The sequence below is a fragment of the Acidobacteriota bacterium genome (genome assembly GCA_028875575.1).
Lineage (GTDB): Bacteria > Acidobacteriota > Terriglobia > Versatilivoradales > Versatilivoraceae > Versatilivorator.
The window spans coordinates 1-101,141 of the sequence record JAPPDF010000001.1 but is presented as its reverse complement, the minus strand read 5'-3'; the positions used below and the strand labels follow the sequence as shown (position 1 = coordinate 101,141).

The window sequence follows — 101,141 nt, the reverse complement described above, 5'->3', positions numbered from 1 at the left end:
CCACGCAGGGCTACGTCCGCATCCGCAAGGTCTCGGGGGCCAATCCCTTCCTGGCCTACGGGGTGGTCAACGACGGCGGGGCCCCGGGTCAGAGAACCGGTGACGGTGCCTATATCCCGGCTCGGGAGTAGACACTCAAAGGAATCAACCACTGGGACGGCCGGCACCGAAGCTCCCGATTCGGATCGACCGAGGTCCTTCCGTGTTGGGCCACCACTTCCGAGAAAGCCTCTATATGTCAACTTTTGAGCGTGACGTATAGGGATGTCTGGTGGGAATCATGACCAACCGCAAATTCCGCCGCAGGAAGCTGGTCCCTATTCAGCGATTCGGAATACCGGTCACGGTCCCGTACCCGCAGACGCGGAGATGAATCGGAGCAGGAAAACCCGGCCTCGAACGGCCGTGGGATGATCGACGATTTCCGCCTCCGGGGGACAAGGCGGTATAGACCGACCAACGCGCCACCCGAAACCTCACAACAGCCCCGTCGGTGTCGCTTCTTGCGTCATCGAAGCCTCCGTCATGGGAGTGGGAGAAGGGAGCGGTGGGAGTGATGGGGGGCCAGGGGAGAACTCTCCCCCACCTCCCGGGGATGGTCGGTCTCTTCGGCCGCCCAGTCCCGGAAGCTGGAGCGGAACCCGTGCGGCACGGCCGCAATCCCCCGCTCGCGGGCCAGCCACCGCAGCTCCTTGTCATTGAGCGGCTTCCCCTGCCCACGGGTGAACACCAGAGGACCGGCTCCCCGGCCTAAGGTCCGTGCCGCCTCGAGAATCTCCAAGGCGCGGCCACACAGCGGCACCCGGTGCCGGCGGCTGGCCTTCATCCGCCTGGCCGGGGCGGCCCATACACCAGCGTCCCGATCGATCTCCTCCCACTCGGCCCAGCGCACCTCACTCCACCTGGCCGCGGCCAGTGGAACCAGGGCGTGGCTGCCGAGACCGAGCTCCCGGCGGCGGCCACGGACGACGAGGCGCTGAATCCAGCTGCGGGTACGGCTGGGCTGGAGGAAGAGGCACAATCCGTTTCCATCGGGGTGTCTTCCGGGGGAAGCGGAGCGGAGGAAGATGGCCGAGAGGGCGTTGCCCGGATGGCGGCCGGTGGGCTTGGTTTCGGGTCGGACCGGTGCGAGGTTGCTTACAGTATCCATCCCTTTGTTAAATGGGGGATGGCAGTGGATTGCACGGGATGTTGGTGGCAATTCCGGCCACAGCAGATCTTGGATAAGACACTCATAAATAACACAGTTATAGACTGTACTGGACGAAGACCAACCTCACCGGACTTTTTATGACCGTTGCTGCGGCGGCAGCAGGTGACCCGGTGAGAAATGAGGGCTTGGGTAGGTTCAGGTCAGCAGATATTTGATGACGGCGCCTCCAATCGATAGACCGATAGCGCCCAGAAAGACATTCACATACTTCAACCCGCCCTGCAGCCTGGAAACATCTGCCCTCGTGTCACCAACTTCCCTGGACAGATCGGTCCGGACCTGATGGATGGCATTGGTTAGTCGGACTTCCATCTCACCCATGGCCTTGGTCAGGCGCAACTCCAATTGGGCGATTTCTTCGTTGCTCATTGTTCCTTGTCCCTTCGCCTGTTGACCATCCGGCTTGTCGATCAAACTTGTGGACCCACGCCGGATATCATTGATTCTTTTTGCGCTGCATGTAACTGGCTGAGGGAGTGCCTTGATGATATCACGGCATCGTCAGAACACAGCACCAATGCCGCTGCGCAATCTGGGAGGTCATTTGGCGGGACCCTTGCCCCCGGGCACACTCCCTTCCTCAGGAGGCCGCGCTGCTCGCCAGCCGGCCTTCATCTGGCGGGCGAGCTGTTGCACGGTGCGGGCGCTGGTTGGGGAAGCGGCCAGGTTGACCAGTTCCAGGGGGTCGGCGGTGTGGTCGTAGAGTTCGGTGCCCTTGATGCTGCCGTCCAGCCCCACCCATTCGGTGTATCGGTAGCGGTCGGTCCGCATGGATTGCCCCAGGCTGTGGTCGTGCCGGGGGAAGTGGCTGAAGGCGGCCTGCTTCCAGGACCGTTCGGGATCGTTCAGCAAGGGAACCAGGTCGCTTCCCTCCACGTGCTTGGGAACGGGCAGGCCGGCCAGCCGGCAGAGGGTCGGATAGAGGTCCACCAGCTCCACCAGCGACTCGACCCCCGAAGGTTGGGAGCGCCCGGGCGCAGCAATCAGCAGCGGCACTCGAGTGGCCCACTCGAACAGGGTCATCTTGGCCCAGGTGCCGTGCTCGCCCAGGTGCCAGCCGTGGTCTCCCCAGAACACCACGATAGTCTTTTCTGACAGCCCGTAGGTTTCCAGTGCCTGCAGCATCCGTCCCACCTGGGCATCGATGTAGCTGACACAAGCCAGGTAGGCTTGCCAGACCCTGGCCTGAAGGAAGTCGGAAATTGGTCCGCCGGCAGGAATTCCGCGGTAGCTGCGCAACTCCCATCCGGCAAAGCGCAGCGCCTCTTCCCGGGTAGAGGGATACTTGGGGAAATCCAGGTCGATGCGCCAGACTTCCCGGGCCCGGGGATGCCAGTAGGTCACCGAGTTGTAGATCGACCAGAGAGGCGCGCCGGCCGGCGGCTGGCGGTGCTGTGGCAGCCGGATGCGGTCCAGCGGATACTTGTCGAAGTATTTCTTGGGGGCGACCAGGGGCAGGTGGGGGCGGTAGTAGCCCACCGCCAGGAAGAAGGGTCGGTCCTTCAGGGCTGCCATGGCCGCGATGGCCTGTCCGGTCATGCGTCCGCCGTAGAGGGTCTCGTCGGGCACGTCGGGAGCCTGAATGGGGGGACAATCGTTTCTGGGCGCGATGACGGTGGGCACCTGCGCCCGCTTGGAGAACTCCACCCCGGCGATGGCCGCTTCGTCCACCGTCTCCCACATCTCCCGCTTGCGCCCCGGCGAGCTGGGCACCGACCAGCCCTCGGGATGGTCGGTTTCGTTGTGGTAGATCTTGCCGAAGGACTGGGTGTGATAGCCGTGATTCTTGAAGTGCTCGGGGAGGCTGGGGCTTGCCCGGAACCGCTGGCGATCGAAGGGGTGGCGATTGGAATAGTGGCCGGTGGTGTCGGGACGCAGTCCGAACATCAGGGACACGCGCGAGGGACTGCATTGGGGGGCCTGGCAGTAGGCCCGGCGGAAGGTGGTCCCGCGGGCGGCCAGCCGGTCGATGCTGGGAGTCTCGACGGCCTGCTCGCCGTAGCAACCCAGCAGGGGCCGCAGATCGTCGGCGGCGATGAACAGGACGTTGGGGCGGTCGCCGGCCGTAGCGGCCGGAGGAGACGCCGCCAGCAGCGGTAGCGCGGCCGCCAGCAGGATGCGGACGATCGGTCGGGAGAAACCTCCGCTCTCGAGTATCATGGTGTCAGCCTCGCCCTTCTCCAGGTCCCCGCCTGAATGGTCCAGGTCACCGGTTCGCATCGCCGCCGGCACTATTCCTTTCGCGGGTTCCACCAGCCGTCCAGCAGCCGTTTCATCTCCTGCCGGCGGTTCCTCAGTTGGGGACTCCCGGCCAGATTGTTCAACTCGTTGGGGTCGGCAGTCAAATCGAACAGCATTTCCCCCTCATCCGAACCCTCGGGGAGAATCAGCTTGTGATTCCCCCAGCGCACCCAGCGGAAGAGGACCTCGGCTTCTGGCTGTTCCAGTTCCATGGCATAGCCGCGATAGATCTCGCCGAAGACCGGCCGCGCAGGAAGGGTGGACCGGCCCCGGATCACCGGCATCAGGTCCATCCCCGGAAGCTCCGCCCCCGTCTCCGCGATGCCGGCCGCGGCCAGCAGCGTCGGCACCAGGTCGATGGTGCTCACCAGGCCGGCATGGGTGCCGGGTCTGGCCTGGTCCTCCCAACCGATCAGGATGGGAGTCCTGATGCCCTGCTCGAAGGGGGTGTTCTTGCTGCGCAGCGACAGGTTGGGATTCTCCGGATCCACCATGTAGCCGTTGTCGACCACGAAGACCACCAGGGTCTGGCGCAGCAGATCCCTTTGTCGCAAGGCGCCCAGCAGTTCTCCCACGGTTTCGTCCAGCCAGGTGATGCAGGCGTAGTAGGGAGCCAGGTGGTCGGGTACCCGGGAATCCTCCACGTAGGGCTCGAGGTGCCGGCGGGGCGGGTTGTGGGGCAGATGGGGCAGGAAAGGCGCATACCAGACGAAGAAGGGCATTCCGTCCGCGGCCGCCCGGTCGACGAAGTCATGGATGGGCTGCAGGGTCTGCCGTCCGATGGTCAGTCCGGCGTCGCCGTTGCCGTGCCCCGATTTCATGCCCAGTCGCGCAAAGGCCGGGTCCTTCTCGATCGGATGAGGCCGGGCCAGGGTCATGCCCTCGTCGAACCCCGCGTTGGCGAAATCGCCTTCCCAGTGCTTGCCGGTCTGCAGCGTCCGGTATCCGGCCCGGGAGAGCAGGCGGGGAAGGGTGTCCACCCGGCGCACGAGGTAGCTGGCTCGATGCCGGTTCTCCAGGGAATGGGGCAGATCGAAATAGGGGCGGTTGAAGGTGACGCCGCTCTGATGGGGGTAGAGCCCCGTCAGCAGGGTGGCCAGCGAGGGGCGGCAGAGGCTGTTGGGGACGTAGCCGTTGACGAATCGGGCCGAGCGTCTGGCCAGGTCGTCGATGTGCGGGGTCCGCACCAGCGGGTTGCCCATGAAGCCGAAGTCGCCATAGCCCTGATCGTCGGCGATGATGAGCAGGATGTTGGGAGGAGCGGCCCAAAGATGGCCGGCCATTCCCAGGAAAAACACCGCCAGGACAAGAACTGGGAGCCCCCTCCCGCGTTGCAGGCTGGGCGGGCGCATGCCGGTTGAAGACACCTCGTTTTTCAGCATCTCTCAGCCTGGATTTCCGGCCGTCGGTCGGGATTCTGCCGGCTGATTGGTCAGGAGCAGCGGATCGGGTTCCGACTCCGCCAAAACCGCCTGGAGCCCGTGAAACCGAACATCCGAGGTCCCGCCGTTCCCTGATGGATCCGCCGGAAAACACCGATTGTGCAGCCTGGGGAATGGTCTGTCAATCGGTCCGGCAACTGCGATAGAATGCCGCGCGAAACGGAAATTACCGCGCCATTGGATATGGCCCCGGGGCCCCCACGGGGACGGCCCGGGGTCGAGACGCCCAACAGCCTCTATCCGGACGGGCGATCGCGACCGGCGGCCGCCCGGAATAATCTGCCATGCTCAGACCATCAATCGAGCCCCGGACCCGCCAGGGCAGAGAATATATCGCGGGGGAATGGAAAGCCCACCGGGAGGAACTGGAGGTGCTCAACCCCTCCGACCACTCCGTCATCGGATCGGTTCCCGTCTCTCAAGTCGAAAGCCTGGATCGGGCCGTGGCCGCGGCCAACGATGCCCTGGGCACCTGGGGGAACCACTTGAAGTGGTCCTGGGTCCGGCGGGCCGAAGTGGTGGATACCTGGGTCCAGCAGGTTCGCAAGCACCAGTCCGAGCTGGCACTCCTGATGGCGATCGAGAGCGGAAAGCACCTGGACGAGTCCAGTGCCGACGTGGTGGAGGCCATCCACATGCTGCAGTATTGCGCGGGCCGGGGCCGCCAGCCCATCGGCGAACGGGTAGCCTCGGAAATCCCCGACAAGGAAGCCGAGATCTACCTGGCCCCGCGCGGCGTCTGCACCGTCATCACCCCCTGGAACTTTCCGGCGGCCATTCCCACCTGGCTGATCGGGCCCGCCCTGGTCTGTGGCAATCCGGTGGTCTTCAAGCCCTCCGAGGAGACTCCCTTGACGGCCCAATACGTGGTGCGGCTGTTCGACCTGGCGGCCCGGGAGCACGAGGCGCCTCCGGGCGTGCTCAACCTGGTCTACGGCTCGGGAGAGGTGGGGGAGCACCTGGTCCGGCACCCGGACACGGTGGGACAGCTCTTCACCGGCTCTCATGGGGTGGGGTCCAGGGTCAAGCAGATTGCCGCTTCCCACTACGACAAGTTCGCGGTGTGCGAGATGGGGGGCAAGAATTCGCTGATCGTGCTGGAGGACGCCAACCTGGAGCTGGCCGTCAACTCGGCCATCCTGTCGGCCTACAAGACCACCCACCAGCGATGCGTGTCGGCGGACCTGTTGATTGTCCAGAAGTCGATCGAACCCGAGTTCACCCGGCGCTTCCTGGAAGTCACCGACCGGGTCCGCTTCGGAGATCCGCTGGACGCTGCCTTCCTGGCCGGACCCCTGATCAATGAGAAGGCGGTGGACAAGTTCGAGGCCTGCGCTTCCCGGATCGAGGAGGAGTGTGAGGACCGCCTGCGCCAGGGGAGTCGGGAAGGCCCGGGCAACTTCGTCCGTCCCAACGTCTTCCGGATGTCCCATCGCCCCGGGACCTTTGCCCTGACCCAGGAGTTTTTCACCCCCAACGTGGTGATCGTGCCGGTGGAGGATTTCGAGGAAGCCATGCAGGTGGCCAACGCCAGCGAATTTGGGCTTTCCATGTCGCTGATGACGGATGACTTCCGCAAGATGAGGGAGTTCAAGGTGCTGGGCAGATGCGGTCTGAAATATGTCAATCTGCCCACCATCGGCGCCGAGGTGCACCTGCCCTTCGGGGGCATGAAGCGCTCCGGCACGGGCATGCCGTCGGCGGCCTGGCTTTTCAACTACATGTGCCACGCCACCGCTTTTACCGTCAACTACGCTGAAGAGATCAAGATGGCCCAGGGCCTCTCCGCCAAGGTGTGATCGGGGGCATTGAACTGCACCGCATCGGAGAGTGGTCCCCCATTGGCGGGTGCCAACGGACGCCCACCCACAGTCCCAAGGAGAATGAATCATGCGGTCAGCCAGAGTTTCCATGAATGCCGTTTCCCTGAAGGATCGAATCCGGCTGCTGCCGGCCGTCTGCCTGCTCCTGCTGCTGGCAGGGTCCGGCTGCACCCTCCCCGGCCCGTCCCCGACGGAGTTCGAGTCAGTGAGCCTCGGCAAGGACCAGTGGCAGTTCATCGGAGGGGAGTGGGAGGAGAGCGCGGAGGGGGTGATGACTCCGCCCAGGAAGGTGGCCGACGAGCACCTGGCCTTCAACACCAGCCGGGCCTATACCGACTTCGAGGCCGAGTTCGACTTCCGCTGGAACATCCAGAACTGCGGCGCCGGGCTGATCTTTCGCGCCCGAGATGCCCGGCATTACTACATGGCCCACTTCCCCTGCACCGGCCAACAGTACCGCGCGGAACACTTCTGGGCGGCCATCTCCAAGGTGGACGAATCGGGGTGGGTGCACTTTCTGCAGAAGGAGCTGGTCAGCGGCGCGCCCAGCGAGATCGGGATCTGGCACAAGGTCAGACTGGTGGTCGAGGGGCCGGAATTTCGTCTCTGGGTGAATGGCCGCCCGCAACCGGTGGTCAGGGACGACACCTACGCCGGACCGGGCTTCGTGGGCTTGGAGAGCTTTAACGCCCGGGATCCCGACACCATCGGCCCTTACGGGGATCCCATCGTCAATATCGGGGCCGGCAGCAGTTTCCGAAACGTGAGGATTCGGGGGCGGAAAGACGCCTCGGTGGCCTGGGACCCGGGTCCCAAGCCGGTCCGGAACTATATCTACCCCCTGGGCGACACCCCTCTGGGCAAGTGGCAGTACGCCTCCAGTCTGGGGCGGGCTCCCAACGGCGACCTGATCATGAAGCTGGCGGTGGCCAAGGAGCACCTGGTCCCCGGAGCCGTGCAGGTGCTGCTCCGCTCCACCGACAACGCCAGAAGCTGGTCCGAGCCTTGGAAGCTTCCGGAGGCCCTCAAGAGCGGATCCTTCCACACCGGTCCCGACGGCCTGCTGCGGCTGCACTGGGTCCAGAACGAGCCTCCCTTCCGGATTCTCACCGCCGCCTCCAGCGACAACGGCAAGACCTGGGGGGACATCGAGGAGCGGGGCCGCATGAAGTTCGCCAAGGGCCTGGAGGTGGGAAACGCCTACGTGGGAAAGATAGTGGAACTGAAGAACGGGACTCTGCTGCGCTTCGGCTACGCGGTGGGACCCAACGAGAGCGTGCACGGCGCCATCAAGGAGAAAGGCGGGGTTCGTTACTGGGGACCCATCACCGAGGCCGATTTCGGCTTCTCCATCCGCTCGACCGACGGGGGGAAGACCTGGTCGGATCCGGTTGACGTCAACGGCCCCAACCCCAGTCCCCACTACTTCATGGTGGCCAAGGAGACGGGTTCGGAGGTCTCGGCGGCGGAGACCCGCCAGGGACATGTCGTAGCCCTGATTCGGGCCTACACCTCGCCCTGGATGTGGGAGAGCTGGTCCACCGACGGGGGCAAGAGCTGGAGTCCGGCCGCCCGGGGACCCTTCCCCATGTACGCGGCCACCAACTCCATGACCTCCACCGCTTCCGGTTACCTGGTGATCGCCGGGCGCCATCCCGGAGTGGGCCTGCAGGTGAGCCGGGACGACGGCATGACCTGGCGGACGACACGGATCGACACGCCCTTCTACGCCAACGGATTCTCACTGGAGGTGGAGCCCGACGTGGTGCTCTACATCTACGACGGGAAGTATTCGGATCCCCAAGTGCGGGCCCAGCTCATCCGGGTCACTCCGGAGAAGGCCGAGCCGGTTCGAGTCAGCGGGGGATGATGGGGATCCAGCCGCAGCGTCCCTACCACCCCTTCCAGCTCCCGTCCTCGTGGCGGTATTGCCGGAAGGGCAGCGGCTGGTAGTCCATCTTGGCGATGTCCTGCTCCTTGACCTCGACTCCCAGCCCCGGCAGGTCGGTCACGTTGACGTACCCGTCCTTGATCCGCCATTCGTGCTCCACGAAGCGGTCGAACAGATCCCAATAGCCGGTCTCCTGGATCAGGAAGTTGTTCATCACCGAATCGGCGGCCAGGCTGGCGCCGTAGTAGAGCGGCCCGCCTCCGATATGGGGGGCCATCAGCATCTGGTTCTGCTCGGCGGCCTTGGCGATCTCCAGCAGCGAAGTGATCCCGAAAGCGTGCAGCGTGTCCGGCTGCAGCACGGCGCAGGCCCGCTGGTCGATAATGGGTTTGAAGTCGTTCAGGGTAAAGAGCTTCTCTCCGGTGGCAATGGGCACGGGACTGTTCCTGGAGACCGCCAGCAAGGCATCGATGGAGCCCACCTTGACGGGTTCTTCCAGAAAGAGCGGCTTGTAGGGCGCCACCCGGCGGGCGTAGTCGATGCTGAGCTCCGGGGTGGGGCTTCCGTGGGTGTCCAGAAGGATGTCGAAGCCAGGGCCCATGGCGCTGCGCATGGCCTCCACGCAGGCCACGCTGTGGGCCACGGCGGCCTCGTCCATGGGCCAGGTGCGGGTCTCCAGGGGATTTCCCTTGACCCCGGCAAAGCCGGCCTCGGCCACGCTTCTGGCTTTCTCCACGGCCGCCTCGGGGCTGTCGAACAGGGCGCCTCCGGTATAGACCCTGACCTTGTGGCGTTTGCGGCCTCCCAGGATGGTGTGGATGGGCACCCCCCAGGCCTTGCCGGCGATATCGTAGAGCGCGATGTTGATGGCCGCGATGGCCGTGCCGAAGGTGGCTCCGCCCTTCCAGGGAAGCCGGTTCTGGATGTCCTCCGTCAACCGGACCACGCCCAGCGGATCCTGTCCGATCAGCAGCGGCTTCCACTCGTGCAGGGTGGCCTCTACCGAAGGCACCAGCCACTCGCCGCTGCCCTCGCCCCAGCCCACGATTCCGGAATTGGTGGTGATCTTCAGGAAGAGCCAGGGCTTGGCCGTGCTTGAAATGAGTTCTCCGGTGCCGGGATCGCGAATTTCCTGACCGGTCGGGACCGAAAATTTGTAGGTCTGGATCCCGGTAATCTTCATGGCGCCTTTACCTCCTGATTGTGCGTAGCTGCTCTCCGGGGCCACTCCCAGGGCCAGGCCTGCCGACCCGGCCTGGACCATGAAACCGCGGCGAGACACCCGCTGACCCTCGCTTGCCGGCTGCTTCATAGCACACCCTCTCGATTCAACGATGGTATTTGCCTGATGGATCCAGGCTTGGAAGCCGCTTCCCCCTCGTACGGGATTCCGGGGCACCCGTGCTATGGAGTTGACTGGGGGTTGGAATGACTGAGCGACGCCCAAAACTTAGTCCTTTCCGGACCGATTGTAAAGCGTCGGGGTGGGGGTGGGTGCAGTACAATGGTTCCGGAGGTGAGGGGCCGTGGGTCGAAAGGGTGTCATCAGGATGGTCGTGGTTGCGTGTCTGCTGGGCCTGTGCCTGCCGGCCGCGGCTGAAGGCCTCCTCGAGAAAAACCCCGAACTGGGGCGGCAGCTCAGGGAGGGCTTGCAACTTCTCTACCGATACGACCTGGACCAGGCCGAACGAGTCTTCACCCAGATGGTGGAAGACTATCCGGATCGACCCATTGGCTACGCTCACCTGGGGGGAATCTTCTGGTGGAAGGCCCTGTTGGACAAGCGCAACAAGCAGCTTGCCCGTTCTTTCGAGAAGTACACTACTCAAGCCATTGACAAGGGTCAGGCCCTGGTGGAAAAGGATGCCGGGGACTTCTATGCCTGGCTTTACGTGGCGGCCGCTTACGCCAATCGCAGCCGGTTCAAGGTCACCATCACTCGCAGCTACCTGGGCGCCATGCTGGCCGGCTTGAAGGGCAGATCCTACAACGCCAGGGCCGCCGCGCTGCGGCCGGACCACGTCGACTGCCTGATGGGCATTGGCGGTTTCAACTACTTCAGCGGCGCCCTGCCGGCCGTCATCAAGCCCTTTGCCTTTCTGATCGGCGCCCGCGGCGATCGGGAGTTGGGGCTCAGTCAGTTGGAGACGGTCGCCCAAAAGGGAGAATACGGCCAGACGGCTGCCAAGCTCATCCTCTTGGGGGTGTACTACAACGAACGCCGCTACGACGACTACAGCGACCTCCTGTTCCGCATGATCGAGCAGTTCCCCCCCAACCCCGTCTTCTACATGTGGTTGAGCAATGCCTTCGTCCAACGGAAGCGAGTCGACGAGGGGGTCCACGTGTTCAACCGGTGGATCGAAGAGGCCGGTCGGGACGGCGCCCCCAGGCGTCCGCTGGAGTTCCTGGAGAAAGAGAAGGACAAGCTGGAGTCTCGCAAGGGTGGGCCGTAGATCAGGCGCGCACTCAAAGAAGGAACGACATGCCGACGGACGATCCTCTGAGTGGCCGGATACGTCGGATCCTGTCAGAGCGGGGGAGTGTCTCCGAGCGGAAGATGTTCGGCGGCGTCTGCTTCACCATCAACGGAAACATGTGCGTCGGAACGTGGAAGGGATCGCTCATGGTGCGGCTTGACAGGAAGAACCACCATGAGACGCTTGCGGAACCGCACACCAAGCCGGCCGACATGAATGGTCGGGTCATGAAGGGATGGGCGCTGGTGGAGCCGGCGGGCATCGAATCCGAGAATGATCTAACCGGCTGGCTGGACAGAGCCGCCAGCTTTGCCGAATCCCTCCCGCCCAAGTGAAAGCGAGTGGCTCCTGGTGTGCTCACTATTCACTTGTCGCCTGGCTGCGCCGACGCCACATACGACTGGGCGGCTGATACAGGGTGAAACCGGGTGTTGCAGCAATAAAGGGGGGTGGGGTGGTGATGGACGAGCGCCGTCTCCAACCTGGATGCCGAGAACAAGCGTCTCCTCCGGAAGGCGATGGCCCACGCCATCGCTGGCCGTACCTCCCTGGTCATCGCGCACCGGCTGTCCACCATCCGCAGCGCCGACCGCATCATTGTCCTGGAGAAGGGGCGCACAGTGGAGGGCGGCCCCCATGACTCCCTGCTCGCCGCCGGGGGTGTTTACGCGGACCTGGTCGCCTTCCAACAGCGGGCCGTTCCCTTGTGACCAAGAGCGACCGAACCGTGACCACGCTGCGGGCCCGGAACCGAAGAAGGCGAGCCTGCAGCCGACCGATCAAGCAAGCACGTAGGAGTGAGGTGTTATGAAGTACGGAATCCTGGGCTTGGTTCTGCTGCTGGCGGGGTGCACCACGGCAACCGAGACCTCGCAGCCGGGGAGCATCCAGACTCCTGCCGCCGCGTCGGTGTCCCCCACCGTCTCGCTGACGGACAGTACCGGGGAGCTCATGACCTTTAGGACGCGGCCTGTCCGCGTGGCGTGTCTCACGGAGATTTGCCCGGACATCATGGCCGAGCTGGGACTGGAGCCCGTGGCGGTCAATGACCCGCTCTCCTCGGACCCACGGTTCTTCGGCATCAGGGCGGACGGGTTCCGAGTGATCGGCGGGTCGTTCTTCGAGCCCGGCCTGGAGGACATTGCTGCCGCCGAGCCGGACCTCGTGATCGGGCTGGGGGGCGTGCATAACGGCCTGCGGGATGCGCTACGCCCCATTGCTCCGCTATACATTGTGAACCCCCTGACCTATGAGGACTCCATCCACTACCTGAGAGAGGTCGGGGCGGCGATGGGACGCTCGGCGGAGGCTGAGGAGGGGGCGCAACGGTTCCTGAGCAAGCTGGAAGATTACAGGGCGCGCTCGCCAAAGGACCGCACCGCCTTGGTGATGTATGGTTCCGATGTCAATTTCGGTATCAACACCGAGAGCTCATTGACCGGCGGGCTCCTGGCGGAAGTGACCGGCTACCCTTGGCCGAACCCGTCCCTGGAACAGGGCGGGCACTCGTCGGGCGGCATGCAGTTCTCGCTGGAGGGGGTCCTCAGTGTTGACCCTGACGTAATCTTCGTCCAGACTATCGCTTTCCCCGGGTTCCAGCCACCGCCTCTGGCGGAACAGCTCGCCGCGAACCCTCTATGGAGCGAGCTTCGAGCGGTTCAGAACGGTGAGGTCCACGAGGTCAGCTTCGGTCTCTGGAGCACCGGGCGTGGGACCCGGTCCCTGGGGCTGGTGCTGGATGAGGCGATGCCCTTGCTCTACCCAAACGTGTTCGGCAACTAGGGCACCATGTCCAGGAGCAGCCAAGCAGCGAAAGCCAGGCCCGTGAGCACGCGGTGGGAGCTCATCAAGCTTCTTCTGATTGCCACGGGCCTGCTCCTGTGCATCGTCGTGGCGGCCTCGCTCTCCCTTGCCAACGGCATACCCAAGCTCTCGATGGCGGAAGCATGGGGCATCCTCTGGGGAGAGGAGGCGGAGCGCCTGGCACAACTGTCCGTCCGCGAGTTGCGCGCTCCCAGGGTGGCGCTCGGCATCCTTGGCGGTGCGGCGCTGGGCTTGGCGGGGGCGATGATGCAGGACGGCCTGAGAAATCCGCTGGCGGGCCCGGAGCTGCTGGGCGTGGCCTCGGGGGCCTCCCTTGCCGTGGCGGTCGTCACACTCTTCCAGGTCCCGCTGCTCCTGGTGTTCCATCCCTGGGTGGCGCTCGCGGGCGGCCTGCTCGCGGGGGCCGTGGTGATCATCGCGGCGAAGGGAGCACGGAACACTCTGCAGATCGTGCTCATCGGCGTCGCGGTGGCGGCCTTCATCAACGCGTGCATCATCGCCCTCATCAGCCTGGCGGGGACCAGCGGGTCGACCCTCGTCCTGTTCTACTTCCTGCTGGGCAGTCTAGCGAACAGAACGTGGGAGCATGTCTGGATCGTCGCGCCCTGGGTGGCGATCTGCCTCCCTCTGGGCCTGCTGCTGGCGCGACCGCTGAACACGCTCCGTCTAGGCGACCATGCAGCACAGTCGTTGGGGATGAGCGTCGGGCGCATTCGGACGCTGGTACTCCTGCTCGGCGCCGGGCTTGTAGCCGCGGTGGTGGCTGTCGCCGGCCCTATCGGGTGGATCGGACTCCTTGCCCCGCATCTAACCCGTCGAGCCCTACGCAGCGAGGACCCGCGCAAGGTGCTTGCCTTCTCCGCGCTAATGGGCACTGCGCTCCTCACCATGGCGGATGTTGGAGCCAAGCTCGCCATCGCCCCCGCGGAGACGCCCGTGGGGCTATGGACGGTGGTGCTGGGCGGGCCGGTCCTGCTTCTGCTGCTCAGGGACAGGATTCTTAGAAGTGACCATCGAGACTGACGGGAGGGCGGGCGTAACGGACGGGCGCGCTTGGGGGGCCAGGCGATTCTCCGTGCTGCTGGCCGGGGGGCTGGCGCTCATCGGCGTGCTGTTCGTCGTGCATCTGTGCACGGGCACGGTGCGCCTGGGACCGGACGAGGTGCTGGCGTCGCTCCTGGGACGGCAGGCCGAGGACCTGCATCGGACCGTGGTCTGGGACCTGCGACTTCCCAGGTCGCTCATCGCCATCGTCGCCGGAGCGCTGCTGGGGACGGCTGGGGCGGTTCTCCAGGTCGTCATGCGGAACAACCTGGCGGAGCCGGGCATCACCGGCGTAACGGCGGGGGGAATCCTCGTCGCCGTTCTGTGGACCGTGGGTATCGGAGGGCTTCCGCACCCCGGGCGTTTCATGCCCCTCGTCGCGTTGCTTGGGTGCCTGGGCGCGGGCGCGTTGGTCTTCGCCCTGAGCTGGCGCGGCGGAGTCCATCCGCTGCGGTTGGTGCTCAGCGGGGTGTTGGTCAGCGCCATCTTTTCGTCCGTGACCGCGTTCATCATGCTGCGGGCCCAGGCCGGCATGGGAGGCATCCTCCCCTGGATCATCGGATCGTTGAATGGCCGCATCTGGGTCCACTGGGACCAGCTGTGGCCGTGGGCGGTGGCGGCGCTGCCGTTGGTGCTGCTGGCCGCCCGGCCTCTGAACGTTCTCCAGCTCGGGGACATCGTGGCCGCCGCCAGGGGGATGCGGGTCAACGTTGCGCGCGCGGCGCTCTTCTGCCTCGCCGCCCTGCTCACCGCGGCGGCGGTCTCGGTGGTGGGAGCTGTCGCGTTCCTCGGCCTCGTGGCCCCGCATATCGCGCGCTGGCTGACCGAGGAGGATGCCCGCCGCCTGCTGCCGGTGGCCGCTGTGGCTGGTGCGGCGCTGCTCATCGGAGCGGACATCATTTCCCAGGGTATCACCATACGCCCACCCTTCCCGGCGCCGACTCACCGGCCGGGGCTGCCTGTGGGAGCGGTCATGGCGTTCATCGGGGCGCCGTTCTTTCTCTATATCCTTCGCCGGGGGGCGGCGCGATGATGCGAGACACGGTCGTATTGGACGCCAAGGCCATCTCCGTGCGTCTGGGCAAGAGCCGGGTGCTGAACGAGGTGACGCTCTCCATTCTACGGGGGACCGTGACTGCCATCATCGGCCCCAACGGTTCCGGGAAGTCCACCCTGCTTCGCACGCTGGCCCGCCTCCTACGCCCCGAGACGGGCTCGGTGCTGCTGGATGGAGTAGCCATCGCCAAGATGTCACCCGGCCATGTGGCACGGCAGATCGCAACGCTGCCGCAGTCGCCGGGCGCCGTTCCGGGGATGACTGTGCAGGAGCTGGTCGAACAGGGCCGCTATCCCCACACGGGCCCGCTCCGGATGCGTTCGGACAGGGACCGCGCGGCGGTTGAGCGGGCGCTGGAGCTCACCTCCTCCAGCCGTTTCCGTCACCGCCTCCTGGACAGCCTCTCCGGGGGTGAGCGCCAGCGGGCCTGGATAGCGCTTGCCCTGGCGCAGGAGCCGCGCATCCTCCTCTTGGACGAGCCCACCACCTTCCTGGACGTCAATCATCAGATCCAGGCGCTCAACCTCATCCAGGCGTTGAATCGTGAGCATGGCCTTACCGTGGTCATGGCGCTCCATGACCTGAACCAGGCGTCCCAGTACGCGGAGCGCCTGGTGGTTCTGGACGGTGGCCGCATTGTTGAGGAAGGCCTGCCCGCGGAGGTCATTCGGGAGGACGTGCTCGCTTCGGTCTTCAACGTCCAGGCGCACATCAGCGTCTCTCCTATCGACGGCGCCCTTCTCTGCCATCCCTACGCGGCCCTCCCAGGAGAGGGTGACGGCGCGGACGCGGGGATCAAGGGTCCCGTGTCCTAAGCATCCCGCTCCTCACCTTCCACCGTTCCAAGCCCTCCCGTAGGCTCCAGCGCCTCCGTTGCACGCGCCGCGCCTGCGCGTCTGGGACATGACTCGCAAGTAGAGTTCCTGCTCGACGGCTGGCACCGACCCGAACGCACCGGACAAGGACGACTGGCCCCCCTGCATTGGGCGGCTCAACACACCAAGAGCCCCGCCGACCTTGGTAAGCTTTTGGATTTGGGCGCCGACCCCAAAGCCCGGGACAAGAACGGGAAGACTCCCTGGGACTCTGCGTAAAAACATGGCGCTCAAGGGCACCGACGCCCTTCGGCGGCTGAAGGAGGCGCGGGATTGATGGAAAGGCGCTCACGAAGCGCCGCCGCACCACAGCTTAGCGGCCGGTCTCCCCCACCGCATCAGTGATCGCCCGTGAACTTGGCGTGTCGATCAAATAATTATTCACTGACCACTGCCCACTATTCACTGGTCGCGTGGCTGCGCCGACGCTTCATACGACTGGGCGGCTGATACAGGGTGAAACCGGGTGTTGCAGCAAGAAAAGGGGGGTGGGGTGAGTGATGGGGATCGAACCCACGACCTCTGGAGCCACAATCCAGTGCTCTACCGACTGAGCTACACTCACCGTCGAAGGAAGCGGCCGACACATCCTTGACCGGCCGGCCACCCAGTCTAGTACAAGCCTGCGGGTCCTGCAAGAGCCAGGAGGTCCAAGCGGATTCTCCGGCCCAACCCGGACGGTTCTTCTGCCGCTTGGTCTGGTCGGACAGCGCATGGCATAAAGATCCGGTTGCAGGATTGAATCAGGACCCGGGCCAGCAGGGAAGGAGGTCTCCCGGTTCCGGCGTGGCATGGCGAATCCCCCGGGCGACCGCCCTGGCAAGGCACAGCGAGGCGGCATGGCAAATGGCAGCCATGTCAGTGTCCTCTATGGCAGGCTCTGCGGTTCCGCTGGCAGCGGTGAATACCAGGTCGCCGTCGAAGGGGGTGTGCGACGGAACGATGGCCCTGGCCAACCCGTCGTGGGCCGCGATGGCCACGCGCTGAGCCTGGCTCCGGGTGAGGGCTGCGTCGGTTGCCACTATAGCGATGGTGGTGTTTGCGCCCGGGGCCAGGGGCGTGTGTTTTCCGAGGAAGGTTGACTTGAGATCGGGCGCCTTCTCGATGAGGCCCGCCTGCCCGAACTCATCGCCGATCTCAAAGGGTGCTGCCCAGAACTTGCAGCTTTCCGGAATCGTGACCGAGCCGATCGGGTTTGCCGCGACCAGCGCTCCGACCGTGATTCCGTTCCCGAGCACCAGGGAAGCCGAACCCAGGCCTCCCTTGAGATTGGCGGTGGTTGCCCCGGCCCCCGCCCCGGCTGTCCCGAGTTCGAATTCCGTCCCGGCGTTTTTAAGCGCCCGCCGTCCGAGGGCTCGGTAGGGGTTTCCCTTCCAGCTCTTGTCCCCGCCGTTGAGCAGGTCGAACAGGATGGCGGCCGGGACAATCGGAACCCGGACGGCGCCCACGGGGAATCCACGTCCGGATTCCGCCATGGCGTCCGCCACGCCGGATGCCGCATCCAGCCCGAAAGCCGACCCCCCGGATAGAACCAGGGCATCCACTTTCTGCACCAGGCGGTCCGGAGCCAGCAGATCGGTCTCCCTGGTTCCCGGAGCTCCGCCCATGACGTGCACGGCCGCCATGAAGGGTTGCTCCGCCGTCAGTACGGTCGTCCCCGACTTGAGGGTGGCGTCGGAGGCGTTACCGACCTGAAACCCTTCGACGTCGGTCACCAGGTTGCGCGGGCCGGGTTGCAGGCGGTTGGAATTAGGATGTGGCGGATTCATACGTCGGGGCCTCCAAGACGTTCGGCTGGCGGCGATTGCGATCGTCGGTCCTGTCGAGTAACAGATGTTTCAGGAAAGCGGCGCCCCTGTTCTGCCGGGCAGATCATTGGAGGAAGAAACTGTCGATTTTTTTTGAAGACGAACCACGAACAAACACAAAGACCGATGGACATTCTTTCCTACGACGACGTCAGGGGATGAAGCCACCCGGGAGCGCGGGCGTCCCGCCCGCACACGTCCTGGCACAGCCTCGGCCAACTTCTCCACCCGGGTCGACCGGCAACGGCGCCAGGACTCTGCTTCGGCTGAGCAGATGATGTTCCCGCCGGCAGGGCGGCCGGGTGCCGCATCGCAGGGAAACTAAGCGGAACGCAACGGGGTAGCATGCGGGCGGGACGCCCGCGCTCCCGGGGCCTCCTCCCATTACTCTTGCTCCTCGAGGGGGGCGCGCGCCGGCTTGTCGGGACGCAACCCTGCCGATGCGGCAGAGCCGTCAGGCTTGGTGGTCCTTCGTGGTCCTCCGTGTCACTTCGTGGATCACTCTTTTTCATTGGTTGTAAACAAGGCCGATTATACATCCATTAGGTAGTCGCGCTTTGCGTCCTGCATGGCGTCGCCACAACACGGTAGGCATACGATATTGTCGTACACCCCCACTATCTCCATTTGTAGCTATAGAGCGATCAAATGCGATAGGGTTTAGCTACTTCTATGGAGAAGCCATGCAGGTGTCGGTTCGAGAACTCAAGAACAACCTTTCCAAGTACCTGAAGTTGGTGCGTCAAGGCGAACCTGTCGTGGTGACTTCTCACAAGAAGCCATTTGCGAGGCTGCTACCCATCCCTGACACTGAGAATGCGGGCCTTGGACGCCTGGCGCAGATTGACAGGATCCACTGGAACGGCAAGAAGCCTCGGGGCGGCACCGTGTGCCCGGAAATCCGCGGGAAGACCCTGGCGGAGAGTGTGCTGGAAGAGCGGGGATGATCCTCTCCCTCTCCCTGTTTTGACCGCAAGCTCAACCGTGCCGCGGCTGTGCTCGGGTTGTCCTCATTGAAGCTTGGATAGGGAACGGATGCGGGCGGGACGCCCGCGCTCCCGGGTGGGTCCGGATCCCTCTCAAGCTTTCTCCAACCCCTTGGTGGCCCTTCGTCGTCCTTCGTGTCCCTTCGTGGTTATCTTCTTTCCTTTGTACTCTTCGTAGGAAGCTCTTCCAATGGCTTCAGCTCCACTGCGGATGCAGGTGGGCGCGGAGGGCCTCCATGTCGAAATCCACGCCCAGGCCGGGTTTCCCGCTCAGGCTGAACTCACCTCCGTGGAAGTTCATGGGCTCGGTGGTCAGCCGGTTGTAGGCTTCGATGAAGGAGGTGCTATGCTCCAGCCGGTAGAAGTTGGGCGTGTTCATCATCACGTGGGAGCCGGCCACGATCTGCAGGGGCCCCATGGCGTTGTGGGGGCTCATGGGGACGTAATAGGCCTCGGCCATGCTGGCGATCTTGCGCAGCTCGGTGATGCCCCCCGTCCAGAGCACGTCCGGCATCAGGTAGTCGGCCAGGCCCTGCTGCAGGATGGGCAGGACATCGAAGCGGGTGAAGAGTCGTTCCCCCACGCAGATGGATGGCGTCACGTGCTCCCGGACCTGCCGCAGGGCGTCGATGCTCTCGGGGGGCACGGGCTCCTCGAACCAGGCGATCTGCGACTCCTCGTAGAGGCGGTTGGCCAGTCGGATGGCCGTGGGCACGTTGTAGTGGCCGTGAGCGTCAATCAGTATTTCCACCTTCTCTCCCACGGCTTCCCGAACCGCCTGCACGATGGCGCAGCCCAGTTCCTCTCCCTCGGCTGAGATCTGGCCGGAGAGATAGCCGGTGTGGAAGGGCTGCATCTCCAGGAAGGGATCCAGCTTGAGGGCTTCGTGGCCGGCCTCCACCGTGGCCTTGGCGGCCGCACCGTATTGGTCGGGGGTGTTGCAGCCGAAGAACCAGCCGTTGGCGTAGAGCCGGATGCTGTCCCGCAGCTTGCCGCCCAGCAGGTCGTAGACCGGGAGACCCAGGGCCTTCCCCTTGATATCCCACAGGGCCATGTCCACGCCGCTCAGGGCCACCGTCGGCAGGCCCCGCGCCCCCAGGTAGGTGAAGCGCCGGTAGTTCTGCTGCCACAACTTCTCGCTCTGAAAAGGGTCCTGGCCCACCAGGCCCTGGCGCAGCAGCTCGATGGTCCGGGCGCTCAGGAAGCAGCCGCCCCCGGGAGAGTTGCTGGCTTCGCCCCAACCGTGGATGCCTTCATCGGTGTCGATGCGCACGAAGGTCCAGTCCCCCTCGAAGGCGCCGGCGTTGTCCGGATAGCGGGGCTTGATCACGTAAGCCTTGACGTCGGTGATTTTCATGGTCTCTGTCCTCCTGAATGGGTAACCAAGCGCGGCTGCGGGTTGAGGGCGGGCCGCGCCTCAGGACTTGGAAGGCCCGGGCAGTTCTCCCGACACCCGGCGCAGGTGGTCCATGCGCTTGCCCCTGGCCTTCTGCAGGGCTCGGTCCGGAACCGGAAGCTGGTCGAACAGGTCGGGATAGCTGCGGACAAATCCCTCGGCAAACTGGGTCCCACAGTTCCAACCGGCCCGGCCTGCACTGATCTCGATGCGCTTGCGGGCAAAGGCCTCGGTGTGGCCCTGTGTGGCGAACAGGACTTCGGCCTCGACCCGCTTTTCGGCCCAGTCGCTGATATCCACGTAGAAGTCGATCTCGTCGTTTTCGAAGAAGACCCCCAGGTAGTAGGTCAGGGCCACCGTGTGGGGAGGGACCGGGTTGGAGGGGTCGGGCAGGGAGGCCAGGTGCATGGCTTCGTGGGTGGCGAAGCCGGCTTCGTCGTGCTCGTTGCGCGAGGCCGACACCATGCCGCTGCGCCCCCGCAGGTAGCGCCGGTGGGAAATCATGATGTCGGGCCGCACCTCCAGGATGATCTGCTTTAGGGCCTCCACCGATTCGAGTGTCCGCTCCATGCGATAGGGTTCCGGAAACCCGTGCACCCGCACGTCGCTGACGCCGAAAAGAGCGCAGACGGCGCGGAACTCCCGCAGTTTCTCCCCGGCGTATTCATCCCGGGTCTGGTTGACGATCCGCGGATCGCGCTCGGCGGCGGGTTTGATCAGTTCGTCGTAGAGGCGCTCGTTGTGCTTGGTGGCTCCGTTGGTGAGGGTCACCACGGTCACGGCATCGCCCTGGGAGCGGTGAATGCCGCAGGTGCCGGCGCAGTGGGTGAAATCGTGGGGATGGGCCACCACTACCATCAGGCGCAAGGGTTCCCGGGCAGGGGTGGCTGCCTGCGGTTGTGGCGTCATGGCTGCTCCCTGGGCAGGTAGCGCAGAGGAGGTCGTCGGCTGAAATGGTCCCGCGAGATGGGAATCCGCAATCTCATCAGGGCCCCCAACGGCTCGGGTCGGGGGGAGTGCCGAACCTCATGTAGCGCATCCCCTCCTTGGCGGACAGCATTTGGAAGTCCCCGCTGACAGCATAGAGCCGCCCGCCGTTGAGTTCCAGTTCCAACTGTACGGCCCGGCCCTTAAGACTACCGAAGCGGGCGTCGTCTTTCCATCGGGGAACCCAGCCAGTGCTGTCGGCGCTGCAGGGGCTGCAATCCTCCAGGCCGTAGCCCGGGATGGGATTGCCGTCGGCGTCGGTGATTCCCACCAGGAACTGACCGTCGGGCGCCTGCACGTTGAAGCTCAGTCGTTCCCCCTGAACCAGCAGGGCTCGTGTCTTCAGCCGGCCCTGCCCTGAAGCGGCTTCCAGAAAGATGAATCCATCCAACCTCAGCCGGTGCATCAGGATGGCCGACCGTTGGGGGGAGTGTTTGTCAAAGACGGCATGCTCGTGGGCGCTGGCGCAGGAATAGAGGCGGATCTCGCTCTCGGTCGCAATCAGGCTGCAGGGCAGGATGCAGCCCGCCCCGATCCAGCCCGGGTCGGCATTGGCCACCAGGGGATCCCTCGGCCCCCGCTGGAAGTGCCAGCCGTCGTAGCTGTAGGCCAACTGGCAATCGATCCGACCCCCCTGGAACTTGCCGTGCTGGGCGGTCCTCATCTGGGTCCGGTAGATCCAGAGCAACCCGATGAACAGGTTGGCGTAGGGGAAGGTGGGCATGCCGTAGAGCTCGGCCAGGTCGGGGTCCAGTCCGTCGGGGGAGAGGGCCAGCTCGACCCGGGAGAACTCCTTCCAGTCCGGGGTTTCCATGAGGGCGATGCGCCGGTCGCCGTTCTTGGGACGGATGGCCAGCACGTAGCTGTCGCGGTAGCGGTTCCAGAAGGCGCAGACGGCGGGGTCGCTGCCGTAGGGATGCCAGAGGGGCCCCTTCGGATCGTTCCAGGTCAACCCGTCGGGGGAGGTCACGATCCAGGAGTCCTTCTTGCCGGTGCCGGGTCCGTGGCCCTTGCAGACGAACCCCTTGATCCGCTGCCGGGGATCCTGGGCCCGTTCGTCGTAATAACAGGGGCCCCACTCTCCGAAGCGGTTCAGAGGCGCCGCTCCCACCTGGTTGGGCAGCAACCGGTCCGGAAGCGGCACCGAGGCTGCCAAGTCGGGGACCCTCCAGTGGACGCCGTCACTCGAATCCGCCGCCGAAGGCACGAAGTGGGCCGGATCCTTGTTGCTCTGCAGACCGCTCAGGGACTGATAGAGCATGCGCCATCCCCCGGCTTCGCGGCAGGGAAAGACGGTGGGATAGGCAAACCCGAGGTCGATCCCCGGAACCTGGAAGGTGGCTTCGGGAACCGGGTCGGGCCGGCCCATGCGGCGCTCCAGGCCCTGCTTCTCCAGAAGCTGGGTGTCGTCGAAGAAGAGAAGCCGTGTCATGGCACCTTGGCACCTCGACTCAAGTGGCGCGCGAACCAGCCGCCGATCTCCTCCAGGGTGGCCGGGTCCCGCAGGTAGGCTCCATGGCCCCCAGAGTACCACACGCAGCGGAAGCGATCGCCGGCGTCCAGCAGCGCGTACTTTTCCCTGGCCTCATCCAGCATGGGCTGGACGCCTTCCCGCGGAAAGTCGCTGTCCCCTTCAAAGGCCAGCAGGGGTCGGGGAGCCATCAGGCTGAACAACTCCTGCCGCGACGTCCAGCGGCGAACGCCCGGGATCCAGGCATACCAGCCCGCGTCCCGCTCATGCTCCAGGGCCGCCTCGAAGGTGATCAGGCAGCTGCCGGTACAGACGGCCTTGATCCGGGGTTCCGCGATGGCGGTCTGCCAGGCCAGGTTGCCGCCCATCGACCAGCCCATGACACCCAGCCGCCGGGGGTCGATGTCATCGCGGGTCTCCAGGTAGTCCAGGGTTCGGATCGCGTCCCACACCTCCATGGCGGCTACGCTGCGGCCGTCGATGAGGGCCCTGCGCATCAGCCAGTGGTACTGGGCGTGGGAAGCCGCGGTGAAGGCGGCCCGGTCGGCGGCGCTGTCCGGGCGCGGACCGGCCCTGGCCCCAAACACGCGGCAGTCGATGCTCATGAGGGCGAACCCGTGAGCCAGGAGCCTTGTGAGGGGCAGGGGCTCGTGGTTCCCCAGATTCTCGACCGGAAACCGATGGTGGGGAGACTCGACGGCAAAGGGCAGAGGCCACTGCTCGTGGCCGAAGATCGCCAGGTCCTTGGTCCGATGTCCCCCCGGAAGCACCAGGATCAACGGCAGGGGCTTGCGGGCGCCCGCCGGCCGGACCAGCAGTCCGGGAACCCGCTCGCCGGGCTCGCTGGTGAACCGAATCCATTGGGCCACCCAATCCTCCCCGGCCTCCTCGCGGACGATCTCGGCTTGCAGCTCGCACCGCTCCGGGCCGATGCCCAGGCACCGGCGGTAGCGGCGGGTCAACTGACGGCGGCGCCTCAACCAGCGGTTCTTGTCCTGTCGGCTGTCTGGCATGGTCTCCCGGAGGGAATTGCGGTCAGCCCTTCACGGCGCCCAGGCGGATGCCCTCCACAAAGTAGCGCTGGCCCACGATGAAGACCAGGATCATGGGGAGGGTCATGACCATGGACCCGGCCATCAGCAGGGGCCAGTCGGGATCGGTGTACATCCCCCGGAACAGGGTCAGTCCCAGCGGCAGATTGAAGAGATCCTCGGTGCTGCTGACGATCAGCGGCCACATGAAGGTTCTCCAGGAGCCCACGAAAGCCACGATGGACAGGGCGGCCAGGGCTGGGGTGGAGAGCGGCAGGACGATACGCCAGTAGAGGCCCAGCGGGCTGCAACCGTCGATGCGGGCGGCATCCTCGATCTCCCTGGGAATGGTCAGGAAGAACTGCCTCAGCATGAAGGTGCCGTAGGCGGTGAAGACCGAGGGCAGGATGACCGCCTGGTAGGTATTCACCCATCCCAGCTCCCGCAGCAGGATGTAGGACGGAATCATGGTGACCGTGGCGGGAATCATCAGGGTGGCCAGATAGGCGAAGAAGACCTGTTTGCGGCCGGGGAAACGGAGCCGGGCGAAGGCGAAGGCGGCCAGGCTGCTGGTGATCACCTGTCCCAGGGTGATGGCCAGGGCGAAGAAGACCGTGTTGAGGACGAAGCGGCTGAAGCCCCGCGGACCGCTCCCGGATTCCACCAGGCGCTGCCAGGCCAGCAACTGGCTGTAGTTGTCGGTTCCGGAATGGAAGAACCAGCGGCGATTGTCCACCACCCGTTCGGCCAGTTGCCTTCCGGGAAGCAGCTTGGGCTCGGTGGAGAAAACGTCGGCCTTCCCCTTGAGCGAGGTGATCGCCATCCAGTAGAAGGGAAACAGCATGGAGGCGGCCAGCAGCACAAGCAGGCCGTAGACCACCAGGGGGCCACTTCTAGTCCGGCTAAGCATCAGTATTGCACCCGTTTCTCGGCCAGGCGCCAGTTGATCATGGTCAACAGGAAGACGATCAGAAAGAGGACCCAGGCCACCGCCGAAGCGTAGCCCATGCGGAAGAACTCGAACCCCTGCCGATAGAGGTAGAGGCTGACGGTGGTGGTCCCGAAGCTGCCGCCGGTCATGACGTAAGGGGCGTCGAACCCCCCTTCCAGGCCGGAGATGATGGAGATGATGAAGATGAAGAAGGTCACCGGCAGGAGCATGGGCACGGTCACGTGGCGCAGCTGCTGCCAGCGGCCAGCCCCGTCCAGGGCCGCCGCCTCGTGCAGTTCCCGGGGGATCTGCTGCAGCCCGGCCAGGTAGAGGATCATGTTGACGCCGCCGATGCTGGCCCAGCTTGCCATCAGCATCAGGGCCGGCTTGGCCCAGAAGTAGCTCTGCAGCCAGTCGGGCCCCTGGATGCCCACCCAGGCCAGCACCTGGTTGATGCTGCCCATGTCCTTGTTGAACATCCACATCCAGAGGAGCATGGTGCCCACTCCGGCGGTGATGGAGGGCAGGAAGAAGGCGCTGCGAAAGATCGCCATGCCCCGCATCTTGCGGTTCAGCAGGACCGCCAGCAGCAGGGAGGCCGCCATGTTGAAGGGGATGGCCAGCATCATGAAGACGGTGTTGTAGAGCGATGCCCAGAAGCGGGGGGTGTTGGCGACCCAGGAGGTCTGCCCTTCGGAGTCGGTCTGGCTGTGGAAGCCGACCAAATCGACATAGTTGCGGAGTCCGACCGGTTCTATGGCGCTGACCGGCTCGGCCACCGGGTCCCAGCGGCAGAAGCTCAAGGCGAAGGAAGCCACCACCGGAAAGAGGGTGAAGGCCAGAAATCCCAGCAGGTTGGGCATCAGGAAGAGGGCGGCGATGCCGAGGGCCCGCGATCTCATGGATGGGTCCTCCCCAGGATCTCCCGGAACTGGCGGGCGCACTCCCGCAGCCCGGCCTCGGGGCTCTGCTGACGGGTCAGGACCAGCCGCGTGGTTTCTGCCAGAGCCTGCTGCAGCTCGTTGATCTTGGGATGTCGGGGAAAAGGGTTGAGCGTCTCCATGCTGTCCAGGATGACCTGTCGGTTGTGGGGAGGGGCGGGCATGTCTTCGATCGCCCGGCGGGCGCTTTCCCGATGGGAGGGAACCAGAACGCCCCCCATGCGCCGCTGGCTCTCGGGAGCCACCAGGTACTTGAGCAGGCGCACCGCCTCGGCCGGGTGGGGGGTGTGGCGGGAGACGGCAAAGCCCTGGGTGCTGGAAGCGCAGGCCCGCCGGGCCCCCAACGGCACCGGCGCGATATCCCAGCGGAAGTCCGAGATCTCTTCCCGCATGGTCTGGAAGTGGAATCCGTCTGAGATCATGGCCGCCTGCCCCCGGTAGAAGGCCTGGCGCCGGGTCAGGATTCCGGCTCCCGGGATCTCCAGTCGGGAGGGCATGGAACCGTCCTCGAAGATCAGCTTCAGGTGAAAGTCCAGGTAGCTTCTCCACTCCGGCCGGTCGATGCGTTCCTCCGACATGTCGGGACTGAGGACCTCGGCCCCGAAGACCCCCGGATCGATCTCACCGTAAAAGCCCCACTGGCGGACCTGGCCTCCCTCGCGAACCGTCAGCCGTTTGGCCGCCTGCCGGAAATCCTCCAGGGTCCAATCCGGAGCGGGAGGCGGCAGGCCGGCCTGCTCGAACAGGTCCAGGTTGTAGACAATGACGGCAAAATCGGCCCCCAGGGGAAACCCCATCAGGCGCCCGTTGAAACGGTAACAGTCCAGCACGGATTCGTAGTAGTCGCCCGGGGGGATCCGGAACTCGTCCTCCACGTCCAGAAAGGCGTCCCGGGAGGCGAACTGGGCCATTCCTTTGCCCATCCACATCACGTCGGGTGCGGTGCGCCCTGCAAACATCACCAGCAACTTGTCGTAGTAGCTTCCGGGAATGCCCTGCAACTCCACCAGCACGTCGGGATTCCGCCGGTTGAAGTCGTCAACCAGGTCCTGGTAGTTCTCCATCGCCTGATTGGTGTAGAGCGCAGCCAAGCGCAAGTGGACCCGGTGGTCCGCGGGAGCCTGCAGGGTTCGGGTGGAGTGCAGCCACGCCCCCAACAGCAGGGTTGCAGCCAGGACCCCGGCAGTGAAGAAGAAGCTCTTTCCTCGCAAGGGCACCCCATCGGCGAAGAGGTCAGGTGGATGTCAGTGGCCTGTCACTCTAACCCAGGCGAGGGGGCCTGTCCAGAAGGCGGGCAAGTCGTTTACAATCGCTTGCCGTCGTGCTAATTTGAGCAGCGGTAGACACGGCATTCTGAAGCATCGGTCAGTCTGGGGTACTGGCTGGGCTGCTACGAATGAGGCTGCCCTGTCAGAAGTTGATCGGGTGGAAGGATTCGAAATTGGTCCGGGATGACGCTCTTGGCTACCGGGAACAACCACTCGAAGCTGTAACGCGAACCGAAACGCATGACACGCCCCTCAGATCGCCCTCCATGCCCGATCCCTCCCGGGTAACTCGTGGGCCGCTAGCTCAATTGGCAGAGCAACTGACTCTTAATCAGTAGGTTCGGGGTTCGATTCCCTGGCGGCTCACCATAATTATCAATAGTTTGAATAAGATTCTTTCTGCTGCGATCCAATCTTTTTGCAAAAAAGGTTCCTTATAGGTTCCAGAACTTACAATAGGTAGGGGTCGTGACAGCTCCCAGTGGGTTTTCGCCGGCGCCGCCTTGATGGACGACTGGGTGGCCTATCTGGCCCAAGGGGCATCGTTGGATGGGGAAAGCTCCCGGAGAAGCTAGCGGCCGAGGTCGAAGCCCCGACCTCGCTCCCTTCCCCGCTCCGCCCCCGCCCGGCGCATCACCTCCAGTGAGTGCGCAAGGTCACGGCGAGCTGCTTGTAGTCCCGGGCCAACAGCCGCACCTGCCTCGCGAGCTGCTCGACCTGCAGCCGCAAGTCCTCGACCCGCTCGGCCTGCTGCTTCTGTTCCCGCTCGTACTGCCCCGACAACTCTCGCAAGGCCTTCGTCAACTGCCGTTCCAACTCGGTCATAGAGCTCCCTCACTTTTTCGAGAGCCTCACGGCAGGCCTCCCGCCCACTCTCCAGGGCGGACGGTCCAGCGTCCCCGGCGGCAGCACCACGAACCGCCCCTTGGGAGTCTCCTGCAGCCGGATTCCCCACGTGCTCTGCTGCAACCGCTCCACGGTCTCCCGCTGCCGCTCGATCTCCAGCTCCAGGGAGGCCCTGGTCTCGATCCGGCTCCGGATCTGCCACCCCAACCACTTCATCGCTCCCCAACTCCCCACGCAGATGCCGATCGAGAGCACTACCCCGATCGCCAGCGGCCTCAGCCAACCCCACAGCAGCATCCCGCGCAGCCGCCCGATCGCTTCCTCCGTAGCGGCTTCTGTGATACGCCGCTCTTCGCTCGCGATGCGCCTCAAGTTCTCTCCGAGCCTGCGCAGCTCGCTGCCGGTCACGCTCTCGATCTCCTGCCGCTCCCGCTCCAGTTTCTCCCGCAGCCGGGTCGACAAACCGGCTGCGCTGGAAGTCCGCTTCATAGATCGCCCCCTTCAAGCGCCACCGGGACCCGCTCTCCGGGTCCCGCGCGGTAACGTAATGCTTCCCCTGGCGGGGCACCTCCAGGCCCGCCTCCCGCAAGGCCCCGACGACACCGTCCCGATCCTGGATGGCCCCGCTCTCGATCCTCTCGACCAGGTAGTCCCGGATCAGCTCCCTCGGCTCGGGCTCGACTGCCAGGCCGGCCCGCAGCCGGGTCGCCTCCACCCCCGCCCGGTGCCCCGGCTGGACCACCCGCGCCCGCTGCGGATCGTCCGGCCGGCTCCACCCATGCTCGTAGTTGAGCGAATCCCGCAAGGCGTCGAAGGCCTTCTGCCATCCCGGCGGCGCGATGTTCAGGCTCTTGCCGGTCTCCAGATCACACCGCGCAGCCAGCACGTGCACATGCACGCCTCCATCCGTCTCCCGATGCAGCACCGCCGACCAGGCGTAGCGTTCCTCGTCGAGCCCTGCCCAGGCCGTGCTCTCGAACTCATCTAGCGTCTTCTCGATCTCGTCCTCGCTGGGCTCGTCCTCCGGCGCCCAGGCGATCACCCCCGAGGTGTAGCGGTGCTCGAACTCCAGGCTGTCGGCCACCTCCGCCACCTGCCACGGGTCCCCCCGCAGCACCTCGACTTCTTCCCGCTCCTCCCCGGCCGCGTTCTCCTCCTCCAGCAGGTACTCGGCCGCCGCCCCTGCCGATCCCGATCCCCGGGCGAGGAACTTAACGTGCATCTCTCTCTCGCTTCCTGTGGACCCCGGACAGCGCATCCAGTGCCCGCTCGATGGCCGACAGTTGCGCCACCACCGCCACCGCGTCGGCTCCCTGCTTGTAGGTGTTGGCCCAGCGCGCAAGCTGGTTCAGGTTGTTTCCGATCCGGGCCAGCTCCCGGGTCCGCTCCCGCTCGACGGCGGCAGCAGCCGCCGTCCAGGTCCGGGTCCGCGCCATGGCCCGGCGCAGCAGCTCGGACAGCGACACGCCGGCCGCCCGCGCCTTGCCGCGCCACTCGGCCAGCTCGGCGGCCGACACCCGCACCGTGGCTCTCTCATCTCGCGCCATCGAGGTATCCGTCACTGGAGAGGGGGAAGAGGGCGGGGTGATTGGGGGGTCAGGGGGGAACTCCCCCCGAGTCGGGGGTTCGAAGGGGCCGGAGCCCCTCGCCAGCCCCAATGTCTGACATTGGGTAGGCTGGCTCCCCTTTACTACGCGTTGCGGACCGGCCCCGCTGTCCCCGCCTCGCAATCGGAAGCGCGCCGGGATCCGCTCCCTTCTCCTCCGGGGAACGCGACCGCATGGCGGGTCCCGATCCCGGACGGCGAGGTTCCCTCACAACATCCTCCTCCACCTCTCCAACGTTGTGGAAACAACAGCAATGGTATGAGTCGGGGTCGGACGAGTCAAGGCCCTGTTTCGGTACAAGTTATTGAATATTAATATACTTGTGGACGATATCGAATGTCGGTGGACCCTATGGGCCGGCCATGGAAACACGTGCGGCCTTGCCGGAAGAGTCATCGCCCGGACTAAAGAGGGACCATCCCCGGGAGGTGATCGAGGCAGCCTTCCGTATATGGTCGTGAACCGGGTCGAGGCGGCCCATGCCCGCTCGGACCAGTTCAAGAGCAGGCGTGTCCTGACGGACGACCGGGCGCGTTATCTGCACTTGTTGTCTGGGGAGGAGCCGGAACCCTTGGAGTAAGAAGGCCTAGGGGATCGAAGCAAGGCGGAGTCGTGCTGCGGACGGTTACGGAGCACCTCAAGCCGCCGACGCACCGGCTATCGTAACTCCAGGGGATTCGAACCGACGTGGGACTTGGCCGTCTTGGCTTCGGCCTCTATTTTCATCGGGAACTACCTCGAATCGTAACCACGAGATCTGAAGGAGAGCACTGATGTAGACACCCCCGGCTAGCCACTTAGCCGGGCGGGGAGCTACGTGGGTACTCTCGGGTGTTTACAAATGGCCTTACCCTTTCGGGGTAGCCAGCGTCCTGGAGATCTGTGCGAGCAAGTCAGCTATCTGACCCAAAGTTCCGGCGATGGTTCTGAGGGTTTCGAGAATTTGTTTCTCTGTAGTGGTGTCCATGGAGCGCCTTTCATTGGGTAGATTTTGGAAGTAGTTTTACGCTATATACGATTCCACTCGGCATGGCTTTGACTCGTTTGTCGATCGCCTCCGCTACCATCTCGATCCCGCTTCGGAAAGCAGAAGAGCGCCTCTCATACTCGCTGGTGGTAAGATCGAGATTCACTACTCTGATCCCCCTAAGCGGGTCTAGTGGCGAAAACGTCGGAAGTAGATACAGAATCCCGCACAACAGTTCTTCGTAGGCGCAGAGAACCCCTTCAAGTTCGTCAGAGATGTTTTCTGGCATGTGTTCAGTCGCTCGAAGTTTCTTCACGTTCTCTCCTGTCCTTCTTCTTGGCCACTTCCTCGTGTCCCGTTGCAGTGAGGCGAAACCTGTTTTTTTTTGAACCCCTCGCCAAGTAATTGCTCTCGACGAGATACCTCAAAACATTCCCTAACTGCTCATCAGAGATGGATTCAGACCATGCCAGCATTTCGTTCCTCTGACCGCGGTTTGCTTTCACGACAAAGAAGTCTGCCGCGTCAGCTAGCGATAGACTGATATAAGTCAGTAGTTTCTGTGCCCGTTGCTTCATCAACAAGGCGCCTCTGGTTTTGAATTTGTTGATGTCTCTACCGTAGATCTTCGGGCACTCGACTCCTGCTTCTCTCTGCTCAATCAACCAGGTCGTCAATCGGGCCTTGAGGGCATCGTCAATCCAGTCGAATTGGTCGGGGTTTTCAAAAAAATGCTGAGCCTGGAGGCTGATCCAATATTTGCCACCAGCGCGCGGGGAGTCACAAATTGCGGCAGCCAGAAGCCCGCCACTCTCTGCCCGGGCAGCGTAAATCTCTATGGCGGCAGTTCCCCAAATGAAGCATCTGGGTGTGTTGCTCATCGGCTTCTCCTCTCCTCGTATTGTTCTCAACCAACATCCACTATCGGAGGTTAGGTGGCACCCCCAATGTTTGATGGGAATGACAGTCACGGAAGTCTACGAGAAAGCCACCGCTGTTGTCAGAAAATGGACCCGGGGTCAGCAAATTGACACAGAGAAATATAGGGAGTACTGCGTCACGCATTGACCAACAGAGACTTGGCACACATCGAAATGCAAACCCTCGATTTCGAAGCGCAGCTATTAGCAATCAAGAGCCTGATTCGCCGCAACCAGCAAGGAGATGAAGATTTGGCCCGGAAAATCGAGGCTCTTTATGAACAAGCACGACGGACAACGCAGGTGAGGAACAGTCCCCATCAAGACGATCTGCGGGTCGACGAAACGTATCAATCATTTTTTTAGGATGCTACTCACAGCATGGCGGCTGTCGGAATGTTGGTCCCATTCATAGAATCTCTTTTTGCGGCCATGTTTCCGCGTTTCCCGAAAGAGAGAAAGAAAAATAAGCATGAGGGTATCGCCAAAGTTATCCCTCGACTTGGTATAAATTTCCGCTTAGCCATCGAGTGTCATCGTTCTCCAATTTGTTGCGTAAGCGCAACGTCCAACTCAGACCGGAACCCTTCCGCCGCACCCTCACGCAACGACTGAAAGAACCGGTTGTACGACTTTGGCGATAGCCAGTTGTGTTGATAGCGAGTAGAAACACCCGTGTCCGCAAGCCAACGGTTGAGTCGGTCATAGTGGGCTTGTGCGTACTCGAACTTTTTCTGATTCTCCAAGGATGGGTCAGCAATCTCTGAATCGTCCTTGATTTCCACAACATAAATCATGTGGGAATTATATACGGTTCTACCCTATGTGACTTAGCTACACTGACGAAATTGCTTGACAACTAGGAGAGGGGATTTGTACAAAGAAAAGGAGGAGGAAAGAAATGGGATATAGCTTTACCAGATCCACTATTAATGAGAATGCCTCTACGAGTCCGGGGGTGTATCTAATCTACAAAGAGTCCCGGAATATCTACGCAGGCCAATCCCAAAATATCCGTGGAAGGCTTTTGGAGCATTACGATAAGGAGTCCGACCAATCCGATTGCATATGGAGCTATAGCCCAACTGCTTTTATTTTCGAAGTGGTTTGGGATTCTGATGCGAGGAATCGAACCGAGCAAGAATGGATTAGGAAATATCGCCCCGCTTGCAATCAGTAAAAATTCCTTGCCTCGGGGGAAGGGAGCCCGAGCCCACTCCATCGATCTTTCCGGAGCACCGATTGAAATAAAGGTCTAGGCCGTTTATCTTTATAACGGTGTACCGGCCTGACTTGGAGTTGTTGACTTTGATGAACAAATCTTCCTCGAATAAACTTGACCTATAGGTACAAGGACGAACGAATCCGGGAAGTTTAAGGAGATTGAAAAGGCGCCCTACCAATCTCCAAGGTTCAGCAAATCCCCACTTTAACCGCTGCCAAAGGGAAACTCTTTCCTCAGGAACGTAAGAAGGGAAAGGGACTACGTTTTGTTTTTTCAAGGGAACCTCCTCCCCCTTAACCTCCCCCCTCCCCTCCCTCGAAGTAAAGCGAAAACCTCCATCCCGGAAATAACCCTGGAATAGCTTGAATTTTTTTCGCAACTTCTCTTTACTTTTGCGTCATTCTAGGGTAAAATTCTTCCGTAATGTTTAGGAGGGATTGACCGATGGCTAAAAAGAAGAAAGCTCCTGGAAGGTCTAACCGAAAGGGCTTAACACTTCTTCAGATCTTCCGGATGTTCCCGGACGATAAGACGGCAGAAGGTTGGTTCATTACGCAGCGCTGGCCCCAAGGAGTCGCTTGCCTGGATTGCGGCTCGATGAACGTTCAGGCCCGTCCGACCCGGAAGCCGCAGCCGTTTCGCTGTCGCGATTGCCGGGTGGACTTCAGCGTTAAGACGGGGACCCTGATGCAGGGCTCTAACCTCGGGCTCCGGGTATGGGCCATCGCCATCTACCTTCACGCTACTGGGATTAAGGGGACCAGCTCGATGAAGTTGCACCGGGATCTCGGCATTACGCAGAAGACGGCTTGGCACCTAATGCATCGAATTCGAGGAGCCTGGGAGGAAGAGAATCCTTGCCCTTTTCGAGGCCCGGTGGAGGTGGATGAAACCTATCTCGGAGGGAAGGAGAGCAATCGTCATTACAAGGACAAGTTAGACATCCGAGGTGGGACCCGGGGGAAGACTGCCGTTATTGGAATCAAGGATCGGGATTCCAACCAAGTTAGCGCCAAGGTTATCCCCGATGCAACTAAGAGGGAGCTTCGAGGAGCCATCGAAGAAAGGACGGAGGAAGGCGTCAAGATTTTCACTGATCAATTCCCGGCCTACAAGGGACTCCCGAATCGGGAAGCGGTAGCCCACAATGTCGGGGAATACGTCCGGGGCCAAGCTCATACGAATGGAATCGAATCCTTCTGGGCCTTGCTGAAGCGGGGGTACTACGGGACCTATCATAAGATGAGCCCGAGGCACGTTGGTCGTTACATCCGGGAATTCGAGGGACGGCATAACGTCCGGGGTCTTGATACGATTGAGCAGATGCGTATTGTGGCTCGAAGGCTGGAGGGGAGGAGGCTGCGGTATCGGGACTTGACACGATAAACCAAGATTGATAACGTCTTGAGTGCGGGGGTCCGAGATCGGTCCCCCTTTTTCATTTAGACCAGAATGGAGAGATGGCGATGCCAAGAGACACCTTCAAATATCACTTCAAAAAGGGGAATAAAATCGTTCACCGGGGAATAACGAACGATTTGGAAAGGAGGGAGCAAGAACACAAGCAGACCTATGGAGACGATGGCCACATTAAACAGGTAGGTCACAGGGTTAGTCGGGACTCTGCCTTGGATTGGGAAAGGGATCAGCCTAAGAAATAGGCAATTGGGAAGTTGACTACAAGATGTTCGATTAGACTTATTGACACACCGCAGGATCTTGCGTAGTATCCTTTTGGGCGAGTGGCCCTAACTAACCCTTTTTGCCGAGTTCGGTGATACCGCCCGCCGACACTTCGGCGGAAAGGAGGTTGTGGCCATATGGGAAACAAACCCATCGTTCCTCCAGGTTACGTTCTGATATTCAGAACGTATTACCTGGACAAGAACGGCAATCGAGTCTATGCGAAAAGCTATGGATACAAGGCTTGGCCAATCTTGATACCAGTTAGCAAGTAGCATAGACAAGGTTAGGGCCACTCACCCAAAAGGATAATCCTCATTTGCCGATAGCAGTTTTTACTTGACTTTTATTAAATTTTGTGGTATGGTGTTGGAAGAAATTAAGCAGTAGAGTTCGGATGAATGGCCCCTTGTCACCTTTTCCCTCGAATCACGGGAGACGCTGTCGCTGCAACGACAGCAGAAAGGAGGCAAGCCTATGGACAAATCGTCAGGAGAATGGGTAAAGATTTTCAGAAGATTTGTTACCCGAAACGGCATCACCTACGATGCTCATGATTACGGCCTAAAAGCTTGGTGTTTTTGGGTCCGCAAGCATAAGTTGTAGTAAACAAGGGGCCATTCGTTCGTCAGGCAACTTTAGTCTAGCCTAACTTTTCCGCCTGACAAATGAAAATTTTCATTTTTTGAAAAAACTCTTGACAAATGTCTATGTAACATTTGTAGGCAAAGCAGATAATCTTCCCTTGTCAAGCTCGACTAACGGTTACTCTCCCTCCAGAACGACATCCGTTTTTCCAAAGCCTCTAGAGCCTTTTCAATCCAGCCTAAAACTTAATCCTCCTCGGGAATGACCTCCCCTTGAAGCTGTCGGCAGAGAAGGTCCAACTTTTCGGTAGCCTCGATTAATTGCCTCTCGCAGTCTAGCTGCTCCGCCGCTAGAGCCCAATTTTCAGGGTTAGATCCTTTATCACCAAGAAGGAGTGAAACTGCTTTAACGCTTTTCTGCGGGAGATTGCCCGTATAACGATTGGCTCTTACTATCCCGACTAGCGAGCGAAGGCTCTCGGTATATTCATCGAATGCCCTTGAGAAGAGTCCCCCGGGCTTTGTCGGATTGTAATAGAGGGACTGTAGAACGGACGTTACCATCACAATCCCATCCCTCGAAGCCAGCATGCTTCTTAATCTTGTTTCTGTCATTGACTTTCCTTTCACAGTTGAGGTGGGTGTCGGGTCCCTGTGATGTCGAAGCGAAGGACACCCCGCTTATTTCCCTCAGCCTGGGAGCGACCCAGGCTTGAAATAAGGGTGTTGTATTTAGCGGGAGACCCGGCCTAGAAGGTCGGAAGCTCCGACATCACAGTTGGTTAAATTATACGAGACCCGGGACAGCAGGAAAACCAGGACGGGAAACTTTCGGAAAAAGTCTTTACTTTTAGGTTTGAAAGCAGGTTATTCTAAACAAAGCGGAGAGGGTGGGACTCGAACCCACAACCCCTTCCAGGGCAGCCGATTTTGAGTTGGCTTGCTTTCCAATTCGCGTCCTCTCCTCTTCGCAATCAAAGCTAAGCCGTTCCAGTTTGTCGTGTCAAGATCAAACTCCAGCAATGCCCCGAAGTCTCCTCCCCGTCCCCGGGGACGGCCTGTCAAGAATCACTTTCCCCCTCCAATTCTCGATACTCCAGAGAACATCGCCCAGGCTATCTTCCGCACCCCTCCGAGTAAAATTCAAAAGTACATGGAAAAGGTCAAGAAAGCCCAATCCTCCTAAGTCTTTTACCATGAAGGGCTCCCGGTCAATTGGGACGACTCAGGGACGCACCTTCTTTTTTTGGCGAAATTCCTACCAAAAGTAAAGATTGGTCCGTTTTTCTAAGCCGTTTATTATCAATCGTTATGGGGGTACTCGGGACAGCTCTCGGGTAGGACCGTATATAATTCCCAATCATGTTATTCACCTTAATGAAAAAGTCCGGACTAAACTCGCCACGTTTGGGGTGCTCGCCCTTCTTCCATGCGTACTCGATGGCATTGTATCGTTGAGGCGCGTTTTTGAGCCATGCATCCAGCGCGACGGCATTTTGCCTTTCACACAACTGGCGAATAACTCTCCGCTCGGGCGTGGAGTCGGCTATGACCATGTTGCACGGAGTTTTGAAGTCGTGTGAGTTGCTCAGAATTTCGCGTCCAGCACGGAAATCACCATCCGGATCCTCAACCTCACGAAAAAAATCGACTTGCTCATCGGGGATCGTTTTGTCGCAACCCGGTGGAATGAAAGCTGTTTTATCTCCCCGGCGGAGCTCGGCGGCGCTGCAGCTGATAGCCGGGCGGTCGCGCGTAGTAAAGGTTGTTAACGCCCTCGGCGTCAACGTGTAGACAACGCGCTTTGCCGTCTTGCGCCTAAGCGGACCTAAGGCCTGCAAGACCCGTTGCCGGTTTTCCTCGGTTATTCGCCCGCTCTTGATTCTCGCCTGAGTTGCCGATGCCTTGACGATTTCCAAACAGCGGTCCCTCGTGAACCGTCGAGTGTAGCTTGTGCGGTCCTTCGGATCTTCCGCCTGTTGCGACTCATCGTCTATGGACTGAAGGCGACGATACATCTCTTCGCCAACTTCGGCGAGTGAATATGTCTTGTGTGCAATCCGCGTCTCAAATTTCGTATGCTCTCCCGTAACGGCAGACTCATAGCCAATCGTCACATCCTCAATTTCTACCTGTGACGGCAACTCGACATAGCCCTGCTTCAGCAAACGATACTCGCCCGTTTTGGGAAAGTGAGTGGTGTCAGTCTCCCGCGTGTAGTTCAGATTGTGCAATTCGAAGTGATAGGGCGAATCGTTAAGCACACGTGATCCAAGCCGCCGCTCCAATTCAAGGATCTCGTTCACTAAGTGCTTGATCCGACCAGCCCAGGCGTCGTGATTAAAAATGGTGACCACCGGATCCGCACCCTGCCATCGGTCTGGGCGGCGGAGCCCACGACCGAGAACCTGGGCGATAAGCAGTTTGCTGTTGAACGCACGTTCTTCGTGTGGCACGATCTGGAACACGTTCTTCACATCCCACCCCTCGCTCAACATAGACACCGACACGATCCACTCGACTTTGCTCTCAGGATTGTCCACTTCTTTGAGTCTTGAGATGTTGGGCTGGTGTTCTTTTGCCGATGTGACCGGCAACACTTTCGCCCCTGCTTCTTCGCTCTCAAGCAACTCCCGTTCCTCAAGGAAACGCTGGAGTTCTTCAGCAACTCGTTTGCACGTCTTGATGTCCCTTGTAACAATAATCGTCAGCGGGCGGATTTGACGCCGTTTCAACTCTTTTTTCCATGCTTGGTGACGGTTATAGATGAGCTGCCACTTCTCGTCTGGATTGTCCGTCTGCGGCATTTCAGCCACGTACTTCACCGTTTTGACGAAACGCTGCTCGATCGCTTGGCGCAGGGAGTAACGGTTTACAACATCTGCGAAATACTGGTCACCGATATAGCAGGTTCCCGAAACACCCAAGATATAGCGAAAGCCATAGTCGGGATTTAGCAAAAACTCCTTCCATCGTTTCACGTTCGTGCCCGTCTCGTTAGCCACGTGATGAGCTTCGTCATTTAGGACGGCCACCCGATCACCCTTGCCGCTTAGGCTATCGCGAATCGACGACTTCACATGCTTTAGAATCGCATGGTAATTTTCCACACAGATAGAGCAATCCACGATCGTCTCTGAGGCGTTGATGATTTTAGGTGCGCGCACCTTCACGTTAGACGGGAGTAGGTCCCGAAGGTCAGCATTGCTGGCCAGATCTCGAAATTTCGCCAGCAGTCCGGCCTCGATCGTATTGGATGGGCACAGGACGAGTACGCGGTCCACCAGCCGCTCGGCGAGCAAGATGACGGCCACACCGTAGAGCACATAGCTCTTACCGGTCCCCGTCGCCATGTCGAGAGAACACGCAAGATGGTCGGGCATCTGCAGATGAGCCTCCATTCCCTTCCACGATCCATATCTTGATCCCAGTTCGTCATTGGCCTCGAAATTAGCCTTTGCCAATTCCCTTAGGTTGGCATACCGTCCGCCTGCCATGTAGCGCATGACGGTCCAGATGGCGTCCACCTGATACTCTCTGGAGCCGCAGAGTTCGTTTATGAAAGGCTCGTATCTGGCCTCATTCCAAACCGTTGGGTCAATGTCTGTCGTGACCCGAAGGACAAGATCCTCATTCCTAAAAGTCTGGCGGTCACCGTGTGTGCGGCTCATTTTCCTTCCACCTTTTTTGCCGCGTCTTTCTCGGAACGCGCATTCCGGCTCCCCGCTGGTGCTTTCCTCCCGATCTTCTCAAAATCCCGTGAATCGATCAGAATCCGGGCTTCGTTGCCATATATGTCAACGAACACCACCATTACTTTCCTGCCAATCAAGTCGTGGCAGAACGTTACCTTCCATCCCGCCTGTTTGATCTCATCCGCGTATTGGACCGCATCTAGATCAAACACCTGGCTTTTCTCGTCATAGTTGAAGTCAATCATGACCATGGAAAGCGTTTCCCGATTGGCCCTCTTTCGAAATGGCTCGCTCACCACAAAGTCGCTTTGGAACGACTTGATTTCAATGAAAACTTGCTCGAACGATTCACCCGTCTGTCTTGTCCGCCCGAGTTCGTATTCCAGTTCTGGCGTTCGGATGAAATCAAACCCAACCGCTTCAACTGTGTCGTTCACCGCCATTTCATCCGCGGGTTGCTTTAGTGCAGTAAACTCCCTACGGTGTAACTCATGGATGATGGAATAAGGAATACGCAGCGCGTAGTAGCGCACGCCTCCGAGTGTGATGTAGTCCTGCTGGAAATCAAACGCCAACGCTGGAGCTATAACGAACACCTTGCTTCCGATGCGGGTTCCAACCGCCTCGTGAATCTCTCGGATTGTTTCCTCACTAATCACAGCGTTCTTGTGCATAAAATGGTTAAACACCATCACGTCTGCACCTTGGCGAAACCCATCGAACGCCACGCCGCCTACATCGTGAGGCTGGTCGCGACACTGGAACAACTGCAGCGCAAAGAATCGCCAGTCCTTCCACGAGAGGTTTCGGAGCTTCGAGAAGTCGTATAATCCGGCATTGAAGAGGGTGAACGGCTTGGGTTGGAGCTTTGGTCCCTTATTGCCAATCTTCTTGCAGAGGTTCAGCATACGTTTCTGGATCGTGTAGACGGCAAGCTTACCGCAGTCTATTCCAATCCAGCGCCGCCCAAGCTTCTCGGCCACGGCGCATGTCGTGCCCGAGCCAGCAAATGCATCCAGGACGATGTCCCCTTGGCCTGAAGCCATCTGTATCACGCGATCTAGTAGGACCTCAGGCTTCTGAGTCGGGTAACCGAGCCGCTCACTAGCAACGGGATTGATGATCGGCAACGTCCATATATCACCGACCGGTCGTGTACTGCGGCTGGGTCGGTAAAGCCGCTTCTCATTTTCGTCGCGGAGCCAGATCCTTTTGCCACCGATCTTCTGAGTAACGGGCTGGAGCTTGCGTTCTTTTACCGGCTCATGTAGGACATTGAACCTATGTTTCTTACCGACTCCATACCAAAGAAGCGTGTCATGTCGACGGTCTAGAACGTCTCCGCCTGTTCCAAGCTTGTTCTCGTAATACCAGACAATCTCGTTAAGTATTCTGCTTTCACCAAATATCTCGTCAAGAAGGAGCTTTACATGGTGGATCTTCTTCAAGTCGAGATGAACAAAAAATGTGCCGTCATCGCTAAGTAGTTCCCTGATGAGGACCAGTCGCCTTCTGAGGAATTCAAGAAATCTGGAGCCCGCGATTTTGTCCTGATAGGCCCTCTGGTCTTCTGTACCGAGATAGTCCCTTCGCGTAGAGAATGGTGGATCAATATAGACAAGTCGCACACCGTCTGTTCCATCAGCGTTTCGCAGTTTGCCGGCCTTTTTCATCTCCAGCAACGTTTTCATAACCTGAAGGTTGTCGCCAAAGATAAGCATGTTGTGCCAGTCAACACCGATATTGCCGAAAGTGCGAACGGGCTGCAGCGGGACGGCAAGCGCGTCGGCTAGGATGTCTTCCGCCCGTTCCTTGCCGTGATAGATAAGCTCATACTCCCGTTTTTCTGGAGGGAACAGAATCCGGGACCATGCAGGAGAAATTTCCTCCCCCAGATTCAGCAGGCGGACAAGTTCTTCACGTTGTTCGGGGGTCATTTCGATTTCAGTGCTACCGAAAACGTTCCAGAAAGGTGCTTCTGCGTATACATCTTCCAATCCAAACTATTTGTTCTGGACCTACACTCGGGTTGGCACGAATAAAAAATCTTCATCTTCATCGCGTAGAAGTCCCCTGGCGAATTGTCTTTCTTTCTGCATTGCTGTGGATATGAGTCTGTCGGTGCTCTCCACGGCCTTGCCCCCCGGAAGCGGAAGTGATGGGATCGCCGTCGCACGTCTTGGCAGCCTCGGCGCCGTCGAGGATAAGATCGACCAAGTGGCCGAGGAAACGGCGGCTTTGGCCGGAGCCTGTCCGCTTCTGTCTTGGCCGCTCCCGCGTCTCAGTTTGTCTAGATCTAGAGAACACGCTGGGTGCGGTCGAGATGGTATTGGTCCCAAGCGAATTTAGCCACTTCCACTGTCCCGCCGGCCCGCCGGAGTTTGGCCCAAAGCTCGCGGTGACTCTTCCCCAGGATGCAGCTTCTTGGAGGTGGCCATACCAGGATCAATGTAGGCGAAGATAGCCGGTCAACCTCGGCGGCGCCTGCAGTCGATCGATTGTAAACTACCAAATTAGATGGAACCTATATAGGAGAGTAACCAGCCCCCTTTGTTGTCATGGATTTAGGAGGGGAAAAGCATGCGCCTAAACACTCAGGGGCGGTTCTTCATCAAAACAAGAGGTTGGGGTTGGGGCCCTGGAAATTCGTGTGCACTGGTGAGCAAGCAAGGACTCTGCCGGAAATATTTGATTAGGAGTAGAAGTTTTCTTCGTGAAGGACGAGCCGAGCGACTTGACTAAGTTTGCGGGCAAGATACCTTCGTGCCATTCTCTCACTTACTGGAGGCCATCCGACGATCCGGACGTGCCGAGCTGGTGGAGATGGCTCAGCCCGTAGCTGCCAGTCGTTGTCCTTACTCCTTGCTACATCTCGAGCTGTAAAGTCTCCACGAGCGACGACTGGACTATGAGAACGTGGTGGAGCAAATCCCCACACCCTCTCCTCAGTGAGATTTTCTGTTCTCCAAACAGAAATCTCCTCTGTGTTATTTCCCTCTTTTGGAGGCAAAAACCGACTTACGTCGACACGCTCTTTTTGAAGCTTGCATTTGTTCCTGTCGTAGACGAATCGAGACAGGCGTTCAGTGGGGCTAATCGGACCATCATCGTAAGGATCAGTCACGGGCCTACGGGTACACATGCTCCAGAAGAAATTGAACAATGCCAGGAGGCGTGCTAGACGCTTCACGGTACTCAACTGTCCCATACGCGGGCATCGCTTTGAGCAGTGTAACAAACCCGATCTCGGGGGAAGTGTCAATCACGAGGTTGACGACTTTTTCTCCTCCTTCATCCCAATCTAATCCGATCTCGTCCTTTGACTCCACACACACAAAAGGTAGGGGAATGTCGCTGGGCAGGGACTTGAGTAAGCTCAGGGCCCTGTGGAAGGAGATCGCCGACACTCCAGGAGACTGCCGGACAACCTCCAAGAGGTGAAAGAAGATCCTGACCTCCCTGTGCTCAACCCTGGGATCGAAGGCCCTGCTTACCGAATCTTGTAGTTCTATTGCCTCTGTTCCCAAGGGGCGAAATCCCCAATGGACCAGTGGAGGGGGCCCGAAAGATGGCTGTGCGTCATCAAGAATCATTGGTAGTGCCTCACTGCTCTATCTGTGAGAAGCGAGAAGAAGATCTCGTTCTTTAGCTCTCGGAGAGAACCAAGGATGCCCCCCAATGTAGCCGTATCCACGGGGAAAGCTCCTATCTGAAACACGTCTACGGCAATTCTGACCGGAGGGATTTCGCCTTTTTTGGGGGGTGGCTTAACCTGTTGAATCACGATCACATTGGCTTTTCGATCTTGATCATAGGCCGTGATCTGTGAAAGGAACCCCTTGATTGTTTGGGGTGAGCCTGGGGGAAGCGTGGGAGGATTGCGGAAATACAGATTAGTTCTCTCACCTGGCTTTAGCGGCAATCCATCCAGTTGATTGAGGTAGTAAAGACCTACGCGCGATACACCCGTAATCTCCGTCCGTTCAACCAACCACCTCCAGAGATCAAGTGCTTCGCCAATAAGCTGATCGCCGCCGATGTAGCTTCCTGCGGTTTTCACTACATTGTTCAGAGTAAATCCGTCGGGACGAAACTGCACATAGATCGTTTTCTCCTCGTTCGCCGCAAAAATGCCCGCAAACGCTGGAGGGCTAACGTGGGATCGCACGTCACCACCTTCAAATTCCAGCTTACCCTCGAATTGACGATTCTCCTGTAGGTGAGGGAATCTGTTATGCAACTGCCGGGCGAGAGCGCTAAACGACTCAAGATCTCCAGGAATGGTCGCCCGAAGATCCACAAGCGCTTCGGTGATGGGAGGACGTTTGAGGGTAGTTGGCTGCGCCACGCTACTCCAAGCCAGCGATGCTGGTTCCATCAACGCCTTGAGTAAATAGTATAGTCGATACTCCCGGCAGAAGATTCATAAATTATTTGGATCGAAAAACTAAGTGACGATTTTGTGTAGTTTCAATTCCCCTGCCTCGGTTTCTTGACCAATGGGCAATAGTCATCTCCAGGACACTCCTCGGTCACATTCTTGAGCGGGCTACGAGCGGGCTGTGCCATTCCGACTGTCATATTCTCAACACATTGGGACAACACATTGGTACTCTGTTTGCCGTGACTAACTGCTCAAGATGTTCTCCCCATATCTGTAATGCGCGGCCCATCTCTGGTAGCTTATCCCACCGGTTGTACACGGCCGTCATTTGCCGCAATGGCCACGAGTGATTCAGGATCCTGGCAATGGTGACATCACCAATTCCGAGCTTGCTCAAGTTGGTTGCACAGGTTCTGCGCAAATCGTGGGGTCGAAAATGGGAACCCGTGTTCTTTTGGATCTGTTGACTCATTTTTTGAAGCCAACGTATGTGTCCACCCTTGGGAGACGCAAAGACAAATTCCGAGTCCCCGCTGAAGGGGCGTAGTTCCTCGATGACAGCGACCGCTTGCGTTGACAGGGGAACCCTATGTTCCCTCGTGGTTTTGGTCACGGTTGCTGGAATGGTCCAAATGTGATTGTCGTCTAAGTCACGCCACCGCATGACCTTCGTTTCACCCGGTCGCTGGCCGATCAACAATAATAGCCGAAAGATTGAAGCGGTGGGTTCTGCGTGGTTTTCTAAATCTTTCCACAGCGCTTGGATTTCATCGTCGCTAAGCACGCGGTCACGACTCGTTTCCTTGTAAGGCAACGCTATGTGAGTACAGGGATTGGCAAATGTCACCGGCACCAAGGCCTTTCTTAACGCAAAATTGAATATCGTGGAAGTCAGCGCTTTGACTCGGTTGGCCATGACCGGAGCCTGACGATTGAATTGGATGTTGTCTAGAAGAAAAATGACGTCAGAGCGTGTGATCGACCGAAACCTTCTCCGGGCCCAGACCGGCAGTAAGTAGGTGTTTAAGATGCGGGTATCTTCCTTAATGCTAGCCGGCTTCTTTAGTGGTCTAGCGTGCCTCTCCAGATACAACTCGGCCAGCTCCTCAAATGTTCCGGCCCCGCGTTCTTGTGTACGTTTCTCCGCCGGGTCTTCTCCCCGCTGGACTGCGCCCAGAAATTTGAACGCCTGATCCCTGGCTCCAGCAAGAGAAAGTGCGGGGTATACACCTAACTTCATCCGTCGTCGACGACCCTCAGTTCGGTAAAGAAATACAAAGGTCTTGCGACCGCTCTTTCTTACCCGCACTCCGAACGATCCGGGGAATGATTGATCCCAGAATTCCTCTACAGATTGTTCTGTTTTCAGGTTCTTCAGTAGCCGGTCTGTCAGTCTTGCAGTGGGCATCTTTGCTCCATATTCTTGATTCTCGACTCGTTTTAGGTTCCATATAGGTTCCACTATGAACGAGATTTACTTGAACTTTCTGAGACGTGATAATACGACAATAAATGTGTAAATGAAACTATATAAGTAGATTAATGAACTGTCTAGGATAGAATGAGATGTAGTGAAACAAATAGATTAACTGACTCTTAATCAGTAGGTTCGGGGTTCGATTCCCTGGCGGCTCACCAGTATTTTCAATAACTTACAGGGATTTTGGGAATTGAGAGAAACTAGCGTGTCACCATCGGAACGGCAAACAAAACGACTCTAATCCTTCCGATTCAGGCTCAAGCGTTCCCCTTAGGTATTGTGGTTATACGATTGGCGCAGGCCTTAGCCTAAGTGTTCAGGAATGCCTCATGTATTCTGAGGGGGCTGCATGGGGGGGAGGAGAGGAGTCTCGTTCTCGATAATGACATCGCCGCTTCGACCGTCATAGGTCATTCGAAAGTGTGACAGGAAACTTCTGCCCAGGAGTACCGCATGAGGTTGACCACCTGCCAAAAGGTCGACTGCTGCAAAATCACCGTAGATATTGGCATTGAGGGTAGGAACTCTAATTTGGGCTAGATGCATAGTGCGATCACTGGATCCGGCCATTCCGCTAAATTTCTGAGTTCCAACCAACGGAAGATTAAGAGATTTAACTAGGTTAGTGTCGATACAACTAATTGCTGCTCCCGTGTCAACGAGTGCCGGAATTAGGGTGCTTGGCAATTTCGGTGGAAAGTCGCTGCCGGCTCTGAACTGAGGATCAAAGCCAACTAATACTGATAGTGTCGGACCCCATTGTTCAAGCTGTTGAGAGCTAGAATGACCAGGGGCCGGTGGGAATCCACAACTAGTTGTCGGCATAGAGAGGTCGGTAGAGTACGGATGCGGGCAATGGTTGCCTGGAGATTCCAATCTGGCGAATGAGATAGGGTCCACGTCCGAAGCGCTCGACAGCAACTCTAGCTGCCTTTTGAAAATCGTCATAGAAACCGACGACCTCATCTTCGTGAATCACAACCCACTCCAATTTGTGCTCTTTCTCAAACTCGGCCTTACGTTGCTCATAGAGCGCAGTTTCCCGCGCAAGATCATTGGTGACCATGGACCTCCCCTATTACGTCATGCTGGTGTGTTGGCCGCGATAGGATCATTGTACCACGTTACGAAGTCGGTCTCATTCGTTCCTCGTGCCCCCCAATTGTTGGCTACGGTCATGCATTGCGAGGTGCTCGTGTGACGCCCGGAAAGTTGTTACCAGGGCATCTCCGCCTTCCGTCCGGTCGCTTTCCGTCCCTTCATAGGGGTTCCAACCCCTGCTAGACTTTTCGGGGTGCAGTGCTGGGGACGTTGTTGAATGACTGGAATAACTTATAGAGAGCACGTAGAAGACGTGATTGCAGCAAAGCAATTCAGGAGCGGCCGATCGAAGTTATTCCAGTCATTCAACAACGTCCCCTATTCGCTACAATTGTCAATAAGTTGCATTGATTGAGGGATCGAAGAAAAAGCGCCAATTCACCTCAGATGCCGCCTTTGCTCCTGAAACCGAAGAGGGGGTCGTGATGTTGACGATAACGCAGGTGGACGCCTTCACCAGCGAACCATTCGGCGGCAACCCGGCCGCCGTCTGCTTGCTGCCCGTTCCCGCCGACGAGGGATGGATGCAACGGGTCGCGCGCGAGATGAACCTGCCGGAAACCGCCTTCCTGGTGGAGCGCAACGACGGTTCGTTCGACTTGCGCTGGTTTACGCCGGCCGTCGAGGTGGACCTGTGCGGCCACGCGACGCTGGCGAGCGCTCACGTGCTGTGGGAGGAGGAACACCTGGCCCCGGACACGCCGGCTGTCTTCCACACCCGGTCCGGCCGATTGTCGGCGATCCTGCGCGATGGATGGATCGAGATGGACTTCCCCGCGGAGCCGGACCGGCCGGCATCCGTTCCCGACGGCCTGGTCGACGCCCTCGGGGCCGATCCGATCTATGTTGGGCGAAACCGCTTCGACTACCTCGTGGAGGTCGACTCGGAGGCGACAGTGCGGCGGCTCGCGCCTGACATCAGGCGGCTCGGAAACGTTGCTACCTGCCGAGGCATCATCGTCACCGCGTGGGCCGAAACCGACGGCATCGACTTCGTGTCGCGCTACTTCGCCCCGAGTGCCGGCATCGACGAGGATCCGGTGACCGGATCGACCCACTGCTGCCTGGCACCCTACTGGCGACGCCGCCTCGGCAGGACCACGTTTACAGCGTGGCAAGCCTCCGCTCGTGGCGGCCTCGTCAAGGTGGAAGTTCGCGGGGACCGTGTAGCCCTCTCCGGCCAAGCCGTCACGATCATGCGTTGCGAGCTGCTGGTGTGACTCGCGTGGAGCTACCGCCACCGCATCTCGACCTTCCGTCGGGCGGCTTCCCCCTTCGCCGGGGTCCCAACGGCTGCTAGACTCTTCCCTGACCGATGACTCTCACAGGCAGGGATCCACCGCGCCTTCGATGTTCAGTTGTCTGCTCAAGGGGATTGCCTCCGGTCGCGCTGATCGAAAGATCCCGAACGGCGATCGACGAGGTGACTGACGTCCTGGACCTGTCGGCAACGAATCCGCGTACGTAAACCGCATGAGACCGGAAACGCATACTCGCCTCAAGTCGGAAGAACCCTATCTGCTCGGCACCGATCCGGAGGAGGGCAGACGCCTCCAGACGCAGCACCGCTTGTGGGCGGAGGCAGCGCGTGACCTCTGGGACCGCGCCGGGTTCGGGACGGGTGCGCATCTGCTGGATCTTGGCTGCGGACCGGGATTCGCTGCTCTTGAACTGGCGGCCCGGGTTGGTCCCGAAGGCGGGGTTCTCGCCGTAGACGAGTCGCCGCGCTTCATCGACGCTCTGGTCCGAGAAGCGGGCCGTCGCGGGATCGACCAGCTCACGGCACGGGTGGAGAGGGCCCAGGGTCTGCAACTGGAGACCGGCTCGCTGGACGGTGCCTTTGCGCGCTGGATCTTCTGCTTTCTGCGGGACCCCGCCCCGGTCATCGAACGGGTTGTGTCGGGACTGCGTCCGGGCGGCCGCCTGGTGATCTGGGACTACCTGAACTACCGCGCCACCACCCTGCAGCCGCGGAGCGCGGTGTTCGATCGCGTGCTGGCGGCGGTCAAGGAAAGCTGGAAACCCACCGGCGGCGATCTGGACGTGGGCGCTCGTTTGCCGGGGTTGGTTGTGAAGTCAGGGTGCCGCCTGCTCGACCTGGTTCCCCTCGTAAAGTTCATCAGACCCGGCACCAGGTTCTGGGACTGGCCGACGCAGTTCTTTTTCGGCTACGTGCCGCGCCTGGTCGAAGCCGGCTTGTTGACGGAGGCGGATCGATGCGCCTTCGAAGCCGAGTGGCGCGCTCGCGAACAGGATCCGGGCACGTTCCTGTCGTCGCCGCCCATGATCGGGATCGTCGCCGAGAAGACGTGAAACAGCCCAGGGTTGCACCCTCGCCCGGCTATTTCCAGGTCACTTCCATCGCGAAGAAGTGGTCGAACACCTCGCGGTTGGGAATATTGGCGTCGTTGGTTTCGGGACTGCGGATGTAGAAATCCAACTGCTGGAGGGCCGGATTGACGGCGCCGGCCTGGGACTTCTTCCCCTGCAGCGGATAGTGAGCCACCAGGTTCCGATCCCGCATGCCCTGGGTGACCATGAAGTGAATCTGGTAGTCCCGGTAGAGCGGCTTTCCGTTCAAGGTGGCGGAGCCGATCCCCCACCCGGCCACGTAGAGAACGCTCTTGGGCCAATAGGCATCCCCGCAGCCGGAATCTCCGTGCTCGAACAGCCAGGCCGCGATGCCGCCGTCCTGGCAGGGTGAGAATTCCTTGAATTCTTCGAGTTCGATCACGTAGCTGCCTTCGGGAAGTTCAAGCTCGGCGCGGAACGTTCCCGTATTGTTGATCTCGTCGACGTCGAGCTTGGCCGTGCCCTCGACCGGTCGCAGATTCGATCCGTCATTGCCCATATGGTCCCAGGGGCTCTCGTCGTTCAGCGTGCCCACCTGGTAGATGCGAGCTCCCGAGATGATGAAGCGCCCGTCATAGAGTTCGTGCTGTTCGGGCGCATAGATCTCCATGGTGGTGCCCGGCTGGGTGCGTGGCCCCCGTTCGGGAGGATCGGTCGGCGAAGTGCCGTCGGTGACCGTGATGTTGCAAGCCGGCAGCCACAGCAAACACATGGGAAGAAGGGTTTTCAGGTGTCGTTTCATGGTGTGTTAACTCGGGGACGGTTGGTTGCCCGGTAGTGTAGCAGCAGCCAACTTTGGAATGAAGCCGGTTTCGCGCTGGTTCACGCTGCCGGGGTAGGCGCTTCCTGGCCCTTGCCCCATCATCTATACTGCCCTTGTAATTCTTGCCCATATCCCACGACTCAAGGAGGACAGGATCATGCATGATGTCAATTTACTGGCGGTGCTGGTGGCCGCAATCGTTCCCATGATTGTCGGCTTCCTTTGGTACGGCCCGCTGTTCAGCAAGCGGTGGCTGGCACTCATGGAGACCACCGAAGAGGAGATCCGGAAGAATTTCAATCCGTGGAAGACCCACGGAGCCAGCTTCGTTCTGGCGCTGGTCACGGCCTTCATCCTTGCGCAGCTCTTCGCGCAGATGGGTGGACCCGAGAGCGTCTCCTCGATGGCCGGCAGCGCCGGCAACGCCATGGTGGGCGTCCACCTGGCGCTGATGGCCCTCATCGCGTTCGTTCTGCCGGTCTCCTACCAGTCCTGGGCCTACGAGGGCCGCAAGGCGGGACTCTTCTGGCTCAACCTGGGCTACAACGGGGTGTCCCTGATGGGGCAGGCCGTGGTCATCGCCGTCTGGAGTTGAAGGCGAGGAACGTCATCCATGAACTCTGCTGCAAAGCCGCTGGTGCTTTTTGTCTGCTTTCTGCTCTTCGCTCTGGACGGATCCCTTCATGCCCAGCAATCGACACCTGCGGGACAGGGCCGTTGGGAGGGGGCGATCGAGACGCCCGGTCAGGCCTTGGGAGTCATCGTTGATCATGCCCCTACTCCAGAGGGAGTCTGGGCCGGCAAGATCAGCATTCCGGTGCAGGGGCTGTCGGAATTCCTTCTCTCGAACGTGAGAGTGAGAGGGGACCGGGCGTCGTTCTCAATGGAGGGTGTGCCGGGGGCTCCTCAATTCAACGGAAAACTCTCCGAAGACGGCCGGCAACTCTACGGCACCTTCAGCCAGGGGGCCGCCCGCCTTCCTTTCAAGCTCGAACGAACCGGTGACGTCGACCCGGCGAAGGTCGCGGCCCGGAAGCCTCCTCCGCCACCCATCCAAGGGGTGCCGGGCGAGGGCCTGGCCGGGATCTGGTTCGGTCGCCTGGAGATCGCGCAGATCAGTTTGCGGTTGCTCTTCAGGATCGATCAGGACCAGGAAGGAGACTTCACCGGGACGCTCGATAGCCTGGATCAAGGGGCGATGGGATTGAGACTTTCGCGGATACGGTTCAAGGACAACTCCGTTCGGCTCAGGTTCGACCGACCGCGCGCATCCTTCAAAGGAACGCTCAGTCCGGACGGGTCCGAAATCGTCGGCCACTGGAAGCAGTCGGGGCAGTCCACTCCTCTGACCATCAAACGTCAGGAAAAAGCTCCCGAATAAGATCGCCCGCAGGTCAAAGCCCTAACAAGTGGGGCACCCCCTTCGCAACCCACAGGCAGCCGTGAAACCTCTGGGAACCCTGACATTTCCGCTCAGGGCCATGCCCGCCACCTAATTCCGCTGCCTCCAATCAGCTATCCACTGACCGAAAGCTGAACCCTTCGAGCCTGATCGCGCTCAGCAGCCGGGCATAGCCCCAGGTTCCGACGGCGATCAGCAGGAAGGCGACCGCGATGTCGTAGGTGCTTCCCTCCAGGGAGAAGGCAGGAACGTAGCCGAACAGAAACGGCGCCAGGTAGAGAAACTTGGCGAACTTGAAGGCGGAAAAGGCGGTCTTCCACATGTTGGCCTTGGCGATGGCGGCTCCGGTGAAGGCCGCAATGCATACCGGCGGGGTGATGTTGGAATCCTGGGACAGCCAGTAGACGATCATGTGGGCCGCGATCGGGCTGACGCCCAGTTCGGTCAGGGGAGGCACGGCCACCACCGCGGTGATCAGGTAGGCGGCGGTGACCGGCACTCCCATGCCCAGGATCAGCGAGGCCAGTGCGATGAGCAGAATGGTCAGCCAGAGCTTGCCGTCCGCCAGCGCGATCACGATATCGGCGAAGGTGAGCACCAGCCCGCTGTAGGTCAGCACGCCAATGATGATGCCGATGACGCCCACGGTGGCGCCGATCTTGAGACTGTTTTGGGCTCCCGTGCGCGCAGCCTCCAGGAAGCGTTTGGGACCGATCCTGGTGTCTCTGCGCAGCCAACTCACCCCGATACAGGCGACCAGCCCCAGGATGGCTGCATAACCCGGGGAATAGCCCGCCAGCATCAGCACCGTGATGACTCCCAGAGGCAGGCTGTAGAACCAGCCCTGCCTGAAGATCTGCCCGGCGCCAACCGGCGACTTATCGCCCCGGATACCATGGCGCCTGGCCTCGTAGTGCGCCATCACGAAGACGCTGAAGAAGTACATCAGGGCCGGAAAGACGGCCACCAGCATGATGGTGGAGTAGGGCTCGCCGGTGAGCTCGGCCATGATGAAGCCGCCCGCGCCCATGATGGGGGGCATGAACATGCCGCCGATGGAAGCCGCCGACTCGATGCCGCCAGCCACATGCGGCTTGAAGCCGGCTTTCTTCATCATGGGGATGGTGAAGCTGCCGGTGGAAACCGTGTTGGCGATGGCGCTGCCGGAAATGGACCCGAACAGGCCGCTTGCGATCACCGACACCTTGGCCGGTCCGCCGATTCTGTGCCCCACCGCCGCCAGCGGAAAGTCGACGAAAAAGCGCTGGGCTCCGCTGGCTTCCAGAAAGGCTCCGAAAATGACGAACAGGATCACGTAGGTGGCCAGGACGTTGGCCATGATGCCGAATACGCCGTCGCTCTTGTAGAAGATGCTGGTGCAGAGTTCGGGGAAGGTGTCGCCGGCATGAGAGATGATCTCGGGTGCGTAGTCCCCGTAAACACCGTAGATCAGCATGACGGCGGCTAGGATGACGAAGGCGTTCCCCACCACCCGCCGCGCCAGTTCGATTCCCAGCAGAACCCCCGCCATGGCGATCCACTGATCCAGGTCGGTTTCGGCGCCGACCCGGTAGTTGATGGCCTCGAAGTTCCACATCCAGTAGCCGATGCAGACGACGGACCCGGCGATCAGCAGATAGTCGACTGATCTTCCCAGGCCGGATTTCGACCGGTAGAGGAGGAACACCAGGACGTAGGTGATGACGATGTAGATTCCGCGGTGAAACTGGGTTGCGGCAGGATCAAGGACGGCGGAGTAGGAGTAGAAGACCACCAGGGCCAGCGAGAGGATATCGAAGATCCATCGCTCGACCCGGTTCAGCTTCTCGAACATCCCGATATTTTAGCGAGGACGGAGGGGGGAGGCGAGCCCGGCGCACTGCCGGCATTCACGGAACGCACCCTACGGCAAGGGTGGAATTTCTCCCCGCGGGCCGGATTCAGAAAAGGCCCTGCCCCTCCCAGAACCTTTCCGCACCGGGGTGGAGAGGAGTCACCACACCCTTGATCCCGTTCCGGACGCTCATGTGCTTGAAGGTCTCTTTCTGGCTTCGCAGGTAAGCGAGCCCCGCTTCGGTGTAAACCTTGGAGAGCAGGTCGTAGACCACGTCGGCCGGGACCCTGGCGTTGGCTACCCAGAGCGCGGAGTCCTGAAACGATGAAACCGCTCGATCGACGCCCCGATAGGTGCCGGCGGGAATGGCACCCGTTGAGAAGTAGGGATACTTGTCGAAGAAGCCACTCTTCTTGGCCTCCGCTGCCAGATCGACCAGGGCAATATCGTTCGTCTGGGCCGCCAGCATCACGGCGCCGCTGGGGAGGGCGGTGAACAGCCAAAAGGCGTCCAGTTGGCGGTTGCCGAAAGCGGCGGCCGCATCGTTGTAGCCCATGGCGTTGCGCTCGATCCCGTGCCAAATCCCCATGTGGCTAAAGAACAGCTCGCAGTTGGCGAAGGCGCCGGAGCCCGCGTTCCCCACGCCGACCTTCCTGCCGGCCAGATCCCTGACACCCCGGATTCCCGATCCCTTGCGCACCACCAGTTGCGCCGGCGCTCCGTACAGGGAAGCGACCGCGAGCACGTCCTGGTAGGTGCGACCGTCATTTTTCAGTTGGCCATGGCGCCCCAGGTAGACATGCCCGGAGTAGACCACCCCGAACTGCATCCTGCCCCGATCGATCTTGCGCAGGTTCTCCAGCGACCCGGCAGAGGATTGGGCCTTGATGGTGTAGTCCGGCGACTCCTTGATCGGGCCGAAGGTCTGAATGGCATTGGCCACGATCTGGAATGTGCCTCCCGCCGGACCGCCCCCAAACACCATGCGCTTGCCGGCCGGGGCGGTGGCGGGCAGGGAGACGGCGAACGCCAGCAGTGCCGTGCTGACGATCAGAAGGATTCGGCGAATGGTTTTCATGGTGCTTCCCAAGGTCGAGGGCGGCCCTCCGTTTCCAGGCACAGAGAACCAGCGCCCGGTACACTATAATTGAAACTCCGTCCCTTTGTGACCGGAGGCATCCCGATGCGGCGGACACCTCTAAGCCTTGCGCACTGCAGAACGAAATTGTGCACCATGATGGAGTCGTGGGGACGAAAATACGGACTCGCAATTTTGCGCACATATCATTGTGTTTATAGCAAATATGCTATAAGTTGAACGTCCAATGGAGTGGAATGTCTAGACTCTGAACGCAATCGTGGACAAGGAACTTCATTCGTTGCCGGTCGTTTTGCGGGTGAGATTTTTACGAATCTACGAATTGACAGAGTCAACCGCCCTCGAAAGGATGAGTGGTCCGCATTTCAAGCATTTAACTGGCCTTCTATGGGAAATAGGAGTGAACGGCCGGAGTGGAATAGCGCGAGCCGTGTATGTTTCCTCCAAGGGAATACGTGGCGTGGCGGTGAGTGTTATCGTGAAGAAGACCGTAAGTACACCCTGACGAGGGATCGAATTGGCGCTGAGGCGCCGGAGAGGTCACGAAATGAGCAAGGTGGTCGATCTACATAAGAAGTGGAGCGAGGATACGGAATACCGTAAAGCCTACGACCGACTTGGCCCGGAACTTGAGATCTCCCGCTCCCTCATTGAGGCCCGTACACGCGCAAAGCTCACTCAAGCAGAACTTGCCCAACGAATGAATACAACGCAATCCGTCGTGGCTCGCCTAGAGAGTGGCCGCACCCGACCATCAACAAGAACCTTGGACAAAATCGCGCAGGCAACCAAGACTCGCCTGCGGATCAGCTTCGATCCCGCGTGAGGGTGCACATGGAAGGCCAATAATCCCGGCCAACCGTTCGCGAGTCCTGGTGACCCCAATTGGTTTTCCCATCTCTATTGTCCCTAGGCCAAGATTTATGTTCTTGGCGGAGGCTAGTTTCAGGATCTAGCCAAAGACCATCTTGGCACACGAGTGGGTTAACTCCATGCCGAGGGAGTTTCACTCAGCGTTTGAGGCAAGCTTTTTGGGATTCCTTCAGAAGCAGAGCGCAAGAGATGGCTCTGAAGTCCCCGAAGACTCCAATGTATAAACGCGGAAGGCAGCGTAATTAACCCTCTCTACCAGGGAAACCGTCAGTTAAATACTGTTGCTGTGTAGTTCAGTAAGTTTTCTGTGGTTAGGATTCATGCGATCGCTTTCTGATCATTCCTAACTCTAGCCTGAGTCCTTTATGTCAAAGGACTGCTGAACTGAACAAGAAAGTAAATGGCAAGAATCTACGAAAATGAAATGGCGAAGTTCCCGGAGACGTTCGCTTGGGCGACTCAAACTGACATTCGTCCGATTCGAACGGTTATCCAGAGTGCGAGCCAATTGCCATTACGGGCGATCGGTTCCGGTGGATCGCTTACAACAGCTCATGCTCTTTGCTATTTCCATCAACTCTATACCCGACAAATTGCAGCGGTTGCTACTCCGATAGAGGCCATCTGTGACCCACTAAATTCTGGAGTCTCACACTGGCTTTTGTCCGCTGGCGGGAACAACGTTGACGTTCTCGCTGCGGCGCGAATACTGATCCGGCGCGAACCGTGTCAGATTGCTGTGCTGTGTGGACGTGTTGAAAGTCGTCTGGAGATGCTTTGCCGAGCTCACCCATTCGCGGATTTCTTGCTCTTTCCGACACCAACAGGCAAAGATGGCTTTCTTGCTACGAATTCATTGCTCGGGTTCACGGCACTGATCGCACGTGCTTACATGGAGGAGTTCGATTCCAAGGAACAATGGAAGGTAACGGCAGGTCTTGTTCGAACAACCGTCTCACCGTTATCGAGAATTTCCGAAGAATGGCAAAGGCAAACGATACCGCTTTGGAAGCGGCCCACGACTCTAGTTCTTTACGGGCCTTCAACACGGATCGGAGCTATCGATCTCGAATCCAAGTTTACGGAGGCTGCGATCGGAAATATTCAAATTGCAGACTACCGAAATTTTGCGCATGGACGGCATCACTGGCTTGCGAAGTGCGGACAGTTTAGCGCCGTAATGGCCTTCGTAACGGATGCGGATCGTCCACTCGCAGAACGGACGCTTGACTTGATCCCGGCTGAGATTCCGCAGGCTCGACTGACATTACCAGGCAATTCAAGTGCATCGGCACTGCTCTCGCTTGTTGCCGCACTAAAAATCTGTGGTTGGGCGGGAAAATCACGGGGGATTGATCCTGGGCGTCCAGGTGTGCCGGAATTCGGGCGGAAACTCTACAGGTTGGCACTGCCGAGCGCACAAGAATCCTTGGAAAAACGTTTACCTGCGCGCGACCTCGCCGCCATTTCGCGAAAGAGCGGTATGCCACTGGACCGTCTCAGGGACACAGGCGAACTGGTACATTGGAAAACTTGTCTTGACACGTTCCGTACTCGCCTTCTCAATAGGCGTTTCGCTGGTGTCGTGTTGGACTATGATGGCACGCTCATAGAGGCTCGTGATCGCTTGCGGCCACCAAAATATGAAGTAGGTAAGGAACTCGTTCGACTTCTAGAGGAGGGAGCTTGGATTGGCATAGCAACGGGTCGTGGTGCATCCGTGAGACGTGACCTCCAAACGTGCCTCCCTTGCTCGCTCTGGAAACGGGTCATTGTGGGTTATTACAATGGAGCTGAGATTGCGGAATTGTGCGACGACGATGTTCCAGATAGCGGCGAAACACCTTGTGACAGCCTGACCAGCATTGCGGCGGCCTTCCGGTCAACACCCGAGCTGAGCCGATGGGTGAAACAGACTGATCGCCGTTTCCAGATCACGCTGGAACCAACGCACACTAGATCATTGAACCGTTTTTGGGAAATTGTTCTGCAAATTTTTATGGCTATTGAAGCGTCGGATTTGCGCGTGTTCCGTTCAAGCCACTCAATCGACGTAGTCGCTGGTGGCGTTTCTAAAACTAATGTCTTGAATAAACTTCGGGGCAAAGTCGGTAGTACACCTTTACTTGCTATAGGAGATCAGGGCCGCTGGCCAGGTAACGATTTTGAATTGTTGCGCGGGCCTTATTCACTAAGTGTGAACGAATGCAGTACTGACCCCGAAACTTGCTGGAATCTCGCACAACCTGGACAGCGTGGCCCCATTGTTGCCGTCGACTACATTAGCAGATTGAAGAGTGCAAATGGTGACTTCTGTTTTGAGGCTAGGGCCCTCCAATGAATCAAGAACTTGCCCTAAGAGTCCTGGGCAAAATAATGGACTGGTCGGATGAACAGGCACGAGAAGAATTTCGATGGTTAAGGCTTATGGCAAGGCTAAAGTATGATAGCTATCGTGATTTCCAAGCGGGAATGCGCTTTATAGAAAGTTTAGTAATGTGGCTTCAACAATTTACACCGGATGAACGGAACACAGCTTACGACTTTGTGCGTACAGCGTTGGTCTATTTTGGTCAAGGTGAAGTGCAGCGCTTAGTAGAGCAATTCTATCCACATTTTGTGCACGATCGACTGGTTCGATCAGTCGCCGCCAAACTATCAATTCCAACCTATCGTGTGCTCGCTGATAGTGATGCTCGTGCAGAAATTGGGCGTCTTCGACGGCAGACGCTTTTTTTGGGACTGAGCGATGGTGCCCGCATGGACACTATTCGTCATGCCAATACAGGACGGCTAAGTAATGAACAGTTGGTCGGTGGAATCCAGCTGGACACTGAAAAATGGAAGGACCTCCTTAATCACTTGAGGTCCGACCTCGCTGATGAAGCAGCCAAGTTTCGTATCATTTATTTGATTGATGACTTCACCGCATCCGGCTCAACGTTCTTGCGGGCTGACCAAGAAACGGGCTGGAAAGGGAAGCTTGTACGCTTTAAACACTCGATCAATGATGTTGCTAGGGAAGGCTCTTTTCTCTCTCCAGACTGGGAGCTGTGCATTCATCACTACATGGCGTCTGCAAATGCCGCAATTTCTATTGAGAGCAAGTTATCTGCGGCAAGCGATTTCCTAAACGATAGGGGATGGGCGCACGCGATACATGCTTCCTTTGGCACTATTCTACCGGATGATTTGCCTGTAGATTCTCAAGCAGGCCGTTACAAAGATTTTGTCGCGTTAGCACGCAAGTACTACGATCCAGAGATAGAAACGAAGCACACAAAGGTGGGTACAGTCTCCAACATGGCACTCGGCTATGCTGGTGGCGCATTGCCTGTCGTGCTTGAACACAACACGCCGAATAACTCAGTTGCCCTTCTTTGGGCAGAGACGGGTGGTGGTGAACGCGGCGGCGTCGCTGTACCGGCGATGCGGCCGCTTTTTCGACGCCGCCAACGTCACTTGTGAAGGACGGGAGATGGCCAACCCTTTCGAGAAGCGAGCAACGGAGTACCTTCGGGACGACGAGGCATTCCTCGCCGTTGTGACATCAGAACCCCTTAGAACTTTCTTTGAGAAGCCTGCGAAGGACGGAAGACTTTATGATCGGTTAGTGATGGTCATTGGCACACCGGGAAGCGGAAAAACAACACTGGCCCGGTTGTTTCAATACTCGACAATTCGGACGTTGCTCCGCAATTCAGGACTAAACACATACAAACCGCTTATTGATACTTTGTCGACGTGCGATGCTATCGTGGACGGTAGAGCAACAATTTCGGCAGCGAGGCTTCCCTTGGAGGCGGAATATCGAGATTTTTGGGAGTTGCCGTATCCTGAATCCCTCAGGACTGGGCTAATGATTGCACTATTGCAGGCCCGATCGATCATTGCGTGGCTTCGAAACTTCGAGCGGGCCGGCGTGTCTCTTCACGATGTAGAGGTTATCCCGAGAGGCGACGCATTGGCGGCACTCAGGGCGATTGGCGGAACCAGCGGACCGGCTCTTCTTGAACGTGCCCGCGAGGTGGAGGAGGCGATCTATCGAGTGTCGGCGGCACTAATACCACCGGAGGTAGACGATATTGATGCCAAGGGGAGTACGGTTTATCGACCCTTCGACGTTATCGAGTCCATGAGAATCAAGGACGGCGAGAACAAGTTGATCCTTCGACCGCTAATAATTTTTGATGATGCACATTCCCTACACTCGTCTCAATTTGTCGCTCTGCGTCAATGGTTGGTTCGGCGCGAACTCAAGGTGGCGCGATGGATCCTGACTCGTTTGGACGGATTGACTCCTGAGGATGTGCTATTGGACAAGTCACCAAAAAGCGCGAAAGCGGGCGTTAAACTAAACCGCGAGATAACAGACATCTGGATGCAAGGAACCCAGAATCGTCGCGGTCATAGAATCGCTTTTCGGAAAATGGCGAAGGATATGGCAAGTCGGTATATTCGTCAAATGGAGTTATTTAATAGGCGTGGATTGCAGAATCTCGGTGATTTTCTGTCAAACAATTTCGTGAGAATTACATCGGGTAAGCGAGCCAGGCTTGAAAAGCAGGTAAATAGTCTGCAGCGAAGGCTAGGGATTTCTTTGGAGCGACGCCAAAAATTCGAGCATGACGTTGATGCATATCTCGAACATAAGAGAGACGATGGGGATGATCTGAGGCTCGCGATGCTAGCCGTGCTTATGAAGCGGTATGCAAAGCGGATAGGCGAGGGAGGACTCTTCGCAGAACTCTATTCCAAGGCAGAGCCAAAACGGCCATTGTCCGTCGATTCTAGTGTCGCGGAAGGCGCTAGGATACACTTGCTTCACCGATATAATCGACCATTTTTCTTTGGTATCGATACGGTCTGCGATGCTAGCTCAGAGAATGCCGAGCAGTTCCTTCATCTTACGGCACGCTTGATTTCACAGGCGGAAACACAACTCATTCGTGGGAAACCACCGACGCTAAGCAGTGATTCTCAACACAAGCTACTGCGTGAACGAGCCGACGAAATCGTAAGTGCGTGGAGTTTCCCGCAGCATCAGATGGTACGTCGACTAGCTAAAGGCATTGCATCAGAATGCGTTACGAAGAGCTTGGAAGGAAACGCTTCGCTTGGGGGGGGCGCTAATGCGGTCGGCATTCCACAGGAAGAGTTCAACGCGATTCCCAACACCCATCCGCGACTGGCGAATGTGCTCAAATACGGTGTCGCCTATAACGCTTTTGTTTTGGTGCCTAATCACGGTACCAAACGTCGATTGTGGTGCTTGATCGAATTGAGTGGTGTGTTGTTGCTACAGCATGGCTTGACGTTGAGTCGTGGAGGATTTCTAGAACGGCGCGTTGAGAATTTGGACCGATTTCTCGATGATAACCGTATTTGATAGTGAACTCCGCTGGGATCCATGCGTTTCGCATCGAGGTAGCGAGGCAGTTGATTTTATATCTGAATACTTTGCACTGCCCGACCGGCGAGTACTGTTGCTCGCGGGGGCGGGTTTCGATCCGCGTTCGACTGTTGTACCGGTAAAGCTGTCCGCAGTTGCTAAGAGCTTACGTGCCCTGTACATCCAAGAGAATCGACCAAACCCGACTCAGGAACTACTCGCCCGGGCAAAGCAAAATCGTTGCACTTTAGAAAGAGCGGTTAGGGAGCACTTAGTCCTACCAGTTGACATTTTCGGGGCCGGATCAATAGCCGTAACAGGTGGACGTAATGTTGTTCGAAAGCTAAGTCAGCATGCTCTGGACGGCACTACTGACGTAGTGATCGATACTAGTGCGCTATCGGTTGGTACGAGCTTTCCGATTATTAGGTACTTCGCGGAGCTCATCAGAGGAGGGAGAGGCCCTGCAAACCTTCACGTATTCGTTGCGCATGATCCTAAGCTCGATGCGGGTATTCGCTCGATACCAAGCGATGCTCCTGGGTACGTTCACGGTTATAGAGGTCGCTCGACTCTCGACGGTGCTGCTTCAGCTGCCAAACTATGGTTGCCACAACTGGCAGCTGGACGCAGCAACGCACTAAGACAATTGTTTGACTTTGTTGTCCCCCATGATACCTGTCCAATTCTGCCGTTTCCGGCAACGGATCCTCAATTGGTGGATACGTTGGCTGCGGAATACTTGGTGGAATTGGAGAACACATGGGCGGTCGATACGCGTAACATTGTCTACGCCGATGAGGGAGACCCATTGGACCTCTATCGCACGATTCTTAAACTTGATGACTTGCGCAGACCAGTGTTTGCCGAGACCGGCGGATCTCTTCTTGTCCTGTCTCCGCTTGGCAGCAAGGTGATGGCATTAGGCGCACTGATGGCAGCACTCGAACGAGATCTCCCAGTCGCACACCTCGAGTCTATGGGGTACGATTTATGCGCGTCGGTTCCTAACACTATGCCTGAACCGAATCTAATTCATGTTTGGTTGGAGGGTGAGGTGTATCCGGCAGGACAGTCTACGTTGGAAGCAAGTGGAGCGTAGAAAAATGACCTCTAGTGATCGACCAAGAATTTTCGGTACCGGTCTCGTTGCCCTTGATCTTGTTCTTGGCCCAGATCCTCAATCGTCGGTGCGGTCTTGGGCAGGGGGTACGTGTGGAAATGTGTTGGCTATTCTGGCATTTCTAGGTTGGGAGGCTTTTCCGGTCGCACGAATGAATGGTGATCAGGCGTCTCAGCGTGTACGAGCTGATTTCGGGCATTGGGGGATGTTTCTCGACTTCGCTAGTTGTGAGCCAACTGCAAATACTCCAATCGTCATACAGGAAATAGGACGTGGTCGAAACGGAAAGCCGAGACATAGATTTTCGTGGTCCTGTCCCAAGTGTGGAAAATGGCTTCCTACCTACAAGCCTGTGTGGAAAACAGCAACTGAAACGGTCGCCCATTCTATGATGAATGTATCAGTTTTCTTCTTTGACAGACTGTCTCATGCTGCGCTGTCTCTTGCCAAAATAGCAGCCGAAAGGGGTGCAGTTGTAGTCTTTGAGCCATCGGGTAGGGGAACAAAGAATCTGATGGCAGAAGCAATACGCCTGGCACACATCGTCAAGTATTCTGATCAACGAATGGCGGGAGTGAATGGAGTGATGGGTAATGATTCATCGACGCTTCTCGAGGTTCAAACGCTCGGTGAGAACGGTCTTAGGTATCGTCATCGCTTTGGTCGGCTACCGTCGAAATGGTTATACCTTAATGCTATTCCTGTGCCTCGGCTTGCCGATAGTTGTGGTGCGGGCGATTGGGTAACTGCAGGGTTTCTGGCAAAGTCCACTGCTAGGGGAATGGTTCAGCTAAGGAGAGGTGGCGCTAAGAGGATAAGAGAGGCACTTCGCTATGGACAGGCACTTGCGTCGTGGAACTGTGGGTTTGAAGGTGCACGCGGAGGCATGTATGCCGTGAATAGAGATGCTTTTGATTCACAAGTGGCAGCATTGATTGCCGGTCAACTCGACACAGACAGCAACCCTGACAAGGAGCTACAACCCAACAGCATCGTTAGTTGCCCAGCATGCCCAACGACGGGAGCCAAATTAGGTCACATATAAGTTCCTCCCGGTTAACAGTTACAGCACTTACCAAACAATAATCTTTTTGCTGGGGATGGTAGGTTACGCGACATTCTTGGACCGTTCCATGGAGTCTCAGCCCAGTCCACCATAAGAGATTCGGGAGGGCGTCCTGCCCTTTCAAGGAATAGGGGAAGAAATGTCACTGCCAAAGGTCGACGGGTAGGTTCGCACATCAATCCCAAAAATCTAGCATTGCATGTTCCTTCCTATAGGGAAGCCAGCCCGGTCTTCCTCGTCAGGCAGCCTCTTCGCCCGCAGCAGGCCGCTTGCCCAAACCCGCCAGGAAGGCGACCAACCCGAAGAGGATGAAGCCGCAGGCGGCTACGCTCAGGGCTACCCGGAAGTCGCCGGTGGTGTCCACCAGGCGGCCGGTTCCCTTCATCAGCAGGAAGGAGGTGAGGTTGCCGAGGAGGTAGCCCCCGGACATGACCGCGGCGAAGTGGGCCATGGAGCGGGAGGAGATCTCGCTGAGGAGCACCGGGAATTCGGCAGCGTAGAAGAGGCTGGCCAGGAAGTAGATCAGGGGGACGGTGACGGCATTGCCCTGCCACAGCATCACCAGCAGGAGGCACCCTCCGATGGGGCCGGCCAGGGTCAGAATGGCCCGCTGGCCCAATCCTTCCGGAAGGACTGAAAGCAGGGAGCGGGTGATGAGGTAGGCCACGTTATGGCCCGCCAGGGTCATGCCCGCAGGTATGACAAGCTCCTCGAATTGGTGGTCCATGAACATGGGAAGGAACTCGTAGGTGGCTCCGTCGGCAGAGGCATGCAGGGTGATCAGCAGCACGATGGCCAAGGGGCGGATGCCCAGCAGCGGGCGAAGGCGGAGGCTTTGGCCGGGAGTTTGAACGCTTTGGAAGTCGGGCTGCCTGCTGAAGCTCAGCAGGGCCCAGCCGCAGAGGACCACGAACCCGGCGACCAGAAAGGGCGAGAAGAACAGCCTGGCCATTTCCTGGTGCCCCCCCTCCCGGGACCACCTCAGAAGCTGGTCGGCCCACAGCGGAATCACGATGCCCATGACGGAACCGCAGGTCAACTGGAGCGAAATCATCCGCCGTTTGTGTGACGGATAGAGAGCCACCAGGTAGGCGGGGAGGGATGACCTGGAAAAACCTCCAAACAGTCCCTGAAAGAACAGGCTGACTTTCAGGGCGAGCAGATTGGCGCCTTGTCCGATCAACACAAAGCAGGCGCCGACGCCGCCCAGGGACAGTTCGGTGATCCGCCGCACCCCGAATCGGGCAATCACCAGCCCCACCAGCAACAGGGACACTGTTTGACCCAGACTGCCCAGGCCAGACATGGTTCCCCACTGCTCATAGGTCAGGGAGAAATATTCGCGGAGCCGGGGACTGAAAACGCCCATGACCCCGTTATAGGAAGTGAGGTTGAAGATGATCAGGACGGCGATGGCCAACCGCCGCCGCCGGCGCGAGACTTCGTCTTCGGAATGGTGGTCAGCCGATGGCATGGTACGGGCAGTGGCCCGGGAGGCACCGCAGGGCCGGTTCTCGTTGGTGGCCTGCCGGAGCGGAGTGCTCTTCCGGGAGTGCTCCGACAGGTTGCAGTGGAGAGGTCTCGCCGAACCGGAGCAGAACGACGAAGGCGCTCCTGACTATCCCTCCCGATTACGTCGCAGGCCCTTGGGCAGGCCGATCTGGTCGAAGTCGTAGACACCCGCCATGAAGCAGGGCCAGGCCTGGCCGCCGATGTGCTCCCAGTCCTCCCCGCAGAGCCACGCGAACATGCGGGCGGCGGAAACGCTGAAGGGAGGCAGCACGTTCTTGTGCCAAGAGAAGTTAAAGTCGGGATCCACCGCCCAGTCGCGTTGGGGCGGAGTGGTGCGCCAGTAATTGTACTTCAGGTTGTCGCGTACGCCTGTGGCGGTGCTCGGGCTGCGGCGGTGAATGATCGAATAGGCGGTGACGATGATGGAACCCGGGGGTGAAGCGGTAGAGACCGCCGGCTTCAGGCTGCGCAGGCGTCCCAGGAAGGCGTTGCGGGCCTGGCTGAGATGGCTCCCGGGAATCAGTTCGGTGGGGCCCATCGCGCGGGTGGCGCCGCTGGGGTAGTAGAACACCTGCAGGTAGTCCAGCCGCGGAGCCGAGATGGACCCGGCGTCCGGATGCCAGGGCTGGGCCGGGCCGGGGCATTGAATCCGATGGCTGCTCATGACCAGCGGCAGGCGGAAATCCCTCCCCAGCAGAGACCGGACGGCGCCGGCCCCCTGCGGGTTCTTGATGACCGCATCCACGAACCACTCTTCCTCCAGGATCTCGACCGGCTCCTCCACATCGTGGTCCTTCATGAACTCGACGGTCCGGCGGTTGACCTCGTCCGAGACCACCTCCTCCAGCATCAGGTATCCGTTGCGGCAGAAATCCATCATCTGCTGGTCGGTAAGCGTCGGCTTGCAGTCGTAGGTTCCCAGCGCCACGGCCGGCCTCCTTATTTCTCCAGGATGAACTCGCACCCCATCCAGCGGTCGACTTCGTCGGGATGGTCGAACAGCAGGGACAGTTCCGGAAACTTGACCACCCGCCACCCGTCCTGGAGGGCGTCCAGCACCGTGTGATAGGGCCAGTCCTCGTAGTCTTCGGGCGGCAGCCGCACTTCTCCTCCCTCCACGATGGACATGCCGTTGACCGGCGAGTCCACGGCGGTGCTGTGGGTCTGAAGGTAGAGCAGCTTCTGAGGCGGTGGGGCGCCGTCCTCCCCTTGCTTCAACTCGTCCAGAGCCTCCCGCAGATCCTGTTCGGTGAGCGTGCCCTTCCTGAGCTTGTCCAGCCAGCGGGTCAACCGTGCGGCATCGACCATTGAGTTCTTCCCTATACTGAATTCGAGATCGGGATTCTACTTCAAGAGTCTCGCCCCGACAAGGCGTCGAGGTCGGCCGTATTTGGTTCCCGCCCGAAGGCAATGGCGATCGGGGGCGGCGGCGCTCCACGGCTTGCAAAGCGGTCCGGGGATTGCCGTCCCGGAGTATAGGAGTATAATGGAGCGCACCCTCCGGCGGACCGGTAGGTTCCCGGTCGCAACAGGCCGTCGACAACCGGAACTGGCGCCACCTATCCCTTGGGCGAATTTGCCCCGGCGTTGCCGGCAGGGTCGAGCAGATCACCGGTCTCATCCCGGGTTCAGGAAAGGGAGGATTCCATGCGGAGCATCACCCTGGCGGTTTTGTTTTCCTTCGTGTTGATGGGGTCGGTTGCGGCCCAAGCGGAGGATGGAGCTGATTCGGCGATTGTCCAGAAAGTCGAGCAACTCGGCGGCAAGGTCATGAAGATCGCCCAGAACGACGATGGCCTCGAGGTTTATTTTCACCTGGGCCGCAACCATGACGGCCTGCGGCAGTTCGAAACTCCCAAGCCGGGAGATCCCGAGCCTGCTGCCCTCGACGGGGAGTTGGGGATCCTGAAGGAGGTAGAGAACCTGGTCTGGCTCCATCTCGGCGGGACCGACGTGACCGACGAAGGATTGCCCCACCTGGCGGGACTGAGCTCGCTGACGCGCCTCCACCTGGAAAGGACCAAGGTGTCGGACGCCGGCCTGGCTAGTCTGAAGGATCTGCAGAACCTGAACTACCTCAACCTCTATCAAACCGGCATCACCGACGCCGGACTCGCCCACCTGGAAGGCTTGACGGGCCTCAAGAATCTCTACTTGTGGCAGACCAAGGTGACCGAGGCGGGAGTCGAAAAGCTGCAGAAGGCGCTTCCCGACTGCAAGATCGACGTCGGCTGGAAGGAATCGGAAGAGCCGGCAGAAGAGGAAACGGAAGAGAAGAAGGAAGAGAAGTCGTAGTTCGGCTGCTGAAGGTTGTTAAAATATTCGTGGTTTAACGCGAACCCCCGTGCTCAGGCCGGGGGTTTTGTTTTTTTGGGCGGTGTTTTGGAGAGGTCGTGCGTTCTGGAAGGATGCTACTGATCTGCCACTTTGCGGCTGCGGGCGGTGCGAGATACCACGACCTTGGCTGACGCTTGGGCGTGTTTGTGCAGTCGGGGACGGGTGGGATTAACGATTCTTGGGGAAGCAATGCGTTCCCGAACGGGTGCTTCCTATTCGCCGCATACGCGGCTGGGTTGGCGCGGAACCCATACGACCCCGCGCTGCCGCCTCCGCCGCCCAGAGGACTCCGCCTTCGCTGCCAAACGCGACTCCTCCAGGGCTCCTCCTGGCTCACCCCGCAGGCGACACGAGGGCGCTGCTTTGCAGCTTTGTATGGATGGCCTGTAGGTGGCTTCTCGCCGGGTAACCCACGTCAACCGCAGCTTCGCAGCTCCCCCATAACCCACCACATTGCGGAAGGATAGGATTTTTCTTTGTTTTCGGGCGCTGGCCTGGGACGCGCAGCTATCCGGCCCCGGTGACGATTTCCTTGATCACCTTGCCGCCGACGTCGGTGAGGCGGAAGTCGCGGCCGCTGTGGCGGAAGGTGAGCTTGGTGTGGTCCAGGCCGAGCTGGTGCAGCAGGGTGGCGTGGAGATCGTGCATGTGGACCGGCTTCTCGGCAGCGGCGAAACCGAAGTCGTCGGTGGCGCCGTAAGCCATGCCTCCGCGGAAACCTCCACCGGCCAGCAGGACCGTAAAGCCGCGGTTGTTGTGCCCCCGGCCGTAGTAGACCCCGTCACGGGTCGGCAGTCTGCCGAACTCTCCGCCCACCATGACGATGGTGTCCTCCAGCAGTCCCAGCGTCTTGAGGTCGCCGATCAGCGAGGCGATGGGCCCGTCGGAAAGAGCCGCCAGGTCGCGTTGGTCGAAGATGTTGGCGTGGCTGTCCCATGGGTTGCGGTTTCCGAAGAACACCTGGACCACCCGCACTCCCCGTTCCAGAAGCCGCCTGGCCATCAGGCAGCCGCGGGCGAAGTAGCCGTCGCCGTACCGTTCCCGTGTGGCCTGGCTCTCCTTGCGCACGTCGAAGGCGTCCAGGGCCTCGGTCTGCATGCGGAAGGCCAGCTCCATGGACTGGATGCTGGCCTCCAGTTCGGGGCTCTCTCCTTCCCGGGGCATGTCCAGCCGGTTGAGCCGGGACAACAGGTCGAGCTGTCGGCGCTGCTCCGGGTGGCCGGGCCCGGCTCCCTGGATGTAGTGAATGAGCTTGGCCGGGTCCAGTTCGTCCCGATTGCGCAGGTGAGCGCCCTGGTGGATGGCCGGAAGGAAGCCCGAGGTCCACAACTGGGCTCCCATGACGGGCAGGCCGGGACAGAGCACGATAAATCCGGGCAGGTTGTGGTTGTCGCTGCCCAAACCGTAGGTGATCCAGGATCCCATGGAGGGATGGCCTGCGGAGAGGTGACCGCTGTTCATCTGCAGCAAGCTGATGCCGTGCCCCGAGCTGTCGCCGTGCATGGAACGAATGACGCAGCAGTCGTCGATCAAGCCGGCCAGCTTGGGAAAGATCTCGCTGACTTCCAGTCCGCTCTGTCCCTGCGGCTGGAATCGAAAGGGCGATTTCATCAGGATGCCCTTGGCGTTTTCCAACTTCATGCTTTCGGGAACGGTCTGCCCGTCGTACTTGGCAAGCATGGGTTTGGGGTCGAAGGTGTCCACGTGGGAGGGCCCGCCGTTGAGACACAGGTAGACCATCCGCTTGGCCTTGGCGGGAAAGTGGAGTCCCGGAGCGCCAGCAGCCTCCCGGACAAGGCCTGTCCGGGCCAGCAGATGGGCCAGCGAAAGCAGGCCGAATCCGCTTCCCAGATTCTTCAGTGCCTGGCGACGATTCATGGCAAACTCTCCTGCCGGCAAACGCCGGCGTCCCTATTTCACGTAAAGAAACTCGTTGGAGCTCAGCAGCACCTGAGCGTATTGGGGCCAACTCTTCTCGTTGTCCCGAAGAAACTCACCGCCGAGCCGCAACTCCTCGGCAGTAGGATTGCGGCCGAAGAGGATACGATAAATCTGGCGAATCCTGGCCGGATCCCCGGTCCCACTGTCCAGACGGGCAACCAGCGCCTCCGACAGTCGGGTGAGAAAGGCGCTGTTCAGGAAGAACAACCGCTGCAGTGGCGTGGAGGTCTCGAAGCGGGTTTCGCTGATGGCGGTCGGATTGGGAAAGTCGAACAGGGTCATGGTCTTGTCCGGACGCCGCCGGCTGACGAAGCCGTAGAGGGTGCGCCGATTGGAATCGGCCAGGATCCACTCGGCCGGCTGGCTGTACTTGTCGGGCTCCCCGTCGGGGCCCTTGCGCCAGGCCAGGTTCTCCGTCAACCACAGCGGGGCCCCTCCCAGGGCCGCATCCAGTTTCCCGGAGACGAACAGAAGGGTGTCTCGCAGCGCCTCGGCATCCAGCCGCCTCCTATGGGCACGCCAGTAGAGGCGGTTGTCGGGGTCCAGGTCGGCATTGCGGTCGGACTGGACGCTGGAGAGGGCGTAGGTGGCCGAAAGCATGATCTCGCGATGGAGCGACTTCAGCGACCAGCCGCTGGAGATGAACCGGGAAGCCAGGTAGTCCAGCAGTAGAGGATGGGTGGGACGGTCCCCCAGTTGGCCGAAGTTGCTGGCGGTGCTCACGATGCCCCGTCCGAAGTGGTACATCCAGATGCGATTGACCATCACCCGGGCCGTCAGGGGATTGCCGGGATCGGCGATGGCCTCGGCCAGTTCCAGCCGGCCGCTTCCCTTTTGGAAGGGCGGGGGTTCTCCCTCCGACAGGATCTGCAGGAAACGCCTCGGGGCCGTTTCTCCCAGGTTGTCCTTGCTGCCGCCGATGTGGACTTTCAGGTCAGCCGGCTTTTCCGAGTCCCGGATGGCGTGAAGGAAGGCGTACTTGGCCGGCAGGCTCTCCTTCAGCACCCGGATCTCTTCCAGCAACCCGTCCACATGTTCCCGCCGCCCGCCCTTCAGGAAGGGAACCACCTTCATTTCCATCCCGGGATACTGGTTCACTTCGCCGTAGTAGTAGATTCCCAGCGGTGGGCGATAGGGCAGGTCGGGTCTGGGGGTGGCGAAGTAGAAGGCGTTCCAGAAGCCCGCCTTGTCGGCTTCCATCACCTCGCGCGGCTTCCCCTTGGGAGCGCTCCGGTTCCTGCGGTCCAGCACCCTTTGTTCCCGGGACACCGAGATCACCCGGGACTGAAACTCCTCCGCCCATTTCCGGAAGTCCTCCTCGGGAGCCTGGAGCCGTTGGGGCCAGTCATTCAGATAGGGATGTTCCTTGGGCCAGGTGTTCAGGTGGTTGATCCAGCGTTGCAGGGTTTCGGCATCGAGCCCGGCCTGACGGGCGGCCTCGGCCACCGGCAACCCGGATTCCCCCAACACCTGACGGGCGGCTCTCAGGAACCTCGAGGTCTGGTTGGCCAGGATGTCGCCCAGTTGCAGGGTCTCCCGATTCAGGAACTCCTTGAGGTCGGTTTCCAGGTCTGCGATGCGCTTGGCCCGCTTCTGGTACTCGGATACCACCGCTTCGGGAGCCAGGGGGAACTCGTGGGATTCGGTGCTCTGAAAGACGCCCTGCAGCGAATAGAAATCTCGTGTGGGAATGGGATCGTACTTGTGGTCGTGGCATTTGGCGCAGGCCACCGTCAGTCCCAGAAAGGTCCGGGTGGTGACGTCCACCCGATCGTCCGGTAGCCGGGGGCTCAGGCCATAAAGGCCGAGACCGCCCGCGAATTGCCCCGGCTCCTCCGCATGAAGCAGGTCCCCGGCGATCTGGGCCTTGGCGAAGAGGTCGTAGGGAAGATCCCGATTGAGTGCCTGCACCACCCAGTCCCGGTAGCGATAGGCGTTGGGGTAGGGATCGTCCCGGGTGTCGTTGAGCCGGTCGTCGGCGTAGCGGGCCAGATCCAGCCAGTAGCGGCCCCAGCGCTCCCCGTAGTGGGGCGAGGCCAGCAGGCGGTCAACCACCTTGGCGAAAGCCAGCGGCGAGCGGTCCCGGACAAAGGCCTCCACCTCCTCGGGAGTAGGAGGCAGGCCGATCAGATCCAGGCTGGCTCGCCGGATGAGCACCCGGCGCCCGGCCGGTTTCACCGGTTGCAATCCCTCCGACTCCAGCCTGGCCAGGATGAACCGATCGATGGCCGACCGGGGCCATTGACTGTTTGCGGTTTCGGGCGTCGCCGGCTTGCGGATGGGCTGGAAGCTCCAGAAGGACCGCTGCTCGGGGGTGATGCGATAGGGGTGCCCGTTTTCAGTCTTCGCCTTCGCCGCCTGGTCCCGGGCTTCCGGCCAGAAGGCGCCCGTCCGAACCCAGGTCTCCAGGGCGCGAACCTGGTCGGGAGTCAGAGGATTCCCGGGCGGCATCTTGAGACTCGGGTGGGTGCGCCGAACCGCCTGGATCAGCAAGCTGGCCTCCGGGTCGCCCGGAAGGATGGAGGGACCCGATTGGCCCCCCTTCAGTATCGATTCACGAGAGTCCAGCCGGAGCCCGTTTTGAGGAGAATCGGTGTGGCAGGTGAAGCAGTTTTGGGCCAGCAGCGGACGGACGTGTTCCTCGAAGAAATCGGAGGGGTTTTCCGATGCAGACAGACCCTGCGCCCAAAGCAACAGGATCGCCGCCGCTGCTGCTGCCCGTAGAGTTTTCACGATGCCTGAAGTGTCTCACCAGTTCCCGATCAGGTCAAGGGGGGAGGGGCAAAGGGTGGAGAGGTACCAGCGGGGCGTCAGTCTTTGGGGTTCCGCTCCTGGGCGGAGGCGATCACGTCGAACAGGCCGTCCTTGGCGGCCTCCCTGCGTACTTCGCGAGTGTCGATGTAGAAGCGGAGCGCCTCCCGGAAGAGCTCGGACATGTTGCGGTACTCTTCCTTGGCGACCTTCTCCGCCTCCTTCAACAGGGGCGGAGGCAGTGAAATGGTGACCAGCTTTCTCGAACGCATAGGCGCCTCCTTGGTGTCATACATTGTAGCACCACTTCCGGAGGCATGGGACCGGTAGCCAACCTCGGGGCTCTGGGTTGACCCCCACCGGCTCGCCTGCGGGCAGAATCTCCGATGTGGCAATCTCGCCGATTCCGCCCCCCCTCGACTGGAATCTCCGAACTGCCATCGGGGGAATGATTCCAATAGACAAACACGTTCCCCCTTGCAGCATTGCGAGTTCGGTGAGAGCTGCGAAGCTGCGGCCTCGTGTAGCCCCGGGCGGCAGCCCGGGGTCGTATGGGTTCCGCGCCAACCCAGCCGCGAATGCGGCGCATAGAAAGCACCCGTCCCGGAAAGCAATGCCTCCACAAAACAGCAGGAGACGCCGGGTCGGCAAGCTGCGCCGGGCTGCCTGTTCTCACGAGTGGACGCTCCAGCGAGCAGGGTGATCGCCTATGCCGGCTTGGCGCTCCCGCGCCGCCTCAGCCATTCCACTACCAGCATCAAGAGCAGGGCGAAGGCGATGAGCAGGGTGGCCACGGCCAGGATGGCCGGGCTGATCTGCTCGCGGATGCCCGCCCACATCTGGCGCGGAATGGTGCGCTGATCCAGGCCGCCGATGAAGAGCACGGTGACCACTTCGTCGAAGGAGGTGGCGAAGGCAAACAGGGCCCCGGAAATCACCCCGGGCGCGATCAGCGGGAGTTGCACCCGCCGGAAGGTCCGAACCGGCCCTGCTCCCAGGCTGGCGGCGGCTCGGGTCAGGTTGGGGTCGAAGCCGCTGAGGGTGGCCGTGACCGTGATCACCACGAAGGGAGTGCCCAGCGCCGTGTGGGCCAGGATCAGCCCCGGGTAGGTCTGGGCCAGACCCAGGTCGGAATAGAAGAAGAACATGCCGGCCGCCGAGATGATGACTGGCGTGACCATGGGCGAGATCAACAGGCTCATGGCCAGGGAGCGCCCGGGCATGGCCGGATTGGACAGCCCCAGGGCCGCCAGCGTGCCCAGGGCCGTGGCCAGGGCCGTGGCCGCGAAGCCGATGACCAGGCTGTTGGCCAGCGCCCGCAGCCACTCCGGGTCTTCGGCCACGGTGCGGTACCAACGCAGCGAATAGGCCTCGGGATCCAGGCTCAGCATTCCCTCGGTGAAGGTGAAGTAGGGCTCGACGTTGAAGCTGAGCGGCACGATCACCAGGATGGGCGCTATCAGAAAAAGGAACACCGCCGAGCAGAAGGCCAGGTAGCATCGCCGGCCCACTTTTCCCCAAGAATTTCCGGGCATCTTCACCTCACCCCAATCGCATGCGGTCGACCCCGACCAGGCGGTCGAAAAGAAGATACAGAAGGAACACACCACCCAGCAGAAGTCCACCCAACGCGGCAGCCAGCCCCCAGTTGAGAGACTGCTGCATGTGGTAGGCAACCATGTTGGAAATGAGTTGGCCGCTCTGGCCGCCGACCAGCGCGGGAGTGATGTAGTACCCGATGGCCAGAATGAAAACCAGCAGCGAGCCGGCCGCCACTCCGGGCAGTGTCTGCGGCCAGTAGACGCGCCGGAAGGCCTGCAGGAAGCTGGCTCCCAGCGAGGCGGCCGCGCTCATGTAGAGCGGCGGAATGGTGCGCATGACCGAGTAGAGGGGCAGCACCATGAAGGGCAGCAGCACGTGGGTCATGGCTACCACGGTGCCGGTCATGTTGTAGATCATGGAGATCCTCTGATCGTCGGCAATCAGCCCCATGGCCACCAGCAGGTCGTTGATCACGCCCTGGGTCTGGAGCAGCACGATCCAGGAGGTCGTCCGCACCAGCAGCGAGGTCCAGAAGGGAACCAGCACCAGCAACAGCAGCAGGTGGGCCCGCCCGGGCGGTGCGTTGGCGATGAGATAGGCGATGGGATAGCCCAGCAGCAGGCACAGCAGGGTGATGCCCAGACTCACCGCCAGCGTGCGTCTCAGCAGCGGCAGGTAGATGCGGAGGTCGGGCGGTTGCCGGATGATGCCTCCGCCGGGCGCCTGATCCAGATCCAGGGCGTGGAGGTAGTGCCGCAGGGTAAAGCGTTCTCCGGCGCGGCGGATGGCATGCCAGGTTGGTGCCTGGCCCCACTTGGGATCGATGGCGATCATGGACTCGCGCCAGGAGTCGGGGCGGGCAGCCCCGCGCAGCGTGCGCGCACTCTTCAGAAGGACGCTGCGCAGACCGGCCTGCACCCGGTTGACGCGAGTGGCAATCCGGCCCAGGCTCTTCTCCTGGCGCGCCTTCAGCAGCTCGCGGGCCATGCTCTCGAAAACCGCCTCGGGCGGGATGCGCTCGCCGTCCCAGCTGCGCAGCAGGCGAAGGGTCTCGGGGAGAGCGTCGGCCACCATGGGGTCGTAGACGCTGCGCCCCAACATGACCACAAGGGGGGCCACGAAGGTCACCAGGATGAAGGCCGCCAGGGGCAACACCAACGCTGCCGGACGCAGGCGTGGACTCCTCAGCGCAGCAGCCAGGCGATGAATCGCAGGTTCATCTCGTCGATGTGGTCGCTCCACCATTCCCAATCGTATTGAATGCCGCGGGCTGCGTTTTCGGGTGACGTGGGCATGTGCGGCTTCATGTCCACCCCCGTCTCCAGGTGGGTTGAAATCAGCGCCGTTCCCGACTGGCGGGCGGGGCTGTAGGAGATATAGCGGCCGACCGCCACCAGGGACCGGACCGTGGTGGCGAAGGAAAAGAACTTCCGCGCCGCTTCCAGGTTCCGGCTTCCGGCCACGATCACCAGTTGACCCGTGTCCAGCAACTGGCCGTCCCAGACGATGACGAAGGGCTGGTTTTCCAGCACCTGGGCGTTGAAGATGCGTCCGTTGTAGGCCGTGCTCATGGTCACTTCGCCGTCTGCCAGCATCTGCGGCGGCTGGGCGCCGGCCTCCCACCAGACGATGTGGTCCTTGATGCTGTCGAGCCTGCGGAACGCCCGGTCCAGCCCCTCCTGGGTTCTGAGTGTGGCGTACACCTGGTCCATCGGCACCCCGTCGGCCATCAGGGCGAACTCGAGATTGACCTGCGGGGTCCGCCGCATGCCGCGGCGCCCCGGGAATTTCTCCAGGTCGAAGAAGTCGGCGATGGTGGACGGCCTGGCTCCGGGAAACTGCTCCAGGTTGTAGGCGTAGATGGTGGAGTAGAAGAGCGTGCCCACCCCGCACTCGGTGACGGTGCCGGGATAAAAATCCTGGGCGGCCGGAGTGCCGTCCGCACCCGGCGGCAGGTCGCTGACCTCGATGGGTTCCAGCAGTCCTTCATCACAAGCCCGCACCGCATCCGCCATGTCCATATCGACCACATCCCAGTGAACGTTGCCGGTTTCGACCTGGGCCCGAATCTGGGCCAGCCCGCCGTTGTAGTCCTCCATCCGTATCTCGATGCCGGTTTCGGCAGTGAAGGGTTGGTGATAAGCCTTATCGCAGGCCCTTTCGTAGGAACCGCCCCAGGAGACCACGGTCAAGGACTCGGCGAGCGCGAAAGGGGAGAGCCCGGTCAGGGCGATCAGCAGTGGGAGCACTGTGGCGAGGCACCGCCGGCCTCGGCCGCTCACGGAAGCTAAAGCTTGTCGGCCGCTCCGTCTGTCCGCGCCCGGTGCTCGGGCAAACAAATTGAGCCCATGGAGCTGCGACCGGAAGGGAATCATGGGGAGCCTGCCTCGGGATCGTCGGGCTCCAGCGCCCGGCCGTCGGTCAGCGTCCAGCCGACGCGGACCCGATCACCCTCCAGCACTGCTCCGTGCCCCACGATGTTGGGTATCTTGGCGATGAAGTCCGAACTGTCGCAAACCGTCATGCGGATCCTGAGGTGATCCCCCAGGAATACGATGTCCTCGATCCTGGCGTCGAACTCGTTGCCGTAGAGGCCCGGCTCGGGAGCCACGGCGACCCGTTCCGGGCGGATGGCGACCGAAACGGAGTCGCCGACCGCGCAGGGCGCCACACGGAAGGCCTTGACAATCTGTCCGCCGACCTCCACCCGGCAGAAATCGCCCTCGACCGCGACGACCTTTCCACGCAGCAGGTTGTTCTCTCCGATAAACCGGGCCACGAACTCCCGTTCCGGCTCCTCGTAAAGGGCTTCAGGCGCCGCTACTTGCTCGATGCGCCCCCGCTGAAAGACAGCCACCCGATCCGACATGGCCATGGCCTCCTGCTGGTCGTGGGTGACATAGACGACCGTCACTCCCAGCCTGCGCTGGATGCGCCGCACCTCGTATTGCATCTCCTCGCGCAGGCGGCGGTCCAGAGCTCCCAGGGGTTCGTCCATCAGCACCAGGGCCGGCTCGAACACCAGCGCCCGGGCGATGGCCACCCGCTGCTGCTGGCCGCCGGAAAGCTCGCCGGGGCGCCGGCCTTCCAGTCCATCCAGGCGGACCAGTTCCAGCGCGCCGAGGACCCGTTCCCGGATTTGTCGCGGTTCCATTCCGCGCACTTCCAGGGGAAAGGAAAGGTTTTCCCCGACGGTCATGTGGGGAAACAAGGCATAGTTCTGGAAGACGACGCCGATGTCGCGTTTACGCGGGGGGAGATCGTCTACAGCGCGCCCGCCGATGCGGATGGTGCCCGAGGTGGGAGTCTGAAAGCCCGCCAGCATCATCAGGCAGGTGGTCTTGCCGGAGCCGGAGGGACCCAGCAACGTCAGGAACTCGCCCTCGTAAACCACCAGGTCCAGGTCCCGAACCACGACAGTGCGACCGTCGTAGCTCTTGCTGACACCCTCGAACTCGACGTGGGCCTTCTGGGGTGAGTCCATCGGGGGGCTAGTATTGTTTTCTGCCATTCGACTTGCCTGCCTTCGGCAGATGCTCTGATAGACATCTGGCCCCTGCCAACAGGGGCGAGTATAACAGCCACGTCAATTGAGGACGGGCGCCCCGTAGGGCAATTTCTCCGGGGATTACCGCCTGCGTGAGCGTGCCGCCGCGTTCGCGGCTCTACTCCCGTAGGGGACGCCCGCGTCTCCCCTATGTGACGTTTTCCAATGGCTCCCCCCGGGCTTTTGCCCTGGGCATATTCTAAATAGAAAAGCACGTTTCCTCTTGCAGCGTTGTGGGTTCGGGGAGAGCTGCGAATGCTGCGGTTGACGGGGTTACCCGGCGAGACGCCACCTACGGGCTATCCTTATAGAGCTGCGAAGCTGCGGCTCAGGGTAGCCCCGGGTGTCAACCCGGGGTCGTATGGGTCAGCCCCAACCCAGCCGCGAATGCGGCGAATAGGAAGCACCCGTTCGGGAACGCACCGCTTCTCCAAAAAGACGCCACCCAATAACCCTAAGTCGTATGAACCCCACGCCGCCCCTAGCCGCGTAGGCGGCGAATTAAAAGCCTCATACCTCAACGCACCGCTGCCCCACAACCACCCCCACCCGGCATCTACATACCACCCCCTCCCCAAAAACCCTAAACACCCACACCCCCCGGCGATTATCCTTATTCGCAAGCGCTGCCCTTTGGTGCGTCGCTAATTTCGAGACGATGGCGGTTACGGGGGATCAACTCCGTCGCCTCATCTACCTCATCTCCAACCGACACCAATTCCCATGTTCGACAGCAGCCGCATGGTTGAGCTGACCGCCCTGATCGCCTACCTGGCGGTTCTGCTCTGGATCGGGGTGGGCAGCGCCCGCCGCATCCGCACCTCGACCGACTACACCCTGGCGGGAAGAAACGTCCCCTGGGTGGTGCTGCTGGCCACCACCGCGGCCACGCTGATCGGGGGCGGGGCTTCGGTGGGTAGCGTCTCCCGCGTCTATGAAATCGGCGTGGCCGCGGCGCTGGTCACCTGCGCCTGGCACCTGCAACTGATCTTTACCGGCCTGTGGGCGGCCCCCCGGCTCCGGGCGCTCGACCTGGTCACGGTAGCGGACTTTTTCGAGCTGAAATTCGGCCGGGTGGCCCGGGCCATGGCGACGGCCCACTGCCTGCTCTTCCTGGTGGGGGCCCTGGTAGCCCAGATGGCGGCCATGGCCACCATCACCGCCTCCATCGCCGGCATTCCCTATGGCACCGCCCTGCTGATCGGGGCCGCGGTGACTATTTTCTATTCCACGGTGGGCGGAATGCGGGCGGTGGTGGCCACCGATGTCCTGCAGTTCGTGGTCCTGGTGGGCGGAATAGCCGCTGCCTCGGGCATGCTGATCTTCCAGCAGGGAGGCTTTCTTCCGCTGGCTGAGCAGCTCGGTCAGGCCCACTTCCAGATCACGGGCCACTGGTCGATGACGGGGGCCGTCAGCCTGTTTGTGGCCTTTCTGCTGGGCGAGATGTTCATCCCCACCTACACGGTCCGCTGCTTCATTGCCCGCGATGCTCGCCAGGCCAGGCTGGGAGTCGCCGGGAGCGGCCTCTTCCTGCTGCTGTTTCTGCCCATCGCCACCTGCGTGCTGGGACTCTCGGCGGCTGCCCACCCCGAGGTGCAGCAGGCGGCCGCCGAAGGGGTTCAGCAGGTGTTTCCCGCCCTGGTTCGAACCACCTTCCACCCTGCCTTTGCCGGGGTCATGATCGCCGCCATGGCGGCCGCCGCCATGTCCTCGGCCGACAGCGTGCTCTCCTGCAACGCCACCGTGGTGATGCAGGACATCTATCGGCGCACCATCAACCCCCGGGCCGGGGACCGGACCCTGCTGCGGGTGGCCGAGTGGACCACGCTTGGCACCGGAGTGGCCGCCGCCCTGCTGGCCTACCTCTACCAGGACATCATCTCGGTGTTGGTGTTCGTCTACGATTTCTGGGCCCCGGGCATGGTGCTGCCCTTCCTGGTGGGCCTGTTCTGGTACCGCCCCGAACGCGCCCCCGCCGTGGTGGTTTCCATGGCGGCCGCTACGGCAGCCACCATCCTCTGGTTGTGGCTGGATCCACCGGGAGACCTGGGCGCCGCCCTCTTCGGCTTCGGCGTGGCCGTGGTGGTCTTCCTGGCGGCCCTCCCCTTCACGCGCCGCCACCGGGTTTACTGAGGCGTATGGACCGTGCCGCCCACGAGAAAAAATCCTATCCTGCGGCGGCGTTGTTGGTAGGGTGAGAGCTGCGAAGCTGCGGTTGCCGCAGGTCAATTGAGGAAACGTCCCTTACAGGCCATCCTTATATAGCAGCAAAGCTGCGCCCTCGTGTCGCCTGCGGGGTGAGCCAGGAGGAGCCTGGGAGGAGTCGCGCTTGGCAGCGAAGGCAGAGTCCTCTGGGCGACGGAGGTGTCAACCCGGGGTCCTATGAGTTCTGCGTCAACCCAGCCGCGAATGCGGCGAATAGAAAGCACCCGTTCGGGAACGCACAGCTTCCCCAAAAAAACTCCGCCCCCCGCCACAATCACCCACCACCGCCGCCTTCGCTCCTCAATTCTTACCCGGCGCTTCCCATCTGAAACCCGCGCTGCCGCAGCCGCCAAGCGGCGAATCAGTAACGTCCTTCAGGAACACACGGCCTCTCCAAGCCCACGCCAACACCGCCCCTCATCCCCCAATGAAGTGGACAGCACCGGGCGGTTGCGCTAAATTGTGACTCACACTTGGAGGTTTGATATGGGTGCTGTTTTTAGTACCCGCGGGAGTGCCGGAGGCGTCATGGCGCCGGCCTTTCTGGGTGCCTTGTTTGGTCTGGCCGTAGCAGTGTCCAGTGCTCCGCTATTGGCCGGCGACCAACAGACCGAGTCCTTCGAAGCGCTCGGACTCCGGTACGACCGGGAGGTGCGGCCGTTGATCGGGCAGTTCTGCCAGAACTGCCACTCGACGGCCCTGCGCACCGGGGAGCTGGACCTGGAGCGGTTCACCGACATGGCCGAGGTGCGGCAGGATGCCGGGGCCTGGGTCAAGGTGGTCGACATGCTGGAGCGGGGGGAGATGCCCCCCGAGGGATCCGGCCAACCGTTACCCGAGCAAAGAAAGGCTTTGCTGGACTGGGTAAAGGGATATCTGCGGGCGGAGTCTTTGGCCAATGCCGGGGACCCGGGGCCGGTGGTGCTCAGACGGCTCAACAACGCCGAGTACACCTACACCGTTCGCGACCTGACCGGAATCGCTCTGGATCCGACCCGGGAGTTTCCCACCGACAGCGCGGCCGGGGAAGGGTTCACCAATGCCGGCAACGCCCTGGTGATGTCTCCCGGCCTGCTGCAGAAGTATCTCGACGCCGGCAAGGTCATTGCCCAACACGCCGTGCTGTTGCCGGACGGGTTTCGTTTTTCCCTTCAGAAGACCCGGCGCGACTGGACCGACGAGATACTGGCCGAGATCCGCCAGTTCTACGGCCGGTACACGGACGTCCGGAAGCTGGGCGTGGGTTCGGAGGTGGGAAACGTCAACGTCCACGGAAACTCCCGCATCGGGTTGTCCGGAGCTCTGCCGCTGCAGAAATACTTTGCAGCTACGCTGGCCGAGCGGCAGGCGCTGCGCTCCGGCCGCAAGACCATCCCGGCCGTGGCCCGGCAATACGGGCTGAATGCCGGCTACCTCGGCCGGTTGTGGAACAGTCTCAACGGAGTCGCCCCCTCTCCCCTGATGGATGACCTGCGTGCCCGCTGGCGCGGCGCCGGGCCCTCCGACGCCGGGGCGTTGACCTCGGCGGTTGCCGCCTGGCAGCGGGCCCTCTGGACCTTTGGGCCGGTCGGCTTGATCGGCAGGACCGGAGGACCCAAGCGGTGGATGGAGCCGGTCGACCCCCTGGTCTTTCAGCAGTACCTGTGTGCCTCCATCCCCCCCAGGCCGCCGGACCGGCGAGACGGGGAAGTGCTGGTGTCTCTGGTGGTGACCGATGCCGGGGACGGGAACGAGGATGACCTGGTGGTGTTGGAGCGGCCGCGCCTGGTGCGGGTGGGTCAACCCGACGTGCTGCTGCGGGAGGTTCGCGGCCTCAGCCGGGGAACGAGCGGTTCAGACTCTGGCCAACCCACTCCGGAAGAAGTCGAGTGGGGCCTGGACCCGGGCATGTTCGGCAGTCATCCCAACGGCAAGGCCATTGATGCCGACTCGCTGGTCGTGCGCGCACCGGCGGTGATTCCCATTCGCCTGCCTGCCTCCCTTGCGTCCGGCCGCGACCTGGTCGCCCGGGCCGTGCTGGATGAGGAAACCGGCAGCGAGGGCAGCGTTCAGGTGGAACTGGTGCTGGGAGAGCCGGCAGAGACATCCGGCCTGTTGGTCAGTCGGACCAGCGTCCTGTATTCGAGCGTGAGCCAGGTATTTTCGGACCGCCGGGACCTCTCCCTCACCCGGCCCATCCTGGTGGCCGAAGGCGGCGGCGCCCGGGAGCGGATGCAGGCGGCCCTGGAGGAATATCGTAGCCTCTTTCCGGCGGCGCTCTGCTTCACCCAGATCGTGCCGGTCGACGAGATCCTCACCCTGCAACTGTTCTATCGCGAGGATGACCACCTGGCCCGGTTGATGCTGGACAGCCGCCAGCGGGCTCGGCTCGACCGGCTTTGGGAAGAACTTCGCTTCGTCAGCCAGAGTCCCTTTGATCGGGTGACAGCCCTGGATCTGCTTATGGAAGCCATGCAGGGCAACGGCCGAAGGGACCGTTCCCAATACCGGGCCCTGCTGCCTCTGCAGCCACCCATCAAGCGGGAGGCGGCTGCCTTTCGCCAGGAATTGGTGGGAGCCGAACCCTTGCAGTTGGCGGCCCTGGTCCAGTTTGCCGGCCGGGCGTACCGCCGTCCCCTGACCGAACTGGAAGTGGAGGAGCTTCACGGACTGTACCGCCGGCTGCGGGAGCAGGAGCTTCCCCACGAAGAGGCGTTTCGCTTGACGCTGGCCCGTGTCTTTGTCGCCTCCCCCTTTCTCTACCGGCTGGAGAAGGCGCCGCCCCAAGCCACGGCTGAGGTCTCCGACTGGGAGCTGGCCAGCCGGCTGAGCTACTTTCTCTGGTCTTCCCAGCCGGACCGGGAACTGCGCGCCCTGGCCGCTCAGGGCAGGCTGCGTGCTCCCGAAGTGATGGTCTGGCAGGCCAGGCGCATGCTGGCCGATGCCCGGGTGCGGAGGCTGGCCACCGAGTTTGCCTGCCAGTGGCTGCACATCTACGACTTCGACCAGACCGAAGTCAAAAGCGAGCGGTACTTCCCGGAGTTTGCCGAAATACGCGGTGAGATGTACGAGGAGTCCATCCGGTTCTTTACCGATCTGTTTCAACGGGACGGCTCCCTGCTGAGCCTGTTCAACGCCGATCACACCTTCGTCAACCAGAGACTGGCCGAGTTTTACGGGATCGAGGGCGTTCGGGGCGAGGACTGGCAGCGCATCCAGGTTCAGGAGCATGGGCGCGGCGGCATTCTGGCGCTGGGCACCACCCTGAGCAAGCAGTCGGGCGCCTCCCGGACCAGTCCCATCCTGCGCGGCAACTGGATCAGCGAAGTGCTCCTGGGAGAGAAGCTGCCCCGGCCGCCCCCGGACGTGCCCGAACTTCCACCCGATGAGACCGCGACCGAGGGGCTGACCCTGCGCCAGCTGGTGGCCCTGCATACCAGCGAGCCCAGTTGCGCCTCCTGCCATCGAAGGATCGACCCCTTCGGCTTCGCACTGGAGGGCTTCGACGCCATCGGCCGGCGCCGCGACCGGGACATGGCCGACCGTCCCCTGGATACCCGGACCACGCTTCCCGACGGAACCGAGGTGGAGGGACTGGGCGGTTTGCGGGACTACCTGTTGGAGCACCGGCGAGAGGAAGTGCTGCGCCAGTTCTGCCGCAAGCTGCTGGGTTATGCCATTGGCCGGGAACTGAAACTCTCCGACCAGCCGCTGGTCACCGAGATTCTGGAACGCCTGGCCGAAAACGACTACCGGTTCTCGGTGGCCATCGAGACGATCGTTCGAAGCCGTCAGTTCCGGGAGATCCGGGGCCGGGATCTGCAGGTGGCCCGGGGAACCGGTCACTGATCTTTGTGGGAAAGCTCCCGGCGGGGCCGTTCCCGATCCGTACTGTCAATAGCGGGGTTTCGAGGTTCCTGGTGCGTTCGGAGGCGATAAGAGGTAGAATACCCCCGCAATCCCTCTCTCCTTTGCCGTGAGGCCGATCATGATCAATCCTCGATTTTCTCGACGAAAATTCCTCCGGGGGCTGGGCGTCACCATGGCGCTGCCCTGGATGGAGTCGCTGCCGGTTCGGGATGCATGGGCGGCTCCCGGTGTGCGCGCCTCCAATGAGGCCCCGGTTCGCCTGGGCGTGTTGTTTGCGGGTAACGGGTTTCACACCAAGGAGTGGTGGGCCAGGGGAGCAGGGAAGCAAATGGAGCTCGGCCGGGTGCTGGAGCCCCTGACCGATTTTCGCGAGCGAATGGTCTTCATCCGCGGGCTCTACAACGCCGAGGCGCTCAAGGGCAACATCCACAGCTCCCAGACCGGCAACCTGCTTTCCGGGGCGCCGCTGGCCAACGGCGGCGAGATTCGTTCCGGAACCAGCTTCGACCAGGTGGTGGCCCAGCGCTACGGGCGCTCCACCAAGGTGCCCAGCATGGTGATCGGTTGCGAACGGTCCAACCCGGGGATTCACAAGAACTACTCCATGCTCTACAGCTCGCACATCTCCTGGAGTTCTCCCACGGCTCCCACCCCGCTGGAAGTCTATCCCGCCCTGGCTTTCGACCGGCTGTTCAAGGACAGCGTCCAGCGCGGAGACCAGAGTGTGCTGGATGCGGTGCTGGACGAAGCCAATCGCCTGCGCCGGGACATCGGCTCCAACGATCAGCACAAGCTGGACGAGTATCTGAACTCGGTGCGTGAGGTGGAGCGGCGCATCGAGCAGGCCGGTAACCGGGGGGAGGTGCAGGGCTGGCGTCCCACCCTGGACAAGCCCAACATTCCCCGTCCGCCGGACGGCATGCCGCAGGACATCCCGGAACACATGCGGCTCATGAGCGACATTCTGGTGCTGGGCTTCCAGACCGACACCACCCGGGTCTGCACCCTGAAGCTCAACAACGATCACAGCTACCTGCTGTTCCGCCACCTGGGAGTCACGGTCGGCCACCACGAGCTCTCCCATCAGGATAACGACGCCTGGCTTCGCGTGAACCAGTTCTTCGTGGAACAGTTGGCCTACATCGCCCGCAAGCTGGATGCTGTGCAGGAGGGCGAGCGGACCGCCCTGGACAACTCCATGCTGATGATCTGCTCCAGCATGCTGACAGGTCGCCACAACGCCAAACAACTGCCGGTAGTCCTGCTGGGCGGCGCCGGGGGGCAGCTGGAGGGCGGCCGGATCCTGAATTACCTCGATAAACCCAACCGCAAGATGTGCAGCCTGTTCCTGTCCATGCTGGACAAGTACGGCATTCACCTCAAGGAGTTCGGCGACTCGCAGGAGCGGCTGCTGGAAGTCTAGCCGCTCGACAGCGGGCTCCCGTCCTCGATTCTCAAAACGTTAAGGCAAGCCTGGATACTTGTCTTCTTGCCCCCCTTCCATAACCCTTTTGGAAATTTCAATCGCCCGCGACTGCGCGGGCATGATGGAGGTCTTTATGCGGATGATGCCCATTGGAAGAGTCAAATGGTGGGGCTGTCTTGCAGCCGGACTGCTCTGGACTGTCATGGGCCCGGCGCCGGCTGAAGGGGGAGACTTCTACGTCGGTCTCACGGGGTCGGGCGAACGTCTGGATGTCCTGTACGACAAGACCGTGGACAACACCGCCCCCAACAACATTTCACTCAATCCGGGCGAGGTTTTTCGAGCCGACGACTCCGCTACCAAGGCGGCCTTCGGCTACGGTTTCCTGGCCGGCTACCGCGTTCCTATCGGCCTCACCGGTTTTTTCGTGGCCGGCGAGGGGGACATGGCCTATCACCGTGGCGCAGTGATAGGGCGCTTGCCGGGACTGGGGACTTCCGAGGGGCGCAACCAACTGGGAGAGGTCTGGCCCGAGGACTGGTCTTTCGACAAGGACAGAAGCATCGGCTTCACTCTGCGCCTGGGCGCCGGAATTCCGGTGGTGGGGCCGGGGCTTGGTCCCAGCATTTACGGGTTGGTCGGCCTGCGCCACCTCAAGGCGGGGTTCAGGTCGGACTATACCGGATGCCTGAATCCGGAGCCCTGTACCGAGGCCGGCGAGTTCACCTCGGGGACCGACCGGTTCGACGAGAATTTCATCGGCTGGACCACCGGTGGCGGGATCGAAAAAAAGCTGGGAGCCATCGCCATAAGGGGCGAAGTGAGGTACACGGACTACCGAAGCGCCTCAAGGATCATTCCGTTCACCGACGTGGGGGTGACGGTCCCCTTGTCTCTGGAAGCCAGCGGAGTCAGCGCCCGGGTGGGGCTGCTCCTTTATTTCTGAATCGCCGTCGTTTGCCGGAAGCAATAAAAAGAGCTATCCACGAAGGGACACGAAGGATCACGAAGGACCACCAAGCGGGACGGCTTTGCCGCATCGGCGCGAATTGCGACCTTGAAACTCGACCTGCGCCCCCTTTGAAAGCAAGAGTGATGGGAGGCGGCCCGCCCGGGAGCGCGGGCGTCCCGCCCGCCCCAGTCCGGGCGCAGCCCGACCCTATCTCCCCCACTTCGATCTGCGGAGTTCACTGGTGCGGCGAGAGATCGTGCGCCTCCGATACAGGATACGTATCGCATATTTTTTCCAAACACTATAGACTATGATCCGAAGTTTCAGGGACCGGAAGACCCAACGATTTTTTGAAGGCCAACGGGTTCCGGGTTTCCAGGGTTTCGCCGACCAGGCGACGCGCCGGCTCGCTGTTCTTGATAGCGCGACGACACTGCGCGATTTATCCGCCTTGCACAGTAATCGTCTGGAATCCTTGTCCGATGAGCGATCGGGTCAATACAGCATCCGAATAAATCGACAGTGGAGGGTCTGTTTCCGGTGGCAGAAGGATGGTCCCCATGATGTGGAGATTGTGGACTATCATCGATAGAGGGAGGATGGTGATATGAGCCAAAATGGCATGAGACCTGTGCATCCCGGCGAAATTCTGCGCGACGAGCTTGCCGCGCTGGAGATGTCGGCCAAGGCTTTTGCCGAGGCTTTGGATGTTCCCGGTAACCGAATAACTGCGATACTGAATGGGCGGCGCGGCGTTACCGCTGACACCGCGTTGCGCTTGTCCCGTTATCTCGGCACCACGGCGGAGTTCTGGTTGAACCTGCAAAAGACATTCGAGCTGCGGATGGCTGAAATTAGGACCGGGAAACGGATTGCGAAGAGCATCACGCCGCGACAGGCCGCCTGATCAGCAGTCAACCATTCCTTAATCAGTTCCTTAGCGTCCCTTCGTGGATGTCTTTTTTCCCTGCCGGTCGGTTTGAGGCACAACCTCGCGAGTTCGTTCAGAATTGAATTAGAGTGCAGGCCCGACTTGAGTGAAGCCCACCATCCTGATGCCGTGGTGACCGTAGAGAGGCTGACCTTCAGTTATGCGAGCCGGCAGGTCCTGCACGGGATTTCCTTCACCCTGGGGAGGGGCGAGGTAGTGGGACTGCTGGGTCCCAACGGCGCCGGCAAGAGCACCACCATCAAGGTTCTGACGGGCATCCTGCCTCCGGGCGGAGGATCGGTTCGAGTCGCCGGTTTTTCCATGCCGGGCGAGGCGGTGGAGGCCAAGAAGCGCATCGGATATGTGCCCGAGTCGGCCGCGCTCTTCGAGAGCCTGACGGCGCAGGAGTTCCTGGAGCTGATGGGCCGCCTTCAGGAAGTCCCCGAGCCGACTCTGCAGGCCCGAATCGACCTTTTCCTCGAGCAATTCGACCTGGCCGATGAGCGCAGGCGCCGTCTGGACGGTTACTCCAAGGGCATGCGGCAGAAGGTGCTGTTGAGCGCGGCCCTGCTGCACAATCCCGAGCTGGTGTTGTTGGACGAGCCGCTTTCGGGGCTGGACGTCAACACCGGGCTGATGGTGCGGGACCTGGTGGGTGCCCTGGCTGCGGAGGGGAAGACCGTTCTCTACAGTTCCCACGTCCTGGACGTGGTGGAGCGCGTGTGTGATCGCGCCCTGATCATCCATGAAGGAAAGCTCATCGCGGACGGGTCGTTGGAATCGCTGAAGGCTTCCACCGCGAGGGGCAGCCTGGAGGACGTCTTTCGGCAACTGACCCAGGCCGAGGGAACCGCCAGCGGCGTCTCGGAAATCATCGAGGGTCTCCGGTCATGAGGGTCCTTGGTTCGATCGCAAGGCGCTGCCTTCGCGGCAGGGCCTTTACCCGGCTGCTGGAAAGCTGCGGCATCGAGCCCCGACGATACTGGCTCCTGGTCGACTTGTTCCAGACGCTGGGCAACCGGGGAGAAGTGGCCCGGATGGGCAACCAGGACTACTCCCTGCGATTTCTGGTGATCTTCTGGTTCTTCCTGGCCAGCCTCATTAGCCTGGCAATGGCCTTCACCGGTACGGCCCCCGAATGGTATCTCCTCCTATTTCTCGGCATCACCGTTTTCAACCTCAGCATACTGCTGATCCCCGAGGCGGCCGAAACCCTGGTCAACCCAGTCGAGGGACTGATTCTGGCCCATCAGCCGGTGAACGGAGCCACCTGGTCGGCCGCCAAGCTGACCCACCTGGTCAGAGCGGTGGTCTACGTGGTGGCGGGAGTCAACGGAGTGCCGGCACTGGTTGGTCTCATTCTTCCTCACGGGGAGGGGACCGGCTGGCTGGTCTATCCCCTGGCGCACCTTTTGATCGCCTTGGGCGCGGGGATGGTGTTCGCACTGCTCTGCTGCAGCCTGTTCGGCTGGCTGATTCGCTTTGTCCCGGTGCGGCGCCTCAAGGCGGCCGCCGGCCTGGTGCAGGTGGTCCCCATGCTTTTACTGTTCGGATTCCAGATTCTGCTTCGATTGTGGAGAGACCTTGTAGATTGGTCAGGATCGGTCGAGCTATTCCAGCGGTGGCTGGCTGCAGTCGGCGCCCTGTCGGACGGATTCCCGGTGTTTTTGGGGGTGGCGGGTGGCGTTGTCGGATTGGTTGCGATCCTCCAGGGCTTGCGGGCCCTCTCGGCGGACCACCTGATCCGAGTCTCCGGCCTGATGCACTCCGGCAGCAGGGTCCGGTGGCTCAAGCGCAAGGGGTCGAGAGTGGGCCCCTGGGTTGCCCGGGTTGGCGGGGGACAGGCCTGTCGCGCGGGTTATGAATATCTGCATTCCCTGATGCTCCGGGACTGGCAGTTCCTCAGGAACGCGGCTCCCGTCCTTCTTGTGCTGATCCTTTCATTCTGTTTCGTGTTGGCCAGCGCCGGGCTGGCCTCTCCCTTCGGGCCGGAATTTGCCCTCATCCACTTTCTGCCCCACCTGCTTGGCCTTTTGATGATCTCGATCTGCCGGTTTCTGGCCTACGGTAACGACTTCAAGGCCACCGCCTGGTTTTTCACCGCTCCCGATTCCTCCTTCCGCCCCTTTGCGGGGGGCATCCATGCGGCGCTCTGGCTCCTGCTGGCCGCCCTGCCCAACCTGCTATCGCTGCCGGTGCTGGCCTGGTTCTGGCCGATGCCGGACGTTCTCCTCTTTGTCTCCTTCAGCATGGCGGTGACTTCCCTCTACCTTGGGGTGGGTCTCAGGCTGATCGACGGTGTGCCGTTCGGCAAACAAGCGGTGCCGACCCGCGGCGCGGCGGACTTCGTACTGATGATGGTCTACTTGATGGCCGCGGGGATTGCGGTCGGGATTCAGTACCTTCTGTTTCGCTCAACTTTGGCAGTTGTCCTGGTGACGCTGATCGTCGGCGCAGGTGCCCGTTTCCTGACGCGGGCGGTGCTGGACGACTACGCGGCGCGCATCCGGCTGCAGCTCCAGCGGGCCGCTTCGGGGTCGGTGCTGCTCTACAAGGAAGTGGAGTAGCAAAAGGACTGCTGCCATCTCGGGTCAGTCGGGGGTACAATTACCGGCCTTCAAAGTATATAATGCGGTGGAGCTACCGCACTAAAGTGGTCGGCGCAGAACTTGGGCTGGGGGATCCACCATGGCAAGCAATCAATCCTCAAAGGCGACCGATAATCGGGAGCGGACGGCAGACTTGGTCCGGACGCCGCCCATAGCCATCGTCGGGATGGCGTGCCGTTTCCCTGGCGCGCCAAACATTTCTGCCTTCTGGCGTCTGCTCGAAGCCGGTCGGAACTCCGTCAGCGAAGGGGTGCCGGGCTCCGGAGAAGGCCGCTGGGGCCTGCTCTTCCCCGACGACGGGGTTCAGAGCGTAGGGTGTCGTTACGGCGCCTTCGTTGACGACATCGACCTGTTCGACGATGCCTTCTTCCGGATTTCTCCGGTAGAGGCGGAACTGCTGGACCCGCAGCAGCGCATGATGCTGGAGACGAGCTGGGAGGCTCTCGAGGACGCGGGAATCGATCCGGAGAGCCTGAGAGAAAGCCTCACCGGCGTCTACACCGGGATCAGCAACGACGAATACCGAATGCTGGTCGTGGACTCGAGCAAGCCCTCCGAGGCTGCCGGGTGCCTCTATGCTCTCAGCGGCACCAACCTGAACGGTGCCAGCGGACGGGTATCCTTCGTGCTGGGTCTCAGAGGGCCGGCGAAGGCGGTGGACGCCGCCTGCGCCTCATCCATGGTATCGGTCCACGACGCGGTGGCGGACCTGCAGCAGGGCAAGGCGGATCTGGCCATCGCCGGCGGCGTGCAGGCGATCCTCAATGGCCGCATCTACGAACTGCGAGCCGATTCGATGATGCTGTCTCCCGATGGGCAGTGCAAGGCGTTCGACGCATCGGCCAACGGCTACGTGCGAGGCGAGGGCTGCGGGGTCCTGGTCCTCAAGCGGCTGAGCGATGCGGAGGCGGACGGCGATCGGATCCGGGCGGTGATCCGCGGCGCCGCGGTCAACCATGGCGGAGCCAGCGTCGGATTGACGGTGCCCAATACCCCCGCGCTGGAAGAAGTGATGAAAACAGCGCTGTCCGACGCGGGAGTCTCCCCGTTGGAGGTGGACTATCTGGAAGCCCACGGGACCGGTACCGCGGTAGGGGATCCGATCGAGATCGATGCCGTTGCCGCAGTCTATGGGAAGGGCCGGCCCGACAGCCGCCCGCTTCTCGTCGGTTCCGTAAAGACCAATGTCGGTCACCTGGAGTCGGCCGCGGGCGTGGCCGGAGTGATCAAGGCGGCGCTGGTACTGGAGCGGGGTGTGATCCCGAAGCACCTCCACTTCCGTAATCCCAATCCGAGTCTCGACTGGGATCGTCTGCCTCTGCAGGTGACATCGTCGATGATGGATTTGCCGCAGCGGCCGGGGCGGCAACGACTGGCGGGTGTGAACTCCTTCGGGATATCCGGGACGAACGCTCACATTGTGATGGAGGAGTACCGTGCCCCGGACGGCAGGTCCAACGGAGAGCCGTGGGCCGTCGGCTCCGGGAAGTCGGTGACGGCTTGGCTGCCGGCGACGGTGGGGGATCTGCCGCTGCCGGAGCAGGAAGTTCGGCCGCGCCCGACACGTCTCCTTCCGCTGTCGGGCAAGTCGGAGGGCGCGCTCCGCGATCTGGCCGGGCGGTACCTGTCATGGCTCGACGAACGTGCGGATCAGCTCTCAGCCGAGGGCGACGCTTGCGGGCAGCTCCAGTCTGACATGGCATGGACGGCCGGCGTGGGCCGGAGTCACTTCGGTCACCGCGCGGGCGTCGTCTTCCACGACGTGGAATCACTGCGAGACGGACTCCGCGGACTGGCTGAAGAGGATAGGGGTGCGTCGTCGCGGACACCGACCCGGGTGGCGTTTGCCTACACCGGGCAGGGGAGTCAGTGGGTTGGCATGGGAAAGGGGCTCTACCAGAGTGAGCCGGTGGCGCGGGCGGTGCTGGACCGCTGCGAGGCGGTCCTGCTTCGGGAGCGAGGAGTCTCCCTGCTGGATGTCATGTTCGGTGGGACCGGAAGCAAGGGGGACCTCGGTGACACGGCCTGGGAACAACCCGCCCTCTACGCGCTGCAGTGCGCCTTGACGGCGCTTTGGTCGAGTGTCGGCGTTCACCCCGGCGTGGTCGTCGGACACAGCATCGGGGAGCTCGCGGCCGCGCAGGCCGCAGGTGTATTCAGTCTCGAGGACGGGATGCGGTTCGCCGCCAAACGGGGCGGGCTGATGTCGCAGATGGAAGAGGGTGGCATGGCCGCAGTCTTCGCGCCGCCGGAGCGGGTGGCGCCGGCGGTGGAGGCGGTGAACGCGGCCTCTTCCCATGTCGGGCTGAGCATTTCGGGATTCAACGGCACCCACCAGGTGGTCAGCGGACCGATTGCGGGAATTGAAGCGATCTCGAAGCGATTCGAGCTGGAGGGTGTGCGGGTCAGGCGGCTGAACACGACCCGTGCGTTCCACAGCGCCCTGGTCGAGCCCATTCTGGACGAACTGGAAGCGTCCCTCGGCGGCGTCGAGATCCGGACGCCCGCTTTAGCCGTGGTCAGCAACCTGACAGGTCGGGCAGTGGAGCCGGGCCAGGTGCAGGACGGAGCCTACTGGAAGCGGCATGCCCGGGAGCCGGTGGCATTCGCCCAGGGGGTGAAGACGATGGCGGATCTGGGGGTGGACCTGGTGCTGGAGATCGGCCCGCGATCGGTGCTGGCTCCCATGGCTGCCTCGTCCTGGCCGGAGACGCCGCAGGCGCCGCCACCAGTGGTTCTGTCGAGTCTCTGCCCGCCGTCCGACAGCACGGAGGAGACCGGAAGAATCGACGGTTTCGTGGAGAGTGTCGCCAAGGCCTACCAGGCGGGGCTCCCGATTCGTTTCGAGGGGCTCTTCTCAGGGGAGACGCGGCGACGGATCTCGTTGCCCAGCTATCCGTTCCAGCGCGAGCGGCACTGGATCGAGTTGCCGAGACGTCGACGTGGAAGCGCCGGCCATAAGCTGTTGGGCGACCGGCACGAATCCGCCCGTGGCGAGATCACATTCGAGACGGAAATATTCCCCTCGGAGCCAGCCTGGCTGAGCGACCACCGGGTGTTCAACCGGGTGGTGGCGCCAGGCGCTCTCTACGGCGCCATGGCGGCCTCGGTGTCCCTTCTGGAGCGTAGCGGCCCGGTGGTCGTGGACGACATGCAGCTTCACAACCCTCTCGTCTTCGAGGAGAACGAGAGCGGAACGGATGAGGAGGGCCGAAGGGTCCAGGTGGTGCTCGAGGCTTCCGAATCGACCTCGGCACGCGGTGTCCAGATCTTCAGCAAGGGGAGCGACGGGCAATGGACGGTCCACGTGGAGGGTCGTCTGTTGCCAGACACCCCCGACCCGGAAGGGGGTGAGCGGATCGACCTGGAAGGCCTGAAGGCCGGCCTGTCGCCCGGGGACGTGGCAGGCTACTACCGTCACAGGGCCAGTACCGGGGTCGATCTCCGTACCCTCCTTCGCACGCTGGGTAGGGTCTGGTCCCGCCCGGGCGAGGCCTTGGGCGAGGTTTCTCTGCCGGATTCTCTGACCGGACATGGGCTTGATATCCATCCGCTGGTTCTGGACGGTTGCTTCCAGGTCTTGGGCGCGGCCCGCAACCTGGCGGGAAGCGAGGGCGGGGCCGCCTATCTGCCGTTCGGCTGGGAACGACTGTGGCTGGCTGGACCTCTGCCGGATCGGGTCGTCTGCCACGCGCGCCTGAGTGAAGCCTCCCGCGAGGCGGAAACCGGCGCAGGCGAGCCTGCCGAAGTTCTGAGCGGCGAGTTGCGCATCTATGATCCGAACGGGACTCTGCTCGGCCGCCTGAGCGGCTACACCGTCAAGCGGGCGACCCGGGCAGCGCTGCTTTCGGCGATCGAAGGGGTCAAGGAACTCTTGTACGAGGTGGTGTGGCGTGAGCGCGACCTTCCACCCGGAATCACACCGGCCGACTTCTTCCCGAAACCCGCGGCCGTTGCGGCGGGCGCGCAGTTGTTCGCGGGTTATCTGAGAGACGCCGGGGTCGATCCCGATGACCGGGACGCCCTGCTTGCCAACCTCGAGCGTTGGTCCCGGTCCCGCGCGCTCGCCACCCTGCAAGAGCTGGGTTGGAAGCGCCGGTCGGGCGAGACCGTGGACCCGGAGGCCTTGCGGAGCCGGTTGAAGGTCCTCCCGGAACACAAGCGCCTCTTTCGCCGGATGCTCGAGATGCTGGCCAAGTCGGGAGTGCTCGAGGAGGTTGGCGATGGCTTTGTAGTCGTGGTGGGGCCCGACGATCCGCTGCCGGCGGCATTGCCCGGCGATCTCGAGGAGTTCTCCTCCCGGCTGACCGACCTCCATCCCCACGGTTTGACCGAGATCGGACTTTTCCGGCGTTCCGGCAAGGCTCTGGCCCAGGTGCTTCGCGGTCGCGAGGATCCGCTGACACTGCTGTTCAGCAGCGGAGAACCCACGGCGGCCGATCTGTATCTGAAAGCGCCCGTCGCGCGAGCAGCCAACCGGATGCTGTCGGAGGCCGTGCAGGCGCTGGTGGCGGCATTGCCCCAGGGACGGCGTCTCAGGGTGATAGAGGTGGGGGCGGGTACCGGGTCCGCGACCGCCTCGGTGCTCCCGGAGCTTCCTGACGGACGGTTCGACTACACCTACACCGATATCTCCGCGGGCTTCTTTGCCGAGGCGGAAGCTCGGTTCGGCGATGGCGGCGGGTGCATCCAGTACCGTCCGCTGGACATCGAGAAGGACCCCATCGACCAGGGGTTCGACCGGCATGGCTATGACCTGCTGATCGCGTCCAATGTCCTGCACGCCACGCGGTACCTGGAGGAAACGCTGGGCCACTGCCTGGATCTAGTGGCGCCGTCGGGACACTTGATCGCGCTGGAAAACCTCAGCGGTCTGGGCTGGATGGACCTGACCTTCGGCCAGTTGGACGGGTGGTGGCGCTTTGCCGACGACTTCCGCCCCCACCACGCCCTGGCGAGCCCGGCGGTGTGGCGCCACGCCCTCGGCCAGGCGGGCTTCCAGGCCGCTGAGGTTCTCGGACCGGACGAGTCAGACCCCTCACGAACACCGGACAAGGGTGTCATTGTGGCTCAGGGCCCCGCGGAAGTGAAGGAGTCTCCGGGACTGTGGATTCTGGCAGCGGACCAGGGAGGGTTGGCGGCGACGCTGTCAACCGAACTGGCGGCGCGCAACCAGACGGTCGTGCTGGCTGGCTGTGAAGCGCCGGAAGAAGAGGGGCCGGCAGTGGCCGGTCCCGGTGTCTTCCGGACTGCCGTGGAAATGAATCAGCGGGAGTCCTGGCGGGCACTTGTGACCAGCCTGCCCGACGACCTACCGCTCAGCGGCGTTGTGCATCTGGCGGGACTGGACGGTCGCGGGGCACAGGCCACCACGGAGGAGATGGCAGAGGACGTGAAACGAGCCGGAGCCAGTGCGCTGGCGCTGGTGCAGGGTGTCGCCGATTCCGATGCGATCCCCGCCCACGGCGTTTGGTTGATTACGCGCGGCGCACAGGTGCTGGAGCGGGAGCGCGGCGGAGAACTTGCCGGCGCAACGCTGTGGGGTTTCGGCAAGGCCGTGGCCCGTGAAGCGGCTCATCTCCAGCCCAGGATGATCGATCTGGACCCAGGCCAAACGGTGCCCACACCCGACCTCGTCAATGAACTCCTCTATCCCGATTCCGAGAATCACATCGCCTATCGATCGGGACGCCGTCAGGTGGCCCGCCTGGTTCGGGCGAGCGCCGGGCCGGAGCGGCTGACCTTGCCGGAGGAGCCGGACTGGGTGCTGGCTCCGGACCCGGCCGGCGTGTTCGACAGACCCAATGTGCAGCCACTGCCGGCGCGTTCCCTGGAACCGAGGGAAGTTCGCGTTGGGGTCGAGGCGGCCGGACTCAACTTCTGGGACGTGTTTCGGTCGCTCGGCTTCATCGAGGAGGGGCTGCTGGGCAGAGAGTTCTGCGGCCACATCCTCGAGGTGGGTTCCGAGGTGACGACCGTCTCTATCGGCGATCCGGTGGTCGGATTGGGGTTCGGCGCGTTCGGCCCGCAAATGGTCACTCGGGAGGAGCTGGTTGCGCCCAGGCCATCCGGATTCTCGGTGTCGGGGCTGGCCACGGTGCCGAGCGCCTTCGTGTCCGCCGCCCTCTCCTTCGAGTATTCGGGGCTCTCATCCGGCGAGAAGGTGCTGATTCACGCCGGCGCGGGCGGCGTCGGGCTGGCGGCCGTCCAGTTGGTGCAAGCCGCCGGAGCGGAGGTCTTCGCCACCGCCAGTGCACCGAAGCAGGCCTATCTCCGGTCACTGGGCGTGGAGCACATATTCGACAGCCGCACGACAGCCTTCGGCAGGGAGATCCTCGAAGCCACCGACGGCGCGGGTGTGGACGTGGTGTTGAACAGCCTGACGGGAGAGGGCTTCATCGAGGCCAGTCTGTCCTGCCTCAAGCAGGGCGGCAGGTTCGTGGAGATGGCCAGGCGAGACATCCTGAGCGAGGAAGAGATGGCAGGGGTGCGTCCGGATGTGTCCTACGCCATCCTGGAACTGGATGTTCTGAAAAAGACCGAACCGGCCTGGGTGGGCAGGGTCCTGCGGCAGGTGCTGGAGCGCCTTTCGACGGGAGAGCTGAAACCGATCATCCACAGCAGGTGGCCGCTTGCCGAAGCCGGGGCGGCCCTGAGCTTCATGCGGTCAGGCCGGCACCTGGGGAAGATCGTGGTGACGCTGCCGCCGCTGGCGAAGGGCAGGTTGCGGCAGGACCGGACTTATCTCGTGACCGGCGGTTTGGGCGGGATCGGACTGGCCATAGCCGGCTGGCTCGCGGACCACGGAGCCGGGGCGATCGTGCTCAACGGGCGCCGTGCGCCGGATGCCGAGGCCGAGGAGGCAATTGGCGGGCTGCGGGAGCGGGGTGTCACGGTACAAGTGGAACTGGCGGATGTGACCGACGCCGACGCCATCGATGAGATGCTGGCGAGGATGGATGCGACGCTGCCACCCCTCGGGGGCGTGATCCACAGCGTGGGCGTGCTGTCGGACGGCGCGCTCACCAACCAGAGTTGGGAGCGATTCGAGAGGGTGCTGTGGCCGAAGGTGCTGGGCGCATGGCACCTGCACCGGGCGACACAGGACCTCGATCTGGATCTCTTCATTCTCTTTTCGAGCCGGGTGGGGGTTATGGGCAATCCGGGCCAGGCAAATCACGCGGCGGCCAACGCCTTTCTGGACCAGCTCGCCGGCCACCGCCGCGCCCGGGGGCTTCCCGGACAGGCTATCGCCTGGGGAGCATGGTCGGAGATCGGCGAGGCCGCCGAACAACGGGAACGGATTGACCGGCAACGAACGGCACTCGGAGGCCGCTGGTTTACCCCGCAGCAGGGCCTTCGGGCATTCGACCAACTGGTGCGGCAGGACTCCACCACTTCCGTGGTGATGTCGATGGACTGGTCGGTGTTCAAAGAGGCCGTGCAGGACCGTCCTGCCTTCCTGGAGGACTTGCTGTCTGCCGCATCGGACGCCGAAGCCGATTCCCCGACGTCGTCAGAGGACCTGCTGTCCCGCTTGCAGGAGGCACCGGCTCGCGAGGAGCTGCTCGTCTCCTTCCTGCAGCAGGAGGTGCAAGCCGTGTTGAGGCTGTCGTCGTCCCCCGAGTCCACGGTGGGTTTCTTCGACCTGGGGATGGATTCGCTGATGGCAGTGGAGTTGCGGAATCGTCTCAATCGGGCGTTTGCGGAAGAGTACACGGTACCCAATACCGTCGTGTTCGATTACCCGGACATCGCGGCTCTGGCCCGTCATCTGGCCGGAGAACTGGGCGGGGCCGCCAGTGCGCCGGCGGCCCGGACGCAACCCGAGCCGGAGCGCCAGGCGGTGGTGCAGCCGGCAGAGGACGGAATTGCGATCGTGGGCATGGCCTGCCGATTTCCTGGAGCCACGGATATTTCGGCATTCTGGCGCCAGCTCGAAGCGGGGGCGGACGCCGTCACGGATGGACGCGGAGGTTCAGGTTCCTGGGGCGAGCTGGCTGAAGATCTTCCCGCCGAGTACGCTGCCTACCGCCAGGGCGGGTTTGTGGAAGGGATCGAGCAGTTCGACTCCAGGTTCTTTCGGATATCGCCGATCGAGGCTCGCGCGATGGATCCGCGGCAACGGATGCTGCTGGAGACAAGCTGGCAGGCTCTTGAGGATGCGGGGGTGGATCCGGACCGATTGCGAGGCAGCCGAACCGGGATCTATGCCGGCATTTCCACCAGCGAATACCGGGACCTGATGACAAGCGGCAAGTACGGCGTCAGCTACCTGGGCACCGCCGCCAGCATGACGCTGGGAAGAATTTCCTTCGCGCTGGGATTGGAGGGACCGACCATTCCGGTGGAGCTCAATTGCGCGTCGTCACTGGTCGCGGTGCACTATGCGGTCTCGGCCTTGCATCAGGGCGAAGTGGACATGGCTCTGGTCGGAGGCGCGCACGTACTCCTGTCCGCTGACATAACCCGAGAGATGGCGGAACTGGGGATGTTGTCGGCAAGCGGGCGGTGCAGGACCTTCGATGCCGCCGCCGACGGTTTCGTGCGCGCCGAAGGATGCGGCATGGTTGTGCTGAAGCGGTTGAGGGAGGCGGAGGCCGATGGCGACCGTATCTGGGGGGTTATCCGCGGATCGGCGGTCAACCAGAACGGGGCCAGCGCCGGACCGACGGTGCCGAACGGTTCGGCGCAGGAGCGGGTGATTGCAGAGGCGCTGTCGCGGGGGCGCGTTGCCCCGCAGGAAGTGGATTACCTGGAGGCCCACGGGGCGGGGTCAGGGTTCGGAGACCCGATTGAGGTGCAGTCGGCCGCGGCGGTGTACGGCAGGGGACGCGAAGCGGACCGGCCTCTCCTGATCGGCTCGGTGAAGACCAACATCGGCCACCTGGAGCCGGCGGCCGGAGTTGCGAGCCTGATCAAGACCGTGTTGGCCATGAAGCAGGGGGCCATCCCGAAGAATCTGCATTTCCGGAACCCCAACCCGCACCTGGAATGGGATCGACTTCCGGTTCGGGTGGTGTCGGCCATGACCGACTGGCCGAGTCATCCCGGTCGCCCGCCGCGCGCGGGTGTAAGCGCCTTTGGAATATCGGGAACGAACTCCCACGTGGTGGTGGAAGGGTACGGGGAAACCAACGGCTCCGGTCCGGATGATCGGGCTCTGCCCGCGGGTTCCGCGCAACCCGTAACCGTTTCCATGCCGGAGTCGGTGGCGGACCTGCCGCTTTCACAGGAAGAGTTTCGGCCACGCGTGACACGCTTGCTGCCGTTGTCGGGGAAGGCGGACGGTGCGCTTCGGGCGTTGGCGGGACTTTATCTGTCCTGGCTCGACGAACGAGCCGAAGAGTTTTCTGCTGGAGGGCCGGCCGGCCGGCCGCTGCTTGCGGACATGGCATGGACCGCCGGCGTGGGGCGGAGCCATTTCGGTTACCGTGCAGGGGTGGTGTTTCACGATGCCGCTTCGCTGAGGGGCGGGCTGGAGGCACTCGCGAGCGAGGGTCAGCGGCCCAAGCCGTTGACGGCAACCAAGGTAGCGTTCGCCTACAGCGGGGAGGGCAGCCAGTGGGCCGGCATGGGGCAGGCGCTGTACGAAAGCGAGCCGGTGGTGAGGGCGGTTCTGGATCACTGCGACGCGCTACTGCGGGAAGAACGGGGCGCATCGCTGTTGGACGTGATGTTCGGCCGGACCGGTGCGGAAGGAGCCCTGGACGACCCGGCGTGGACGCAGCCGGCCATTTACGCACTCGAATGCGCCCTGGGGGCGCTTTGGTCGAGCCTGGGGATTGGGCCGAGCGTGGTGGTCGGACACGGTATCGGGGAGCTTGCGGCGGCGCAGGCGTCGGGGGTCTTCGGTTTGGAGGAAGGGCTGCGGCTTGCCGCGGCGCGGGGCGCGGAGGAGCCTATGGAAGACATCGCAGGTGCGCCGCCGTCGCTTGCTTTTGTGAGCAGTTTGACCGGCCGATCGGTGGAGTCGGGTGCCGCGTTCGACGCGGCCTACTGGCAGCGCCAGGCGGGTGAGACCGGAGAATTCGACCGATGTGTGGAGACCTTGGCTGGCCTGAGTGTGCAGGTCGTGGTGGAGATCGGCCCCGACGCGGTGCTGGGTCCCAGGGTAGTTTCGGCTTGGCCTGAGCCGTCCCGGGGCACAGGAGTGCCGGTCGTGCTGTCGAGCTTGCAGCGGGACTCGCAGGGAGACGACGCTTTCCTGGAGGCGGTTGCGGGAGCCTACCAGGCAGGGCTGGGACTTTCCTTTGCGGGCTTGTTCGCCGGGGAGCCGCGGCGCCGGATCTCGCTGCCCGGCTATCCCTTCCAGCGCCGGCGCCATTGGATTGACTTGGCGAATCGGACGGCTTCAAGCGCCGGGGGTTGACCAAATTGGATTGACTTAAGCTGTCCCTCTTGCTATTTTGCTTGTCCCTCTAACTAACCTCTCTACCAATGTGAAAGGGTGCTAGACATGGCCTCAACCGGAGATCGCCTCAAAACTCTCATTGCCGACAACCTCGAAATCGATGGGCAGGCCATCGATGTGCCGGAGGATCTGGATATCAGTCTCCTCGAGGCCGGTGTGTCGTCCGTGGATCTGGTTGCTTTTGCGAAACTGGTCGCTCGGGATTTCAACGTCAAATTTACTCTCGAACACTGCACGACGTTGAACAGCGTGAAGGAAGTAGTCGACTTCATCGATTCCCAACCCGGCTAGACTCCGCGTGAAGTCGTTTGCCCGTCTCGAGGAACCATCGCCGGCACCGTCGGTTCCGCGAGCCGGTGCAGAATCCCGACGTGTAATGCCCGCCTCTGTTGCCGACTGCTGGTGGCGTCCTTTCAGGAGAGTCGGCAGCGCTGCCGTTCTGTATGTCGATCTGGCCCCCGATGCGGCCCGTGAAGCGGCTGCTCTAACCTGGCTCGACGAGGAAGAACAGTCGCGTCGGCAGCGCTTCAGGTTCGACGGTGCTCGGCGCCGATTTGCCTTGTGCCGAGCCGCGCTCCGGGCTATTCTCTGTAGTCAACTCGGTTGCCCCAACTACCAGCTCGCCTTCGGCGCTACCCATCACGGTAAGCCCTATGCGTTAGTCAATGGGCAACCGGCCCCCATCGGCTTCAATGTCAGTCACGGCAGCCTACATGGCCTGATTGCCTTTGCCGCCGAAGGGAGGCTGGGTGTGGACGTTGAGGAACGCAGCCCGGCGCGTGATTTCGATGGACTCATCGGCAGCGTGATGGGGCCGGCCGAACGAGCCGAGTTGGCATTGGCTCGCGGAAACCATAGACTTCACTTGTTTTACCATCTCTGGACAGTCAAGGAAGCACTGATGAAAGCGCTTGGCACGGGACTTTCCCCGGATGTCTCCGGATTCGAGATCCCATTGGCCATGCGCCGCGGTGTCAAGACCAGCATATTTCGATTCCCTCACCTCCCGACAGTCCGATGGTGGCTGGAGGACCTTGGCAACGAGCACTTCGCCGCCGCCATCGCTCATGAACTGTCCCCGGGTTCCCATTGACCACGACTTCAGAAACCCTGTGGGAGATTCCCGAACCTCTTTCCACCAGCGATGTTCGGGTGGACGATGACACCGTCATCACCCTGCGCCGCCATGGAAACCCGGCGGGACCACGGCTCGTCCTGAGCCACGGCAGCGGTCTGGCGATCGATCTCTACTACCCCTTCTGGTCACTGCTTCTCGACGATTTCGACCTGGTGATCTACGATCTCCGAAACCATGGTTGGAACGCCGTCAGCGCTCGGGAAAAGCACAATGTTCCGACGTTCGTCAGCGACCACGACATCATCCTGGAAGCCATCGATCGCAACTACGGCAAGAAACCCAAGATCGGTGTCTACCATTCGATCGCTGCCCTGACGACTCTATTGTCCCCCACCAAGGGCAGCCAATTCTCGGGCTATGTACTCTTCGATCCTCCCCTGTGCAAGCGCGGAGCCAGCTACGAAGAATTCGATGCCGCCGCCGAGCGTTTGGCGGCAATGGTTCGGCGCCGCGCCCATCGGTTCCGGAACAGGGAACAGTTAACCGAAGTTCTCTCCTATATTCCGACCTTTCAGCGTACCGTGCCGGGGTTTTTCGACCTGATGGCCCGGACAACGCTGCGCGAATGCGAGAATGGAGAGGGTTATGAGCTTCGCTGCCCGCGAGATTTCGAGGCGCAGGTCACCGAGTATGCGGCCCCTTATGCCGTGCTGGTCGACTTTGCAACCTTCCATTGCCCGATCAAGGTCATCGGCGCCGATCCTACCCTCCCCTACTCCTATCTGCCGACGCTCGATCTCAGTCACATACTGACCGTGGACTACGATTTCCTGCCTGAGACGACCCACCTTCTGCAAGTGGAACAGCCCGAGGAATGCGCGGCCGAACTGCGCGAATTCATTGAGCGAAACACGGAGTTGTGACTTTCGTTTCCCTATCGGTTTACTCGGACGGTGACGATGTCCAGCCCGTCATACTTCTGGTGGCGCACCGCGGAGGCGTAGTGTCGCAAGAGGCGGAAGGATAGCTCCCTTTCGTCGAAGGTCTCGGTCTGTTCGTTCAGATAGGCCAGGCGGTCTTCCAGGTTCTCCTCGTCGAAAACCGCCAGGAATTCCATTTCCACGGCCTCGGCCTTGGGGCGCGCCGCCACAATCAAGCGCGGTCTCTCGCCTTCCGGGAATTCTTCTCCTGGCTGCAACAAGCTTGCCAGGGTCTCCTCGCCCGCGGACCGCAGCCGCCCGGTCGCGGCAGCCTCCCAACCCATCCTGGCCGCAACCTTTTGGAGGAAGGCATCGATCCGGGGAAGGTCGGCGATGTCCAACCGAACCTCCAGGCGTTGGCGCCGAGGGCTGGTCCACTCCAAAAAGGCGGTCAGAGCAATCGCTGTGGCCGTGCCCACGGTGATGCCATTGCCGAGCAACATGTCCCAGGGACTGCCCACCAGGTCCTTGAATATATTCAGATGTTGCATGCCGAGGCCGGTGGAAAACGCCAGTCCTGCCACGATCGCTTTTTGCGGATCGAGGCCGGTCCGTGCCAGGGTCTGAATTCCCTCGACGAAGAGCATCGCAAGAGCGATCACCAGGAAGCTGGCCATGACCGAGCTGGGAATGATGAGCAGAAGGCCCGTGAACTTGGGAAAGAACGCCAGCACCACCAGGAGACCGCCCACGGTATAGCCAACGCTGCGCGCGGCGACACCGGTGAGGTTGATGAGTGAGACCGTGAGCGAGGAGTAGGAGGTCGTCGGCGGCGTTCCGGCAAGACCCGACAACAGGATACCCACCCCGTTGGCATAGATTGAGCCCTGGATCAGGCGAAAATCGGTCGCCCGCGGCCGTCGGCGCGACACCTGTTGAGCAACCATGGAGTCGCCGATACTCTTGATCACCTGCACCAGGCCCACAATCAGGAACATCGGCAGCAGCCCCCAGAAGCCGGCGGTCGGTGTCAGGTCCAGCCCTGGGAATTGGCTGTCGGGGATTCCAACCCAGGGAGATGCGACCAGGTGCTCAAAGTCGTACAATCCAAACGGAACTGCCGTCAGGCAGCCCGCCGCGATTCCGATCAGCAGCGACCAGGGACGCCAGATCCGGGGGGCGCGCAGCATCAACATCGTGGTGACGACCAGCGTCACTGCCGCCACGCACGGACCCGCAGCCAAAGTCGCGCCTTCGGGAACCTCCTTCATCCGATCGAAAGCGATGGGCAGGACCATGGCCGCGATCAGCATGAGTACCGTGCCGGAGACGACCGGCGTAATGATGCGTCGCAGCCGGGGCAGCCAGGCCGACAATGCCAGGTAAAAGAGCGAGCATAGGACGACGAGGCTGGCCAGCAGGGCAGGCCCTCCTTCCTCCATGGCCAGGACGGAAACGGCGATGAAGTTGGGAGTGACCGTGGTAATGAGCAGGTGGGCTCCGCCCAGCCGCCCGATCCTGGCAGCCTGCAAGGCGGTGGCCGCTCCGGTGATAATCAGGGCCGCGAAGACGGCCCACGACATGAACTGTTGGTCCTGGCCGGTCGCCAGGACGGTGATGGCCACGATCAACACGGTCGGCGCCAGCACAAAGGTGATGCCCTGGGCCGCGACCCCCAGGGTCAGCAGCGGGGGACAACGCTCGTCCGGTTGGTAGCGGATGTTCTGGTTTGAGCGTGCTGGGGGCAAATGAGGCCTCTTTAAGAAAAATCTTTCCGTGCTTGACTATAAACCGGTTTCCAGCCACCCGGCGCAGGGGATAGTATCAGGCAAGTCCGGCCTCCGGCCTGGCGGACGGATCATACAGGGTGAAACAGGTGCCTCTTACAAACCTCGGAGTCTGGGGGCCCCACCGACTCGACAGCGGGCTGAATCTCCTATGTGGCTATCACGCCGATTCCGTCCTCCCCACCGGTTCGACTGCGGGCGGAGCCCTTGTCTCACCGACTCCCCCTCCAGG

At 61.3% G+C, this 101,141-nt stretch carries 72 protein-coding genes and 4 tRNA genes; 37 read left to right on the top strand and 39 right to left on the bottom strand.

Annotated features, from left to right (window positions below):
• Positions 1–523 precede the first annotated feature (523 nt).
• From OXI69_00380 to OXI69_00365, 4 genes are all read right to left on the bottom strand, one after another.
• Complete coding sequence (locus OXI69_00380; GenBank protein ID MDE2664584.1) at positions 524–1,150, bottom strand: integrase family protein; 627 nt, start codon at positions 1,148–1,150, stop codon at positions 524–526.
• 198 nt (positions 1,151–1,348) lie between these two features.
• Complete coding sequence (locus tag OXI69_00375; GenBank protein MDE2664583.1) at positions 1,349–1,582, bottom strand: hypothetical protein; 234 nt, start codon at positions 1,580–1,582, stop codon at positions 1,349–1,351.
• A gap of 171 nt (positions 1,583–1,753) precedes the next feature.
• Entirely contained in the window at positions 1,754–3,433 is a 1,680-nt protein-coding gene (locus tag OXI69_00370; protein MDE2664582.1) for a sulfatase, read from the bottom strand.
• Positions 3,434–3,444: 11 nt separating this feature from the next.
• Entirely contained in the window at positions 3,445–4,836 is a 1,392-nt protein-coding gene (locus OXI69_00365; GenBank protein ID MDE2664581.1) for a sulfatase-like hydrolase/transferase, read from the bottom strand.
• A 344-nt stretch (positions 4,837–5,180) separates the two neighbouring features.
• Between OXI69_00365 and OXI69_00360 the strand changes: the two genes are divergently transcribed.
• Positions 5,181–6,695, top strand: a complete 1,515-nt coding sequence (locus OXI69_00360; GenBank protein MDE2664580.1) for an aldehyde dehydrogenase family protein — start codon at positions 5,181–5,183, stop codon at positions 6,693–6,695.
• Between the two features lie 91 nt (positions 6,696–6,786).
• Positions 6,787–8,589 carry an exo-alpha-sialidase gene (locus OXI69_00355; GenBank protein MDE2664579.1) on the top strand — a complete coding sequence of 601 codons (1,803 nt, stop codon included), beginning with the start codon at positions 6,787–6,789 and terminating at the stop codon, positions 8,587–8,589.
• A gap of 22 nt (positions 8,590–8,611) precedes the next feature.
• On the opposite strand, the gene OXI69_00350 is transcribed toward OXI69_00355, so the two are convergent.
• Positions 8,612–9,922 (bottom strand): mandelate racemase/muconate lactonizing enzyme family protein, encoded by a 1,311-nt coding sequence (locus OXI69_00350; GenBank protein MDE2664578.1) that lies wholly within the window; start codon positions 9,920–9,922, stop codon positions 8,612–8,614.
• 214 nt (positions 9,923–10,136) lie between these two features.
• Here OXI69_00350 and OXI69_00345 point away from each other — a divergent pair, with 214 nt between their 5' ends.
• From OXI69_00345 to OXI69_00315, 7 genes are all read left to right on the top strand, one after another.
• Entirely contained in the window at positions 10,137–11,066 is a 930-nt protein-coding gene (locus OXI69_00345; GenBank protein MDE2664577.1) for a hypothetical protein, read from the top strand.
• A 29-nt stretch (positions 11,067–11,095) separates the two neighbouring features.
• Positions 11,096–11,425, top strand: a complete 330-nt coding sequence (locus tag OXI69_00340) for a TfoX/Sxy family protein (GenBank protein ID MDE2664576.1) — start codon at positions 11,096–11,098, stop codon at positions 11,423–11,425.
• Between the two features lie 183 nt (positions 11,426–11,608).
• The gene (locus OXI69_00335) at positions 11,609–11,800 is read left to right on the top strand and encodes a hypothetical protein (GenBank protein MDE2664575.1); all 192 of its coding nucleotides are present in this window, start codon (positions 11,609–11,611) and stop codon (positions 11,798–11,800) included.
• A 97-nt stretch (positions 11,801–11,897) separates the two neighbouring features.
• The gene (locus OXI69_00330) at positions 11,898–12,872 is read left to right on the top strand and encodes an ABC transporter substrate-binding protein (GenBank protein ID MDE2664574.1); all 975 of its coding nucleotides are present in this window, start codon (positions 11,898–11,900) and stop codon (positions 12,870–12,872) included.
• A 42-nt stretch (positions 12,873–12,914) separates the two neighbouring features.
• On the top strand, positions 12,915–13,937 hold the full coding sequence (locus tag OXI69_00325; GenBank protein MDE2664573.1) for an iron ABC transporter permease: 1,023 nt from the start codon (positions 12,915–12,917) through the stop codon (positions 13,935–13,937).
• A gap of 52 nt (positions 13,938–13,989) precedes the next feature.
• Positions 13,990–14,991 (top strand): iron ABC transporter permease, encoded by a 1,002-nt coding sequence (locus OXI69_00320; GenBank protein ID MDE2664572.1) that lies wholly within the window; start codon positions 13,990–13,992, stop codon positions 14,989–14,991.
• A complete protein-coding gene (locus OXI69_00315; GenBank protein ID MDE2664571.1) occupies positions 14,988–15,830 on the top strand; it encodes an ABC transporter ATP-binding protein in 843 nt (280 codons plus the stop codon). The genes OXI69_00320 and OXI69_00315 overlap by 4 nt, the downstream gene beginning before the upstream one ends.
• Before the next feature lie 549 nt (positions 15,831–16,379).
• Here the strand turns inward: OXI69_00315 and OXI69_00310 are convergent.
• Positions 16,380–16,455, bottom strand: a tRNA-His gene (locus OXI69_00310).
• A gap of 178 nt (positions 16,456–16,633) precedes the next feature.
• Positions 16,634–17,629 (bottom strand): P1 family peptidase, encoded by a 996-nt coding sequence (locus OXI69_00305; GenBank protein ID MDE2664570.1) that lies wholly within the window; start codon positions 17,627–17,629, stop codon positions 16,634–16,636.
• Positions 17,630–18,381: 752 nt separating this feature from the next.
• On the opposite strand from OXI69_00305, the gene OXI69_00300 reads away from it, so the two are divergent.
• The gene (locus OXI69_00300; protein MDE2664569.1) at positions 18,382–18,645 is read left to right on the top strand and encodes a type II toxin-antitoxin system prevent-host-death family antitoxin; all 264 of its coding nucleotides are present in this window, start codon (positions 18,382–18,384) and stop codon (positions 18,643–18,645) included.
• A gap of 235 nt (positions 18,646–18,880) precedes the next feature.
• Here OXI69_00300 and OXI69_00295 read toward each other — a convergent pair whose 3' ends face one another.
• From OXI69_00295 to OXI69_00265, 7 genes are all read right to left on the bottom strand, one after another.
• Positions 18,881–20,041 (bottom strand): mandelate racemase/muconate lactonizing enzyme family protein, encoded by a 1,161-nt coding sequence (locus OXI69_00295; protein MDE2664568.1) that lies wholly within the window; start codon positions 20,039–20,041, stop codon positions 18,881–18,883.
• Positions 20,042–20,101: 60 nt separating this feature from the next.
• On the bottom strand, positions 20,102–20,989 hold the full coding sequence (locus tag OXI69_00290) for a PIG-L family deacetylase (GenBank protein MDE2664567.1): 888 nt from the start codon (positions 20,987–20,989) through the stop codon (positions 20,102–20,104).
• A gap of 76 nt (positions 20,990–21,065) precedes the next feature.
• Positions 21,066–22,499, bottom strand: coding sequence for a hypothetical protein (locus OXI69_00285; protein ID MDE2664566.1), 1,434 nt, complete (start codon positions 22,497–22,499; stop codon positions 21,066–21,068).
• Positions 22,496–23,551 carry an acetylxylan esterase gene (locus tag OXI69_00280; protein MDE2664565.1) on the bottom strand — a complete coding sequence of 352 codons (1,056 nt, stop codon included), beginning with the start codon at positions 23,549–23,551 and terminating at the stop codon, positions 22,496–22,498. Before OXI69_00280 ends, OXI69_00285 begins: the two co-directional genes overlap by 4 nt.
• Before the next feature lie 22 nt (positions 23,552–23,573).
• Positions 23,574–24,479 carry a carbohydrate ABC transporter permease gene (locus tag OXI69_00275; protein MDE2664564.1) on the bottom strand — a complete coding sequence of 302 codons (906 nt, stop codon included), beginning with the start codon at positions 24,477–24,479 and terminating at the stop codon, positions 23,574–23,576.
• Positions 24,479–25,402: a sugar ABC transporter permease gene (locus OXI69_00270; protein MDE2664563.1), complete on the bottom strand. Its 924-nt coding sequence runs from the start codon at positions 25,400–25,402 to the stop codon at positions 24,479–24,481. The genes OXI69_00275 and OXI69_00270 overlap by 1 nt, the downstream gene beginning before the upstream one ends.
• Positions 25,399–26,652: a sugar ABC transporter substrate-binding protein gene (locus tag OXI69_00265; protein MDE2664562.1), complete on the bottom strand. Its 1,254-nt coding sequence runs from the start codon at positions 26,650–26,652 to the stop codon at positions 25,399–25,401. The genes OXI69_00270 and OXI69_00265 overlap by 4 nt, the downstream gene beginning before the upstream one ends.
• 350 nt (positions 26,653–27,002) lie before the next feature.
• Between OXI69_00265 and OXI69_00260 the strand changes: the two genes are divergently transcribed.
• Positions 27,003–27,078: transfer RNA gene (locus tag OXI69_00260), tRNA-Lys, on the top strand.
• 202 nt (positions 27,079–27,280) lie between these two features.
• On the opposite strand, the gene OXI69_00255 is transcribed toward OXI69_00260, so the two are convergent.
• The 4 genes from OXI69_00255 to OXI69_00240 form a co-directional block, all read right to left on the bottom strand.
• On the bottom strand, positions 27,281–28,777 hold the full coding sequence (locus OXI69_00255; GenBank protein MDE2664561.1) for a relaxase/mobilization nuclease domain-containing protein: 1,497 nt from the start codon (positions 28,775–28,777) through the stop codon (positions 27,281–27,283).
• A complete protein-coding gene (locus OXI69_00250; protein MDE2664560.1) occupies positions 28,767–29,102 on the bottom strand; it encodes a MobC family plasmid mobilization relaxosome protein in 336 nt (111 codons plus the stop codon). The genes OXI69_00255 and OXI69_00250 overlap by 11 nt, the downstream gene beginning before the upstream one ends.
• A gap of 1,037 nt (positions 29,103–30,139) precedes the next feature.
• Positions 30,140–30,445 carry a hypothetical protein gene (locus tag OXI69_00245; protein MDE2664559.1) on the bottom strand — a complete coding sequence of 102 codons (306 nt, stop codon included), beginning with the start codon at positions 30,443–30,445 and terminating at the stop codon, positions 30,140–30,142.
• Complete coding sequence (locus OXI69_00240; protein ID MDE2664558.1) at positions 30,423–31,010, bottom strand: hypothetical protein; 588 nt, start codon at positions 31,008–31,010, stop codon at positions 30,423–30,425. The genes OXI69_00245 and OXI69_00240 overlap by 23 nt, the downstream gene beginning before the upstream one ends.
• Positions 31,011–31,193: 183 nt before the next feature.
• Between OXI69_00240 and OXI69_00235 the strand changes: the two genes are divergently transcribed.
• A complete protein-coding gene (locus OXI69_00235) occupies positions 31,194–31,415 on the top strand; it encodes a hypothetical protein (GenBank protein ID MDE2664557.1) in 222 nt (73 codons plus the stop codon).
• A gap of 1,303 nt (positions 31,416–32,718) precedes the next feature.
• On the top strand, positions 32,719–33,660 hold the full coding sequence (locus OXI69_00230; GenBank protein ID MDE2664556.1) for an IS1595 family transposase: 942 nt from the start codon (positions 32,719–32,721) through the stop codon (positions 33,658–33,660).
• A gap of 1,766 nt (positions 33,661–35,426) precedes the next feature.
• On the opposite strand, the gene OXI69_00225 is transcribed toward OXI69_00230, so the two are convergent.
• The 6 genes from OXI69_00225 to OXI69_00200 form a co-directional block, all read right to left on the bottom strand.
• Positions 35,427–35,509: transfer RNA gene (locus OXI69_00225), tRNA-Leu, on the bottom strand.
• Between the two features lie 246 nt (positions 35,510–35,755).
• Positions 35,756–38,071: a DEAD/DEAH box helicase family protein gene (locus tag OXI69_00220; protein MDE2664555.1), complete on the bottom strand. Its 2,316-nt coding sequence runs from the start codon at positions 38,069–38,071 to the stop codon at positions 35,756–35,758.
• Between the two features lie 140 nt (positions 38,072–38,211).
• Positions 38,212–40,236, bottom strand: coding sequence for a site-specific DNA-methyltransferase (locus tag OXI69_00215; GenBank protein MDE2664554.1), 2,025 nt, complete (start codon positions 40,234–40,236; stop codon positions 38,212–38,214).
• A 1,131-nt stretch (positions 40,237–41,367) separates the two neighbouring features.
• Positions 41,368–41,766, bottom strand: a complete 399-nt coding sequence (locus tag OXI69_00210; protein MDE2664553.1) for a hypothetical protein — start codon at positions 41,764–41,766, stop codon at positions 41,368–41,370.
• Between the two features lie 62 nt (positions 41,767–41,828).
• The gene (locus OXI69_00205) at positions 41,829–42,617 is read right to left on the bottom strand and encodes a TIGR04255 family protein (protein ID MDE2664552.1); all 789 of its coding nucleotides are present in this window, start codon (positions 42,615–42,617) and stop codon (positions 41,829–41,831) included.
• A gap of 199 nt (positions 42,618–42,816) precedes the next feature.
• Positions 42,817–44,031 (bottom strand): tyrosine-type recombinase/integrase, encoded by a 1,215-nt coding sequence (locus OXI69_00200; GenBank protein MDE2664551.1) that lies wholly within the window; start codon positions 44,029–44,031, stop codon positions 42,817–42,819.
• 155 nt (positions 44,032–44,186) lie between these two features.
• Here OXI69_00200 and OXI69_00195 point away from each other — a divergent pair.
• Positions 44,187–44,261: transfer RNA gene (locus tag OXI69_00195), tRNA-Ser, on the top strand.
• 653 nt (positions 44,262–44,914) lie between these two features.
• Here the strand turns inward: OXI69_00195 and OXI69_00190 are convergent.
• The gene (locus OXI69_00190) at positions 44,915–45,169 is read right to left on the bottom strand and encodes a hypothetical protein (GenBank protein MDE2664550.1); all 255 of its coding nucleotides are present in this window, start codon (positions 45,167–45,169) and stop codon (positions 44,915–44,917) included.
• Positions 45,170–45,629: 460 nt separating this feature from the next.
• On the opposite strand from OXI69_00190, the gene OXI69_00185 reads away from it, so the two are divergent.
• Complete coding sequence (locus tag OXI69_00185; protein MDE2664549.1) at positions 45,630–46,424, top strand: PhzF family phenazine biosynthesis protein; 795 nt, start codon at positions 45,630–45,632, stop codon at positions 46,422–46,424.
• Positions 46,425–46,677: 253 nt separating this feature from the next.
• On the top strand, positions 46,678–47,517 hold the full coding sequence (locus tag OXI69_00180; GenBank protein ID MDE2664548.1) for a methyltransferase domain-containing protein: 840 nt from the start codon (positions 46,678–46,680) through the stop codon (positions 47,515–47,517).
• Between the two features lie 28 nt (positions 47,518–47,545).
• Here OXI69_00180 and OXI69_00175 read toward each other — a convergent pair whose 3' ends face one another.
• Positions 47,546–48,298, bottom strand: a complete 753-nt coding sequence (locus OXI69_00175; GenBank protein ID MDE2664547.1) for a hypothetical protein — start codon at positions 48,296–48,298, stop codon at positions 47,546–47,548.
• Between the two features lie 178 nt (positions 48,299–48,476).
• Here OXI69_00175 and OXI69_00170 point away from each other — a divergent pair, with 178 nt between their 5' ends.
• Entirely contained in the window at positions 48,477–48,914 is a 438-nt protein-coding gene (locus OXI69_00170) for a DUF1761 domain-containing protein (GenBank protein MDE2664546.1), read from the top strand.
• Between the two features lie 18 nt (positions 48,915–48,932).
• Positions 48,933–49,700 (top strand): hypothetical protein, encoded by a 768-nt coding sequence (locus OXI69_00165; protein MDE2664545.1) that lies wholly within the window; start codon positions 48,933–48,935, stop codon positions 49,698–49,700.
• 130 nt (positions 49,701–49,830) lie between these two features.
• On the opposite strand, the gene OXI69_00160 is transcribed toward OXI69_00165, so the two are convergent.
• Both OXI69_00160 and OXI69_00155 read right to left on the bottom strand, forming a co-directional pair.
• Positions 49,831–51,555 (bottom strand): TRAP transporter fused permease subunit, encoded by a 1,725-nt coding sequence (locus OXI69_00160; protein ID MDE2664544.1) that lies wholly within the window; start codon positions 51,553–51,555, stop codon positions 49,831–49,833.
• A 106-nt stretch (positions 51,556–51,661) separates the two neighbouring features.
• Positions 51,662–52,633 carry a TAXI family TRAP transporter solute-binding subunit gene (locus OXI69_00155; GenBank protein ID MDE2664543.1) on the bottom strand — a complete coding sequence of 324 codons (972 nt, stop codon included), beginning with the start codon at positions 52,631–52,633 and terminating at the stop codon, positions 51,662–51,664.
• A 280-nt stretch (positions 52,634–52,913) separates the two neighbouring features.
• Between OXI69_00155 and OXI69_00150 the strand changes: the two genes are divergently transcribed.
• The 6 genes from OXI69_00150 (at position 52,914) to OXI69_00125 (ending at position 61,087) form a co-directional block, all read left to right on the top strand.
• Positions 52,914–53,159: a type II toxin-antitoxin system RelE/ParE family toxin gene (locus OXI69_00150; GenBank protein MDE2664542.1), complete on the top strand. Its 246-nt coding sequence runs from the start codon at positions 52,914–52,916 to the stop codon at positions 53,157–53,159.
• A 42-nt stretch (positions 53,160–53,201) separates the two neighbouring features.
• Positions 53,202–53,480: a helix-turn-helix transcriptional regulator gene (locus OXI69_00145; GenBank protein MDE2664541.1), complete on the top strand. Its 279-nt coding sequence runs from the start codon at positions 53,202–53,204 to the stop codon at positions 53,478–53,480.
• A gap of 447 nt (positions 53,481–53,927) precedes the next feature.
• Positions 53,928–55,868, top strand: coding sequence for a sucrose-6-phosphate hydrolase (locus tag OXI69_00140; protein ID MDE2664540.1), 1,941 nt, complete (start codon positions 53,928–53,930; stop codon positions 55,866–55,868).
• Entirely contained in the window at positions 55,865–56,995 is a 1,131-nt protein-coding gene (locus tag OXI69_00135; GenBank protein MDE2664539.1) for a hypothetical protein, read from the top strand. The genes OXI69_00140 and OXI69_00135 overlap by 4 nt, the downstream gene beginning before the upstream one ends.
• Positions 56,922–58,916 carry a hypothetical protein gene (locus tag OXI69_00130; GenBank protein MDE2664538.1) on the top strand — a complete coding sequence of 665 codons (1,995 nt, stop codon included), beginning with the start codon at positions 56,922–56,924 and terminating at the stop codon, positions 58,914–58,916. Before OXI69_00135 ends, OXI69_00130 begins: the two co-directional genes overlap by 74 nt.
• A gap of 1,109 nt (positions 58,917–60,025) precedes the next feature.
• Complete coding sequence (locus OXI69_00125) at positions 60,026–61,087, top strand: carbohydrate kinase family protein (GenBank protein ID MDE2664537.1); 1,062 nt, start codon at positions 60,026–60,028, stop codon at positions 61,085–61,087.
• 259 nt (positions 61,088–61,346) lie between these two features.
• Here OXI69_00125 and OXI69_00120 read toward each other — a convergent pair whose 3' ends face one another.
• The 3 genes from OXI69_00120 to OXI69_00110 form a co-directional block, all read right to left on the bottom strand.
• Positions 61,347–62,582: an MFS transporter gene (locus OXI69_00120; GenBank protein ID MDE2664536.1), complete on the bottom strand. Its 1,236-nt coding sequence runs from the start codon at positions 62,580–62,582 to the stop codon at positions 61,347–61,349.
• 144 nt (positions 62,583–62,726) lie between these two features.
• On the bottom strand, positions 62,727–63,548 hold the full coding sequence (locus tag OXI69_00115; protein MDE2664535.1) for a hypothetical protein: 822 nt from the start codon (positions 63,546–63,548) through the stop codon (positions 62,727–62,729).
• Between the two features lie 11 nt (positions 63,549–63,559).
• A complete protein-coding gene (locus tag OXI69_00110; protein MDE2664534.1) occupies positions 63,560–63,928 on the bottom strand; it encodes a hypothetical protein in 369 nt (122 codons plus the stop codon).
• A 339-nt stretch (positions 63,929–64,267) separates the two neighbouring features.
• On the opposite strand from OXI69_00110, the gene OXI69_00105 reads away from it, so the two are divergent.
• Positions 64,268–64,915 carry a hypothetical protein gene (locus OXI69_00105; protein ID MDE2664533.1) on the top strand — a complete coding sequence of 216 codons (648 nt, stop codon included), beginning with the start codon at positions 64,268–64,270 and terminating at the stop codon, positions 64,913–64,915.
• A gap of 549 nt (positions 64,916–65,464) precedes the next feature.
• On the opposite strand, the gene OXI69_00100 is transcribed toward OXI69_00105, so the two are convergent.
• The 7 genes from OXI69_00100 to OXI69_00070 all read right to left on the bottom strand — a co-directional run bounded on the left by OXI69_00100 (position 65,465) and on the right by OXI69_00070 (position 74,675).
• The gene (locus OXI69_00100) at positions 65,465–66,835 is read right to left on the bottom strand and encodes a DUF1501 domain-containing protein (protein MDE2664532.1); all 1,371 of its coding nucleotides are present in this window, start codon (positions 66,833–66,835) and stop codon (positions 65,465–65,467) included.
• Positions 66,836–66,868: 33 nt separating this feature from the next.
• Positions 66,869–69,631, bottom strand: coding sequence for a PSD1 and planctomycete cytochrome C domain-containing protein (locus tag OXI69_00095; GenBank protein ID MDE2664531.1), 2,763 nt, complete (start codon positions 69,629–69,631; stop codon positions 66,869–66,871).
• Positions 69,632–69,708: 77 nt separating this feature from the next.
• Positions 69,709–69,921, bottom strand: a complete 213-nt coding sequence (locus OXI69_00090) for a ribbon-helix-helix protein, CopG family (protein ID MDE2664530.1) — start codon at positions 69,919–69,921, stop codon at positions 69,709–69,711.
• Between the two features lie 435 nt (positions 69,922–70,356).
• Complete coding sequence (locus OXI69_00085) at positions 70,357–71,184, bottom strand: ABC transporter permease (GenBank protein ID MDE2664529.1); 828 nt, start codon at positions 71,182–71,184, stop codon at positions 70,357–70,359.
• A gap of 7 nt (positions 71,185–71,191) precedes the next feature.
• Positions 71,192–72,436, bottom strand: coding sequence for an ABC transporter permease (locus OXI69_00080; protein MDE2664528.1), 1,245 nt, complete (start codon positions 72,434–72,436; stop codon positions 71,192–71,194).
• Positions 72,376–73,440 carry an ABC transporter substrate-binding protein gene (locus tag OXI69_00075; protein MDE2664527.1) on the bottom strand — a complete coding sequence of 355 codons (1,065 nt, stop codon included), beginning with the start codon at positions 73,438–73,440 and terminating at the stop codon, positions 72,376–72,378. Before OXI69_00075 ends, OXI69_00080 begins: the two co-directional genes overlap by 61 nt.
• A 122-nt stretch (positions 73,441–73,562) precedes the next feature.
• Positions 73,563–74,675, bottom strand: a complete 1,113-nt coding sequence (locus tag OXI69_00070) for an ABC transporter ATP-binding protein (GenBank protein MDE2664526.1) — start codon at positions 74,673–74,675, stop codon at positions 73,563–73,565.
• A 786-nt stretch (positions 74,676–75,461) separates the two neighbouring features.
• Between OXI69_00070 and OXI69_00065 the strand changes: the two genes are divergently transcribed.
• From OXI69_00065 to OXI69_00010, 12 genes are all read left to right on the top strand, one after another.
• Positions 75,462–76,871: a sodium:solute symporter family protein gene (locus OXI69_00065; protein ID MDE2664525.1), complete on the top strand. Its 1,410-nt coding sequence runs from the start codon at positions 75,462–75,464 to the stop codon at positions 76,869–76,871.
• Positions 76,872–77,471: 600 nt separating this feature from the next.
• Positions 77,472–80,771 (top strand): DUF1592 domain-containing protein, encoded by a 3,300-nt coding sequence (locus OXI69_00060; GenBank protein ID MDE2664524.1) that lies wholly within the window; start codon positions 77,472–77,474, stop codon positions 80,769–80,771.
• A gap of 139 nt (positions 80,772–80,910) precedes the next feature.
• Complete coding sequence (locus OXI69_00055; protein ID MDE2664523.1) at positions 80,911–82,215, top strand: DUF1552 domain-containing protein; 1,305 nt, start codon at positions 80,911–80,913, stop codon at positions 82,213–82,215.
• A 142-nt stretch (positions 82,216–82,357) separates the two neighbouring features.
• Positions 82,358–83,164, top strand: coding sequence for a hypothetical protein (locus tag OXI69_00050; protein MDE2664522.1), 807 nt, complete (start codon positions 82,358–82,360; stop codon positions 83,162–83,164).
• A 316-nt stretch (positions 83,165–83,480) separates the two neighbouring features.
• Positions 83,481–83,762 (top strand): type II toxin-antitoxin system RelE/ParE family toxin, encoded by a 282-nt coding sequence (locus OXI69_00045; protein MDE2664521.1) that lies wholly within the window; start codon positions 83,481–83,483, stop codon positions 83,760–83,762.
• A 15-nt stretch (positions 83,763–83,777) separates the two neighbouring features.
• Complete coding sequence (locus OXI69_00040; protein MDE2664520.1) at positions 83,778–84,077, top strand: HigA family addiction module antitoxin; 300 nt, start codon at positions 83,778–83,780, stop codon at positions 84,075–84,077.
• Between the two features lie 126 nt (positions 84,078–84,203).
• The gene (locus OXI69_00035) at positions 84,204–84,995 is read left to right on the top strand and encodes an ABC transporter ATP-binding protein (GenBank protein ID MDE2664519.1); all 792 of its coding nucleotides are present in this window, start codon (positions 84,204–84,206) and stop codon (positions 84,993–84,995) included.
• The gene (locus tag OXI69_00030) at positions 84,992–86,668 is read left to right on the top strand and encodes a hypothetical protein (GenBank protein ID MDE2664518.1); all 1,677 of its coding nucleotides are present in this window, start codon (positions 84,992–84,994) and stop codon (positions 86,666–86,668) included. Before OXI69_00035 ends, OXI69_00030 begins: the two co-directional genes overlap by 4 nt.
• A 121-nt stretch (positions 86,669–86,789) precedes the next feature.
• Positions 86,790–97,082, top strand: a complete 10,293-nt coding sequence (locus tag OXI69_00025; protein ID MDE2664517.1) for an SDR family NAD(P)-dependent oxidoreductase — start codon at positions 86,790–86,792, stop codon at positions 97,080–97,082.
• Between the two features lie 87 nt (positions 97,083–97,169).
• Positions 97,170–97,415 carry an acyl carrier protein gene (locus tag OXI69_00020; protein MDE2664516.1) on the top strand — a complete coding sequence of 82 codons (246 nt, stop codon included), beginning with the start codon at positions 97,170–97,172 and terminating at the stop codon, positions 97,413–97,415.
• 85 nt (positions 97,416–97,500) lie between these two features.
• Complete coding sequence (locus tag OXI69_00015) at positions 97,501–98,217, top strand: 4'-phosphopantetheinyl transferase superfamily protein (protein MDE2664515.1); 717 nt, start codon at positions 97,501–97,503, stop codon at positions 98,215–98,217.
• Entirely contained in the window at positions 98,214–99,125 is a 912-nt protein-coding gene (locus tag OXI69_00010) for an alpha/beta hydrolase (GenBank protein MDE2664514.1), read from the top strand. Before OXI69_00015 ends, OXI69_00010 begins: the two co-directional genes overlap by 4 nt.
• An 11-nt stretch (positions 99,126–99,136) precedes the next feature.
• Here the strand turns inward: OXI69_00010 and OXI69_00005 are convergent, their stop codons facing one another.
• Positions 99,137–100,870 (bottom strand): hypothetical protein, encoded by a 1,734-nt coding sequence (locus OXI69_00005; protein ID MDE2664513.1) that lies wholly within the window; start codon positions 100,868–100,870, stop codon positions 99,137–99,139.
• Positions 100,871–101,141: the final 271 nt, after the last annotated feature.

What these genes read in the sequence shown, in the direction of transcription:
- OXI69_00380 (MDE2664584.1), bottom strand. Translation starts at nt 1,150, where the DNA reads ATGGATACTGTAAGCAACCTCGCACCGGTCCGACCCGAAACCAAGCCC.
- OXI69_00375 (MDE2664583.1), bottom strand. Translation starts at nt 1,582, where the DNA reads ATGAGCAACGAAGAAATCGCCCAATTGGAGTTGCGCCTGACCAAGGCC.
- OXI69_00370 (MDE2664582.1), bottom strand. Translation starts at nt 3,433, where the DNA reads ATGCGAACCGGTGACCTGGACCATTCAGGCGGGGACCTGGAGAAGGGC.
- OXI69_00365 (MDE2664581.1), bottom strand. Translation starts at nt 4,836, where the DNA reads ATGCTGAAAAACGAGGTGTCTTCAACCGGCATGCGCCCGCCCAGCCTG.
- OXI69_00360 (MDE2664580.1), top strand. Translation starts at nt 5,181, where the DNA reads ATGCTCAGACCATCAATCGAGCCCCGGACCCGCCAGGGCAGAGAATAT.
- OXI69_00355 (MDE2664579.1), top strand. Translation starts at nt 6,787, where the DNA reads ATGCGGTCAGCCAGAGTTTCCATGAATGCCGTTTCCCTGAAGGATCGA.
- OXI69_00350 (MDE2664578.1), bottom strand. Translation starts at nt 9,922, where the DNA reads ATGAAGCAGCCGGCAAGCGAGGGTCAGCGGGTGTCTCGCCGCGGTTTC.
- OXI69_00340 (MDE2664576.1), top strand. Translation starts at nt 11,096, where the DNA reads ATGCCGACGGACGATCCTCTGAGTGGCCGGATACGTCGGATCCTGTCA.
- OXI69_00335 (MDE2664575.1), top strand. Translation starts at nt 11,609, where the DNA reads ATGGCCCACGCCATCGCTGGCCGTACCTCCCTGGTCATCGCGCACCGG.
- OXI69_00330 (MDE2664574.1), top strand. Translation starts at nt 11,898, where the DNA reads ATGAAGTACGGAATCCTGGGCTTGGTTCTGCTGCTGGCGGGGTGCACC.
- OXI69_00315 (MDE2664571.1), top strand. Translation starts at nt 14,988, where the DNA reads ATGATGCGAGACACGGTCGTATTGGACGCCAAGGCCATCTCCGTGCGT.
- OXI69_00300 (MDE2664569.1), top strand. Translation starts at nt 18,382, where the DNA reads ATGCAGGTGTCGGTTCGAGAACTCAAGAACAACCTTTCCAAGTACCTG.
- OXI69_00295 (MDE2664568.1), bottom strand. Translation starts at nt 20,041, where the DNA reads ATGAAAATCACCGACGTCAAGGCTTACGTGATCAAGCCCCGCTATCCG.
- OXI69_00290 (MDE2664567.1), bottom strand. Translation starts at nt 20,989, where the DNA reads ATGACGCCACAACCGCAGGCAGCCACCCCTGCCCGGGAACCCTTGCGC.
- OXI69_00285 (MDE2664566.1), bottom strand. Translation starts at nt 22,499, where the DNA reads ATGACACGGCTTCTCTTCTTCGACGACACCCAGCTTCTGGAGAAGCAG.
- OXI69_00280 (MDE2664565.1), bottom strand. Translation starts at nt 23,551, where the DNA reads ATGCCAGACAGCCGACAGGACAAGAACCGCTGGTTGAGGCGCCGCCGT.
- OXI69_00275 (MDE2664564.1), bottom strand. Translation starts at nt 24,479, where the DNA reads ATGCTTAGCCGGACTAGAAGTGGCCCCCTGGTGGTCTACGGCCTGCTT.
- OXI69_00270 (MDE2664563.1), bottom strand. Translation starts at nt 25,402, where the DNA reads ATGAGATCGCGGGCCCTCGGCATCGCCGCCCTCTTCCTGATGCCCAAC.
- OXI69_00255 (MDE2664561.1), bottom strand. Translation starts at nt 28,777, where the DNA reads ATGCACGTTAAGTTCCTCGCCCGGGGATCGGGATCGGCAGGGGCGGCG.
- OXI69_00250 (MDE2664560.1), bottom strand. Translation starts at nt 29,102, where the DNA reads ATGGCGCGAGATGAGAGAGCCACGGTGCGGGTGTCGGCCGCCGAGCTG.
- OXI69_00240 (MDE2664558.1), bottom strand. Translation starts at nt 31,010, where the DNA reads ATGAGCAACACACCCAGATGCTTCATTTGGGGAACTGCCGCCATAGAG.
- OXI69_00230 (MDE2664556.1), top strand. Translation starts at nt 32,719, where the DNA reads ATGGCTAAAAAGAAGAAAGCTCCTGGAAGGTCTAACCGAAAGGGCTTA.
- OXI69_00205 (MDE2664552.1), bottom strand. Translation starts at nt 42,617, where the DNA reads ATGGAACCAGCATCGCTGGCTTGGAGTAGCGTGGCGCAGCCAACTACC.
- OXI69_00200 (MDE2664551.1), bottom strand. Translation starts at nt 44,031, where the DNA reads ATGCCCACTGCAAGACTGACAGACCGGCTACTGAAGAACCTGAAAACA.
- OXI69_00190 (MDE2664550.1), bottom strand. Translation starts at nt 45,169, where the DNA reads ATGGTCACCAATGATCTTGCGCGGGAAACTGCGCTCTATGAGCAACGT.
- OXI69_00185 (MDE2664549.1), top strand. Translation starts at nt 45,630, where the DNA reads ATGTTGACGATAACGCAGGTGGACGCCTTCACCAGCGAACCATTCGGC.
- OXI69_00180 (MDE2664548.1), top strand. Translation starts at nt 46,678, where the DNA reads ATGAGACCGGAAACGCATACTCGCCTCAAGTCGGAAGAACCCTATCTG.
- OXI69_00175 (MDE2664547.1), bottom strand. Translation starts at nt 48,298, where the DNA reads ATGAAACGACACCTGAAAACCCTTCTTCCCATGTGTTTGCTGTGGCTG.
- OXI69_00170 (MDE2664546.1), top strand. Translation starts at nt 48,477, where the DNA reads ATGCATGATGTCAATTTACTGGCGGTGCTGGTGGCCGCAATCGTTCCC.
- OXI69_00165 (MDE2664545.1), top strand. Translation starts at nt 48,933, where the DNA reads ATGAACTCTGCTGCAAAGCCGCTGGTGCTTTTTGTCTGCTTTCTGCTC.
- OXI69_00160 (MDE2664544.1), bottom strand. Translation starts at nt 51,555, where the DNA reads ATGTTCGAGAAGCTGAACCGGGTCGAGCGATGGATCTTCGATATCCTC.
- OXI69_00155 (MDE2664543.1), bottom strand. Translation starts at nt 52,633, where the DNA reads ATGAAAACCATTCGCCGAATCCTTCTGATCGTCAGCACGGCACTGCTG.
- OXI69_00145 (MDE2664541.1), top strand. Translation starts at nt 53,202, where the DNA reads ATGAGCAAGGTGGTCGATCTACATAAGAAGTGGAGCGAGGATACGGAA.
- OXI69_00140 (MDE2664540.1), top strand. Translation starts at nt 53,928, where the DNA reads ATGGCAAGAATCTACGAAAATGAAATGGCGAAGTTCCCGGAGACGTTC.
- OXI69_00135 (MDE2664539.1), top strand. Translation starts at nt 55,865, where the DNA reads ATGAATCAAGAACTTGCCCTAAGAGTCCTGGGCAAAATAATGGACTGG.
- OXI69_00125 (MDE2664537.1), top strand. Translation starts at nt 60,026, where the DNA reads ATGACCTCTAGTGATCGACCAAGAATTTTCGGTACCGGTCTCGTTGCC.
- OXI69_00120 (MDE2664536.1), bottom strand. Translation starts at nt 62,582, where the DNA reads ATGCCATCGGCTGACCACCATTCCGAAGACGAAGTCTCGCGCCGGCGG.
- OXI69_00110 (MDE2664534.1), bottom strand. Translation starts at nt 63,928, where the DNA reads ATGGTCGATGCCGCACGGTTGACCCGCTGGCTGGACAAGCTCAGGAAG.
- OXI69_00105 (MDE2664533.1), top strand. Translation starts at nt 64,268, where the DNA reads ATGCGGAGCATCACCCTGGCGGTTTTGTTTTCCTTCGTGTTGATGGGG.
- OXI69_00100 (MDE2664532.1), bottom strand. Translation starts at nt 66,835, where the DNA reads ATGAATCGTCGCCAGGCACTGAAGAATCTGGGAAGCGGATTCGGCCTG.
- OXI69_00090 (MDE2664530.1), bottom strand. Translation starts at nt 69,921, where the DNA reads ATGCGTTCGAGAAAGCTGGTCACCATTTCACTGCCTCCGCCCCTGTTG.
- OXI69_00085 (MDE2664529.1), bottom strand. Translation starts at nt 71,184, where the DNA reads ATGCCCGGAAATTCTTGGGGAAAAGTGGGCCGGCGATGCTACCTGGCC.
- OXI69_00080 (MDE2664528.1), bottom strand. Translation starts at nt 72,436, where the DNA reads ATGGTGGAGCGACCACATCGACGAGATGAACCTGCGATTCATCGCCTG.
- OXI69_00070 (MDE2664526.1), bottom strand. Translation starts at nt 74,675, where the DNA reads ATGGACTCACCCCAGAAGGCCCACGTCGAGTTCGAGGGTGTCAGCAAG.
- OXI69_00065 (MDE2664525.1), top strand. Translation starts at nt 75,462, where the DNA reads ATGTTCGACAGCAGCCGCATGGTTGAGCTGACCGCCCTGATCGCCTAC.
- OXI69_00060 (MDE2664524.1), top strand. Translation starts at nt 77,472, where the DNA reads ATGGCGCCGGCCTTTCTGGGTGCCTTGTTTGGTCTGGCCGTAGCAGTG.
- OXI69_00055 (MDE2664523.1), top strand. Translation starts at nt 80,911, where the DNA reads ATGATCAATCCTCGATTTTCTCGACGAAAATTCCTCCGGGGGCTGGGC.
- OXI69_00050 (MDE2664522.1), top strand. Translation starts at nt 82,358, where the DNA reads ATGATGCCCATTGGAAGAGTCAAATGGTGGGGCTGTCTTGCAGCCGGA.
- OXI69_00045 (MDE2664521.1), top strand. Translation starts at nt 83,481, where the DNA reads ATGATCCGAAGTTTCAGGGACCGGAAGACCCAACGATTTTTTGAAGGC.
- OXI69_00040 (MDE2664520.1), top strand. Translation starts at nt 83,778, where the DNA reads ATGAGCCAAAATGGCATGAGACCTGTGCATCCCGGCGAAATTCTGCGC.
- OXI69_00030 (MDE2664518.1), top strand. Translation starts at nt 84,992, where the DNA reads ATGAGGGTCCTTGGTTCGATCGCAAGGCGCTGCCTTCGCGGCAGGGCC.
- OXI69_00025 (MDE2664517.1), top strand. Translation starts at nt 86,790, where the DNA reads ATGGCAAGCAATCAATCCTCAAAGGCGACCGATAATCGGGAGCGGACG.
- OXI69_00020 (MDE2664516.1), top strand. Translation starts at nt 97,170, where the DNA reads ATGGCCTCAACCGGAGATCGCCTCAAAACTCTCATTGCCGACAACCTC.
- OXI69_00015 (MDE2664515.1), top strand. Translation starts at nt 97,501, where the DNA reads ATGCCCGCCTCTGTTGCCGACTGCTGGTGGCGTCCTTTCAGGAGAGTC.